This window comes from Gemmatimonadota bacterium (assembly GCA_026702745.1).
Lineage (GTDB): Bacteria > JAAXHH01 > JAAXHH01 > JAAXHH01 > JAAXHH01 > JAAXHH01.
Genome location: JAPPBT010000060.1, coordinates 1 through 110,570, shown reverse-complemented (window position 1 = coordinate 110,570; position 110,570 = coordinate 1). Strand labels below are relative to the sequence as shown.

Sequence of the window (110,570 nt, the reverse complement as noted above, 5' to 3'; positions counted from 1 at the left end):
CGTTGACGGCGTCGATCTGCAGCAGGCCCATGCAGTCCATCTCCGCCCTGGCCTTGCTTTCTTCGTCCGCCGAGATGTCGCCTTTGTCGGCCGCCTTGTACTTCTTCTCGCGGTACTCGTCCACCGACGACATGACGAATTCGTCGATGGGGTCCGTCATGAAGAGGACGTTCCAGCCGCGGTCCCGGAAGACCTCCAAGTACGGCGTCCGCTCGAGCATGCCACGGTGCTCGCCGATCAGGTAGTAGATCTCCTCCTGGTCGGGCGGCATCTGGTCGACGTATTCATCCATGGAAATGTACTTCCCGGCCTCGGTATTCATGGATTCGTACACGGCCAGCGAGGTGAGGGTGTCCCGGTTCTCGAAGTCCTGCGCCATTCCTTCCTTGAGGATCATGCCCAGTTCCCGGTAGAACGCCACGTACTTGTCAAACTCGTCCTTCTTCATCTCCTCCAGCACGGTGAAGATCCGCTTGACGATGTTCTTCCGGATGCGGTCGAGGATGGGGTTCTGCTGCAGGATCTCGCGGGAGACGTTGAGGGGCAGGTCCGCGCAGTCCACCACGCCCTTTATAAAGCGCAGGTAGGGCGGCAGTAGTTCCTCGCAGTTCTCCATGATCTGAACCCGCTGCACGTACAGCCTGGGGCCCACCTTGGGATCGCCGAACATCATGTCGAAGGGCCGCTTCGCCGGGATGAAGAGCAGTACCTTGAACTCCGTCAGCCCCTCGGCCGTGTAGTGGATCACCTTCGCGGGATCGCCGTAGTCGTGGGAGATCTGGCGGTAGAAGGCGTTGTACTCGTCTTCCTCGATCTCGTCCTTCGACCGCAGCCAGAGGGCCTTCATGGAATTGAGCGTCTCTTCCCGGACCACCACCTCGGTCTTGTCGTCCTCCTTGTCGTCCTCGCCCTCAACGGGTTCGTGCCGTTCCACGTCCATGACGACCGGGTACTCGATGAAATCGGAGAACTCCTTCACCACCTGCCGGAGCCGCCACTCCTCCAGGAACTCCTTCTCTTCCTCCTTGAGATGGAGCGTGACGTCGGTCCCGTGCGTCTCCTTATCCACTGTCTTGATGGTGAACTCGCCCTCCCCCGCGGAGACCCAGCGGACGCCCTCATCCTTCGGATCGCCCGCCAGGCGGGAGACCACCGTCACCCGGTCGGCCACCATGAATGCCGAGTAGAAGCCCACGCCGAACTGGCCGATCAATTCGGGACGGCTGGCTTCATCGGCCTGCTGCAGGGTCTCGAGGAAGGCCCGGGTGCCGGACTTCGCGATCGTGCCCAACTGGTCGATAACTGTTTCGCGGGACATCCCCGTGCCGTTGTCGGAAACCGTCAGCGTATTCTTGTCCTTGTCGGCGATGAGCTTGATTTTCCACTCGGTGTCACCGTCGAGCAGATCGTTGTTGTTGATGGAATTGAAGCGGATCTTGTTGATCGCGTCGCTGGCGTTGCTGATCAGTTCGCGAAGGAAGATCTCCTTGTTGGAATAGAGCGAATGGGTGATCAGGTGAAGGATCTGCCGCAACTCGCTCTTGAATTCCATGGTTTCGGTGGACGCGGTTGGTGCTTCGGACATCGTCTGGCCTTTCCTCCTGGTCAGGGGAGCGGTTGCTCCCGGATCGACATGCCGTCTCGGGCCGAGAGTTACGCCCGGAGACAAAGTGTTCGGTCTGTTTTCCTTCTGCAAAACGTGGTGTGTTCCGCCGGTCTGCCGCTCGTTCGCACCGGTCCGGACAACATGCGTATAATAGGGGTTTAAGCCGGAATTGTCAACAAGGGGCTTCCTTCAAAAAAGGCTTTGGCCGCTTCGTGCCGGGGGGTAAATTGGTAACCTGAAAAACACACGTTTTTGAACACCGTAGATACGTCATCAGCTGTAGGTACGACATCAAAGGAGACCGAAAAAGCGTCGACGGCACGTACTGTTCCTGTGCTTCGTACGCGGTCGAAACAGGAGAAGCCGGGATGATCACCGATGAACAAATAGCCGAATTCCGCCAGAACGGTTTTCTGAATGGAGGCCGCGTGCTCGACGACGCCGGCGTCCAGGAACTACGCGACGAGTTGCAGCGCGTGCTCGACACCGGTCCGGAAGGCTTTCCCGAGGACGGACCGAGGCCGGTGCTGTTCCACAACATGGTCCGCGATCGGGAACCGGATCGCTGCGTCTGGCAGATCGTGAACATCTGGGAAGTATCGGACGCCTACCACAGGCTGATTCACCATCCTTTCATCGTGGATGCCATCAGCCGGCTCACGGAGGCGGACGAACTGATGGTCTGGCATGACCAGATCCAGTACAAGCCGGCGGGCTACGGCGGCGTAACCAGCTGGCACCAGGATGCACCGCTGTGGCCCATCATACGGCCCATGACGCCGGTATCCGCATGGGTCGCCCTCGACGACGCGACGGTGGAAAACGGGTGCATGTGGATGACGCCGGGCAGCCACCGGTGGGGCGATCAGATCGAGTTCCTGCGGACGCAGGCCCACCTGCAGCAGGTCGAGGACTTCGGGCGGATCGAAGGATTCGCGCCCCCGGGCGGCAACGGCGCGGAAAAGGTAGCACCCCGCCCCTGGCCGGTAAAGGCCGGTGAGGTTTCGTTCCACCACTCGCTGACCTGGCATGGCTCACCTTTCAACCGGTCCGATCAGCCCCGACGCGCCATCGCCATGCATTACATGACGGGCGAGTCCCGCTTCGTCGCTTCCGGTCAGCACGTCATGAAGGCCTTCGTCGACCTGCCGGATGGGGCGCCCATGAACCAGGCGGGCGAACATTTCCCCTTTGTGATGCGTAACGGAAAGCCTGCCGCCCTGGCCGGGTAAGCGAACCTGGACGGTTGAAAACCGCAGGACGCGAATGACGCAGGAAGGAGTAATCCATGGACGTCGTACGCATCGGTGTGATCGGCCTCGGGAACATGGGCGGGTTCCACGTCGAATACCTCACCGGGAACGAAGTGCCGGACGCGGAGCTGAAGGCCGTCTGCGATGTCGATCCGGATCAACTGGCGCGCGCGAAATCACTCGCCGGCGACGACGTCTCGACCTATGGAAGCGCGGATGAACTGCTGAAGTCTGCGGCGATCGACGCCGTGATCATCGCGACGCCCCACTACGACCATCCGCCGCTGGCGGTCAGGGCTTTCGGCCGGGGACTGCACGTGCTTTGCGAGAAACCGGCTGGCGTATACACGCGCCAGGTGCGGGAAATGAACGCGGCGGCCGAGAAGAGCGGCCTCGTCTTCGGTCTGATGTTCAACCAGCGGACGCTGGGCGAGCACCGGAAGCTCAAGGAACTCGTGTCATCGGGCGAACTGGGCGAGTTGCGCCGGACGAACTACATCATTACGAACTGGTTCCGCGCGCAGAGCTACTACGACTCGGGCGGCTGGCGCGCCACGTGGTCCGGCGAAGGCGGCGGTGTGCTCGCCAACCAGTGCCCCCACAACCTCGACCTCTGGCAGTGGATCTGCGGCATGCCGGTACGCATCCGGGCCTTCTGCGGCTTCGGCAAGTACCACGACATCGAGGTCGAAGACGACGTGACGGCCTACGCCGAGTACGAAAATGGCGCCACGGGGGTATTCATCACGACCACGGGCGAGTCGCCCGGAACCAACCGCATGGAAATCACGGGTGACAACGGAAAGGTGGTCATGGAGGAGGGCCGGATCACCTTCTGGCGCAATCGCACGCCGGCGGATGTTTTCAACCGCGAATGGAAGGGCGGTTTCGGCAGCCCGGAGACCTGGAAATGCGAAATCCCCTTCCAGGCCGGCGGCGAGGAGCACAGGGGCATCACGAAGGACTGGGTGCGCGCGATCCTGGAGGGCACGCCGCTCATCGCGCCGGGCGTTGAAGGCATCCGGGGCGTCGAACTGGCCAACGCCATGCTGCTTTCCGCCTGGCAGGACGACTGGGTCGATATCCCGGTGGACGAGGCGCTCTACTTCGAGAAGCTGCAGGAGCGGATCCGGTCGTCCACGGTGCGCAAGAAGGATACCGGCGGTACGACGCTGAGCGTGGAAGGCACGTTCTAGGGCGGATTGTCCACGCCCACGGCATCGGTGATCCGGTCAAGGCCATCCCGGGCCATCAGGCGGCAAAGGCCCCGGTTGATTCGCTTCACCAGGCCCGGTCCGTGGTAGACGAGGGCCGTGTAGACCTGGACCAGGGTCGCGCCCAACCTGATCTTCCGGTAGACGTCATCGGCCGTGAAAATTCCCCCGGTCCCGACGATCACGTGGCGGCCGCGATCCATCCGGGGATACCAGGCCTGGATGGACGCGTCGATCAGCGTGCGGGTCGGCCGGCCGCAAAGGGTCCCGGGCATGCGTTCGAGGAGTTGTGGCGGGGTCTTCAGGCTATCATAGGGCTTTCCGGTGGGCAGTCCGGACACGATGCCCTTTACGAAGGGGAATGGATCCATGGCGGCGAGCGTCCCCTCGATCGTTGCGGGGTCAGTGGTCGGCACCACCTTCAGGAAGGTAGGCGGCATGGTGTCGTAGCCGGCGTATCCCGAGAGCAGCTTCCCCAGCGTGCCCGGATCGTCGAAGGGGCTGTGGCCCGACGTCGTGTTCGGGCAGTTCAGATTGAGCGTCGCGTAATCGGCCAGACCCAGAAAGGGACGCATCGCCGCGACCAGTTCCTCCACTACCTCTTCCGCATCCGCCGGTCTCCCGGTGTTCGTCTCCACCAGGTTGATGCCCAGGGGAACGGGCGGGCGGGCCTCTCCGGGCTGGCCGAGCCGATCGGGCGGGCGGGCCGACCCAGGCTGAACGGGCGATCCGGGCGATCCGGGTGACCCGGGCGACCCGGGCGACTGCCGCGTCCGAGCGGAATCGAATCGCCGCGCCACCGCGTCCGCACCGTCGTTGGGCACCCCGTAATTGACCACGATCGCTTCATCTTCCGGTACACGGAACAGCCGTGGCCGTTCGGGATTGCCCGCCGAAGGATGGGCCGAGACCGAACCCACCTCCACGAATCCGAATCCCGCCGCAGCGAGTCCTTCCATGGCCACGCCGTTCTTGTCGAATCCGGCGGCCAAACCGACGGGATTGGGAAAGGCGAGGCCACCGGCTTCCACCCTGAGCCGCGGATCGTCCACGGTGAGGAGGCCCCGGAGCATTCCGCGCACGGGAGGTATGCGACCCGCCCTGCCGACCGCGGACAGCGTTGCGCGATGGATCCACTCCGGGTCCAGGCGGAACAGCAGGGGACGAATGAGGGGGTAGAGAGACATGGGCGGCGTGGTCCTGAATGATCGATCGGGACGTGACCGGAGTCGCGCGCCGGCCAATGCGATCTGACCGAGGTTGTCGCTCCGTCTATGCACGATTATACCCGGCCGGCATGGGGCGCAAGCACAAAAAAACCGGACGCCCCTGGAAATACGAGACGCCCGGCTTGCGTCTGGAGGAATGTCAACTGATCAGATCAGTCGTCACACCTCCGTTGTTCAGATATCATAATTCCTCCTTTCCTTTTTTGCGCCGCCGTGCTGCAGTACGAGGCGCGGTCCATGCCGATGCATCAACATGCCGGAAATGATCCGGCGTCAATTCCCCGATCGAGCCGGGGAATAACCCACAAGTCACACCATTTCATCGAGATAAGGTAAATCGAAACGCCTCCTGAGATTCCACGGGAGCGGATGCAGGTTACCCGGAAGTTCAGGTGAATTCCGGTCTCGGCGTGACGCCGAATCCCGGTCGGCCGGTCGGTGCGATGCGGCCTTCCGACACCACGGGCTCGTCGAGCAGGACCTCGTCCTTCCCACCACTCCACCGGTCCGGGTGGGTCTCCGCCAGGTCCATGCAGTCCGTGGCCGCGATCAGGTGCAGCCCCCAGATCTCACCGCCGCGATGGGGGCAAACGGGCACGCCGTGTGATCTTGCCAGATCCACGATTCGCAGTCCGGCCGTTATGCCGCCGCACCACGTGATATCGGGCTGCCACAGGTCCAGGGCGCCGGCGCGGGCGATGGCGGCGAAAGCGTGGTGGGAGAAGTCATGCTCGCCGCCGGCCAACAGCACGGGAGCCAGCTGGGGCCGGAGTTCCGCCAGTTCGGTCAGATGGTCCGGTGTGACGAGATCCTCGAACCAGTAGGGCGCATATTCGTCCAGGATTTCTCGCATCCGCAAGGCAACCGCGGCGTCCCAGGACATATAGCAGTCGAACATGAGCAGCGCGTCCCGGCCGAACATCTCCCTGCAACGGACCGCCTGGATCACGGCCGAATCGAAGTCGGCTTCTGACCGCCACTGGTGCGAGCGCTTCACCGCGGTGTAGCCCAGGTCGCGGACCCGGGACAGATCGCCCCCGGTCGCATAGGCGCGGATCTTTTCCTTCTTCATACCCCCGATCAGATCGTACACGGGCCGGCCCTCGGCCTTTCCGAGCAGATCCCACAGCGCCAGGTCGATCCCGCTCAGGGCCATGATCGCGATGCCGCCGCGGCCGTACGGCAGGGACTTGAAGTAAAGGTGGTCCCAAACCCGGCGGATATCCTCCACGCTCCCGATGGACCTGCCGATCAGTGCATCGCGCAGATGGCCGTTGACGATCAGTCTGCCGGGCTCGCCGCCCCCGCCATACCCGTACCCGGTCACGCCCGCGTCCGTGTCCACCCGGACCACGATCTGCCAGTAGTATTCCTGCCAGGCGCCCGTCCCTTTCTTGTTCCGTGACGGGTAGACGGCCTTGACGTCCGTGATCTTCATGCGGAATAGGAACAGGTTGCGGTCAATGGCAACTGGATGCGGTTAACAGCAACAGGTTGCGGATCGAGTGGGCATGAGAAACCCGGCCGGGGAGACCCGTACCGGGCAGTTTTACGGTTCGGAATCGAATGGGCGCTAGTGGGATCGAACCACTGACCTCCACGATGTCAACGTGGCACTCTAACCATCTGAGCTAAGCGCCCCGCAAATCAGCATTCACCAGTGTGTTCATGACCCCGAATGCCGAGGGCCGGACTCGAACCGGCACGGACTATTGAGGTCCGGGAGATTTTAAGTCTCCTGTGTCTACCAATTCCACCACCCCGGCAAACCGTCCCCGGATCTCCCAACACAACTGCACCATGGTAGGGCGCGAACCCCCGCAAGTCAAGGGAAACCGGATATGGCTGGTAACGAGCTTACGGCGCTCCGCAGCGGCTAACACCGAGTTTCACCCGAATCCCGGCCAACCATTCATCAAACCGGTCGGTCTTTGGCACGCATAACTGCGTACTCCCTATTGAGAGCGCGTCCAGTTTCGTCAGATTGAGCATCTCTTCCGGCAGCGGGCCGGAAAGATCCGCGTTTCGTGAGAGATCGAGCACTTCTAGGTTGGCAAGTTGACCAAGTTCCGGTGGCACGTTACCCGACAACTGGTTTTGCCAAAGATCCAGGATTTCGAGATTTTCAAGCTGACCGAGTTCCGGCGGAATACCGCCCGTCAACTGGTTTGTTCCCAGATACAATTCTTCGAGATAAGCGAGTTGACCGAGCTCCGGGGGAATACTGCCTGTCAACGCGTTCCTGAACAGTTGCAGTACGCGAAGTTCACTGAGTTGAGCGAGTACAGGAGGAATAGTACCGGTCAGATTCTGCGTCCCGCGCAACAGGCTTCTCACCCTTCCCGCCTCATTGAGCTTCACGCCGTCCCAGTCGGCAATCGGCGCGGTGCTCAGCCAGTTGTTGAACGCAGAATCTCTCCAATTCTCTCCATCGGTCGCATGGTAGAAACTGATCAGTCTTGCCCGGTCACTCCTTGCACTGACAATCAAGGAAATTGAAGCCGAAAGTTCGTCCGCCTGTGCGGTAATCCGCGCCATACCGTAGGCTTCGGCAGTTACCAGTCCGTCAGCGTCCACGGTGGCTACTGTATTGTCATCGCTGGACCAGGCAAACTCGGTATCCTCTACCACCTGCCCGTCTTCGTCGTACATTGACGTGGAAAGCTGTACCATCATACCGATACCCAGGTGCAGATGGGGAGGGTAGACCCTGATATGCGCTCCACCTGAAGGGATGATATTTACCGAAACCTGTAACGAGCTGAAATTCGACCAATGAAAGTCACTTGCGGTCACGTTGACGATCGTTTCACCGTTTGTACGAGCGGTCACCAGACCATTTTCGTCGACCGTGACCACATTCGTGCCAACGCAGATAAAGCAATCTTCGACGTGTTCCCATTCTACCGGTGCGCCTTCAACTTCCTGACCATTCACATCATACACGATTGCGGAGAGCTGGGCGGTCTGACCCTCGGTGTCGAGTCGCAATATGGGGATGCCGCGGCTGTGGTCTAACGGCAGACTGGATTCGATAATAACGGGCAGCAGAACGCGGACGGCGACCGACGCCGAGGCGTCGCCGGACCGGGCGGTGATCTCTGCCGTACCATCACTTACAGCAGTTACCAGCCCCCCTTCATCGACGGTGACAATGCCCTTGTTGCTGGACCACTTCACTTCTGCATCTTCTAACTCACGACCGTTCGCATCCAGTACGGTAGCGGACAATTTGACGGTCTTGCGGGGACTTCTCTCACCGAAACCAAATCGAAAGAGCGTCACCATGTAGGGTTCGATGACGATGCGGCCCGCTTCCTGCATCACCGTAACCTGTACGGTTTGAGACGCGCTTCCCGAACGCGCACTGATCAGCGCCGTGCCATTCGACACGGCCGTCACCAGTCCCCCATCGTCGACAGTGGCCACCCCCTCGCTGCTACTCTGCCAGGCCACTTCGGCGTCTTTCACCGGCTGTTCGTTCTTGTCGAACACGGCGGCAGTCATTTGTAAGGTCTGTCCAAGGGACATCAAGGTCGCCATGGCCGGTTCGATGACGATGCGGCTGGCTTCCTGTATCACCGTAACTTGTACGGATTGAGATGCGTTTCCGGACCGTGCGGTGACCTGCGCCGTACCGTACGACACGGCGGTCACCAATCCCCCGTTGTCGACGACAGCCACGTTGGCATTACTGCTTGCCCAGGACAGGACAGCACCGGATAGGACAGCACTGTCGTTACTGTAGACTGTTGCACTTAACCTCGCGGTCTCACCGATTTCAGTTAAAGAAACGCTCGAAGGTGTTATACTGATCCGCGCCGGTGTGGGTGCGGGTGCAGGTGAAGAAACCGGACTTCCATCCGGTCTGGTCGGGCCGTCTTTGCCACACGAAGACAGTACCAGCAGACTCAGGAATACAAGAACAAGGACACTCCTGCATGCGGTGACAATCCTCAAAGCGGTTTTTTTGTGACAAAGTACGGCCATTCTGTCTCTCTATTTCCAGGAGATCGAGTTCGTGTAAGATCTGTTTTGCAGAATGTAATGTGTGTTTGTTAATAATCAATTTAATTAACTATTTTAGATAAATGTCTGACACTGTGACGCGGTCTGGGGTGCAGCGCACAAATGGATCCAAGCCGCGCGCGGGCAGTTGTTCGAGGATTTCGCCTGAGCATTGCGACGTGGTACGGTAGAGGAGTCCGGTGAGGAACTGTTATACCAGGTACCTACCCCTGGCCTTCCCCGAGCGCCCCGGACCAGCACGCGAAGGGCCGTCCCTTTCGTTCGTCGTCCTTGAAAAAGGCCAGGTAGGTCATGACGTCGTAGGCGATGAAGGCACGGCCTGAACGGGAGGACCGGGCGAGGCGATGCACCCGGCGCCAGGTACCCGCGTTGAAGTAGACCTGCGCGCCCCGGCGCCCGTTCCCCGTCGCGATGCCGAGGGGCGCGACGTCGAGGGGCACGATTTCGTGATGATGGGTGTGTCCGTACACCACGAAGCGGGCTTCGTGGTCCTCAACCGCTTTCTCCCTGGCCGCGTGAGCAAAGTAGGAGTCCGCAGAATCGCCCGTCACCCGGTTCCACCATGCACCCAGCCTGCCGGACAGGCCCAGCGGAACGTCCCGCGTGAACCGGAGCGCGTACTCCAGCTTGTCCACGCTCTCGAAGGGGTTGTACATCGAACCTCGGTCCCGTATGAAATCCAGGGCCAGGAAGTCGTCCACCAGGTTGTTCCACGTATCCTTGACTTTCCCGGCCTGCATCGGGGACACGCCGTGTTCATGCAGCAGCGCGTCGACCCAGACGGAAGCCGCGGCCAGCGGACGGACATTGTCCAGTTCGCGCAGGCCTTCGATAAAGGTCCGGGGAAGCAGCGAACCCATGCGGTTGCGGACTTCGAAGGGGAATCGATTCAACAGCTCGATCAAGATCGCGTCTCCCAGGGAGGGTTGGTCCCGTGAACCGGAGTAGTTGAACGGATCGTAGATATCGCCATGGCACGCCCGGACGCCGTGCGCCTGCAGTATCCCGGCAATGCGGGTCGAATCTTCGGGCTCGTGGGGAAAGGGCTGTTCAGGGTCGTTTTCCAGGCCCAGGGCGGCTGCGACCTTTCTGCGGAGGAGCTGGCTGGATCTACCGGGGACGCAGTAGAACCAATCGTGGTTCCCCACCATGTAGTGGATGCCGACCTCGACCGGCAGGCCGGGTTCGGACGGCCGTGGGTCCCCATTGGCGCCGCCTGGCGGAGGCAGCAGGAGACCACCGGGTTCGGCCAGGTTCCTGAGGCAGGTGAGCGACGGTTCGTTGTGCGCCAGGATAGCGGTGGTTATGTCGTTCAGCTTCCCGATGTAAGGCAGATCATCGGGATCGCTCCAGGGGCGCGGTCCGTAGTCATTCTCCAGCCACGCGGTGGACCTGAGGACGTCCAGGATATCTCCGAGAAGGAGGATGTCGATTCGCTCGATCGGCTGGTACCGGCCTCCCTTGCGCCATGAAGCCGAGATGGCCATGTCCCGGACCCGCCTGGCAAAGATCCGAAAGGCGTTTTCCTTGATGGTCTGCCCGGTCGTACCGTCCGTAAGGTGAAGATCGCTGATGATTACAATCATGACGTTTCTGGTCATCCATCCCGCTGGGTGAGGTCGAAACCGATCATGTAGGTTCCACCGGTGCCCCGGCCGTGGACCGTCAGGTGGGCCTTTTCCCCATCGGTCAATTCTCCGAGCGGGGTTGATCCCCTGAAGAGGATTGCGTCGCCACCCGCGATCTTCTTCAGGAGGAAGGACTGCAGGTCGTCCGCGGCGCCGCCCAGGGATTCGGGCAGGTTCAGGGGCAGGTTTTCCGGGATCGTTCCCTTGATTCTGCCGACGACGGCTTCGACGATTCCGCCCAGGAAGTCCTTGATCTTGTCCCAGGCGTCCCGGCGGTCCACGTCGAACACCTTGAACTGTATGGAATGGATACGCTTCCCCCGCACCAGCAGGATCAGCTTGTCCCAGTCGTCTATTGCGTCCATTTCGAACCGGCCGCACCGGTCGGGCTTGCCTTCGCCGATCCTGAGATTCTCCTCCCCGGCGCTTCGAACGTAATTCGGCTTGCCCGATCTCCCGGTATCGCATTCCCAGAAAGTGTCGAGACTGGGCATTACGGCATGTTCGGTGGCGAACTGGCTCCGGTGGTTGATAAAACGCAGGTCGACGACGAAGCGGAAATTGGCCTTGTTGTTCGGCAGATCCGCGGGAAACAGGAAATCCGTGAGGGTGAACTCATAGAGCGGCAAGGAGATTCTCCACGTATGCACACGTGTGCGTTGCCGGCCAAAAAAAGTACGACCCGGCCTTCCTGATTCAAGCAGGAAGACGGATGGAAACCCTCGAGGCGCAAGTACATTCGACGTCCCGTAAGTGGGATCCATCCGTGAGTCGATGTTTCGAAAGGAGCCGGACCGGACGATATGCCCGAACCGGCTCCCGTATCTCGAGTTTAGCCTATGGCGTCTTTTAACGCTTTGCCAGCCGTAAACTTTGCCACGTTTCTCGCCGCGATCGTAATGGACTCGCCCGTACCGGGATTTCGCCCCTGGCGAGCAGCGCGGTTCGATACGCTGAACGTGCCGAAGCCGATCAACGTGACGGAATCGCCGTCGCTGAGACTGCTCTTGATGGCGTCGAGTGCTGCGGCGACTGCGGCGTCGGCTTGCGCTTTGGACAACCCAGTAGCATCAGCAACCTTACCGGCCAATTCTGTGCGATTCATTGATTACCCTCCAGATGAAATAATGGGAGTAATGCACCCGATAGAGTGCGAGAAATCCCGCGACAGACCGTTAAAAGGTCCTGTGCTTGCGGGTGAATTACGCGAAGTGTACGTGCAATATATTTCGTACGCTGTTTCCTAAGCAAGTTTTTTTTCGCTATACCTGTGTATGGTACTGCGACAGGGCGGGCGATTTCATTGATTTCGATCCACTAAACTTCTATTTTTTAATCTAATCATGCCATCGGAAAACCCGTCCAAAAGACTGCTTCTCCTGATGCCGACGACGACCTATCGTGCGGATCCGTTTCTGGAAGCGGCGTGCCGCATGAACCTCGAAGTCGTCGTGGGATCGGACTTCTGCAAGTTGCTGGCGGAGGCGTGGGACATCCCGCTGTCGCTCAGGCTCCGGTACGTGTCGCAGGCCGTGGATGAAATCGTGGACTACGCCCGTGAACATCCCCTCGACGCCATCGTACCCGTCGACGATTATACCACCGAAATCGCCGCCCGGGCGTGTAAGGTCCTCGGCCTGCCGCACAACTCGCCCGAAGCGGCCATCGCCGCGCGCAACAAGTACCGCATGCGGGAAATGCTCTCGGCCGCGGGTGTATGGTGCCCCAATTTCGTCCGGTTCGACCTGTCGGTCCCGGTCGAGGAACTCGCATTGGAACAGCGTTACCCCTGTGTGCTCAAGCCCGTCCTGCTTTCGGGCAGCCGGGGTGTCATCCGGGCCGACTCGCCCGACGGCTTCATCGAAGCTTTCCGCAGGATCGGCCGCATCCTCAAAAGCGCGGAGGACCGGCCGCCGAGCCTGGACCCTGACGCCCACCGCATCATGGTGGAGTCCTATATGCCCGGCCGGGAGGTGGCCCTGGAGGGGCTGTTGAGCGGCGGCCGCCTGCGCGTGCTCGCCCTGTTCGACAAGCCCGATCCCCTGGAGGGTCCCTATTTCGAAGAGACGATATACGTAACGCCTTCGCGCTTGCCCGAAGAGACGCAAGAGATCGTGTACGATGTCGTCCAGCGGGCTTCCTCGGCCGTGGGACTCACGGAGGGGCCGGTCCATGCCGAACTGCGGGTCCACCACGGCGAAGCCAGGATCATCGAAATCGCGGGCCGGTCCATCGGTGGCCTCTGCTCGCGCGTGCTGGAGTACGGACTGGGGATATCCCTGGAGGAGCTCATCCTGCGCCATGCCCTGGGCGAGGACGTGGATGGAGTCGGCGGCAAGGCGCAGAGCCGCGGCGGAGCGGACCAGGCGGACCAGGCGGACCAGGCGGACCAGGCGGACCAGGCGGACTGCGAGACGCAAAGCCGCGGCGGGACGGGAGACGAGGCCGCGGGCCAGACGAAGGAAACGAACGCCGCGGCGAACAAGCCGGAGGCCGCGGGCGTGATGATGCTGCCGGTGCCGGAAGGCGGAATGTTCCAGGGATTCGATGGCGTCGAGGAGGCGAAGAAGACCCCGGGCGTGGAGGACGTGGTCATCACCGCGAAGGAAGGCGACATGCTGACCCCATTGCCGGAAGGCGCCAGCTACCCCGGTTTCATATTCGCGAGAGGGGAAGAACCGGGCCAGGTCGCGCGGACGCTGCGAAGGGCCCATCGCAGCCTTCGAATGCGCGTCAAGACGGTCCTGGCTACGTAGAGGGATCAATACCGCCTGGTGCGCAGCGAGGATTCGTGTCGCCCGATAAGGTCGTGTACAGGCAGCGCATCGGCAGAGCGGGAATCATACAAGGGAGATTATAGCCGTGCCAACACACTACGAACGGGTAATGGAGATGTACCGCGAGGTGAGCGACCTCTACGGCGCCCTGGCCCTGATGGGATGGGACCAGGAAACCTACATGCCCCCCAAGGGCGCGGCCAGCCGGGGGCGGCAACTCGCCACCCTCTCCGGGATGGCCCACGAGCGGATCACATCCGATGAGATGCGGGCGGCACTGGATTCCGCCCGGTCGGAATCGCTGACGGCCGACGAGGAGGTCAACATCCGCGAGATCGCCCGTTCCAGCGATCGGGCGGTCAAGGTACCCGTCGACCTGGTCAAGTCCATCGCGGAAACGAGTTCGGCGGCCATCGGGGTGTGGATCAAGGCCCGGAAGGAAGATGATTTCCCGGCGTTCGCGCCGTGGGTCGACAAGCTGGTCGCCCTCCAGCGCGAGGTCGCCGAGGCGGTCGGGTACGAAGACGAACCCTACGACGCGCTGCTCGATGAATACGAACCCTATGCCACCACGAAAGATACGGCGGCGGTCTTCGATTCGATTCGCGGCCCCCTCGTGGACCTGGTGCAGCGCATCGCGTCCTCCGGGGTCCGGCCCCGCACCGACTTCCTGGAGCGGAACTACCCCTTAGGCGACCAGCGGCGCATGGGCGTCATGGCCGCAGAGCGCATGGGCTTCGATTTCGAGGCCGGGCGCCTGGACATTTCCCCCCATCCCTTCTGCACCCACATGGGCGTGCAGGACGTCCGCCTGACGACCCGGTACTCCGAGACCCTGCCCATGCAGTCCTTCTACGGCGTCATCCACGAGGCGGGACACGGCCTCTATGAGCAAGGCCATGACCCGGTCCACGAAGGCACGCCCCGGGGCGCGTCCGTGTCCCTGGGCATCCACGAATCCCAGTCGCGCCTGTGGGAGAACATGGTCGGCCGGAGCCGGGCCTTCTGGCGTTTCTTCTTCCCCGAATTCACCGCCGTGTTCCCGGACCAGGCCGCGGACGTGAGCGAAGAGGAGGTCTATGCCGCGGTCAACGAGGTGAAACCCTCGCTCATCCGGGTCGAAGCGGATGAGATCACCTACAACCTGCACATCCTGCTCCGGTTCGAAATAGAACGCGGCCTGTTCACGGACGAGTTCACGGCAGGCGACCTCTCCGCGGTCTGGAACGAAAAGATGAAGGTCCTCCTCGGCATCGAGCCGCCGGACGACCGGGACGGCGTACTGCAGGACATCCACTGGTCCCACGGGAGTTTCGGCTATTTCCCCACCTATACCCTGGGTAATCTGTACGCCGCCCAGTTCTACCGCGCCGCCGAACGCGACCTGCCCGGTCTGTCGGACCGGATCGCACGCGGGGAACTGCTGCCGCTGCGGGACTGGCTCAGGGACCACATCCATCGGCCCGGCATGACCTACCGCGCGGGAGACCTAGTGCGGCACGTCACCGGAGAGCCGCTCACCGCGGACTGCTTCCTGGCCTACATTGATAGGAAATACCGATCCCTGTACCGCCTATGACCGCTTCGGGTGCCCGCTCTATTCAGAAAGTAGCGACACCGCGGGCCGTGGCCCTGGGCCTGGCGCTGGCCGTGGCCGTCAACATCTTTTCGCTGACGAGCCATTACCTCCTGGGATACGCCCACCTCACCTTCGCCCACATCGATCTCGCCTTACTGATCCCGTTTCTCCTGGGCGTCATGGGGCCCAATATACTGCTTAAGGCATACCGCCCCGCCTGGGGCCTGCGTTCGCGGGAACTGCTGTTCGTCTTCGTCCTGGGCTGGGTCGGCTTCATGGTGCCGACCTGGGGGATGTCCAACTATGTAGTCGGCATCATGGCCTCGGCGGAATACTACGCCTCCCCCGAGAACCAGTGGCGTGAACTGTTCTTTCCCTATCTCCCGGAATGGTTGGTCGTCACCAACGAACAGAACGCGAACAGGGATTACTACTGGGGACTGCCGGATAGCTACCCGATCCCCTGGGCGGCCTGGATCATCCCGAGTTTCTGGTGGCTGTCCTTTTTCGGCGGACTCCTGGCCGTCGGGGTCTGCTTCGTCATCCTGATGCGCAAGCAGTGGGTGGAGCACGAGCGTCTTTCCTATCCCCTCGTGCAGACGGCGGTCGTGATGACGGAAACCATCGATGACGAAGACTCGGCCGTGCCGACGATCATGCGGCACCGCCTGTTCCTCATCGGCGCCCTGGCCACCTTCTCCATCATGCTCTGGAACACCACGGCGTACTGGACCCAGTGGTTTTCCTTTCCGATCGATGCCAATGCCCTGTTTAACGTCGAACTCGGCCGCGCCTTTCCGGCACACGCGATCAGGATGAACGTCATCACCTTCGCCTTCTCCTATTTCATCAACATGGACATCCTGTTCAGCGTCTGGTTCTTCCAGATCGTCAACACGCTGGAACAGGGCATCCTGGCCCGTGTCGGGATTACCGCAGACTCGGGCACCGCCGTTCCCGGCGGCCTGGTCGCTGTCCAGTTCATCGGCGGCATGATCGCCTTCGCGCTGTGGGGATTCTGGATCGCCCGCCGGCACCTGGCCATGGTATGGCGCCACGTCATGGGTAAGGACACGAACCTGCGCGACGACGACGAGTTCTTCTCCTACCGGGCCGCCCTGGTTTCGGGCGCGTGCGGCATGGCCTACATTGTCTGGTGGCTGCACGCGGCGGGCATGTCCTTCCCCGTGATCGCCGTTTTCCTCTCTCTGCTGTTCCTCTTCTATTTCGCACTGTGCAGGGTCATGGCGGAATCAGGCCTGGTCTTCCTGGACCTGCCCATCAATGCCCACCAGTTCACCGTCGCCATGCTGGGTTCCGCCTCGCTGTCTCCCCAGAACCTGACGGGTCTCGGACTGGGAAGCGCCTTCGCCCGCAACTGGAAGACCTTCACGATGATCACCCCCTCGCATGTCGCGCGCCTGCAGTCGATCCTGGGCATGTCGGGACGCGTGCTCTTCTTCTGGTCCGCCGTCACCTTCGCCGTCAGCGCGGTCACAGCCATCGGCTACTCGGCCTATACCGGTTACCGGATGGGCGGCGCGGCGAATTACTACGCGAATGTCGCCGGCGACCCCGGCTTCTACAACCTGATCGTCACCTGGATGAATAACAGCACAACGATCTCGGGCGCGGAGGTGTTCTTCCTGGTCGCCGGCATGCTGATCGTCACGGGGATGACCGTGGCCCGGTACTACTTCAGCTGGTGGCCCTTATCGCCCATCGGGTTCGTGGTGGCCGCCGGAGGTCCCGCCCGGCACGCCTTCTTTCCCGTCTTTCTCGCCTGGTTGCTGAAGTCCATTCTGATCAGGACGGGCGGTGTACGCCTCTATCGTGCCGTTCAGCCGCTGATGATCGGCATCATCGTCGGATACGTCCTCGGTGCTGCCATTGCGGTCCTGGCCGATTACTGGTACTTTCGTGGGACCATACACGAACTGCAGTTCTTCTAATCGGAGTACCTCGTGAATTCGCAGGAAATACTCGGCGTCCTCGAGGCACTGGGCGATCCCGCGATCGCCGCCCATTCGCAGCGGTTTTTCAAGACCGGTCCGGGAGAGTACGGCGAAGGAGATCGTTTCCTCGGGATCAGGATTCCCGTGATACGTGCCCAGGTGCGCAGATACCGCGATCTCTCCATGGGCGAGGCCCTGCGTCTGCTGGTGTCTCCCTTTCACGAAGTTCGTATGTTTTCGCTGCTTTGGCTGGTCATGAGATTCAACAAGAGCGGTGAGCCGGAGAGAAGGACGATCTATAAAACGTATCTTGGTCATACGGCCTTCATCAACAACTGGGATCTCGTCGACTGCTCCGCCCATCCCATTCTGGGCGGGTACCTGGAGGCGCGGGACAGGAAACCGCTCTCCGTACTGGCGGAATCGGAGTCGATTTGGGAACGCAGAATGGCCATTATGGCCTGCCTGCATTTCATCAGGCAGCACGATTATGCCGATGCGCTGAAACTGTCGGAGCGCCTGCTGAACGACGCCGAAGATCTGATCCATAAAGCCGTGGGCTGGATGCTCAGGGAGATCGGAAAGCGGGATCTGCCCATTGAGCGGAAGTTTCTGAAGAGTCGTTACCGACGCATGCCCCGCACGATGCTGCGTTACGCGATAGAGCGGTTCCCGAAGGAGGAAAGAGGAAGATACCTGAGGGGCGAGGTGTAGATTTGCATACCTCCGTTGGAGTTCACGAATGAATGAGCAAGTGGATGATCAGGCCGTCCAGAAAATCAACGCGTGGATCGGCGAAGGCGTGCTTTCCCGGACGGCGGGCGAGGCCATCGTCTGCTGGCTGGACGACCCGGCATGCGAAGCCTTCGTCGATGAGATTCGTGCACTGGTCGATGACGGGGACACCGACGAACTGGAAGACGCATTCGGTTCGGCCATCGCCTTCGGAACGGGCGGCATGCGCGGCCGGATGGGACCGGGCCCGAACCGGTTCAATACTCTTACCGTGGGCCGGGCGGCACAGGGACTGGCGCGGTATGTCTCCAGGATGAGGGGCGGTTCTGAGCAAACGGGGGATGGACCAGACTGTGATGAGCCGGCCGGCGATGGGCCAGACGGGGATGAGCCGGCCGGCGATGGGCCGGACGGCAAGCACCGTCGGGACCTCGGCAGTGGGCCGGAAGGCTCGCACAACCGAACCCTCGGAAGTCGGACCGGCACAGGCATCGTCGTGGCGTGGGACACGCGAAACAACTCGGAGACATTCGCGAAGGAAACGGCCCGCGTACTCGCCGCCAACGGCGTACCGGTGCTGATCTTCGACGGCTATCGCTCGACCCCCGCCCTTTCCTTCGCGGTGAGGGAACTCGGAGCCGCGGCCGGGGTCGTGATCAGCGCCAGTCACAATCCGCCGGAAGACAATGGTTACAAGGTGTACGGTCCCGACGGCGGCCAGGTGGTGTCGCCGCATGACGAGGCCATTACCGGGGAAATGCGCCGCGTCGACGAGATTCGGCACATTCCGTTCGACGAAGGAATCGAGCGGGGCCTGATCCGGACTGTCGACCCGCTGGTGGACGCACGGTATATTGCCGTGCTCGCGGACCTGTCGCTGGACCAGGCGCGGGACGTGCGGGTGGTGTATACCCCCCTGCACGGCGTGGGCATGACATCGGTAGGCGCGGCACTGGAGCAACTGGGTTACCGGGATGTGCACTACGTAGAAGAGCAGGTCGCGCCGGACGGTGCGTTCCCTACGCTCGAAGACGGTATCGCGAACCCCGAAAGACCGTCGGCTTTCCGGCTGGGCATTCGAAAGGCCGCGGAAACCGGCGCCGATCTCTTACTGGCCAGCGACCCCGACGCCGACCGGATCGGCTGCGCGCTTCCACTCCCGGACCGGGGATGGGAGGCGTCGGAAGGGGACCTCGTACTGAACGGTCACCAGATCGGCGCCCTCCTCTGCCACTATTTACTCAGTCGAAAGCAGGAGGCGGGAGCACTGCCCCCCAGGGGTCTTTTCTGCAAGACGGCGGTGACCTCCGACCTGGCCGCCCTCATCGCCCGGTCCTACGGACTGGAAGTCGTGGACGACCTCCCTGTCGGCTTCAAGCACGTGGGCGCAGTGATCGATCGCCTGCCCGAGGGTACGTCTTTCGTGTTCGGCACCGAGGAAAGCCACGGCTACCTGGCGGACGCGCGGATCCGGGACAAAGAGGCCGCCACCGGCATCCTGCTTGCCGAATTTTCCGCCCGGGCGAAGCGAGAAAACCGGACCCTGCGCGACGAGCTGGACGGTATTTACCGGACCTACGGGTATTTCAGGGAAGTTCAACGGTCGGTCGCCCTGCCCGGCGCGGAAGGGGCGCGCAGGATCGAAGACATCATGGCCGCCCTGCGTTCGGCACCACCGGAGCGCATAGGCGGACGGGCCGTATGCCGCGTGATCGACCGTCTGAGCGGTCAGGTGCGTGACCTGCGTTCGGGTACGACCGGGTCCGTCGCGGGCGAACAGGTGAATATCCTGGTCTTCACCTTCTCAGAAGCCGGCCACACACGGGTGATCGTGCGTCCTTCGGGTACCGAGCCCACGATCAAGTACTACGTTTCCGCGTCATCGGTCGACCTGGGCGGAACACGAATCTCGACGCGCGACATGGACGGTTCCCGGCACGCGATCGACTGTCTGGCGAAATCCGTGCTCGATGCAATGATTGAATGGTGCGAAGGCGTGTAACGGTCCCGTTCGGACCCGTTCGGACTCGCTCTTCGCTGGCCCTGTCCCGCTCGAACCGGCCAAAACCTGTAACGTTTCTGGGCAGCACCCGTCCCTGGGCAGCACCCGTCCCTGGGCAGCACCCGACCCTGGGCAGCACCCATCCCTGGGCAGGATAATCAACTCAACTCGAAAGGCTTCATTCCCATGCGCATCATCGACTCCGGCGTCCTCAGCCGCAGCGTGCCCGGCACCGACCGCGCCAACCTTACCTTTCCCGCCGTCCTCGGCAAGTCCGACGGCACCTTGATCGCCACCTGGCACAGCGGCACGACCAAGGACTGCGCGGACGAAGTGATCGAAGTCAGCCGGTCCTCTGACCTCGGTCAGACCTGGACCACGCCCGAACGGCCCTTCGAATCCCCCCTGCTGCGAGGCGTCCGGGGAACAGTCAAGATCGTCTACCTCACGGAACTCGCGCCCGGCCGGATCATCGCCGCATCCATGTGGATCGACCGCGAGACCTATCCCGACGCCCCGGGACTCTTCAATCCGGAGACCGAGGGATGCGTGCCCATGTCGATCCTCCTGGCGGATTCCGAGGACGGCGGAGATACCTGGACGGCGTGGCGCGAAGTGCCCATGCCGGAGGAGATCGGGCCCGCAAGCCTGACCAATCCGGTCATGCAGCTTCCGGACGATACCCTGGTGATGACCATCGAGACCAACAAGCACTACCTCGACACCTCGAAATGGTACCAGCGGGTCGTCGCCTTCCACTCCACGGACCAGGGAAGGACCTGGGGCGAACCATTGAACATCGGGTTCGACCCGACGGGCCTGATCTTCAACTGGGACCTGCGGTCGGCCGTGGCGCCGGACGGCCGGATCGGCGCATTCGCGTGGACCTACAATACCGAAACGGAATCCTACCTCAACATCCACCGCCGTATCAGTTCCGACGGCGGCCGGACCTGGTCGGACCCGGAGGACATCGGCGTCACCGACCAGGCGGCCCACCCCGCGGTGCTTCCGGACGGCCGCGTCGTCCTGGCCTGGGTGGACCGTTTCCAGACTCAGTCCATCAAGGCCCGCGTCGCGCCGTCCATCGACGGCGTCTTCCGTCCGGAATCCGAGGTGACCCTGTACGCCCACGAGGCGCCGAAGGAAGATCCCAAGGGCGCCCTGGGCTTCTCGGTGTGGTCCTTCGGCCTGCCCTACGCGGAAGCCCTGTCCGACGGCACGGTCATGGTGGTCTACTATGCGGGAACCGAAGCCGCAATGGACGTGCACTGGAGCCGTCTGGCACCATGAGGCGATCATGATCGGACACTACCTTCTCACCGCCTGGCGGAACATCCTCGCGTCCCGGTCCCATGCCGCGATCAACGTCATCGGGTTCGCCATCGGCATGGCCTGCTGCCTGGTCATCCTCCTGTACATCCGCGACGAGTTGAGCTACGACCGGCACAATACGCGGGGAGACCGCATCTACCGTGTGGTGACGGACCGCACGGCGCGGACGCCCGGCATCCTGGCCGACTTCATCGGCAACCAACTCCCCGAAGTGGAGGAAGTACTGCGCATCCGGGCGACGGTGGGGACCTGGCTGTTCACGACCGAGGAAAAGCAATTTTACGAACAGCGGGTCTACTGGGCGGACGGCAACCTCTTCGACGTGTTCGATGTGTCCCTGGTGCGCGGCAATCCGGAATCCGCGCTCACGGCGCCGAATACCATGATCATCAGCGCGTCCATGGCCCGCAAGTACTTCGGGGATGCCGACCCCATTGGCAAAATGATTACAGGAGACCACCTGTTTCCCTTCACGATCACCGCGATCATGGAGGACCCTCCGCCCTATGCCCATTATCACCCCGATTTCTATGTCTCCATCGCCACCACGACGGGACGGGGCGATCCGATCCGTCTGCTGACGAACTGGGCCAACAGCCAGTACTACACGTACCTGCTCATACCTGAAGGCGCTTCACCCGACGGGATCGGCGCCTTGCTGCAGGCGCGGCTGGATGAACACGTCGACGCTGTCGAACGGGCAACGGCCTTTACGCACACCTATGCGCTGCAGCCGCTTTTCGACATCCATCTCTATTCTCAACTGGAGTTGGAAATGGAGGGGAACGGCGACGTCTCGTTCATCTGGATGCTGATCGCCATCGCGGTCTTCATCCTGATGATCGCCTGCATGAATTTCACGAACCTGGCAATCGTCCGGTCCATTACCCGCGCCCGCGAAATCGGCATGCGCAAGGTCTCCGGAGCTACACAGGGCCAGATCGTCCGGCAGTACCTCGGCGAAACCATACTCCTGAGCGCCGTTGCGTTCCTCGTTGCCGTGGTTGCCGTCTGGGTGATCCTGCCCGTTTTCAGGTCCATGACGGGCCACGTGCTTTCCATGCCCGCCCTGGAACCCTGGTCCGTACTGGGTGGTACGGTCATCGTCCTTTCCGCCGGCCTCCTCGCCGGCGCCTACCCCGCCCTGCTGCTGTCCCGCATCAGTCCCGCGATGATCTTCCGTGGATCATCGAGTACCGGTGCCGTGAACCTGCGTAAAGCCCTCGTGATCGTCCAGTTCTCCATGGCGATCCTGCTGATGATCGGCACCGGAACGGTGTACCTGCAATTGGAGTACATGCGGGAGAAACACCTGGGATTCGAGAAGGAACACGTGGTGATCCTGCCCGATCTCGAAGGCATGGACTTCGACCTGATACGGGACCGATACCCGCAGCATGCCGGCGTGGTCAGCGTCTCCGGGGCGAACTACATGCCCGGCCGCGCGGCCGGCCGCGGGAGGCTGCCCATCCTTCCCGTGGACCGGGTCGACGATCCGGCGGCGGGCACCGTGGAGATGCAGCATATCCATACCGAAGGAGGCATGGTCCGGACGCTTCGCCTGACTTTGCTGGAAGGCAGGGACATTTCGTGGGAACGGGACTTCGAGTGGGTTGAGGGTCCGGATGGAGGAGGATGGGGAAGATCGACCGGATGTCTCCTCAACGAGGAGGCGGTCAGGCGCCTGAGTTGGGAATCGCCCGCGGAGGCCATGGACCGGTTTGTACGAATGAGGAACAATGAACTGCAGGTCGTCGGGGTAGTGGGCGACTTCCACTTAAGGACGCTGCACGAGCGGGTCGAGCCGGTGATCTTCACCTTCGGCGGTTCCGGCTACTGGGCCGTGCGGTTCGTTCCCGGCGATCCCGGCGAGACCCTGCGGGACCTGGAATCCATGTGGAAGGCATCCATGCCGGAAATCCCCTTCACCTACTCGTTCCTCGACCAGGACGTGGACCGGCTCTATCGTTCGGATCAGTTGCTGGGCCGGCTCGTGACCATGTTCGCCGGCCTCGCGGTCTTCACCGCGTGCCTCGGCCTGTTCGGGCTGGCGGTCTTCACGGCGAAACAACGTACGCGCGAGGTGGGCATACGAAAGGCCCTCGGCGCATCGGCACGTCAACTTGTCCTGCTGCTGTCCAGGGAGTACACCGTCCTCGTGGTCATCGCGAACGTCATCGCCTGGCCGGTGGCGTACCTCGTCATGCAGCAGTGGCTTCGGCAGTACGCCTATCATACCGAGGTCTCGCTGCTGCTGTTCCCCGCCGCCGGGCTTCTCGGGCTGTTGATCGCGTGGCTGACGGTCAGTTCGCAGACGCTGCAGACCGCCGCCATGAACCCGGTCGACGCCCTGCGCCGCGATCATTAGGAATGGGTTCAGCGGGCCGCAACAAAGGTTTCCCAGACTATTCGAAGAGCAGCTTTATTCCTGCCGCGATGTATTCCGGGGGGTCGCTCGGATGGAACCGGTAGCGCAGGCGACCTTCCCGGTCCACCAGGAACAGGGTGGTCGTGTGGGCCACCAGGTAGTGACCCGCCTCGTTCGGCTCCTGCAGTTTGTACAGCACACCGTACCGTTCGGCGACCGCGTCGATCTCCTCCCGCGATCCCGTGAGACCGCGGACGTCCACCGTGGAGAAGTAGGCCAGGTACTCCCTGAGCTGCTCCGGCGTGTCGCGCAATGGATCGACGGTGATGTAAATCGTACGCACGTCTTGGCCGGGTTCGAGATCGAGCACATCGTAGACGGCTGCCAGCATGGAGAGCATGAGTGGACAGGCGTCGGGGCAGTAGGTATAGCCGAAGAAGATCAGAAAGGCGTCACCGGGGTACTCCGACAGGTTGAACCGCTCCTCGTCCTGGTCGGTCAGCGTGAAATCACCGCCGAACCGCTCGCCGTAGTCCAGGAGTTCGGGGATGTCGATCTGCGGCGGTGGCGGCGGTTCTGCGCGGCAGCCGGAGTAAAGCAGCAGGGCCGCGGCGGACAGAATGGCCAGACCGGTACGGGTGACCAGACCGGTGAGGGTGGCCAGACCGACCAGGGTGACCAGACCGGTGAGGGTGGCCAGACCGACCAGGGTGACCAGACCGGTGCGGGTGGCCAGGCCGGTGAGGTTCGAGATCGTCGACTGATACAACTGATGACCAGGCTTCTTTGCACCCAATGGAACACCTTCCTACGGACGGCTCTTCAGCACCTCGAACGTGACCGTCCGGGTCGACTGGTCGTCGAAGCGCAGCGTGAGGGACACCGAGTCGCCTTCCGCCAGCTGCCGTTTCACGCCGAACAACATGATGTGGTTTCCGCCGGGTATCAATGCCGCCTCGCCTTGCGCCGGAACCATCACGCCTTCGATCTTCTCCATCTCCATCATGTCGTCGACCTGGCGCATGGTGTGCAGTTCCGCGTACTCCGCGGCCGGCGTCTCCACGGCCAGCAGTTCCCGGGGCTGGTCCGACCGGTTCCGGATCACCAGGTAGGCCCCGGTAACGTCCCTGTCCGGCGGCGTGGCCCGTACCCACGCGCCGTCGATCTCCATATCGTACGCCGGCTGGCATCCGGTCGTGATGATCACCATCAGTATCCAGATACCTATAACACATCCATGAATAGTCTTGATCGTCATATTGAGTACCAGGGTTAAGGTTAAGGCGCGTCCGCGGGCGACTCATAGAATGACGGCGCGTCTGAGGGCGGCTGAAGAGAAGCCACGTACATGGCGATCTTGAAGCGCTCTTCGTCCTTGATATGGGGAAAGGGTACCATGGACGGGCTGTCGGGCATGCCGTCCCTGAGCGTACGGGCGATCGTGACCACGTCGCGGCCGATGCGGTAGGCCCCCGGGTCCCGGAAATCGCGGGGCGGGGGTTTCAGCGTGTAGGAAATCGGTCCGTCGCCATGACCGTCCATACCGTGGCACACGGTGCAGCCGTACCGGACATACAGCGCCTTTCCATCCTGCACGAACTCCCAGGGGATCTCGTGGAAGCCGATCGTCCCCGGCGTGACCGTGCCTTCGACCAGCTGGGCCAGGAACGCCCGGGCAACGGCCTCCCTGTCATCCGGGTCCGCTGGCTCCGTGTCCGAACCGGACGAGCCGCATCCAGTGTAAAGGAGCAGCAGCACGACGACGAACCACATGCCGGCGGCGAACCATGGACCGCCCCGATGCCATCTGCCGCCCCAGCGCCGCATGCCGCCCCTAAGCCGAAGCGCCCGTGACAGTTTCAACCACGTAGTCCCAACTGAAAACATGTTTCTATCCTATGGGAAACCCGCTTCCCTGTCAACGACTACCGCCTTCGTATTCACCACTGGATCGGGCGGTCCGAGGCGCCGGAAGAGGATGGTCCAGGACGGCGGGAGATGATGGTCAGGGGCACCAGGAGACGATGGTCCTATCCCCTGCAATTCAATTGACGATGCATGAGGGGGTGCATACATTCCCGTCGTCTTCAACGCCCCATCCCACCCACGGCCGGACCGGGCACGCACCGCAACCGGGGAGACACCTTGCGAAGCTTCAGGGAATCGCTGTCGATCTATTTCGAGCGCCGCATGGCCCGCATCCTGCTGCTCGGGATCATCAGCGGATTCCCCTGGGTGCTCATCGGCAGTTGCCTCAATCTCTGGTTGAAAGAAGACGGGCTTTCCCGCACGGCCATTGGCTGGGCCAGCCTGATCTTCGGCGTGTATGCCTTCAACTTCCTCTGGGCGCCGCTGATCGACCGCATACGGTTGCCGCTGCTGACCGGATGGCTCGGTCACCGGCGGGCCTGGATCGTTACGCTTCAGGCCGTCATCCTGGCCTGCCTGGTGCTCTGGAGCCTCGCCCAGCCGACGGCGGACCTCAGCGTTGTCGTGGCTATCGGTCTCGTCATCGCCATCGCGTCCGCCACCCAGGACATCGCGATTGACGCGCTGCGCATCGAGCAGATCGGCACCTCGGAATCCGAATCCATGGCCGCCGGCGCGGCCACGGCCGTCGTCGGTTGGTGGACGGGGTTCAAACTGGGCGGCGTGATCGCCCTGGAGACCGCGCAGGCCTTGCAGAACGCCGGCGTCGAAGACTACTGGCAGACCACCTTTCTCTGTCTCGGGGCGGTGGTTATTCTCTGCAACATCGGCCTCGCCTTCGTCCGGGAGTCCACCGCCGCCGATCGCATCGCGGCGCAGGCCGAGGACGACGAACGGATCGCCGCCGGCCTGGCGCTGCCGAGCGGATTCGGGCGCGTCGTCGCCTGGTTCGCGGGTACTGTGGCCAATCCGTTGACGAGCTTTTTCTGGCGCAACGGATTCGCCATCGCCGCCGCCGTGCTCGGTTTCGTCTTCCTGTTCAAGATCGGCGAAGCGTTCCTGGGCCGCATGTCCCTCATCTTCTACCGGGAGATCGGATTTACCCTGTCGGACATCGCCCTCTATTCCAAGGGGCTGGGATGGGTCGTCACCGTAGCCTTCACCGTGCTGGGTGGTTTCTTCGCCATACGGGTCGGACTGGTGCCGGCCATGTTCTTGGCGGGGACCGCCATGGCGGCCACCAATCTGCTGTTCGCCACCCTGGCCTGGACGGGCAAGTCCGAGTTGATGTTCGCGACCGCCGTCGTGGCGGACGATATTACGGGTGCTTTCGCGACAGTCATATTCGTCGCCTTTATCTCGATGCTCGTCGACCGGACCTATACGGCCACGCAGTACGCGCTGCTCGCCTCGATCGGAACGGCGGGACGAACCCTCTTCGCGGCGTCCTCCGGCGCGATGGTCGACTGGCTCGATGGCGACTGGGGGACCTTTTTCGTCATCACGGCGCTGATGGTCGTCCCCTCTCTCGCATGTCTCTGGGCCATCCGGACCAAACTGAGGGACCTGCTCGCCGGCAAGCGCGTTCGGATTTTCGGCAAGACCATGCAGGAAGAACCCGAAGAAGCGACCTGATCACCCAACCATGGAGGACATACATGTACATCGGAACGCAGACCCGGTGCAGAAATGACACGGACATCGAGGTCCTGGCCCAGCTGGGCGTATTCAACGTGGACCAGACGCCGTCGGAGCCCTGGGCCGAGTGGACGACCGACCTGCTGAAAGCCCAGCGCGAGCGGTTCGACCGGTACGGGATAAACCTCGAGATGATCCATATCCCCCTGGGCTCCGCGAGTGCCTTCCACAACGAGGCCGGCGCTATTTTCCTGGGCAAGAGCGATGCGCGGGACCGCGCGCTGGACCGCATGTGCGAGACCGTGCGCATGGCTTCGGAGGCCGGGATTCGGGGACTGAACTATAACATCACCCTGCTGGGCCACCTGCGTACCGAGCCCAGTTACGGCCGCGGCGGCGCGAAGCTGTCGACCTTCGACTACGACAAGCTGGACCAGTCACGGCCTGAATTCGAAGGCGGTCCCGCCGACGAGGACGAGATGTGGGAACGCATCGACCACTGGCTGAAGACGATCATCCCCGTGGCCGAGGAATACAAGGTACAGATGGCCTGCCACCCGTCAGACCCGGGCATCGGGCACGGCCGGACGTACCGTGGTGTCGCCCGCGTGCTGGGCATGTCGGACGGTTTCAAGAAGCTGATCGACCTGTACGACAGTCCCTACAACGGGCTGAACTTCTGCCAGGGCTGCATGTCGGAGAGCCTGGAGAACCCCGCGGAGGAGATCCACGACGTAATCCGCTACTTCGGCACCCGTAAGAAGATCTTCAACGTCCACTTCCGGAACATCAAGGGACGGCTGAACAAATTCGTGGAGGTCTTCCCCGACGAGGGCGACGTCGACATGCTGAAGGCGATGCGTACCTACAAGGAAGTGGGATACGAGTACATGATCATGCCGGACCACGTACCCGGGATTTCGGGGCCCGAAGCGGGCCAGGTGGGGTTCGCCTACGCCTACGGGTACATCCACGCGGCGATCCAGGCGGCAAATGCCGCGGACTAGATCGGATTAGCGAGCCGGGGTGGCCTGCGCGGCGCTGTAGGTCCGCAGCCCGTCATCTCCGATCGGTTCCAGGGGCGTGAAGTCCCGGTTGTTCTGGTACCAGGGCCTGACCTCGCGCGTGCAGGCATTGCCGACGGCGTTGTAGATCAGGTAGAAGATGGCTCGCCGCCAGGGCGAGACGTTGTCCGCAGATCCGTGGACGATGTTGCTGTGGATCAGGGCGACCGAACCCGCCGGACCGATCAGCGGTTCGATGCCGTTCTCGTCGGCCAGTTGCTGCAGCGTCGACTGGTCGATATGGAAAAGATCGTAGCCTCGGCCCTTCGCGTCCTCGTGCAGTTCCGAGTCCAGCAGGCCCCACCTGTGCGAACCCGGAATGATCAGGAGAGGCGAGGTGACGGGCGTGCAGTCGTCGATGAACACCGACGCCATGATGCAATTCGGCTCGGGCATGCCGTCGACCTTGTACCATGACGGGAAATCCTGGTGCCAGGTCCACGACGCCCCGCTCCCGAAGCCCTGCTTGGGGTTCATCCGGGTCTGGTGAAGGTAGACCTCGTCCCCCAGCAACTGGCGGACCGGGTCCATCAGGCGGGGAAGCCGCGCCAATCGTTCGAAGGGCTCGGAGTAGGTATGGGCCCCAAAAGCCAGCCGGGCGGCCGTGGGGTCGTCCTTCTCCCGCACCACCTCCGGTCCTTCCCGGCTGAGCACGTCCGGCACCGCGTCCCTAAGCGTCCTCATTTCCTCTTCATCGAGCAAACCTGCGAAGAACAGGTAACCCGATTCGCGGAACGCGGCGATCTGCTGGTCATTGAGCGTCATACTTTACCCTTCTTCCTTCTGCCGCTCCAACTTCCTTTCTTCCACCCGCTCCATCAAGCGTTCCATCGTCGGCGCGGGGATCTTCGATTTGTCATAGACGTACGACAGGGGTACCAGCCGGGCGCCGTCGGCGTTGGCCACGGCGTAACTGTCCCGTCCGGGAAAGTACTCCAGGTATTCATCCGGCATCTGGTACATGGTCGCCCCGCCGAACCGGCCGTCCTTGGCCACGGCATAGAAGTTCAGGCTGAACATGGGCCGGCCGTCGTCCGTCAGGAGGCGGTCCTCCGTCATGGCCACGGCCCGTTCGAGCGTAGCCAGGCAGGCTTCCTGGGGCGATTTGCCCTGCCGCATGAACTCCACGATGAGAAAAGCGCCGCAGACCTTGATGTTCGCCTCGCCACGCCCCGTGGAACCGGCGGCGCCCACTTCGTTGTCGCAGTACTGTCCCGTGCCGATGATGGGGCTGTCGCCCACGCGGCCGGGGATCTTCCAGGACAGGCCGCTCGTGGTCGTCACGCTGCCGATATCGCCGTTGGCGTCCACGCCGCACATGTTGATCGTGCCGCCCGGACGGTCGATCACGATATCGTCCTCGTGGTCGAGCCAGTCGTCGTCCGGGTTGAGCTGGGACCGCCAGCGCAGCCAGTCCTGCCTGCTCTCCTCGGACAACAGGTTCTGCTCCTTGAAACCCATGCCCAGGGCGAAGCGCTTCGCGCCCTTTCCGACCAGCATGATGTGATCGGTGTAATCCATGATCGCCTTGGCCACCAGCGACGCCGAGGCGATGTCCTCCAGCGCGGCGACCGAGCCGGCCCGCCGGGTGGGTCCGTGCATGACCGAAGCGTCCAGGGTGACAACGCCGTCCGCGTTCGGACGCCCGCCCAATCCTACAGACTGGTCGTTCGGATCCAGCTCCTGGATATTCACGCCGGCGATGACCGCGTCGAGCGGGTCGGCCTGGTCGTTCGTCATCATCTCGTAGGCCTTCCTGACCCCGCGAATCCCGTTGCGAGACGATACAATGGTCGGCGGCGCGGGTGCGCCGTGGTTGGTGGGTAAGGGTGCGGCGTGGGCCTTCGCGGACGCGGCATGACCAGCGGCGACGCCGGTCAGCGCGAGGGCGGAGGTTTCCAGAAAAGCGCGGCGGGTAACTGGCATGGGTGGACCTCATTGTTTTTTAGGATGAGCGTGCTGGGAGTGCGAAAGTCAGGCCGGTATTATAAATCGGCCAGCGTGTCCAAGACAAGGAAAAGAAGCGATCCTGGATCAATCAGCCGTAATACCGATCGTCACGCAGCCATATCGATGACGAATACTGTGTCGTCTGACGAGGACGAAATACGGTGGATCGACGAGTTTTGCGAGCACGAAAGAGCCGAGGTCGGTGAGTCGGGAAGACGCACGTGCTTACCGAGTGTTGTCAGGAGGCCGTCTGGCTACATGAGCCGAATGGGCGTATGCGGCGTGAGGTCCGGAAGGATTTGTCTTGTCTTTGGGGAGTTATACGCTTTTAGACTTGAGAGGATCAACTCGACATTTGGTACAACCTGAAACGCGACACCGTCTACATGACGACCGGGTACCGAACAGCGTTGATTCCGCCGAACGCTTGTTCAGGTAGGATCCGATTCAATTTGAACACTGGAATGTGGAACGTGTAGGCGGTTTCCCGACTAAGAAGACGGGGGACAAGGGCGTGGACGGCGTGATGTATTGCGACCTCGATGATGGCGATATGGGCAAGGTAATATCCAGCGTGAAGGGCGGAAACATCCGACCGTCCGATGTTCGAGACCTGAAAGGCACGCGGTCGGTCGATGACCTGGCGCACCTGGCCGGGTTCATTTGCCTGAAAGAACCGACAAAGGTGATGCGTCAAGCGGCGGACGACGCCGGTACGTAGCAGTACAAGGGCGACAGTTACGAAAGGGTGCAGATTCTCACTGTACCGGAGATCGTGGAAGAAAAGCGCCTTTTCCGCACACCCACTCTGGTACAGTACCGAGACGATCATTTGCAACAGACGCTTGGTTTATAATGGAGATACCCGTTTTCCGTTTCCCAGGTCATCCTGGAAACGTGAACGATAGCCCTGCCGTAATCGGAATCCACTGCGTGGATGAACCGAAATGATCCAGGGCGTGATTGTATCGGGTATCCACAATAAGGCTCACTGTTTCGGTTACGGCGTACTTCATGCCGATTCCGACCAGGAAGCTGAACGAGTTTTCCGAATCACTCGCGTTAACGTTAATCCCCCCAAAGGACCTGCTGGTCTGTCCGGTCCCACGCGTTAATCCGAGGCCGAGGTGAAGGTATGCTCTCGCCGGGTTCTCTCTCGGGGTCTGGAGTCTGGCGCCCACGTTGACGCCTGTCAGTTTTACAGTGGCATCCACGCCCGATGGGATGCCCACGTCGTCATCCGGCTTGTATTGACTGTACTGGCCTTCCAGTACGATGGCGGCGGATTCGCTAATATCTAAGGACACGCCCGCAACGATGGCCGGACCTATCTTCGCATTATCCAACCCGTCGCCCATAGGCAGTCCAAGTCCGCCGCCCACATTGATCGAAACCATATTCTGTGAATGTGCGGACACAGGAAACAACAACAGCGCGGAAAGAATCGCTATACGGATTATCATCACGTTTTCCTTTACGAGGGATGAAGGGAGACTGACCTAAGGAATAGGCGGAAACTACAGAAACCAGCACTGTTCTTAGCCAGTAACTTTTAATCACACATATAGCGTCCAACTAAGTCCAAAAGCGTATAGTTCCGTTCTTTGGGGAGTTCAAATTGAACTGAACAACAACATTAAAGCCGGGCGCGAATTCCAACCCAGAGGGTTTGTCCCGAATGTTCATTATACACTACGTTCAACATCGGAGATAACCTTATCCCGCTGGTGCTCGTGCTGGAGATTTCCTTCCATTGGTCTCTTTTTACTACTGCGCCGATCGTCATGCCAATTAACCCACTGAATAATCCAGAATAGCCAGCGATTACGGCGGTAGATTGGAGTCTCTCTTTGGTACCACAGAAGAAAGAAATAAAACCGCAGTCTTCTTCTGCCAGCAAACCTGCTGCTATCCCGACCGCTGTTCCTGCCCCGCCGCCTATCAGAAACCCGCGTTTCTTATAGGTCCGCTTCCCCATGTAGCGTTCCAGCAACACGATGTCTTCCCGCGGCACCGACAGCAAGTTACTGTCCGTCAGCCTCAACTGTAAGCTGTCCGAAGGACTCTCCTGTACATATCCATCGAAACGGGCTTCTGGTGGCGAAGTAGTAACCCTCACCCGTTCTCCCAAACTCTGAGCTGTTGCAACCGATGATACAACGCATAAAACCACCAACATGCAAAGACGGATTGACCAGTGCATAGGGAAGCCCCTGTCACGGACGTCGTTTGATTCAGTATTTAATCAGCGGGTTACGAGGGGTGGCGGTCTGTACGAGACCTTGGATATTTCAATAAATGACACAGTTGCATAAATGTCAACATTTTTCGGGGATTGGAATGAAAGTGAACGGCAGAGGTCAGTGCGTGTCCCAGGCCTGGTGCAACACCTCGTACAGCATTACGCCCGCGGCCACGGACAGGTTCAGCGAATCGGCCCGGCCGGCCATGGGGATTCGTACGACCGTGTCGCAGGCCTCCAATGCTTCATTGGAGAGCCCGTGCTGCTCGCCTCCCAGGCACAGGAGGAGGGGTGGGGCGTAGGTCGCGGACCGGAAGTCGGCCGGCGCGGCGTCCGAAGTGCCGATCATCGGGATATTGATCTGGCGCTTCCACTGGATCAGTGATTCGAGCGAGGAACGGACAATCTGCTGCGAAAAGACGGCGCCCATACTTCCGCGGACGGCTTCCGGATCGTAGGGATCCGTCGTGGCGCCCAGCAAGATGACGCCGGCCCCGCCTACCGCTTCACTCGTCCGCAGGATCGAACCCAGGTTGCCCGGGCTGCCCACGTCTTCGAGGACCACCCAGCCCAGAGTGGCGGCTGCGGCGGCATCGTTTGGGGAAGAACCGCCGCCTTCCAGCCCCACCCCCGTGTCGTCCAGGGCGGTCCATCGCTGCCTGGCGACGACCCCGATGCCCGAAGGTCCGTCCTTTCCGGACAAGGATCGAAAGACCTCGGCGCCGACCTTCAGGATTTCGACGCCCTCTTCCCTGGCCCGGCGCACCGTGTCTCGTCCGAAATCGCTTCGAAGCAGTTCCGGCGCGACGACGAGGGTTTCGATGTCCGTCCCGGTCTGGACCGCCTCGCCGACGAGCCGGATGCCTTCTGCGAAGAACAACCCGGTTTCCTGCCGCCGCTTGCGCCGTGAGAGCGCGCGTATCGCCTTGATCCGGGGATTCTGCAGACTGGTAATGGCCATGATTGACAACCGTACAGGAGTACCTGGACAGCGTCAAGCCTATCTTCCGGATCTTCAGATGCCGCGCGCCCGCGCCACGGCCCCGCATGCCCGGGCCACAACTTCACGCGCTCGCGCCCCGGCTCCACGCACCCGTGCCGCGGACAATCACCTTGACACAGGCTTTCGACCGGCTATACCCTTTCCCTTCACCGGTCGTCCCCGATAACCGACTGCGAAACATCTGCTTTGCGCCGGCCCGAAAGGCTCCTCCATGTCGGTCACCTCGCCGGAAGCAGCCCGGGAAGCCCATCGCGTATCTACGCCGAGGGAGATGGTCACGCCCCGCGCCGTGGCCGTCGGCATGGCCTGCTCGCTGATCCTGGGCGTCGCCGATCCCTACTCCAACATGATCATCCAGGGTTCGTACCTGGGCAGCAACTTCACGCCCATCGGCGTGGTCTTCCTATTTGCCGTCCTCGTCGGCATCGTCAACACGCTGCTGCGCACATGGACCCCGGCCTACGCCCTTACGCAGGGCGAACTGGCCGTCGTCTACATCATGTCGCTCATCGCGTCGGCCATCCCGTCGTATGGACTGACCGAGGTCCTGCTTCCCGCCATGGCGTCCATGTACTACGCCACGCCGGAAAACCGCTGGATCGAGACCATAACCCCCCACGTCGAGCCCTGGCTGCTGCCCCAGGATTCCGAGGCCGTACGATCGTTCTTCGAAGGCCTTCCACGGGGCGGGGCCATCCCGTGGGGCGAGTGGGCCGGGCCCCTCGCCGCCTGGCTCAGCTTCGTCCTGGTGCTGTACTTCGTGGTGTTCTGCATCACGGTCATCCTGCGCAAGCAGTGGGTAGAGCGGGAACGCCTGGTCTTTCCCCTGGTCAAGCTGCCGGCCGAGATGATCGATCCGGGCGAAGACGGCGCCCGTTCCCGCCTGGCGCCGTTCTTCCGGAACCGGATGATGTGGGCGGGTTTCGCCATACCCTTCCTGATCAACGCCTGGAACGCCGTACACAATTACATCTACTTTTTCCCCACCATCTACTTCCAGGAGACGATCAGTCTCTTCGGCAACCAGCTGGTGCTGCCCATAAACCTGTCCTTCCCGCTGGTGGGTTTCGCCTATCTGCTCAGCCTCGAGATCTCCTTCAGCCTCTGGCTCTTCTTCCTCATCGGCCGGTTTCAGAACCTGGCGAACGCGAGCTTCGGCATCGACCTGGCGGGCAGTACGACGCTGCCCGGTGAGTACCAGATGTTCGGCGCCCTGCTGGTCCTCGCCCTCTTCAGTCTCTGGCTGGCCCGGGCCCATATCCGCGAGATCCTGGGCAAGGCGTTTCGCGGCGGAGCCACGCCGGACGATGCCAACGAACCCCTCTCCTACCGGTTCACCGTGATCGGCGGCGGACTGGGCGTACTGTTCCTGCTCGGATGGCTGTGGATGATCGGCCTGACCGCCTGGCTGGCCATCATACTGCTGATCCTCGTGCTGGCGGTCTACGTGGGTTTCGCGCGGATCGTGGCCGAAGGAGGCGTCCTCTTCGCGGAGACCTTCAATCCACAGGAATTCATGATCCACGGGTTCACCGGGCCCGTCCTCGGCGCGCGCAACCTGGTCGCCATCGGGCTGACCAAGTTCTGGTTCACCCACACCCGCACGCTCATCATGCCCTCCATGGCCAACGGCCTGAAGCTGGCCGATACCGCGGGGCTCCGGAACCAGCGCTGGCTCACCGCGGCCATCGGCCTGGCCATAATCTGCAGCCTGGCCAGTTCGATCTACACGGTCATGTACCTGGCCTACGAATACGGGGGCATCAATCTCAACTGGCAGTTCTTCGGGGAGCTCCAGCAAACCCGGTTCAACTACTACGCGACCACCATCACCGCCACGTCCGAACCCGCCGGCCGGTGGTTCTTCTTCGGACTGGGCGCCGCCATCATGTGGGCGTTGATGTTCCTGCGGCAGAAGTTCATCTGGTGGCCCCTTCATTTCATCGGGTTTCCCGTAGGCGCCTCCGCACCGCTCCTCACCGCCTGGTTCTCCATATTCCTGGCCTGGATGGTCAAGGGGCTCATCCTCAAGTTCGGCGGGATCGACATCTACCGCAAGATGCTGCCCTTCTTCCTGGGCTTGATCCTCGGCGAGTTCGTCAGCGCCGGACTATGGGTCATCATAGATGGTTTGACGGGGGTAACGGGCCATATCATATTCAACTGAGAACCGGGTGAATCGACACGAATCGACGCAAACCGGGAACCACGAATGAGCAGCACCTGTGAACAGTCCGTCCTGTGGACCAGCGGCACGGTCGGTTACGATACCTACCGCATACCCGCGATCATCGTGACGGTCCGGGGAACGGTCCTCGCCTTCTGCGAAGGCCGCAAGGCCAGCCGGAGCGATACGGGCGACATCGACCTGCTGGTGAAGCGCAGCGAGGACGGCGGGCATACCTGGTCGGACCAGAAATTGGTCTGGGGGGACGCGGGAAACACATGCGGCAATCCCTGTCCCGTGGTCGACCGTGAGACCGGGGCCGTCTGGCTGACGATGACCCACAACCTGGGCATCGACCACGAACCCCGGATCATCGACGGGACGAGCAAGGGCACCCGGACCGTGTGGGTCACGGCAAGCGAGGACGACGGACGCACCTGGCGCGCGCCGCGGGACATTACCGCCACCGCCAAGCGACCGGACTGGACGTGGTACGCCACCGGGCCGGGCAACGGCATCCAGCTCTCCTCGGGCCGGCTTTTGATTCCCTGCGATCATATCGAGGCCGACACGAAGCGTTACTACTCCCATGTCGTCTACAGCGACGACCACGGGGAAACCTGGCAATTGGGCGGTTCCACGCTGGTGGACCAGGTCAACGAATGCTGCGTCGTCGAGCTGGAGAACGGTGACGTGCTGCTCAACACGCGGAACTACGACCGGACCCGGCGCACCCGGCAGGTCACCGTCAGCGGCGACGGCGGGATGACCTGGCGGGACCAGCGCCACGACGAAACCCTGATCGAACCGATCTGCCAGGCGGCCCTCGTCCGGTATCCCGACAAGGGCGACCGGCTGCTGTTCGCGAATCCGGCCAGCCGGGAGGAGCGGCGCAACCTGACCGTGCGTCTCTCCGGCAACGGAGGAGGCGACTGGCTCCACAGCCAAGTGCTGCATCCGGGACCGGCCGCCTATTCATCCCTGGCCGTGCTTCCGGACGGGACCGCCGCCTGCCTGTACGAGCGCGGAGAAGACCATCCCTACGAGACGATCACCCTTGCCCGGTTCGACCTGGCATGGTTGATGGATGGGTGAAAGCAGACAACCGATATCCGGAGACCGCACATGAAGGGCATCATACTCGCGGGCGGCCACGGGTTGCGCCTCTACCCGCAGACCCTGGCCATTTCCAAGCAGATCATCCCCATCTTCGACAAGCCGATGATCTACTACCCGCTGTCCGTCCTCATGATGGCGGGCATCCGGGACATCCTGGTCATCTCATCCCCGGACCACATCGACCTGTACCGGCGGCTCTTCGGAGACGGAAGCGCCCTTGGCATGCGTTTCGACTATGCCGTGCAGCCCGCGCCGGAGGGGGTGGCGCAGGCCTTTCTGATCGGCGAGTCGTTCATCGGAGATGATCCCTGCGCGCTGATTTTCGGCGACAACTTCTTCTATGGAAGCAGCCTGCCTTCGCTGGTCGAGCGGGCCGCGATGCACAGGGAAGGAGGACTCGTCTTCGCCTGCTACGTCAAGGAGCCCGAACGGTACGGGGTGGTCGAATTCGACGAGCGTCAACGGGCCGTCAACATCGAGGAGAAGCCCCGCCATCCCCGGTCCAACTACGCCGTCACGGGCATGTACTTCTACGACAACGAAGTCGTGTCCATCGCGAAGACCCTGCGTCCATCGGGACGGGGCGAGCTCGAGATCACCGACGTGAACAACATCTATCTGCGCAGGGGCATGCTGAAGGTGGAGCGCTTCGACGAAGGGATCGTCTGGATGGACACCGGTACGCCGGAAAGCCTGCTGGAGGCGAGCAATTTCGTCCAGGCCGTCGAGCACCGGCAGGGGTTGAAGATCGGATGCGTGGAGGAGATCGCCTATCGCAAGGGCTTCATCGACCGGGACCAGGTGCTGAGGATCGGCAACCTGGTGGAAGACAACCCGTACTGCGAGTACCTGCGGCGGTTAGTCGGCCCGGACGGTCCGGGCGATCCGCTGGAGTGAGGATTCCGGTCGGCCCGCGACCGTCCCGAGTGGAAAGTAGCCGTCCCGAGTGGAGAGTGGCCGTCCCGAGTGGACAGCGGCCGTCCCGAGCAGTCCCGGTTACTTCGCCTGGACCGTCTGCCGCTTCAGCCGGACGCCGGTCAGGACCGCGCCGTCGAGCAGGGCGCTGCGCATCTCCGTCTCGTACATATGGGCATGGGACAGGTTGGCGTTTCGCAGGTCCACCCCCGTCAGGTCCGCCTCACCGAAGAGACACCAGGTCATGTCGGCGCCTTCGAAACTCGTGGCCGCGGCAAAGGGATCGTCGGACTGGAACCTGGGCACGCCGATCCGGGCCGCGCGCAGGTCCGCCTTTCTGAAACTGGCGCCCGTTGCGGTCGCTCCGTTGAGAAACGCGCCGACCATGTGGGCGCCGTCGAAGCGGGCTCCCACGATGTGGGCGCCGATCAGCACCGCCCGCTCGAGCTTCGCCCCCGTTAGATCCGCGCCGTTCATCTTCGCGTCGCGGAACTCCGACTCGGTCAGGTCGGCGTGGGTAAAATCGGTTCCTTCGAGGTTGGCGTCCCGGAAATCGACGCGGGGCAGAATGGCCTCCGAAAGATCCAGGCCGCCCAGGTCCACCCCCATGAGATCGCCCGTGTCCGCCGCCCGGGCCAGCACCTGTTCCCTGTTCAGTTTCTCCATCATCTCCCCTATCGCACGTGGTTCTTCAACGTGCCGATGCCTTCCACCCAGGTTTCCATGTAGTCGCCGGCCTTGAGCAGGATCTTCGGATCGCGGAACACGCCCACGCCCGCGGGCGTACCGGTCGAGATCACGTCGCCCGGCAGCAGGGTCATGGCGCTCGAAATGCGCGACACCAGCGTGGGCACGTTGAAGATGAGGTTGTCCGTGTTGCTGTCCTGCAGCACCGTCCCGTTCAGCGTCAGTTTCACGGCGAGCGCATTCGGATCGGGAATCTCGTCCTTCGTCACCAGCCACGGGCCCATGGGGCAGAACGTGTCGTAGCTCTTGCCCTGGTGCCACTGCTGCTGCCGGAACTGGATATCGCGGGCGCTGACGTCGTTGGCCACGGTGTATCCTGCGATGTAGTCGTAGGCGTCCGCTTCGGAGACGGCCGTCGCGGTCCTGCCGATCACCACGGCGAGCTCCACCTCGTAGTCCACCTGCTCGCTTTCGACCGGCAGCACCACGTCGTCGTAGGGACCCACCACGGACGAAGTGGCCTTGGAGAAGAGCAGCGGATGCTCGGGCAGCGGCACGTTCTGCTCCGTCGCGTGATCGAGGTAGTTGAGCCCGACGCACACGATCTTGGGCGGACGGGGCAGGGGAGAAGCCAACCGCGCGCCTTCCAGGGGCGTCCTCGCGCCGGCGCCGTTTTCCACCGCACGGGTCGCCGCTTCTACGGCATCTGCTTCCAGCACGCCCAGCACGGTGCCGGGCAGGGACGCGTCGGCCGACTTAAGGTCGATGATCTCGCCGCCGGCGACCGCGCCTATCCGTTCCTGCCCGCTTTCTCCATAGGTCACAAGTTTCATGTCAGACTCCTCTATCGGATCATTCCCGTCGGGTTTGACGTTTCACATTCCGTCGAATGATTCACGTTCGATGTTCTTTCCATTCCGGGTTCACACAGTTCGGCGGGTCCACCCCGCTGACCATGGCAATCAGGTTGGCCGCGGCCGTGTTGCCCATCTTGACGCGCGTGGCGACCGTCCCGCTGCCGACGTGGGGCAGCATGACGACGTTTTCCAGGTCTGCCAGCCCCGATTCCAGCTCCGGCTCCCGCTCGAAGACGTCGAGTCCCGCGCCGGCGATGACGCCTTCGCGCAGTGCCCGTACCAGGGCCTTCTCGTCGACTACGGGTCCACGGGTCGTATTGATGAGGTAGGCCGTGGGCTTCATCAGGTCCAGTTCGCGTTCGCTGATGAGGTAGGTGGTCTCGGGCGTGAGCGGCACGTGCAGCGACACGAAATCCGATTCCCGGAGCAGGTCGTCCAGCGAGAGATACCTTGCGCCCGTGCACTCGATGGTCGCGTTGCGCCTGCGGCTCGTATAGACGACGGGCATGGAAAACCCGGCGGCTCGCCTGGCCGTGGCCGTACCGATGCGGCCTCCGCCAATGATGCCCAGCGTCTTGCCCGTGACGTCGCTGCCCAGCATCAGCAGGGGCCCCCATCCCGTGAATCGGCCGTCGCGCACGAACCGGTCGCCTTCCGCGACCCGCCGGGCCGTGGCGAAAATGAGCGCCCAGGCGATGTCGGCGGTCGTATCGGTCAGCACGCCCGGGGTATTGGACACCGGAATGCCACGTCGCGTGCAGGCGTCCACGTCGACGTTGTTGTACCCGACCGCGTACATGGCTATGCCCTTCAGGCCCGAAGCGATGTCCAGGACCTCGTCGTCGATGTCCTCGGTCAGCAAGCAGAGCAGCCCGTCGCGACCACGGACCGCCTCGAGGAACTCCCCGCGGGTCATCGCCCGGTCATGGGGGTTGACGTCCACGACGTCGCAGGCCGCATCCAGCATCCGGATCGACTCGTCGGGAATGCGTCGGGTAACGAGTACGTTAGCGCTCACCGGATTCGGATTCCTCTTTCCATCTTCGCAGGGCCTCTTCGTAATCGCTCCGGTGGTCCAGGTCGATAAGTACCGCATCCGTGTCCACCGGTACAGTGCGGACGCTGCCTGAGTGCCGGTCCCGCAGCGCTTTCAAACCGCCCGGCATGGATTCGAACAGGATTTCCTCGCGGTACGCGGACGACAGGATCATGGGATGTCCCCGCTTCCCGTCGTGCACCGGGAGTACCATGCCTTCGGGACGTCCCTCGTATTCGTCGATCAAACGGTTCACGATCCCGGTCGTGACCAGGGGCTGATCGCCAAGGGCAATCATGATGGCCTGATCAGGTTCGATGTACGCCAGGCCGCACCGGATCGAGGAAAGCATGTCGCCTTTCGGGTCCGGGTTGTACGCGAGGCGGACCGGCAACCCGGAGATCCGCTTTACGATGTCCATGGCGCGATAGCCCAGCACGACGACGACTTCCTTCCCCAGGCGCGAACGCGTCAGTGTGCGGATCACCTGTTCGATCAGCGTGACGCGACCGAAGGGCAGCAACTGCTTCGGCGTCCCCATGCGCTCGGAACGGCCGGCGGCGAGCACGAGACCCGTAATCATCGGATCGGCCGGACCGCCGCCCACGTTCCGGCCTTCTGAAGGTTTGCCGACCACGGTCCGCCTGTCAATCGTCCGCGTGCGCAGCGTCTATGAAATACACCTTGTCGCGATCGTACCATTGCTGGTCCTCTTCCCGGAACCAGGTGTAGACGGTCTTCCCGTCGGGGCTGGCCGTGATGAAACGCTGTCCCATGTTCGTGATCGTGGATCCCATGACGATGTTCTTGGCCATGGCCGGCCGGGGATTCAACGGCGTGGACACGCTGGACAGTTCATCCTTGAATACATTTGCCAGCAGGCCGACGGCGATCAGCGTCAACACCACTTTCGTGTATCGATCGACTTTGATTTCCATGTGGCTTGGATCCTCCACGCAGGTAGGTGAACAACAGCCGAACAGGTCCTCCGATCAAGGCGTTCCGAGCACCTGTTCATACATTCGTTCCACGGAGAAGAGGCCGAACCTCGGGACGGTTTTCCTTCCGCGATTTTCGAATGCAGAATCGCGGTGAATCTATCCCTTTCCGCCGGTCCAAGTCAATCAAAAAATGCTTGACGCCGAACACGTGGAAGTGTATGCTCTACGCACTTTGAACGGCGTTGTAAGTCAGTTACATACATAGGGTTTAGCACGACGTAAACCAAACTGGTCCGTGCGTTGCAGAGTACACCGGGGAGCCCGTAATGGCCACTGAAATCATCATGCCCGTTCTCGGCATGACCATGGAATCCGGAATCATCGTGGAGTGGATGAAAGAGGAAGGCGATTCCGTCACGGAAGGCGAGGTGCTCTTCAACGTCGAAACGGACAAGAGCGTGATGGAAGTGGAGGCCAAGGCTACCGGTACGCTGCTCAAGATTCTGCATGGCCCGGGCGACGACGTGCCCATTCAGCAGGTCATCGGTTTCATCGGCGAAGCGGGCGAGGACATTGCCGAAGCGGTCGACGCGGGTGATCCCGGTGACGGTGACGCGGCTAAGACCGGCACTGCGACCGACTCGACGGAAAGCGCTACGACTGGCCTAGATGGTGCGACGACTGCCGGCGCAGCGGACGGCACAGCAAATGGTACTACTGGTGGCCAGGATGCCCGGTTGGCAGCCGGCGCCGGAACGCCCGGACCACCCGGCCGCGTGAAGATTTCCCCGAAGGCGCGGCGGCACGCACGCGACCTCGGCATCGCCATCGAGCACATTGCGGGGACGGGACCCGGCGGACGGATCGTATTCTCCGACGTGGAGGCCTTCGCCGCCCGGACTGCCGCAGCGGCACAAGCGCCGGCCGGGGCTCCTGCGACACCCACAGCCCCGACGACTCCCGCACCGGCCCCCGCCGCAGCCGGACCGGGTTTGAAACGCATCCAGCGCCGCGCCCCGCTCAGCGGACTGCGCAAGGTCGCCGCGACGCGACTGGCCGAAAGCGCGTCGACCATTCCCCACTTCTACCTCACCATGGACGTGGACATGACGCGCCTCACCGGGCTACGGGAACAGCTGATCGCCTATGGTGAGAAGCGCGGCCTGGCCAGAGTTTCCGTGAACGACCTGATCATCAAGGCCGCCGGCATCGCCCTGCGGTCCTTTCCCGCCGTCAACGCCTCCCTCGAAGGTGGGGAGGTCGTGGAATACGCCGATGTGAACGTGGGCTTCGCCGTCGCCCTCGACGACGGACTGGTCGTGCCCGTGGTGGCATCCGCCGATCAGAAATCGGTCTTCGACATCGCCGCCGCAACCCGATATCTGGGTGAGAAGGCCCGCGGAAAAGGCCTTGGTCCCGAAGACTATGGTTATGGTACCTTCACCATCTCCAATCTCGGGATGTTCGGCGTGGACCAGTTCACCGCCATCATCAACCCGCCGGAAGCAGCCATACTCGCCGTGGGGCGGGTCAAGGACACGCCCGTCGTGGTGGACGGCAAGGTCGAAATCAAGGCCATGATGTCGGCCACCCTGTCCTCCGACCACCGGCTCATCGACGGCGCGGTCGCCGGCCAATTCCTTGCCCACCTCAGGGAAATCCTCGAACAGCCGCTCGAACTGCTGATCGGGCAGGACGGCGCGTGAGCCATTCCCGCGACGAGCAATAGTATAGAAGTACCACATGACCAACGACCACCGGCACGATCAAGACCACACTCACCCGCCGCCGGATATCGAGTTGCGCGTGAAAGCGCTCGAATCGCTGCTCGTGGAGAAAGGCCTCGTCGATCCGGAAGCGCTGGACGCACTAGTCGACCTGTACCAGGACAAGATCGGCCCGGCGAACGGGAAACACGTCGTAGCCCGCGCATGGACGGATGAAGCGTTCAAACGCTGGCTGCTGGACGACCCGAATGCCGCCATCTCATCGATGGGCTACGTAGGGGCGCAGGGCGAGCAGATGCGTGTCGTGGAGAACACGGACGACGTGCACAACCTCGTGGTCTGTACGCTCTGCTCCTGCTACCCGTGGCCGCTCCTCGGCCTGCCCCCCGTCTGGTACAAGTCCGCGCCCTACAGAGCACAGGCCGTCGTGGATCCGCGCGGCGTGATGACACAGTTCGGTACGGAGGTTGCCGAACGAAAAGAAGTGCGCGTGTGGGATTCCACTTCCGAAATGCGCTACCTCGTGCTGCCGCAGCGTCCCGAAGGCACGGAGGGTTGGAGTGAGGAAGAACTCATGGAACTCGTTACGCGCAACGCCATGATCGGGGTCGAAGAGGCGTGCCGTCCGGACTCGGAGGTCCGCAAAGCATGAGCGGTGTACACGATATGGGCGGGATGCGGGGGTTCGGGCCGGTGCGGCCGGAACCGGAGTCCGAGGAGCCGGTCTTCCACGAGGAATGGGAGGGCCGGGTGTACGGAATCGTCCGGCTCATGGGACTTCTGGGACTGTGGAACATCGACATGTCGCGTCATAACAGGGAACAGTTGCCTCCCGCCGACTATCTCGCCAACTCCTACTATGAGAATTGGTTCGCGGGGATCAGGCAGCAACTGGTCAGGTCCGGTCTCGTTTCGAAGGATGAACTGCAGACGGGCCGGGCATCGACCTCCGTGCCGGAACGCATCATGGAGAAGGTTGCGCATGCCGAGCAGGTGCGTGCGGCCCCCTACATGACTTCGAGCTACGTCCGGCCTGCGTCTTCACCGCCCCGGTTCTCGCCGGGCGACCGCGTGCGCGCAATCAACTCCTATCCACCTGGGCACACCCGGGTACCGGGTTACGTTCGAGGCCACACCGGAATCGTTCGTGAGCACTACGGATCGCAGGTGTATCCGGACCTGAGCGCCCGGGGCGTGGACGAGGGAAGGCACCTCTACAGCGTACGCTTCGAGGGGCATGATCTGTGGGGGGAATCGGCAAACGCGAACAGCGCCGTATACGTCGACCTCTGGGAGACGTACCTGGAGCCTGCAAGATGACAGACCCACAACTGCCCGGCGGTACGTATGGGCCGGGGGACATCCTGCCGAGGGACATCCCGCTGGGGGACGATGGATCGCCGGTGTTTGCCGCGCCGTGGGAGGCATCGGCGTTTGCACTCGCGGTGCGTCTCTCCGGCGAAGGTCACTTCACGTGGGACGAGTGGACCGCCACGCTGAGCGAGGAGATACGGGCGGCACAGCGGGAGGGCGACCCCGACCTGGGCGATACCTATTACATGCACTGGCTCCGGGCCCTGGAGCGCCTCTGCGTAGAACGCGGGCTCGTGTCGCAGGAGGAGGCGTCCGACCGCAAGGACGCGTGGCAAAGGGCGTATCTCAAGACTCCGCACGGAAAACCGGTCGAACTGATATGATGATACCGCGCTGCATCGGACCATGGAATGAACCCTCAACGCCTCATTCAGGAGGTAACGGATTGTGATACGAGTCATGGCGGTATGCTGCATGGCCAGTCTGTGCTGGAACACGCAGGCCGCGCAGGACCAGTCGGACTCGCCGGAAGCGCTGCTCAACGCGTACTATGATCTCTGGCACCTGTTGGAACGCCAGCCAACCTCCGAAGAAGTCGACGCCCGGTCGCCCTATTCCGCCGGCAGATACCTGGAGGAATGGGACAACTGGGAGAACGTGCGCCTGGCGTTGGCGGAATACCTGTATCAGCAGGCCCTGATCGCGGCGTTACGGGAGGATGGGGAGACCGCTGCGGAATACTATCGAAAGTGCCTCGAAATAGATCCGGACCACCCGCAGGCGAGCGCGGCCTTCGGTATAGACCTGGACGAAGCCGCCCTGAAACGGGATGAGTTCACGGAGGAGAAGGCCGGACCCACCGCACTATCCTCCTTCCTTACGTTTCTGGCATTACTTGAGCGGGGTGATGAGCAGGCGGCCCGCAACAGCTTCCTTCTGGCCCAGAGTCAGAAAACGATGTACATCGCCTCGGAAATCGCAAAGCTCCAAGCCGTTTACGATAACGCGGTCGAGCTCTTCAACCAGGGCACCTACGGTGAAGCGGTAGAACAGTTTCGGATGCTGATCGAAATCCGGCCAAACCAGATCGGTTACGAGGAATTCTACCGTCCGAACGCCGGCAGCATACGGCAGTACCTGGCCGACGCCATATACCGGAACGAAACGGAACGGTCCGCCCGATTCGTAACCCGTTCGAAGGACGCGCGACTGGCGGTGTGGTATACCGGAAACTGGATGGCCCAGTTCGGCGAACTGGGCCTGGAGGCCACGAGATTGGCGCCAACCGGAGCCAGTCAGGCCCGCGTGCCGCTGCCGAATCTCAAGATGGCCGCCAGGTCCTACCTGGGCGGCGACCTGGGCGTTTCGGTCCGCGTAACGGGTTTACTCTGGGCGGGCGCCAGTTGGTCGCAATTCATGATTACGCCCCATGCCGAGTTCACGTTGAACAACCTGGACCTCACCCCCAAGGTACCTGGTGCACACATATCGGCATTATCCTTCTTTTCAGAAACTTCTACCATGGTCTCGCGGACAACCCGAATGTATCTGCAGGCCGGCGCGGGTCGCTATACCGCAAGTTTCCCAAGCGTTCTGTTGGGGAACATCGAACGCCCACCCAGGTTAATGGCCCACAGGAGCACGTCAATCGGCGGGTTCGTCGGCGGCGGGTGCGACGCGTGGTTTCTGGCCAGCGATACCGGGCTACTAGGCGTTCGACTGGATTTGAAGTACCATCGCATGAGCGGCGACGACCAGGATTCGAATCGTTCGATCACCCTGAGCGGGCTCCGGCTCGGCGCAGGTATCACTTACTCGAGATAGGCGCCGCAGGTAAATCCTTACTCCTGTCCACTCCTCACGGCGGAATTGGCACTGCCGAATCCCAAATAGCGAATTTGTTTCTAGATTTCCCTTTCGCTCACTGATGTAGACAGTGTTCGCGTTCTTCACCGTGATCTCAGCGCGCTCAGTCCGATTATGTCTCCTTTAGATATCCCTGACTCACCTCTCGACATAACACCTCAGTGGCTGAATGAAGCACTTTCTACAACGAACACGTTCTCGAATGCCGTAGTAACTTCACTTCAAATCGAACCGATTGCAAAGTTGACTTCTGTTGGACAGTTGGCACGCTTGCATCTTAAGCTCAGTCACCCTCGTTCAACACTGCCAAAAAAGCTGATTGCCAAACTACATGCACCGGATGAGATTCAACGTGCAAAAACGCGTCTGTACATGCCTGACAAGTCCGAGATTTCGTTTTACCGGCAACTTGCCGGCGAGATACCTCTTCGTACTCCCCACTGTTATTTCAGTGCTATGAATGTCAGCCTTGGTAAGTACATCAGGATTCTCGAAGACCTTGCTCCCGCTAAAGTAGGAAACCAAATCGACGGAAGTACAATGCAGGAAACTGCATCTGCTCTCCGCGAAATAGCCGGTTTTCACGCTTATTGGTGGAAAAACAAAAGACTTGGAACTTTTGATTGGCTGGCGAATTCGCAAATGGACTCCAAAACCACTACGGATTGGATCCTTAATCAGTATCGAGAAGCGTTTCCTGTCTTTGTTGGTAAACTTGGAACTTCGTTGACAGATTCAGTCAAGACATTCGGAGAACAATTGCCTGAGAGGTTAACGGGTAAAAACCAATTGGGTGAACTGCCGAGAACCATAATCCACGGAGATTTTCGCTTGGAGAACGTGTTTTTTGGTGATTCTCTTGGTGAATCGGGCCTTGCCGTGATTGACTGGCAGGATATATCGCGTGGAGAGGGTGTTTCGGATGTCGCATGGTTTATCGGTGGATGCCTCAAAAATACCCCAAATCGACAAAGAGAAGAACGACAACTCTTAAAAACCTACCATGAAACTCTGGTGGCAAATGGAGTTACTGGATACACCATGAATGTATGCTGGAATGACTATCGCCTCGCCATCAGGCGTTATTTTGTTCAAGCAGTACTTATGGTAGCTTCTTTAAATCCAGAAAATCTCCGAGAAAACAGACTAGCACGGGCAGTTTCCGAACGGTTTATTGCTGCTGTTATTGATTTGCGTTTAAACGAGGCGTAAGCTGATTCCGTCAGATTCGATATAGAGCACTCGATGCCAGAATCCGGACTCAAGGCCTTTCAAACCGTGCGAGCCACCGGACCGGAGCATACCTATCGCGGCGCCGTGGTCGGTTGCGGGAGGATGGGCAGCACCATCGACGACGAGCACGTCGGTCAGCCCCACTACCCGTGGCCATGGGCGCACGCCCCGGCCATGATCGAAGCCCGGGGGATCGATCTCGTGGCCGCCGCGGACGAGGACCCCGCCAAACTCGCGGATTTCAGGCGGCGCTGGGGCTGTGCGGCCCTGTACACCGACTACAAGGAGATGGTTGAGAAGGAAGCGATCGACGTGGTCTGCATGACCACCCGGCCCGAGCCGCGCGCGGAGATCACGGTGGGCCTGGCCGAACTGGGCGTGAAGGCCATCTTCGCCACGAAACCCATGTGCCGGACGCTGGCCGAGGCCGATGCCATGATCGAAGCCTGCGCCAGGCACGGCGTCATCCTCGCCATGGCCTGCCATCTCAACTGGTACGGCTACTATACGACGGCACGCAGGCTCATCGCCGAAGGCGCCATCGGCCCTTTGAAGACCATGGTCTGCCACAGCCCGTCGACGCTGTCCAACATCCAAAGCCACACCCTGGCCCTGCTGCGGCTCTTCGCCGGTGCGCCCGCGCAGTGGGTCGTCGGCCTGATCGACACGGACGAGCAGGCGCGATCCGATGCCGATATCCCGGGAACGGGGATCGTCGTGTACGAAAACGGGATTCGCACGATCCTGAACTCCCGGTCCGAATCGCACGTCTACTCCTGGTCCCTCGAGTTCATCGGCGAAACCGGCCGTATCGTTTCCCGAAACTCCCACGCACAGTTCGAGTTGTGGGCGCCTCATCCAGTGACCGGCGCGCCTGCCCAGACCCACCTGCCCGGACCGTGGCATCCCCGGAGTTCCATGGTCGATGCGATAGAGGGCGTCTGCCGTTCCATAGAAGCGGGATGGGAGACGACTTGTCCGGGCGAGTTCGGCCGCGAAGCCCTCGAAATCGCCATTGCCCTGAGGGAATCCCACCGCCGGGGCAACGTGCGGGTCGATTTGCCGCTTGAGGACCGGTGCCTGCGGATGGGGTAAGTGCTGTGCGAAGCACTAAAGACTTGTGATTACAACTCCTCGATCTCATCCGGCTCCGGCATCTCTTCAAACCGCACCGCTTTGACGGTCTTTCGTCCTTCAAGCAATGCCCGGGCCAGCCGATGACCACCGTCCATCAGTTGACCGTTGTCGTTTATGATCAAGGGGTAGCGAGTATCGGTCTCGTTGATTCGTCGGCAATGATCGGCCACCTCTCGTATGGTCGGCGTCCTACCCTCGCCGAACCAGCAGTCGCGGTCCAGCTCCGCAAAACGTTCGACTTCAGCAACGTATACCGGTAGATCCTTCGCCAGCTCCCAGAGCCGTTCGGTGTACCAGATGTACCGCTTGCCGTCGCGCTCTGTCGAATGGGTTTGGATGGGTCTGTTCAGAATAGAACCTCCGCTTAGCATTTAATTGACTCAAGTGCGCATATCATCGTGAACCGATCGGCAGGGAATGACAGGATAGTGCCTGTATGTGGTGGATATCCTTTACCGAACAACCTTACCCTGTCGCCTCAAAACAACCTTAGACAACATTTACGACTCTGACACAGTATAATACGCTTGCCAGATTGGTCCATTTCCAGTTGGTTAATTCTGAATTATTGTTTTCTAATCGGCATTTTCTGAATGTTACTGAAGTGTATGGCAGCCGAACCTTTCACGGTCTTGAAGGGATGCGACAGGCTGTGTCGCACTGAGTACAATATGCCCAGGTTGCAGTCCCGTGTATTTTCGTAAGCGCTGTTTGAGCCTTCGTATACTGCCTGTGTTCGCTCTTCTGGCGTCGGTGGCGTTCTCAAGCTGCGGTAAAGACAGCCCCACCAGGCCGACGACACCGGAACCACAGGAACCACCGCCTCCTGTAGTACCTGTACCCACCCGTATAGAAATCACTCCCGCTACTGCTACGCTGTATTCCATCGGCCAGACAATCCAGTTGTCGACAAGGGTCCTTGATCAGAATGGCACGGCCATCATCAATGCCACAGTTACATGGACGAGTGGCGACTCGGGCGTGGCGACTGTAAGCAATCAGGGCCTGGTTGTTGCCGTAAAGAATGGGACTGTCGTCATCACCGCCCGATCGGGCAACGTTTCTGCTACAGCCAACATCACGGTGTCGCAGACGGCAAGTAGTATCGTGATCGAACCAGCTATGCCCACATTGACATCCATCGGCCAAACGGTCCAGCTTACAGCACAGGTCCTCGATCGCAATGAAAACCCGGTAGCCGATGCTACGGTAACCTGGACGAGCGGCAACGAAACAGTGGCAACGGTCAGTCCGGAAGGGTTGGTCACTGCGGTGAAAAGCGGCAGCGTCTTGATCACCGCGACGTACGGAACCATTTCAGCTGCTTCGCAGGTCACGGTAACGATACCCAGCCCGGACAGAGACGCTTTGGTAACGCTGTTCAATACACTGGACGGACCGAACTGGACCAATAACGAAAACTGGCTGAGCAGCCTGCCCGTAGGCGATTGGTACGGTGTAGCTATCGACGGCCAGGAGAGAGTGATCGGTCTCAATTTAAAGGGAAACAACCTCAAGGGACAACTGCCGCCCGTGCTGGCGGAACTCGTTCACCTGCGCAGCCTGGTCCTCAACGATAATGCTGACCTTGCAGGACCTTTACCCCAGGCGCTTGCCGATCTTGCCCTCAACGAACTGCATGCTGACGGAACCGGACTGTGCGCACCTTCTGATGTTGCATTCCGGTTATGGCTGGAGACGATTTCAGATGCCAGGGTCTCGACTTGCATCAACATCCCGGATGAAATAGAAGCACTGGTTGCATTTTATCACCAGACTAACGGACCGAACTGGACAGACGGTACAAACTGGCTGTCGAATGCACCATTAGGCACCTGGCACGGGGTAGAGACCAATGAGTTCGGGGCCGTCATCGAACTGACCCTCAACAACAATAATGTAAGTGGAATGATCCCGCCGGAAATCGGCCAACTCAGCCACCTGCAGATTCTACGATTGAATGGAAATGACCTTTTCGGACCTATACCCGCCGAGTTGGGACAACTCAAGAAACTATGGTTTTTAAGCATCTCAGGTAACAAGCTGTCCGGTTACATACCTCCTGAACTTGGCGGGTTGACGTCCCTGAGTGGCTTGTATCTCAGCGTGAACAGGTTGTCCGGACCCATCCCCGTAGAGTTGGCACAAATAGAACGGCTTCGTAATCTGTCACTGGGATCCAACAGACTATCCGGACCCATTCCGTCCGAGCTGGAGCGGTTTAAAAACCTGGATAGTATCACTTTAAGCAGAAACCTGCTCACCGGGCCTATTCCTCCTGAATTAGGCAACATCAGAACCGTCAGGCTGTTGTTGTTAAATGGAAACCGACTGACCGGGCCCATACCACCAGAACTGGGACAACTGAATAACCTCGAGGAACTGAGACTTCAGGACAACCTGTTAACCGGTTCTTTGCCGTCCGAATTGGGCAGCCTGTCAATACTCAGGCGGCTGAATCTCTCCAACAATCGAGCACTGAACGGGCCGGTCCCGCGGTCTTTCCTCAAATTGTCCATCGGCGGACTTGATCTGCGCGGTACACAGTTATGCGTACCGCTGGACGATGATTTCGAGAACTGGCTAAGCGGAATCCCCGACCGTCACGTTACTCGTTGTGGCGATCCAACGGTTGCCGCGCTTACTTCGCTATACAACGGGACGGACGGGTCTAATTGGTCAAACAGTGAAAACTGGCTGAGCACACAGCCGCCGGGTGACTGGTATGGCGTATCCACCGACGACACCGGACAGGTTACCGGGCTGGATCTTGCCGACAACAACCTGAATGGGTCTCTACCACCGATTCTGTCCATACTATCAGCAATGCGATCATTGAATCTCAGCGGCAACGACGCATTGACAGGACCGCTGCCGCGGTCGATGCTGAAACTGAATCTCGAAGTCCTCCATCTGGCCGGTACGGATCTTTGTGCTCCGTCCGATACCGAGTTTCAGTCATGGGTGCGCGGGATATCAGATGCCGAGGTGTCGATCTGTGCGGGGGCCAGTCAGAATAGGGAAGCGCTGGTTGCCTTCTACCAGGAAACGAACGGTCCGAATTGGAACGTAAGCACGAACTGGTTGAGCGATGAGCCGTTACACATGTGGCACGGTGTTCTTACCGACGCCGAAGGAAGGGTAACGGGCATCTCATTGTCGGAAAACAACCTTACGGGCCGGCTGCCACCTGAAATCGGACAACTGCGACACCTGGTCGGTCTCAGTCTTTACGGAAACCGCCTGTCCGGATCGATACCGCCGGAACTTGGGGACCTGGGAAAGCTGAGATCGTTGAACCTCGACGGGTGTTTTCTACACGGAAGAATCCCCTCCGAACTCGGACAGCTCAACGAACTCGTCCACCTGTCCGTCAGCGGTAACTCGTTGTCAGGCAGCATACCACCTGAAATGGGACAGTTGACCAATCTCATCACTCTGAACCTCAGCGCCAACGATTTGACGGGGGCTATACCGCCGGAGCTGGGAAACCTGAAGAACCTTGATCGCATGTTTCTGAGTAACAATGCCTTGACCGGTTCAATCCCACCCGAATTCGGACGGTTGAAGAACATGAGGAGTTTGGTCATGTTCCGGAACCGTATAACGGGGCCGATACCGCCGGAAATCGGCGACATGAAGAGTCTCGACCACCTGTCCGTTTGGGACAACCAGTTGACAGGAAGTATTCCACCGCAGTTAGGGCAGTTGAATAATCTGATTGGTATTACACTCAGCAACAACCGGCTTACCGGTCCGATTCCCCCCGAACTCAGCAACCTGCACTTACTGATCAGCCTGCGGGTTGACAGCAACCGGATTTCCGGATCGATACCCCCCGAACTCGGTCAATTGGGCAGACTCAGGGAACTGTTTCTACAAGAGAATCAGTTGTCCGGCACCGTCCCTTCCGAATTGGGGAACCTGAGCTTGCTTGGAACACTCAACTTAGGTGACAATCCCGGTCTCGCCGGACCGCTGCCCCTGTCTTTCTCCGCGCTCAACATTGCAAACCTCAATGTCTTCGGCACAGAACTCTGCGCCCCTCCGGACCACGGATTCCAGGAATGGCTGAATAACCTTGCGTTCGGCCGCGTCCCGGATTGCATCAGGTCCGCCGGTCCGGCTATGTATCTGACGCAAGCCGTACAGTCGTTGGACCATCCCGTACCCCTGGTTGCCGGAGAGGACGCACTGCTGCGCGTATTCCTGGCGAATGAAGACGACCAGTATCCGAGTTTGCCTCCTGTACGCGCTACTTTTTACCACAACAACACGACCGTGCACGTGGAGGACATACCCGGGGAGCCAATACCGCCCCCTGAAGAGGCCGACGAAGGATCATTGTCGGCTTCCATAAACGCGTCAGTACCGGGGTCGTTGATCATGCCGGAACTGGAATTGGTCGTGGAGATCGACCCTGACGGTGCAAGCTCATCGAACTCAAACATGCCCGTGCGTATACCTCCAACGGGCCGGATGCCGGTCGACGTCAGAGACGTACCTCCCCTTGACCTGACCCTTGTTCCACTGCTGTGGATTGAAAACCCGGACCGGTCGATTCTGTCCGAAATCGAAGGGTTATCGTCTGATGACGAACTGTTCTGGCAGACGCGCAACCTGCTTCCGATCGGAGACCTCAGTATCTCGATTCGAGATGAGGTGTTTACTTCGGTTGATCCTGTATTCGACAACTATCCGGCCATTCTGAGCGAGACCCGGGCGATCCATATACTGGATGGTGATCAGGGTCACTACATGGGCGTCTTAAGTACAGGAGGGGGTGCGGCGTTAACGGGAGGCAGGACCTTCGTATCGGGTCTCGCTGGATACACGATCGCTCACGAACTGGGACACAACATGAATCTTGGCCATACTCCATGCGGGAGTCCCAATCTGTTTACCGTCGATGCCAGCTATCCTTATGCCGATGGATCTATCGGTGTCTGGGGTTACGATACCCGAAACGATCTTCTTGTACCTCCGGATACGAAGGATTTGATGGGCTATTGCTCACCACAGTGGATCAGCGACTACAGCTTCATTAAGGCCTTGAACTATCGTCATTACATAGAATCGCAACAAATACCAATGGCCCGGTCGAATTCGTCCAGAAGCCTTCTACTGTGGGGGTTCGTGGACGGAAGCGGGGAGATCAGCCTCAAGCCGGCCTTCATGGTCGATGCGCCGGTGTCTCTGCCTGCCGAGACCGGTCCTTATCGCCTGACGGGAAACAGCGCGGCCGGCGGTACCTTGTTCACACTGGACTTCGATACGGTAAAGATAGCAGACGGTGAAGGCGGAGTTTTTGCCTTTACATTGCCGATGGAAGCGGGATGGCTACCTCGGCTGGAACTTATTACCCTGGAAGGTCCGGAAGGTGCTGTTTCGATCGATCGCAGGACGAGTCAACCCGGCGCGCTGCTGCTGGACAGGGCGACGGGCAGAGTGCGAGGCATTCTCACGGATTGGATCAATGCATCCCAGGATGCGGCAATCAATCGGTCATCGCTTCCCGATACCGGTCTTGAGATCGTGATCAGCCGTGGTGTGCCCGATTGAGCGGCAGGGGAATCGTAACGGTACTTGTAACTTACCTATTCCGGCCTGGATTTGCCAGCCGGCTATTTCTCCATTCACTTCGGCTTCTTATCCAGGGACCTCAGCAGTTTCACGACTTCCGCGGCTTCCTTGCCTCCCTTTCTTGCGTGGGCCATGAGCGAAATCCCGTGGGGACCCGGCTTGTCCTTTTCAGACAGATTGTCGACGAGAACGGCCTGCACGATGCTCAGTTTCCCCAACATGGCCGCGGCATAGAGGTCGATGCGCGCCCCATGCTGAAGCAGATATTCCGCGATATCCCTGCGCCCCATATGCGCGGCCGCCCCGAGCCCGGTTTCCCAGTCGCCTCCGCCCCAGTCCCAACAGGCATTGACCAGTGCAGGCTCTTTGTCCAGCAATGCCTTGACGCTCTCGAAATCGCTGTGGGCGTCGTACACGAATCGATGTACCATTTCCGAATCTAATGCTGACTTCTTGGGAGCCATATGCTTGTATCCTTTCTCATTTTGTCGGAATCGTAAGACGGATCGTTCACCCGCACAATGTCTACATACCTTGTTTCACTTCACTCCTCCTTCACCCCTCCTTCACCGCCGCGAACCGTAACCGGATGTAGTCCGCCGTCCACGCGCCGTCCGCATCACACAGGCTGGGCCGCATGGTTTCCCGGACTTCTTCGAGAAACCCCGGTCGATCCGCAACAGGCACCCGGGACGTGAAGCTTTCGGCGAAGGTCTCGAGCCAGCCGCCGATATCTCCGGGCAGCGGGGTAGGCCGGGGAATCAGCGCGATGTACTGCACGTCGAACCCCTGCCGGGCAAGCCGGTCCCGGTACTCTTCGTCGGTGGGGAAATACCAGGGATTGATTCCATCCTCCCACAGTCCGCGCCGTTTGAGCGCTCCGGTAAGCGCCTTGACGATGGTATCCACGCACCCGTGCCCACCGCATTCGGCCACGAATCGTCCATCGGGTTTCAACGCGCGGCGCACGCCCGCGATCACCTCGTCGGGATGGCCCATCCAGTGCAGGGCGGCGTTGCTGAATACCGCGTCGAATTCACCTTCGAAATCCAGCGCGTGCCCGTCCGTGACGTGGGCGTCGAGACCGAGCTTCCGCGCCGCCTCGATTTGCTCCGCACTGCTGTCCACGCCGACGACGCTGCAGCCCATATCCACCAGTTTCGCCGTCAGCGCCCCGTCGCCACATCCCAGGTCCAGAATGCGTTCTCCGGGCTGCGGATCCAGCAGCTCGACCACGGGCATGCCCAGGTCCGCGACGAACCGGGCGTTGCGGGCGTAGCGTTCCGGGTCCCAGGATTGTGCAGATTTAATCGGGCCTTCCACCCGGTCTTCCATCCGGTCCTCCATCCGGTCCTCCATTTTCACTCGTTGCGCAGCACTTCCGCGGGATTAGCCAGCGCGGCCCTGATTACGTGATAGCCGATGGTAGCCACCGAAATCAACAGTGCGGCGCCGGCGGACGCAAAGAAAATCCCCCATCCCATCTCGATGCGGTAGGCGAAGTTCTCCAGCCAGCGCCCCATGATCAGCCAGGCCGCCGGCCAGGCAATGACGTTGGCCACGAGAACGACGAATTCGGCGGACAGCATGCCGAGCAGGCGTTGCACGGAAGCGCCCAGCGCCTTTCGAACGCCGATCTCCCGGGTGCGCCGCTCGGCCGTGAACGAGACCAGGGCGACGAGACCCAGGCCGGTCAGGAAAACCGCCACCAGGGCGAACACGCCGAAGAAGTAGCCGATTCGCATTTCGTTCCGGTACTGGCGGTCGATGTCCTCGTCGAGAAATGTAAAGGCGAAGGGGAAATCGGGGAAGAAATCCGACCATGCCGCTTCGATGTTCGCCAGCGTGCTCCTGATATCTTCCGGCCGGATCCGGACCACCAGGTGAAGCCCGGTGCCGTGAAAGAGTACCAGCGGTTCGATTTCCTGGTGCAGCGTCCGAAAGTGGAAGTCCCGGACCACGCCGGCCACCGCGTGCGTGTATCCACTGGCAAACCGGATCTGCTGCCCGACGGCCTCTACGGGCGATACCCAGCCCAGGACGCGCGCCGCCGTCTCGTTAATCACGATGTACTTCCACTCCGTGTCGTTCCTGAATGCCCCGCGATGGGAGCGGCCCGCGAGCAGTTCCATGCCCATCGTCTCCACGAAGTCCACGGAAGCCTGGAAACCATGGACGGCATGCCTGACGTGGTCCGGGTCCTCTACACGCTGCATCGTGCCCGTCGACGGTCGGCCGACGGTGCCGAACAGGCCGGGCAGGGTGATGGCCTGGCTCACACCCTCCACACGGGGGTGCTGCAACAGGGCATCTTTCCACGGCTGGTAGTTTGTCGCCACTTGCTCGACCGTTGGAATCACGATCACCTGGTCCTTTTCGAAGCCCAGCTTCTTGTGCTGAATGAAGTTCAACTGGCTGAACAGGATGCCGGTGCCGATGATGAGTGCGGTGGAAATGGCAAATTGAAAAACGACCAGGATCTTTCGGGACCACGCGCCGCCGGGCAGGTACGGCCGTCCTTCCTTGAGCCCCGGAATGGCCCGCACGGAGGAAAACACGAGGGCCGGGTATGCGCCCGACAGGAGCCCGATGAGGACCGCGGTGACCGGCAGGGCGAGCCACCACAGGGGGTGCAGCCCATGGGCCGAGGCGATCGGCTGGCCCAACAGTGCGTCGAAATACGGTGCGATGAAATAGACGGCCGCCAGGGCAACCGACAGGGCCATAATGGTCATCAGGACCGACTCCCCCAGGCACTGCCGTATCAACTGCCCCCGGGACGCCCCGAGGACCTTGCGCATGCCGATCTCGCGGGCGCGGTGCACGAACTGTGCAGTGGACAGGTTTACATAATTCACCGAGGCGATGACCAGGATGAACAGCCCGATGGCGATCAGGATGTACACGTAGGCCACATCGGTATTGGCGGTGTGCTCGTTCTCGAGATGGGAATAAAGGTGAATGTCGGTGACGGGCTGCAGCGACAATTCGTAACGGTCGAGGTCTTCCAGGTAACTCGCGTCGACGTGTCTCTCCACGAAACCGGGCAGTTTCCGCTGGGTCTCCTCCGGCGGATGGCCTTCCTGCAAGACGATGTAGTTGTAGAACAGCGTGGAGAACCAGATCCCCGCGGCCCTGTTCCATTCGAACTTGTCGTATGCCGAAGCCAGGGATATGAGGAAGTCGGCGTGGAAGTGGGCGTTTTCCGGGATGTTCTCCATGACTCCGGTGACGGTCAGCAGCATGTATCCGTTATCGGCGATGATCGTTTTGCCCATGGGATCTTCATCGCCGAAGTACTTCCGGGCGATGTCTTCGCTGATGACCACCATGTACGGCGCTTCGAGGGCGTGATCCGGATCGCCTCTCACGAGGGGAAAGGTAAAGACGTCGAACAGTGCATTGTTGACCCAGTACACGCTCTTCTCGTAGTAGATCCGGTCTTCGTGCTTCATGATCCAGGTGCCGATCGTGGGAAGCATTCGGGCGAAGTGCTGGATTTCGGGGAAGTCGGCCTGGAGCATCGGACCCAGTTCACGGGGCGACCGGGCACTGTCGTTGAGCGCTATCCGGTAGATGCGGTCGGCCTTGTCGTGGTAGCGGTCGTAGCTCAGTTCGTAGCTCACGTACAGGAAAATCAGGATGGCGCATATCATGCCGACGGCCAGGCCGAGGACGTTGATGGCCGTGTAACCCCTGTACCGGCCCATGTGCCGCAGGGCTAAGGCAATGTGGCTCCCTGGCATCATACCTCCCCGTCCGTCCTGATTTCGTCCCGGGCGGGCACGGTCTTGTCCTTGCGCCTGCCGAACCGCCACTCGCGCTCGACGATCAGCCGGGCGCCGCGCCGGAATGTCACGTAGGACCAGGCCCAGTGCAGCACGACGAGCAACCGGTTCCTGAATCCCACGAGGAAGTAGACGTGGACCACCAGCCACGTGATCCACGCGAACCAGCCGGAGAACCTGAGCCTTCCGATTTCCGCCACGGCGCGGCTGCGTCCGATGGTCGCCATCTGGCCCCGGTCGACGAACCGGAAGGGCTCGCGCTGCTTGCCCACGAGATCGCGACAAATCGTCCGCGCCACGAACCGGCCCTGCTGGATCGCCACGGGCGCCGTGCCGGGAAGCGGCGCGCCGGTCTGGTGGGTGAAACAGGCCTGGTCGCCCGCGACAAACACATTCGGGTGGCCGGGTATGCTCAAGTCTTCGTCGACCACCACGCGACCGCCGCGGTCTAACGTCACGCGGCCAATCGGATCCGGCTCTGCGCGGCCCCCGCGGTCCGTCTCGACGCCGCCCTCCTCATGCCGCCCATCCAGTTCATCGCCCTGCGCGGACCCCGAAACCGCGACTTCAACCCCCCGTACCCCGGCCGCCCAGAGTACCGTGGAGGACGCAATACGCTCCGGGCCCGCCTGCACGCCGTGTTCGTCGATCCCCGTCGCCAGGGTGTTCGGCCAGACCTGCACGCCGAGTTTTTCCAGGTCCCGGGCCGCCCGGGCCGCCTGCTGCTCGGAGAACATGGAGAGGATGCGCGGACCGGACTCGATCAGGATGACCCGCGTAAGCCGGGTGTCGATGTTGCGGAAGTCCCGAGCGAGTGTGAACCGGCTCATTTCCCCGATGGCGCCCGCCAGCTCGACGCCGGTCGGACCGCCGCCTATGACGACGAAAGTCAAGAGCCGGCGGCGTGTATCGAGATCTTCGGTCCGTTCCGCCGCCTCGAAAGCGCTCAGCAGGCGCCGCCGGATCTCGGTGGCCTGCGGAATCGTCTTCAGGCTGGGTGCGTGCTCCTCCCAGTCTCCGTGGCCGAAGTAACTTGGCATCGACCCGCAGCAGAGCAGCAGGTAATCGAACGCCAGCCGGCCGAAATCCGCCGATACGGTCCCCGCCTGCAGGCCAACCCCCTCGACTGATCCCTGCAGCACCGAGATGTTTCGGCAGCGTGCGAGCACGCTTCGGATGGGCGTGGCGATGTCGGCGGGCGACAGGCCGGCCATGGCGACCTGGTAGAGCAGCGGCTGGAACAGATGGTAGTTCTGCCGGTCGACCAGGGTGACGCGGACGTCGCGCAAGCCGCCCAGTTTCTTGGCCGCGTTAAGACCGGCGAAGCCCCCTCCGACGATGACGACGTGCTTCATGAGTCACTCGTTCCTCAGCACGTCAGCCGGATTGGCGAGTGCGGTCCGAACCACGCGATAGCCGATGGTGACCAGCGTGATCAGCAGGGCGGTGACGCCGGAAAGAAAAAAGATCTCCCAGCCGATCACCGTTCGGTAGGCGAAGGACTCCAGCCAGCGCTGCATGGTCAGCCAGGCCGCCGGCCAGGCCAAGACATTGGCGATGAGCACGAGCCCCACGAATTCACCCGACAGCAACGCCAACACCTGTTGGACGGAAGCGCCCAACGCTTTGCGTACGCCGATCTCCCTGGTTCTTCGTTCCATCGTGAAGGAAACCAACGCGAACAGGCCCAGGCAGGCAAGGAAAACAGCCACCAGGGCGAATACGCCGAATACGTAACCGATCCGTACTTCCGACCGGTACAGGCGTTCGATGTTCTCGTCGAGAAACGTATACGCAAAAGGAAAGTCCGGGAACATCCGCAACCACTGGTTTTCAATGTAATCCAGTGCTCGTCCCGGATCCCCTGGGTGTAGCCGGACGGCCAGATGGAGACCGCCGCCCAGAAACAGCACGAGCGGCTCTATCTTCAGATGCATCGATCGAAAATGAAAATCCCTGACCACACCGATAACCGTTCCCGTCCAGCCTCTACCGAAAAGGACTTCCTGGCCAATGGCCTCCTCCGGCGTGTTCCAACCCAACACCCGCTGCGCGGTCTTGTTGATTACGATGTTCAACGCTTCGGAATCCCTGGACATCGCACCGCTATGCGACCGGCCGGCGAGCAATTCCATGCCCAGGGTCTCCACGAAATCCAGCGCGACGTTCAGGCCCTGCACGTCATGTCGGATATTGCCCGGATCATCGACGCGCTGTATCGTGCCGGTCGATACCTGGCCTATGTTGCCGGCCAGCCCCGGCAAGGAATTGCTATGGGTCACCGCGGCCACGCCGGTGTGTTGCAGCAAGGCTTCTTTCCATGGCTGAAAGTTATCCAGGACGTCATTAAAAGTCGGTATCACGATCACGTGGTCTTTTTCGAAACCCGGATGCTTGCTCTGGAGGTATGCCATCTGATTGAACAGAATGCCCGTGCTGATGATCATCACGATGGAAATCGTAAACTGGATAACCACCAGGATCTTCCGCGAAAGTCCTCCGGCCGCAGCGAGTTGCGGCCCTCCCTTCACGCTTTGAACCGGCTGCAGGGTGGAAAGCAGCATCGCCGGGTAGCTTCCGGACAGCAAACCCACGAGCAGTGCACCGGCGGGAAGGACGAGCCACCAGAAACCGGAGCCTGCGAATTCCGTCGTTACCGGTTTTCCCGCAAAGCTGTCGAAATACGGGGAGATCAATGAAATGGCCGCCAGTGCGATCACCAGCGCCATGGCGGTTACCAGGACCGATTCTCCCAGGAACTGCCGGATCAACTGGAAACGATACGCGCCAAACATCTTGCGCAAGCCCACTTCTCTGGTCCGGCCGGCAAACCGGGCGATGGACAGATTGATGAAATTGATACAGGCGACGGACAGGATGAAGAGCGCTATGGCCGAAAGGATGTAGACATAGGTGATATCGCTGTTGGCGCCGGTCTCGTGTTCGAGATTGGAATGAAGATGGATGTCCGTCACCGGCTGCAGAAAGAGTTCGAAACTGCCGCCCCGTTCCCTGAGCCCTTCCCCGATGTGCCTGTTGACGAAAGCGGGAAGCCGCTCCTCAATGGCCGCGTGCGAATGACCCTCCGGCAGCGCGATGTACGTGTAGAAATTGATCCACGACCAGTATCCGAGATCCTCCTGAGACGCGGAGGTCAGCGAAATGAAGAAGTCGGCCTGAAAGTGGGTATTTTGCGGTGTATTTTCCATGACCCCGGTAACGGTCAGCATCATGAAGCCGTTGTCGGCGATAATCGTTTTGCCCATCGGATCTTCTTCGCCGAAGTATTTCCGGGCCGTGTCTTCGCTGATCACGACGGCGTAGGGCGCTTCCAGGGCCGTTCGGGAATCGCCGCGGATCAGCGGGAAGGTAAAGAGTTCCAGCAGGGCGCTGTCCGCCCAGTAGACCCGGTTCTCATAATAGATATTTTCTTCGTGTTTCATGATCCAGGTACCGGTCGTCGGGAGCAACCGGACGAAACCCGAAATCTCGGGGAAGTCCCCCTGAAGCGCCGAGGCCAGGGCCGGAGGCGTCCTGGCGTCGTTGTTGACCGCCACTCTGTACAGGCGGTCCGCCTTCTCGTGATAGCGGTCGTAACTGAGTTCGAAACTGACATAGAGGAAGATCAGCATGGCGCAGATCATCCCGACGGCCAGGCCGAGGACGTTGATGGCCGTATAGCCCTTTTCCCTGGCCATATGGCGAATCGCTATGGTTATATAGCTCTTGAGCATATAAGGAATTCGGAAATCGGATCGTGTGGATCTGTAGCGTTCACAGGTGCAGGAGGAACATTCGGTACTTTACAACGCAGCGACGGCGATACACTGTTGATTTGCGCTTGCATTCGGAATTGACGCCAACGCGTCTGTATTAATACCGACGCCGAGATGCATAATGTATATTTCTCTTCATCGTCATGTTATTTGAAAAGCCCTGCGACCGGATCGATCCTGAAGCAGGTTCTTGCTTATCCAGGGAGTTTCCGTAATGTCAAAACCCGCAATCAAGACCACCGTGGTCGGCAGCTATCCCATCCCGGACTGGCTGGCGGCCTATCCCACCACGCCCAACCTGATCGACGCGGCCAAGGTGATCCTGAAGACCCAGGAACTGGCCGGGATCGACGTCCTCACCGACGGGGAGCTGTCGCGCTTCGATGTCGGCCACCCGGAGACCAACGGGATGATCGAGTACTTCATCCGGCCCATGTCCGGGATCACGACGGAGGTCTCCCGCGAGATCCTCGCCGATTTTCGGAAGCGCGAGGGAATGGCTTTCCGCAGCACGCCCGGCGGCATCGTGCGCGGCAAGATCGGGGAAGGCGCACTCAACCTGCCGGCCGCGTGGCAGTCAATGCGAACGCTCACCGACCGCACGCTCAAGTTCACGGTCACCTCACCCTACATGCTGGCCAAGACGCTCCTGGACGAGCATTACGGCGATCTGCGCGCCATGTCGATGGACATCGCCGAGGTGTTGCGCAGGCAGGTCGCCGAGATCGACGCGCCGGTCCTGCAGGTGGACGAGGCCAACCTGACCGGCCATCCCGAGGACGCGGACTGGGCCCACGAACCCGTCAACCACGTGCTCGGTGCGGTGCAGGGAGAGAAGGGATTGCACCTCTGCTTCGGCAACTACGGCGGGCAGAGCATCCAGTCCGGCCTGTGGAATGACCTGATGGTATTCCTGAACAACCTGGATGTCGACCATCTCGTCCTGGAGTTCGCCCGCAGGGGTTACGACGAACTGCCGATGTTCAGGGATCTGCGCGAAGACATCGCGCTGGGTGTGGGCGTGGTCGACATCAAGGACAACGGCGTGGAATCACCGGACGAGGTTGCCCGCCGCATCGAACATGCCGTCGACGTGCTCGGACCGAAGCGCGTGCGCTGGGTGCACCCCGACTGCGGGTTCTGGATGCTCCCCCGAAGCGTGGCGGACCGCAAGATGGCCAGCCTGGTGGCGGGGCGGGACCTCGTGCTGGGACAGTAGCGGCCCGGCCCTACTCCCTGCGCGCCATTTCGGTCGGATTGTACCTCCCTGCCTTTACTATTCCACGTATCACTCGCCGCGCAGCACTTCGGCCGGATTGGCCAGCGCGGTCCGGGTCACGTGGTATCCGATGGTCAGCACCGTGATCAGCAGGGCCACGCCACAGGCGGCGAAGAAGAGCCCCCATCCCAAGTCGATCCGGTATGCGAAGGACTCGAGCCAGCGGCTCATGATCAGCCATGCGGCCGGCCAGGCGAGGGCGTTGGCGAGGAGCACGAGGCCCACGAATTCGGCGGACAGCAGGGCGAGCATGCGGCGCACGGTGGCGCCTAGCGCTTTTCGGATGCCGATCTCCCGGACCCGGCGCTCGACCGTGTAGGAGACCAGCGCGAAGAGGCCCAGACAGGCGAGCAGCACCCCCACCAGGGCGAAGACCGCGAAGAGGTACCCGATGCGCTGTTCGGCCCGGTAGAGCCTGTCGATATCCTCGTCGATAAAAGAGAAGGCGAAGGGGAAATCGGGAAAATGGCGGGCCCAGGCCTGTTCCATAAATTCCAGCGTGCCCGTCGTGTCCCCGGGTTGGAACCTGACGGCGATGAGTTGTCCACGGCCGTAAAGGATCACGAGGGGTTCGATGGGCAGGTGTAGCGAGCGAAGGTGAAAATCCCGGACGACGCCGATGACCGTCTGCGTCATGCCGATGCCGAACCGGACCTGGCGGCCCAGGGCCTCTTCCGGAGTATCCCAGCCCAGGACCCGGAGGGCGGACTCGTTGAGCAGGATCTTGTCGGATTCGGCCTGGCTGTCCAACGGACCGCTGAACGACCTTCCCGCCAGCAGTTCGAGGCCCAGTGTCTCCGCGTAACCCGCCGAGACGATAATGCCCTGGAGGTCGTGCTTGACCTGGTCCGGATCATCAACGCGCCAGGCCGTTTCTGAGGTCACCCACCCGATGTTCCCCTCCAGTCCGGGCAGGTATACGCCCTGACTCGCGTCAACCACCCCGCTGTGCCCGAGCAGTTCGTCCTTCCAGGGCTGGTACTTGTAGGCCACCTCGGCGATCGAGGGAATGGCGATTACCTGCTCCTTGTCGAAACCCAGGTGCCTGTTCTGAATGTAGCTGATCTGGCTGAACAGGACCCCCGTGCCGATGATCAGCGTGATGGAGATGGCGAACTGGACGACCACGAGCAGCTTCCTGATAATGGCCCGGTCCGTTTCGTACGGCCGGCCTGATTGGCCTGGCCGGCCTGATTGGCCAGGGCGCCCTGATCGGCCTGGCCGGCCTGATCGGCCCTCCTTCAGCCCTGGAATTGTCCCGAAGGCGGAGAGCCGGATGGCCGGATAGCCTCCGGACAACAGGCCGGTGAAGATCGCAACGGCCGGCAGGGCTACCCACCACATGAAATGTCCCATGAACCGGGCCGATGCCGGCACGCCCGTCAGCCCATCGAACCAGGGAAATACGAGCCATACCGCCAGCAGGGCGATCAGCAGGGCCGCAAAAGCCAGCAGGACGGACTCTCCCAGGTACTGCCGGACCAGGTGCAACCTTGACGCGCCGAGTACCTTCCGCATGCCGATCTCCCGCACCCGGTGGACGAACTGCGCGGTGGACAGGTTCACGTAGTTGATGCTGACGATCACCAGGATGAACAGCCCCATGGCCGACAGGATATAGACATAGCTGACGTCGGTGTTGGCGCCGGGCTCGTTCTCGAGGTGGGAATGCAGGTGGATGTCGGTGACCGGTTGAAGGGAGAACTCGTAGCGGCCGCCGCGCCGCTGAAGCTGCTCTCCCACGTGCCGGTCCACGAAGCCGGGAAGCTTCGCGGCCAGGTCCGTCGGTGAAACCCCTTGTTCCAGCATGATGTAGGTGTAGAAGAAGAAGGAATCCCAGTTCTCCCGGGACCAACGACCGTACTCCTCGTACCCCGATGCCAGCGAAATAAAGAAATCGGCCTGGAAATGGGTGTTCGCCGGCATGTTTTCCATGACCCCGGTGACGGTCAACAGCATGAAGCCGTTGTCGGCGACGATCGTCTTGCCCATGGGATCTTCGTCGCCGAAATACTTGCGGGCCGTATCTTCGCTGATGACCAGGGTGTACGGCGCTTCGAGCGCGCGATCCGGATCTCCCTGGACCAGGGGCAGCGCGAAGAAGTCGAACAGTGAGCTTTCCGCCCAGTAGACCGCTCTTTCGTAGTAAATCCGGTCTTCGTACTTCATGACCCAGGTGCCGGTCGTGGGGTGCAAACGCAGCAGGTCCTGTACCTCAGGGAAGTCGGCCTGTAGCGCCGGCCCCACGCTGCGGGGTGTTTTTGCGTTGTCGTTGAGCACGACCCGGTACATCCGGTCGGAGTGCTCGTGGTAGCGGTCATAGCTCAGTTCGTGCCCGACATAGAGGAAGATCAGGATGGCGCAAGCCATGCCGACTGCCAGGCCCAGGACGTTGACCAGGGTGTAGCCCTTGTTGCGGCTTAAGTGCCGTAGTGCGAAGACCAGGTCGCTGATAAGCATGTCCGACTCCGCGGGACGCGGGGTGCGTTACACCTGTTGGATACTCAGTGGGAATTCGCCCCGTCGGCGACGATGCCGGCGGCCCTTCCGTCGGCAATGCGGCGAAGCAGGTGCACTAAACGCCCAGCATCCGCATCATCACCGTATATGCGAGCACGGTAATCAGGACGACGCCGGCCAGGTTCAGCCAGAACCCGGCGCGGATCATCTGCTGGATGGTGACGTGGCCGGACCCGAAAACGATGGCGTTGGGCGGCGTGGCGACCGGCAGCATGAAGGCGCAGCTTGCGGCGATGGCGGCCGGTACGATCAGCATGAAGGGGTGCAGTTCGAAAACCGGCGCCAGGGCGGCCAGGATGGGGATGAACGTGGCCGTGGTGGCCGTGTTGCTGGTCAGTTCCGTGAGGAAGATCACCAAAGCGATGACAGCCATGACGAGCAAAAAAACAGGGATGCCGGACAGGATCCCAAGCTGGTGCCCGATGTACTCCCCCACGCCGTTGACCCGGATGGCCGCCGCCAGGCTGAGCCCGCCTCCGAAAAGCAGGAGGATCCCCCAGGGAATCTTCAGGGCCGTTTCCCAGTTCATGACGAACACCCGCCGCTTCACGTCCACCGGCACGACGAAGAGGACCAGCGCCGCGACCATGGCGATGACCGGATCAGACAGGCCCGCCAGCGGGTGCATGTCTCCGATCTGGAAGCGCACCAGCAGCGGCCTCGCGATCCACGACACGGCCGCAAGCAGGAACACCGCCAGGACGACCCTTTCCCCCCGCGACATCACGCCCAGTTCCCGGTAGGCCCTTTCCGTCACTTCCCTGCTCCCCTCGATGCGCTCGCCCCGCAGGGGATAGAGGACCCGGGTCAGCATCAGCCAGGCCAGCGGCAGGAAGACGGCCACCAGGGGAAGCCCCACGCCCATCCACCGCACGAAGCTGATCTCCTGGCCGAGGCTGGACTGGATGAAGGAAGCGAGGAAGACGTTGGGAGGTGTACCGATGATCGTACCGATGCCGCCGATGGACGCCGCGTAGGCGATACCCAGGAGCAGGCACAGGGCGAAATGAGGACGGGTCTTCGAACCGGGACCGGCGTTTTCGACGCCTGCCGCCACACCGCCGGCCGTCACACCGCCGTCGTCTTCCGACCCGCCGCTCCCGCCGCCTCCCACGCTTCCGGGCTCCACCTGCTCGACCAGGGCGATGATGCTCAGCGCGATGGGCAACATCATGACCGCGGTGGCCGTGTTGGACACCCACATGCTGAAGAAGGCCGTCACCCCCATGAAGCAGGCCACGATGCCCGCCGGGTGGTCGCCGGCCGCGCGCAGCGCTCTGAGGGCCATGCGCCGATGAAGGCCCCAACGCTGCATGGCGAGGGCAATGAGAAAGCCGCCCATGAAGAGGAAGATCAGTTCGTGGGCGTAAGGCGCGGCCGCCGCGCGCACCGAGGCCGCGCCGGTCATGGGAAGGGCGACCAGGGGCAGGAGCGCCGTGGCGTATAGTTCAACGGCCTCCGTCATCCACCAGACCGCCATCCACACCGCCAGGGCCGTCGTGGCCCGGCCCGCGTTCGAGAATTTCACCGTCTCGCCCGTGCTGATCGGATACGCGTGGGGCAGCAGGCTGTAGAGCAGGACTGCGAGCAGCGGACCCGCGATCAGCCCGATCCACTGGATGGTGGTTTTGAGGCTTTGGGGATTCGTCGAAATGTGAGACCGCCTCCATTTGAAATTGAACTTGAACGACTAAGGAATCGATGGAGCGGGCACACCGAAAGAACTGACCGGCCTGCACGGCAAGTATGGGTTACTAAAGGAACGATTACGGTGATTAGTCAAGAAATAAGACGTGCTGGAACGACCGGTCCGCCAGACCATGGCGGCAGGCGATAATGCTTGCAGACAGGTAGTGCCGGGACTATTTTGATATCCCTGTTTTTGGAAAGACAGTAAATCGGCCCCATTGGTTCAAACCAACAGGCCCAAACCTACCGGAGGACCCATGAAAGACCAGATCGCACACTATGAGAACAAACTGAAATACGAGACCGATTCCTATGACCTCTGGGAATCCATCACCCTGGGCAAGGACGTCGTAGTCGTGGACGCGCGGTCCGAGGAAGCCTTCGCTGAACGCCATATCCCCGGTGCCGTCAATATACCTCACCGGACCATGGATCCGGAAACCACAGGTCACCTGGACAAAAACACCCTTTACGTGACCTATTGCGACGGCATAGGGTGCAACGCGTCGACCAAAGGCGCGCTCAACATGGCCCGGCTGGGTTTCAACGTGAAGGAACTCATGGGCGGTCTGGACTGGTGGATGAGAGACGGCTACGAAACTGAAGGCCTGCAGGCGACCGAGGGCAAGGCACTCGTCTGCGGCTGCGGATAGAACGAGTTACTTCGATAATGACCAGCCTGGCGGGATGGTCTACGCCTCCCCATCCCGTCTCCCCATCCTCCTGAATAACGCCCTGATATCTCCAAGCGCGCCTACGCTGACATACACGGCCACAACCGCAAACAGCAGCAGGCAAAGCACAAAAACCACCGCCCAGAGCGTACTCCAGAACTCCATCACGCCTCCTCCTTCCGGCCCGGACTGTCCAAGCGATCCGTGATGGCCGGACTGTCCGCACGGGCCTGGCGCTCAAGATGGTCCACACGGTCCGAGCGCTTCTGACTCTCCACACGGTCCGGGAACACCAGCGATCCGGCAAACATGAGGACCAGGGCCAGCGCGGTGATGGCCAGCCCGATCTCGTCACTTTTATACATGCCCAGTCCCAGCGCCTGGTTCACGGGTCCCAGGCCCGCCACGGCGCCGATGCCCGCGGTGAGCGCCAGGTAGGCCCCCACGGTGCTCGCCCGCTTCCAGTACAGCCCCGCCAGCAGCAGCGTGAAGGCGCCGGTGAAGTAGATGGCGCCGCTCACGGCCATGTAGTCCCACAGGTCCTGCCCCAGGTCGTACCAGAGCCCCCATACCAGCAGAAACAGGCCGATCACCAGGATGAAGACGCGCGACAGCGCCAGGCGCCACCGTGTGGTCAGGCGCTCGTTCGTGGCCGGCGCCACGACGTCGTGGGTGAGCACCGACGCCCAGCAGAGCAGGTAGCTGTCGTGGGTCGACATGAAGGCGGCGAGGAGCCCCGCGCCGACGAGGCCGATGATGCCGGTGGGCAGGACCTGGGACAGGAAGAGGGGCATGGCCTGCAGTGTCATCGTGGGATCGGGGGTCGGCGACCCGGTTTCATCGAAGAAGAACCCGCGGAACTCGGGATTGTTGAAGAAAAACGTGAGGGCGCAGATGCCGAGGAACTGGGGGATCATGAACCGGATCAAAAAGCCGATGGAGGACCACCGGTACAGCCTGCGGACCACTTCCACGCTTTCGGCGGCGCATGCGCGCATGACCGAGGTCTGCCATACGGCGCAGGACACGAGGCCTGCCGTGAAGATCATCCACATGATGTAGGAGGGGCCGAAGCCGCTGCCCTCGAGCAGGGGGTTGAAGCCGGACTCGCCGTGGACGGAAGCCACGGTCTCAACGATGGTCGGCCAGCCGAGAGCGTACACCGCCATGCCGCAGGTGAGGATCATTCCGAAGGAGAGGACCACGAACTGGATGTAGTCGGTGATCACTACCGAGACCATGCCGCCCATGATGGTGTAGGCGATCACCAGCGCGAGCATGACGGTCATGACCACGGCGACGGCGTTGGGATCGGTCAGCCCGGTCAGGCCTGTTACGAAAAGGGCGCCCGCCTTCAGGAACAGGCCCATGTTCAGAATGCCGGCGAAGGCGAGGAGCAGGCCCCCAAAGATACGCACGCCGCGGCTGAACCGCTTCTCGTAGAACTCGGGGATCGTCATCACGCCGAGGCGGCGCAGGGGCACCACGATGAAACCGGTCATGCCGACGATGAAGGTCACGACGCCGGCGATGACCGCGATATGGAAGGCCGCGAACCCGCCCGTGAACCCCTTCTGGGCCGAGTACATGACCGTCACCAGCCCGAGCTCGCTCCCGATCATGGTCGCCACGGCCAGGCGCGACTTGAGCGACCGGCCCGCCACGATGTAGTCCCCCATGTCCCGGATGTACCGGTTCATGTACAGGCCCACGCCTACGGTGGCCGTCATGTATACGGCGACGATCAGCCAGTCCAGGGTACCGAAATTCGTAGGGAGAGACGGCATGGATTGGTGGAGCCGAGATGGGTTCTGGATTACCTGGAGGAATCGTCTTCGCAGGCGCGCATTACGCGGGCGCGCGTCTCGCAGGCGCGCATCGGGATCAGGCGTCTTCTCCGTCGGCGCCCGGCGAATCCTGTTTGCCTGCCGCGCCTTCCGGTACGATGTCCTCGCCCTCCCGGGCGATGTGCCGGGCCAGTACCGGCGCGAGACCGACGTAGTCCGGAGGCGTCAGGGCGAGCAGGCGAAGCTTGTCGTCGTCCGGCAGGTCCAGGTCGCGGATCAGGTCCTCCATGATCTCTTGCGTAATGACCTGTCCCCGGGTCAGCGCCTTCATCCGCTCGTAGGGGTTCTCGTGGCCGGCCTTGCGCATGACCATCTGCACCGCTTCCGCCAGCACCTCCCAGGCCCCGTCGAGGTCGGCGCTCACCACGTCCCGATCCACGTCCACCCGGGCCATGCCCTGGATGGCCGAATGGATCGCCAGCAGCGAGTGGCCGATGGCTACGCCGACGTTCCGCAGGGCGGAGGAGTCGCTCAGGTCGCGCTGCTGCCGCGAGATCTGCAGCTTTCCGGCCAGGTGTTCGAGCAGTGCGTTGCTGACGCCCACGTTGGCCTCGGAATTCTCGAAATCGATGGGGTTCACCTTGTGGGGCATGACCGAGGAACCCGTCTCGGTCCCCACCACTTTCTGGCGAAAGTAGCCCAGGGAAATATACGACCACATGTCCCGGTCGAAATCGAGCAGCACGGTATTGAATCGCATCAGCCGATGAAAAAGCTCCGCCAGGTAGTCGTGGGGCTCGATTTGTATGGTGATCGGATTGAAGGTCAGTCCGAGGCGGTCCTCGACGAAGTGCCGGGCGACGGCCTCCCACGGCACATCGGGATACACGACGAGGTGAGCGTTGTAGTTGCCCACCGCCCCGTTAAACTTGCCGAGGTATTCACTGTGGAAGACCTGGTCGAGCTGGCGCCGCCAACGGGCGACGAACACGGCGATTTCCTTGCCTACGGTGGTGGGCGTGGCGGATTGCCCGTGGGTGTGGCTGAGCATCGGGATGTCCGCCGTATCGCCGGCGAGGGCGGCCGCGACGGAAATCAGGTCCTGGCTTCCGGGAAGCCACTCCTGCTGGATCCCGTCCCTGAGCATGAGGGCGTAGGCAAGGTTGTTGATGTCTTCGGAAGTACAACAGAAATGGACCGATTCGGTGACGTCCTCCACGGAGGTCCCGGCAATGGCTTCCCTTACGTAGTATTCCACCGCCTTGACGTCATGGCGGGTCTCCTCCTCGATTTCCTTGATCCGCGCAGCCTGCGCGTCGGTGAAATCAAGGACCAGCGACCGCAGGAAACCGGTCTCTTCCTCGGAAAAGACGCGTACGTGTTCGATCTCGGGCCGCTCCGCCATGGTGATCAGCCATTCGATCTCCACGTGCAGCCGGTACTTGATCAGTGCCCATTCGGAGAAATAGGAGGAAAGGCCCTGTAGCCGGTCGCCGTATCGGCCGTCCAGGGGAGATAGCGATCGTAGAGACATGAGTCGCCCCGATTCCGGAACCTGCCTGCTTCTCGCGTTCCCTTCGCGTTCCCTTTGCGTTCCCTTCGCGTTCCCTTCGCGCTCCCTTCGTGCTCCCGCGGTTTCAGTATACCTTCCGACCACGGGAATCGGCAAGGTTCTTTATCCCGGCGTCCGCCAAAACGCCGGTTTCGAGAGATCTGATCTGCTTGATTCGGTACGCTCAGACCTCTATATTCAGGCCAACTTTCTGACTCCGTACGTGTATACTTTGTGACACCGCGCATGTGCTCTGAGCACCACATGTGCTCTAGGCTCCGCGCTTGTTCCCTGGAGCATCTGATCCGTGAGCCGTCCAACCTCCTCATACGACGTCATCGTGATCGGTGTGGGCGGCATGGGCAGCGCCGCGGCCTGGCACCTTGCCCGCCGCGGTTTCCGTGTGCTGGGTCTCGAACAGTTTAACATCCCCCACGATCTCGGATCTTCCCACGGTCAGACGCGCATTATCCGCCTAGCTTACTCAGAACACCCGTCCTACGTACCGCTGCTCCGGCGCGCCTACGCGCTGTGGAGGGATATCGAGGAGCGGGCAGGCGAGCAGCTGCTGCATATCACGGGGGCGCTGGACGCCGGCCCCGCGGACGATTGGGTCTTTCAAGGCTCGAAGGCGTCCTGCGAGGAGCACGGCCTGCCCCACGAGGTCCTTACGGGCACGGAGGTGAACGGGCGTTTCCCAGGCTACCGGTTGCCGGAGGACATCATGGCCGTTTTTCAGACGGACGGCGGGTATCTACTGCCCGAGCGTTGCATTGTCGCCCACGTGGAGGCGGCGCAGCGGGAAGGCGCTGAAATCCACGGATGCGAACCGGTGCTGGACTGGGATTCCGACGGGCGCGGCGTCACGGTAAAGACCGGAAAATCGACCTACACGGCCGGCCGGATCGTCATCACCGCGGGCGCCTGGATCGGCAAAGTGGTGAAATCCCTTGATGGACTGGTGCAGCCGGAACGACAGGTGCTGGGCTGGTTTCAGCCGAAGCGACTGGAGATTTTCCAGCCGGACCGGTTCCCGGTGTTCAATCTCCGGGTGGCCGAGGGCCGGTACTATGGACTTCCCGTGCACGGGGTGCCGGGATTCAAGATCGGCCGTTACCATCACCTGGACGAGCAGGTCGATATGGACCGGATCGACCGATCCGCCCATCCCCGCGACGAGGCCGTGCTCCGGGCATTCGCCGAACGCTACTTTCCCGATGGTTCAGGGCCCACCACGAGCCTGCAGGTCTGCACCTTCACCAACACCGCCGACGGCCACTTCATCCTGGACGCCCATCCGGAGTATGCGAACGTATTCGTCGCCTCCCCCTGCTCCGGCCACGGGTTCAAGTTCTGCAGTGTCATCGGAGAGGTCATGGCCGATCTGGCCACAACAGGCAAAACCTCGCACGACATCGCCCTGCACGGGCTGGCGCGGTTCGGATAAGGCATTGGTCCTTCGACGCCCGGCTCTAACCCTAGAAAACGAACAAGATCCAAAGGACCACATGGCGGCAGGACGTACGGAGTTCAGCCGGGCTGCGGCGCCTACCCCCGCGGCTGGTAGTCCAGTCTGAGATAGGTGACCGTGGCGTGGGCGACCCGGGTACCGGCGTCGTTGGTGATCACCACTTCGCCGTAAAGGACCTTTCGGCCATTCTTGATGACCCGGGCCTCGGCGTTGAGGGCCTCTTCGCTGGCGGCATAGAGGTAGGTGACCGTCAGGTTGGTGGTCACCGTGTCCCGCGTGATCCCGTTCAGCGTGGCGTGGGCCATGTACGCCATGGTATCGGCCAGGGAGGCCGTCACCCCGCCGTGCACGAGGTTGTAGGACTGGGCGAACCGGGGCTGATAGGGCAACCGGCCGCGGCAGATCCCGTCCTCCACCTCGACGATCCGCAGTCCGAGATCGTGGACGAATGGCACGCCATCTATGAAGTCCTGCAATTCGGCTACGGTTACCCTGGGCATATGAAGGTGTGGCCTGCTTTAGCTTCCTGCGGGAACCCGACGAGGTCGAAATTGCACGTCGGATGATAACCAGAACGCCCTCGCCTGTCCATCACAATATGGATCGGGCCGACCGGTTGAACCCTTCCTTGCTGTACGCGACGCGTTCGGAGCCGAGGGAAGCCGTCAGCGCGTCCACCAGTGCGTGATGGGCGCCGAGCCGGTACCACTCCCCGTAACCGAACCGCTCGTACATCGCCCGAACCTGGAGGCGTTCGGTCCGCATGCCGCCCGATCCGTCCCCGTCGAAATACGTATCCACGACCACCGAGTGGCAGCGATCCCGGAGCGTTTCCACGAAGGTGTCGGGGTCGTTGGGCAGCATGGGACTGATCGTGACCCGGACCGGAAGGCCGGTTTCCATGGCGGCGTCGAGGGTCTTGAGCCGCCAGGCGACGGAGGGGGCATGGGGCGTGAGATTGCGGCGGACGGTCTCGTCGTGAGTTTCGAGCGTCATGTTCAGCTCGACTGCTTCGATGCGCTTCAGCACGTCGAAGTCCCGGCGGACCATGGGGCTGCGGGTCTGCACGACGAGCCGTTCCGGTTGCAGGCTGGCGAACACCTCCAGGCACTTGCGCGTGATCCGGTATTTCGACTCGGCGCCCTGGTAGGGGTCCGTGGCGGAACTCAGGAATACCCGCACCGGCTTGTCCCGCTTCTTCAGACGGGCCATCTCGGCCTCGAGCCGTTCGGGCGCGTTGATCTTGACGTCCACGTAGTCGCCCCAGGCCCCGCCGTGGTAGAGGTGGACGGGCAGAGCCTGCACATAGCAGTAGGGGCACCGGTACACGCAGCCGACATAGGGCTGCAGGGTATGGGTGTAGTCTTCCAGGAACCCGCCCGTGCGCGTCAGGATCGTCTTGCAGGTAGTTTCGCGTATTTCCGTTTTCACATCAGCCCCACGGGATCCACGTCGACTTTCAGATGAACACGCCGGCTGTCGGCGTTGCGCTCCCATTGCAGCCGGGCCTGCCGCACGGCGTCACGCAGACGCCCGGAATGGCTGCTCCGCGCGATGATCTGCCAGCGGTACTGGTTGCGCACCCGGGCGATCACCGGCGGCGCAGGCCCCAGTATATTCAACCCCCCCGGCTGTTTCCCCATGAGCTCGGCGAACCGGCGCGCCTCCCGCATCACGTATTCGTCCCGTTCCCCCTGGAACAGGATCCCCACCATGCGCCCGAAGGGTGGATAGCCGAGTGCCTTGCGGTCGTTGATTTCCCGGGCGTAAAAGGACTCGTAGTCGTGCGCCTGCGCGCTTGCGACGCTGTGATGCCCTTGCGAATAGGTCTGGACGATCACCTCGCCGCCCAGCTTGCCCCGCCCGGTCCGGCCGGCCACCTGCGTCAGCAACTGAAAGGTCCGCTCGCTGGCCCTGAAATCCGGGAGGTTAAGCGACGTGTCGGCCGAGATGACGCCCACGAGCGTCACGTTCGGGAAATCGAACCCCTTGGCCACCATCTGCGTGCCGAGCAGGATGTCCGCCTCGCGGTTCAGCACGCGGTGGAATATATCCTGGTGGGAACCCTTCCGCGACGTGGTGTCCATGTCCATGCGGACGATCCGGGCGTCCGGAAACCGCTCCTTCAGTTCCTCCTCGACGCGCTGGGTGCCGACGCCCCGGTATCCGATCGACCTGGAACGGCACTTGGGGCAAATCTCCGGCGCCTGGTCCCTGTGGTCGCAGTAGTGGCACCGCATGAACAGGCTGTCGGCGTGGTAGGTCATCGTCACGCTGCAATGGGGACAGGACACGGAGTGCCCGCAGTCGTAGCACTGGACGAAGGGAGAGAATCCGCGCCGGTTCAGGAAGAGGATGATCTGCTCCTTCCGGTCGAGACGGTCCTTGATCCGGTCGGACAGGGGAGCGGAGAAGATCGAAAAGCGCCCCAGCCTGCGCTCCTCCCGCATGTCCACGATCCGCACGCCCGGCAGGGGGCGCCGGTCCACTCGCTCGGTCAGGCGGCAGCATTCGAATTTGCCGGTCTGCGTATTGGCGTAGGTCTCCAGGGAAGGTGTCGCGCTGCCCATGACCGTCACGGCGTTCACCGTGCGCGCCCGGATGACCGCCACGTCCCGCGCGTGATAGAGCGGGGGGTCGTCGAACTGCTTGTAGGACGGTTCGTGTTCCTCGTCGATGACGATCAGGCCGAGATCGGAAAGCGGTGCGAACACGGCGGACCGGGCGCCGACGACGATGCGGTAGTCCCCGGCGCGGGTCCGCCGCCAGGAGTCGTACCGCTCCCCCGGGGACAGGCCGCTGTGCAGAACGGTCACGAGATCGCCGAAATGGGCGCGGAACTGCCGCACGGCCTGCGGAGTCAGGGCGAGTTCCGGCACGAGCACGATGGCCGACCGGCCCGCTTCCAGGGTCTTTTCTATGGATTTCACGTAGACGTGCGTCTTTCCGCTGCCGGTGACGCCGTAAAGCAGCAGGGACTTGAAGGCGCCCTGGCCGATGGCGCCGTGGATCGCCTGCAGTGCCTCGGCCTGCTCCTCCGTGGGATCGACCTCGTCCGGTACGGGCAGTTCGGCGTCCCGGTAGGGATCACGTATCGTCTCCACCTCATGGAGCGAAACCAGGCCCTTCTTCTCCAGTCTCCGCACCACGGCCCGTTCGATCCGCCCCAGGTGCCGGAGCTGCTCCGTGGTCAGCCGGCCGCCGTGCCGCGCCAGGAGGTTGATGCAGCTGGCCTGCCGGGTCGCCCGGGGGATCAGCCTGGTCACGATCCGGTCCGCCTCCTCCTTCGGCGGGACCAGTTCGACCCAGGTCTCGTACCGGATGCCCGGACCGGTGCCGGTTTCTCCGATCGAAATCGTGACCAGGCCCTTCGCCTCGAGGCCGCGAAGGGCCGCGAAGGGTTGCCAGATGCGGGTCTTACGCCGGAGGCTCGTCAACGTGACAGCGCCCTGTTCCGGAACCTGGGCGAGCAGTTCGGCCTGCCGGGGCGCGGCGCGGCGAAGCCGGTCCATGCACTCGGGAGGACAAGGTTCGTCCCGGCTGACGATCTGTTCGCTTTCCGACAGCATGCCCGCGGGCAGGGCGGCCTTGATCGCTTCGCCCCACGGGCAGAGATAGTACCGGCCGATCCACCGCGTGAGGTCGAGCAGCGAGGCGTCCAGGACCGCTTCGCTGTCGAGGACGTCCAACAGCGGCCTGTACCGCGGTACGGGACAGGTGTCCGATAGCGCCGTGATGACACCGGTCATCCTGCGGTTCGTGAAGGCGACCGACACCCTCCGTCCCGGCAGGGCCGTTTCGAGGAGATTGTCCGGAATACTGTAGGAGAATACCTGGTCGACCGGTAGAGGGAGGACTATTTCGGCAAACCGGACGGAAGCCGTCATAGGCTGTGACCGCCGTTTCAATACACCCGATAGAGCTGGTACCTGCCATAGCCGTCGAAGTCGATGAAGACGAAACTACGGCTTATGTTGTTGTAGTGCCATACCTGGTACGGATGGGAGAAGGACCGGTCCCAGGTATGCCGTTCTATCTCGTCCGGCGGACCGTAGACGATATAGACCCGGCCCTGGTCGCTGCGCCAGCCCTTCCGGAGTCCGTCGTCGAAATGTTCGTTCGCGTACGCGATCCGCCGGTAATAGGTGATCATATGCTCGTTCCGGTCCGTTCCGGGCGTGGGGTCCCGGCGTTTCCAGAACGCTTCCAGGGCGACTTTCTGTTCTCCCGCGGGCGCGTCCCTGTATTTCTTCAGCGTATCCAGCTCGTCGTTCTTGGCGATATACCGGAGCTGCTCGGTGATCTCCCTGAAGTTCTTCGCCGTCGTCAGAGGCAGCAGGAACTGCCAGGTGATTTGGAATTCCGATTCGGCTTTCGCCCGGTTTCGAACGGCGCGGTCATCAACTTCGATCTCGAGGGTGTACACCCCCTGGGGCAGGTCGCTGGTATCGAACCGGCCGCTGTACGCGCCGATATGACCCTGCCGTTCCAGGGGTTCCTCAAGGTCCAGCATCACCTTGCCCGATGGTGATTTGATCTTGTACACCACAGACAGCGGCTGTTGCGCCTCGCCGGCCGCGTCCGAATACACCTCGTAGTAGATGTACATGTCGGTATGGTCTTCGCCGAAGGCGCGGGTCAGGTTGGGAACTATCCGGATGCCCCTGCGTTCCAGGCCGACGTTGGACGACCCTTCCAGGACCAGTCCGGCGAACTGGATGTCACTTACGCTCAGCCGGTCCTTGTAGTAATCGGGCACTTCAAAAGGCCGGGCCATGTCATGCTGGCTGCCGGTATCCTGGTCGTAGAGCTTGATCTCCAGGTCGTACTCGCCCGGGGGAAGGTAGGTAGTGTACAGCTTTGCGCGGGAATGGTCCATCACCCGCATCTCGGCTTCGGAATCCACCAGGACCGAATCCCGGATGGTCTCGGCGGTAACCTGGTAGTCGTCATCGTCGATCACGATCAGCGAAAGTTCGAAACGGGCGGCGTAGCGGTCCCCGGCCCGTACGAAACTGAACAGTTCGTTCGAAAGGCGGTAGTAGCAGTCTACACGCGTGCTGTCCACGGTATCGCCGCGCGAGGTGACGATGTCCACCACGGCTAGACTCGGGTTGATCCTGCCCGATTGATCGGGAACGCGGTCCGCCGGAGCGGGAGCGTCCGGTGTCGCCACCGCCGCCGGAGCCGCCGGAGCCGCGAGCACGGTTATGGCCGGCACCGCGAGCAGCATCGCTACGGCCGGCATCGCAAGCCCTGAAAACACCTTGATCCACCTTCCAGCGTCGAACATCGAAACTCCACTGCGCGTAAAAGAGGCGCGCGGCCTTGCCGGCGCGGACCTCGATCGCAAACGCCCGCCAAAGCGCCTTCCCTGGTGCCTTGATAGAGTTGTGTCGGGGTTTACCTTGCAATATATTTGCATTTCGTCGACCGGCAAAAGTATTATTTGCGTTCGCGCGCGACGCGCATACGCACGATTGTTCCTACATAGTATTGAATACAAATGCATCGATTCAGTTCCCCGTATCGACTCGCCCCTCGGCGAAACGGGCGGCGAAACAGGCGGCGAATCGGACGTGACGGTTCAGAAGAAACCCTGATCCGCAGCATGAAGAAAGGAAGGCAGTGTGCCTAAGACGAAGGTCGGTTTTATCGGTGGGGGCGGCATCGCCCGTGAACACATGCAGCACCTGTCCGGTATGGACGACGTGGAACTGACGGCGGTCGCCGACATCAGCGGCGCCGCCCTGGATACCTGCCGGGAAACGTACGGCATCCCCCACTGTTTCGAGGACTACCGGGAACTGCTGGCGATGGATTCGATCGACGCGGTCACCGTGGGCACCCCGAACAGCGCCCATTGCGAGCCGACCATAGACGCGCTCCGGGCCGGCAAGGACGTCCTGGTGGAGAAACCCATGGCCATCACGGCGGAAGAAGCCGCAGATATGGTCAAAGCGAGCCGGGAAACGGGCCGCATCCTGGTGATCGGTTTTCAGCACCGGTTCGCGCCGGAGGCCCGGATGCTCAAACGCTTCATCGACCGGGGAGAATTCGGAAAGATCCTGTACGGACGATGCCTGGCCCTCCGCCGCCGCGGGATTCCGAACTGGGGCGTTTTCGGCCGCAAAGACCTGCAGGGCGGGGGCGCGTTGATCGATATCGGCGTGCATATGATCGAAGCGGCCCACTATCTCATGGGCTCCCCTCAGCCCGTAAGCGCCTTCGGGAGCGCCTACACCTACCTGGGAGACCGGCCCAGCGACACGGTATCCATGTGGCCCGACTGGGATCACGAAACGTACTCGGTCGAGGACCTGGCAGTGGGGATGATCCGGTTCGACAACGGCGCCACGCTCTCCGTGGAGGCTTCCTTCGCGGCGCATATCGGAAAGGGAGAATGGACTTTCTCGCTGATGGGCGAAAAGGCCGGCGGCCAGTTCAGTCCGCCCCGCGTCTTCAAGGACCAGTCCGGCACCATGATCAACATCAAGCCGGACTATCTACCCGATATGGATGGTTTCCGCTTCAAGATGGAACATTTCATCGACTGCGTGCGGACCCGGAAACCGTCCGAGGCGCCGGGCGAGCACGGACTCCTCGTGCAGCAGATCTTGAACGGCATCTACCGGTCCGCCGAAACGGGCCGTGAAGTGCCCATAACAACCCTGGTCTGAGCCGCGGGAAAGAACGGGCGAACCGGGCGGACCGTCACGCCGATCGCTTGACACTTCGACAAGCCGGGAGGAAATGCGTTGTTCACCGACGATCAGTGGTCCTGCTGGGACGAAAACGGCTACGTGATCATACCCGAGGCCGTACCCGCCGCTCACCTGGAAGCCACGATTTCGGCCATCGCTGGATTCCTGGAACTGGACCCCCGCGATCCAGAGACCTGGTACGCCGATCCGCCCCGCCGTCTCGGATTCGTCGAAATGTACCATCACCAGGCGATGTGGGACAACCGGCAGCATGCGCGGGTCTACGAGGCGTTCAAGACCCTGTGGAACGAGGAGAAGCTCTGGGTGAGCATCGACCGTGCGAACATGACGCCGCCGGAACGGGAAGACCGGCCGCACGGGTTCAACGAGTCACTGATTCACTGGGATACGGACACGGCGGTCGATCCCGAGGCGTTCAAGGTACAGGGCGTGCTGTACCTGACCGATACGGACGCCGACCAGGGCGGCTTCCAGTGCGTACCGGGGTTCCACAGGCGGTTCTTCGAATGGGTGAAGACCCAGCCTCCCGACCGTAATCCCATGCAGCCGGACATGACGGGCCTGGAACCAGTCGCCATCCCCGGCAAGGCCGGCGACTTGCTCATCTGGCACAGCCTGCTGCCCCACGGGAACAGCCGAAACACCTCCGACCGGCCCCGCTGGAGCCAGTACATTTCCGCGAGCCCGAGCGCGGAGGATGACGAGAACCTCCGGCAACACCGCGTCTCGCTCTGGAGGAACCGCAAGAACCCGGACGCCTTCCCGGGCGATCCGCGCGGCGTCGAGCGCAGAGGCGAACCCGCGCGCCTCACCGCGCTGGGACGAAGGCTGCTGGGCCTGGACCGCTGGGCGTAAAACGGCCGTGCGCTGAGAGGAGATGTATTCGGCAGGCCGGGACCGGAACGAGAATCCGTGGGGAGGGCACGCCAGGAGGCCGTGCGCCGGGACCTAATCCTTGTTCCCGCCGCAGGACTCCCGGACGATGAGGCGGGAGCGGAGCGTGACCTGTTCGGTCGTGTCTTCTCCGCCGATCTTGCGCAGCAACAGGTCAATCGCCGTCCCGGCTATTTCCTGGTAAGGGACGGCCATCGTGGTCAGCGCAGGCGACAGGTAGGCCGACACGTCTATATCTCCGAAACCCACCACGGCCACGTCTTCCGGTATGCGTAGCCCCCCGTCGCGCAAGCCGCGGCATACGCCGATCGCCGTGTAGTCATCCCTGCAGAGCAAGGCGGTGAACCGGTCCCGCAGGTTGAGTCCCTGGATATAGCCGCCTTCGCCGCGGCTGCCCAGAGGAGGGATGATCTCATGGGCCAGGTCGTTGTCCCCCATCGCCCTGCAGTAACCTCTTCCCTTGGACGAAACCGGGCTATCGAGATCCAGGTTCCGGCCGATGTACCCGATCCGCCGGTGACCCAGTTCGATCAGGTGGTTTGTCGCGTGATAGAAGTCGGCCTCGAGGTCCAGCACGACACCGCTGATATGCTCCGTGGGATAGTAGTACGTCACCACGGGAATGTGGTTCCGCACCATGTCCCGTATTCGATCCGATTCCCCCCGGTCGCCCCGCGTGTTGATCAGTAGCCCGTCCACGCCCCTTGAGATCAACTGCCGGATCTGCATGCCCTGGTCGTCCTGCGAAGACCGGGAAGTCCGGTTCACGGCCATGCCCATCAGCAGCTGATAGTGCTCTCGCTCGGCCGCCCTGAGAATCTGTTCCGTCTGGTTTCCGTACGTTTCAAGGGAGATCTGGTAGGTGAGCAGGCCCAGCGTGCCCGTCTTGCCCGTTACGAATCCCTGCGCCATCAGATTGGGCGTATACTGCATCTCGTCCGCGGTCTGCTTCACGAGCATCCGGGTCTTTTCGCTGACGAGATAGGCCGCGCTGCGGGACAAGGCCCGCGAGACCGTGGAGTGGGAGATTCCCAGTCTCTGCGCAATGTCCTTTATGGTGACCTGCTTGACTCTCATGGACCGATCCGATCTAACCGAGGGCCGATCTGGCTTCGACTGCAGTCCCGCGCCGGAACGGGCGGACGGAACGGCCCGTGACCGTGCAGGATTCCAGAAAGGTCGAGTTAGGACGTGAACGCACGGGTTGGAATGACGAAACGCGTTTTCGAATCAGTACGATAGCGGAGAATGACACCACCCATAAAGATAAAATGGGGCGGTTCCGTGTCAAGGACGTTGAAATCGCCGTCGGAAGGACGGGCGACTCCGGAAGGACGGGCAGCGGCGGAACCCCGGGCAGTGCCGGAACCCCGGGCAGGGGCGGGACCCCGCGCGGGTCACCACGGCATCGTGGTTGGATCCACGGCGCCGGAACCACAGGATTCCCTTACAATCAGATTGGACGCCAGCACGATCTGGCATCCCACCTCCCGGCCCTCGAGAATCTTCACCATCAGTTCCATCGCCGCACGTGCGATGCCCCTGGAGGGCGTCGACTGCGTCGTAAGCGCAGGCGTCACGAAAGCCGATACGTCCGAATCGCCGCTGCCCACGATGGCCACGTCGTCCGGTACGAGGATCCCCAATTCGTCCAGGCCGCGGTATACGCCGATGGCCGTGTAGTCGCTGCAGCACAGGAGGGCGGTGAACCGGTCCTTTACCTCCCGGGATAGCCGATAGCCGGATTCCGTCTGCTGGCGGCCGACGGGCAGGCAAACGGGGTGGAGGCCGTGTTCGGTCATGGCCTTGAAATACCCCGTTCCGCGGGCGGTGTCATGACCGGCGCCTTCCCAGTTCTCACCGAGAAACCCTATGCGCCGGTGACCCAGCGCGATAAGGTGCTCCGTCGCCCGGTGGAACCCTGCCGCGAAATCCAGTACCACGCCGGGGAAGCCCCGGGCGGGATGGTGAAAAGTCACTACGGGTACCCGGTCTTCGACAGTGGCCAGGATACGCTCCGACTCTTCCTCGTCGCCCATGGTCTGGACCAGGAGTCCGTCAATGCCGCTTGATATGAACTGCTCCATCTGCACGGCCTGGCCGGTCTCAGGGGACGAGGAGTCCCATTCGGCGGACATGCCCACCAGGAGCCGGAAGTTCCGTTCGTCCGCGGCTCTCAGGAAGCTCTCGATCTGCGTGCCGGCCTGCTCCTGGTAGCTTTCGCCGGTCAGCAGGCCCAGCGTGCCCGTTTTCCCGGTGGCGAATCCCTTGGCCAGGAGGTTGGGCCGGTAGGAAAACTCCTCGGCAACCCGTTCCACCCGCCTGCGGGTATCCTCGCTTACCATGTGCGACTTGTTCCGGGACAAGGCGCGAGAGACCGTGGTGTGGGAGATGCCCAGCGTTTTCGCGATGTCCTTGATCGTCACCCGCTTCTTTCTCATCGTCCCTTCCGCACCGGTTTCACGGACGCGTCCCCGGCGGCTGGTTATCCGCCTGAAGGCCAGGACCGGTACCCGTTTTTCAGATTTTCGCTGCGAATTACACACGTTTGCAAAAACGAATTTGATCAGGCCCGGTGCGCGTGTCAATCGGTTTTTTCTATGGTGTGATCTTATCCGCGCCGCAGGATTCCCGGACGATAAGATCGGGGCTGAATACACTCCGCCGCGGGGCGGTGCGGTCGTGGATCTGGTGAATGATGTCCTGTATAACCTGGGCGGCCATATCTTCGAAGGGGATGGCTAGCGTAGTCAGGGATGGCCTGACGTAGGCCGAGACTTCGCTGTCTCCGAAACCGGTTACCGCCATGTCATCGGGAACCCGCACGCCGGATTCGATCAGTCCCCTGCAGACGCCGAGGGCCGTGTAATCAGAGCAACATGCAAGGGCCGTATACCGGCCGCGCAGCGCCCTGCCCAGGTTGTATCCGGAACGGGCGCTTCCGGCTTCGACCGGAACGATGCGGGGTGTCAGTCCGTGTCTGCGCATCGCGGTGCGATAACCCATTACATGTGAACGAGGACCGTCCGATCCGATCGGGTCTTCGCCCAGGAAACAGATCCGTTCATGCCCGAGACCGATGAGGTGCTCGGTGACCGCCTGCATGCCCGGGGCCGGGTTCAGGAGAACGCTCGATACATCGTCCACGGCGTATCCAAAGGCCGCGACGGGCAGTTTTCCTCTCGCGGCATGGACGATCCGGGCCGACTCGCTTTCGTCACCGAGTGCCTGGACCAGTATGCCGTCTACGTCACGGGCCTTCAGATGCATGAACTGCTCAGCCTGATCGGATCGTTCAGCCTGTTCAGACCTTTTGGCCTTTCCTGGCTGTTCGGCACTGTCGATTTTCCCGAAAGGTGCGGTCCGGCTCGAGACCGCCGCGGATGTTGCGGTCCGGCTCGAGACCGCCGCGACCAGCACCTGGTAACCTTCTCGAGCGGCGGCCCGCACCAGGTGGCTGATCTGCCGGCCGGTGAATTCCTGGCCGATCCGGTTGGTCACCAGCCCCAGGACGCCTTCCGTTCCCTGTACGAAAGCCTGGGCCATGAGATTGGGCGAATAGTCCATCTCCGCCGCGGTCCGTCTCACAAGCAGACGCGTCTGTTCCTTTACGAGGTGGGACATGCGGGGAGACAGCGCCCGGGAGACCGTGGAGTACGAAATGCCCAGCCGCCTGGCGATGTCCTTGATCGTGACCGGCCTGTTCCTCACGGGTCTGGCTCCCGTGACTGTGCGCGGTTCACGACGGCGGGTAGGATCCATGCCATTGCCATCCAGCGCACACGTGTGTATAGACGGTCGTGACAACACGCTGGTTCATGAATAGGGTATCTCGATTGCATTTGCGGTGATCCGGATCTTGAGGCGTGGGTAAGCGGTGTGGGTATCCTGCGAAAGGTAGGTCTTTGCCGTGAGGATTGTCAAGCGGCAAGGTGGCTCAAGCGCCCGGTCGTCCTTCCCGTTGCCTGGCGGGAATAAAACTATGGCGTACCTTTCCTACCGGATGGTATCTTCTTCTCCGTGAAACCCGATTCATCCAGTCCCTTCCAGCTCGAAACCGAACTCAGACGCGATCTGGGCGTGGTATCCGCCACGACCATCATCGTCGGCGGCATTATCGGTTCCGGCATCTTCGGCGCGCCGGCGGGCATCGCCCAGCAGCTCGGCAATCCCGGCCTGTTCCTCCTGGTGTGGATCCTGGGCGGGGCGCTGGGCTTCGCCGGAGCCCTGTGCTTCGCCGAACTCGGCACCATGATGCCCCGGAGCGGCGGGCAGTTCGTCTACCTGAACGAGGCCTTCCCGCCCATCATCGCCTTCCTCTACGGATGGGTGGAGTTCGTGCTGCTCCAGAGCGCCGGCATGGCCGCCATCGGCGCCATATGCACCAGCTACATGGGGTATTTCATCCCGGCGATCTCGCCCCAGATCACCGTGCTGGAACTCGGTCCCCTGAGCATCTCTTCCCAGCAGGTCGCCGTCTGGGCGCTGATCCTGTTCCTCTGCTATGTCAATTACGTCGGCGTCCGATTCGGCGGACTGGTGATGAACCTGACGACCTTCGCCAAGGTTACGGCCCTGGTCGGCCTGGCGCTGCTGGCCGCCTGGATCGGCGGGAACAGCGAGCATTTCGTGCCGCTGGTGCCGCCGGACATGGACTTCAGCATCCTGGCCGTGCTCGGTCCGGCGATGATCGGCGGTCTCTTCGCCTACCAGGGCTGGGTCAACACCAACATGGTCGTGGGCGAAGTGAAGGACCCCCAGCGTATCCTGCCCCGGGTGATCTTCTTCGGCCTGGGCCTTTGCACGCTCGTGTACCTCGCGGTCAACTGGTCCTACCTGTACATCCTGAGCATCGACGAAATCGCGGCTTCCGAGCGCGTTGCGGCCGACGCGGCAAGCCGGCTGATCGGCCCCGTGGGCGCGTCGCTGATCTCGGCGGCCGTCATGATCTCGACCTTCGGCACCATGAACGGCACCATGATCATCACCCCCCGGATCCCCTACGCCATGGCGAGAGCGGGCCTGTTCTTCAAGTGGTTCACCCATGTGCACCCCCGGTACCGGACGCCGTCCCGCGCCGTCGTGGCCATGTCGATCATGGGTTTCGTGTGGACCTTCCTGGGCGGCTTCCAGGACATCATCAACGCCTTCGTCTACATCGTCTACCTGTACTACGGGCTCAACGTCCTCGCCCTCATCGTGCTCCGGCGCAAGCATCCGAACGCCCACAGGCCCTACAAAGTCCCCGGCTATCCCTACGTGCCGGTGCTGTTCCTGGTGGTGGTGGCCTGGGTCGTGGTGACGGTCGTCACGCAGAACTTCCTGCAGGCGCTGCCCGGACTGGGATGCCTGGGCCTGGGGGCCGTGGTATACCTGGTCTGGTTCCGGAAAGCTTAACGCGATAGGTCTCACGTCGTCCCTGCACCGCGGTATTCCGGTCCATCTGCCTGACGCAGTACAGGACCTGTCGCACCCCGCTTCCTCTCCTACCCCGATGGGCTTTTTTCCGCTTTAAATCCCGCCGCGAAGAGGATCATAACCAGTATGACCAGGACGGCGGGCAGGCTCCAGAATACCTGCCAGTCCGACAGGCTGAGACTCCCCGACGAACCGAGAAAGGCATTGTAGACCCGGCCGGCGATCTGGGCGCCGATCAGCATGCCCAGTCCGCTGGAAACGAGGACGAACAGCCCCTGGGCCTGTCCGCGGTTCGCAGATGTCGCCTGCTGGTCCATGTAGACGTGGGCGGTCACGAAGAAGAAGTCGTAGCAGATGCCGTGGAGGATGATCCCCGTAACGATCAGGGTCCACAGCGCGTCCGGCGCACCGAGGGAGAACAGCCCGTACCGGATGATCCAGGCGGCCATGGCGATCAGCAACATGCGCTTCACGCCGAGTCGCCGGAAGAAGAAGGGCATGCACAGCATCAGGAACACCTCGGAAAACTGGCCCAGGGTCTGCGTGCCGGCGATGTTCGTGAATCCCGTCGCGCCGAGGTAGATCTGCGTGAAGTTGTAGTAGAAGGCCAGCGGGATGCAGAGGAGCAGGGCGCTCAGGATGAACAGGTAGAACGACCGGCTTCCCAGTTCCTGCAGGGCGTCCAGCCCGATCACGGACCGCAGCGATGCCTTCCTTCCCGCGGCGGCCGGCGGCGTCCGGCCGAGTGTGAAGCTGTACAGCCCCATGACCAGGCCCGCCGCTCCGGTCGTGTAGAGTGGCCAGGCCGTCTCTTCGGGGATGACCCCGCCCGTGAACAGCCCCAGGACGAAACTGATGAAGAGGCCCGCGGCGATCCAGCCGACCGTGCCGAACACCCGGATCAGCGGATACTGCGCTTCCCGGTCCTCGATCCGGTGAAACGTGATGGCGTTCACCAGGCCCAGGGTCGGCATGTAGCAGATGTTGTAGGCCAGCAGGAGGAGGATGAAGAGGAGCGGCGAATCCACGGCCCCGGGAACGAGCAGCATGACGCCGCCTGCCAGGATGTGCAGCCAGCCGAGGATCCGTTCCGGAGCGAAATAGCGGTCCGCCACCAGGCCCAGGAAGAAGGGAGAGATGATCGCGGCCACCGGATTTACCGTGTAGGGCCAGTGGGTCAGGTCTCCCATCCCGTGGGCGCTCATGTAGACGGCGATCGTCGTGAACCAGGCCCCCCAGATGAAGAACTGGAGGAACATCATGAGACAAAGGGATGGGGACATGGAATCCTGGTTCTATGGGCCGGTCCGGGCCGCCTGGTTTACCGGTGCCGCCGGGGTCAGATGGCCGACCGGGACGCGGCTGGCGGACACCGGGACTATCTGCCGACCTTGTAGCCGTAGCCTACGGCGATCCACGCCTTGACCGGCTGCTGCCTCAAGGTGGCGGGATGATATCTGGAAGCGAAGATCTTCTGAAGCAGCAGATCGTCGATCTCGGCGTATCCGGTCGATTCGATCATAGTGGCGTCCACGACCTCCCCTTGTTCATCAATCAGCAGTTCGAACCGGACGATGCTGTCTTTCACGTGGCGCAGATTCCGCGGGATTTCCCTCCGGGAGATGCTCATGTTGAGACGGCGCGGAATGGGCGGCGTGTCGTATTTCCAGGTGCCGTCGCCCCCATCGCCGAGGCCGCCCGTACCGCCGCTCCCGCTTCCCCCTTCGACGCCTCCCGCGACGCCCGATCCCGCCATGCCGGCCTCGTCGCCGGGTTCACTCTCGGATTCCATGGCGACGGCCACGGCCCTTTCCATTTCCTCCTGGGAAGCGATCTCATGTTCCTCGGCGATCAGGCTGTCGTCGATCGGTTCGGGTATCCCCACGACCACGGGGACGGGCACGCCCTGGCTCATGATGTCGTCACCGGGATCTTCCGGTGGCTCGAGCCGGCCTGGCCGGCCGCCGCCCTGCTCCGACGTGAGCAGCCTGGCCGGATCGATGAGGTCGATCAGATGATCGGGATAGGGCAGGATCTCAAGCTCCACCATGGGCTCGAAGTCGATCTGGCTGTAGACGTAGATGCCGCCTGCGGCGAAGAAATGCAGGAAGGCGGCGAACCAGACTCCGGCGCCGAGAAACCGGCGCGAGAACCGCTTTAGCGGGTGGGGAACCAGATCCTCGACCTCGTACCGATCCAGGTACCGTCCGATCCGGTTTGCGTATTGTGCGGACCACGCGAACCATGCGGTCCGTTCGGACCGTGCTGACCGCTCAAATCGCCTGTTCATGGGAGGTCATCTCGGGGGCCGGCCACGAAGGCCCGACGGGAGAAAACTGACGGCTCGGTTTATGCCCATAAGTTCCACCGCGCCAGTCGTACTGTCAAGGTTTTTGCCCGTGTCGACTGGGTGCCGGAACCCCACTGACTGCAACCATAAAACGCTTGACAGGGACCCACCCCGGTTTCATCATGCCTTACGTTTTAAGGTTCGTTCCGCCTTGCCGGGTGAACCGGTATCCGCTGCTGTTTCCACGTATTCACGACGGTGTTCATCCCACGGTCATCCGGACCGGGCGTCACGGGTGGCCGTGATGCCGTTTACCGGACGGGGATCATGCTCATGAGCGTTCCGACGACTGGAATGAAACGCGTCATGGCCGGCCTGCTGCTCTGCGGTCTCTTCGGCGGACCGGGCGGACCGGGCGGACCGGGTGGCCTTGCCATCCTGGGCGTCCCCGGCGGACCAGACGGCCAGGTCCACGCCCAGGAAGAGGGAATCACCCTGGAGATGACCACGGAAGCGGGGACCATCGAGATCGTGCTCGATCCGGTCCGGGCGCCCGTTACCGTGGCGAATTTCCTGCGGTACGTGGACGCCGGACAGTACAACGGCGGGGTGTTCCACCGGACGGTGACCATGGACAACCAGCCGAACAACGATGTGAAGATCGAGGTGATACAGGGCGCCGTAAACCCCGATTACCGGGACGACAGCTATCCGCCCAACAGCGGATTCGATCCGATTCCCCTCGAACGGACCTCCACGACCGGACTGAAGCATGTCGACGGGGCCATCTCCATGGCGCGCATGGGGCCCGACACGGCAACCTCCGGGTTCTTCTTCTGCATCGGCGACCAGCCCGAACTGGATTTCGGCGGCAAACGCAACCCGGACGGGCAGGGATTCGCCGCATTCGGCCGCGTGACCCGGGGCATGGACGTGATCCGGAAGATCCAGATGTCCTCCCGCGAAAACCAGCGTCTCACGCCGCCGGTCGTGATCACCAAAGTGGAAAGAATGACCAGGTAGTCAGCACCGACAGGACAACCACGGACGGGGCAACCTCGGACAGGAGGAGCGCTTCATGGCCGATCGCGTTGAGCGGCCGGAATCCTTTTTCGGCTTCCGGCTCGGCGACGACCGCAAGATGGCCCGCTGGGACCGCATCGCGGAGTATTTCTACCTGCTGAACCAGCAGAGCAAGGACATCCGGGTGGTCAACCTGGGTCCCACGACGGAGGGCAACCCCTTCCTGATGGCCATCATCACCTCCGCGGAGAACCAGGCCAGGCTGGAGGAGCTTCGGGAGGTCAACGGGCGGATCGCCGATCCGAGGGGCCTTTCCGATACCGAGATCGACGGCCTGGTGCAGGAAGGCAAGGTCATCGTCTGCCAGTCCATGAGCCTCCACGCCAATGAAATCGCCGCGACGCAGATGGCGCCTCAGCTTGCCTACAACCTGGTGACGGGCGAAGACGAGGCCACGAAGCAAATTCTGGAAAACGTGATCTTCCTGATGGTGCCCTGCTTCAATCCCGACGGGCAACTCATGGTGACCGACTGGTACAACGAGCACCTGGGCACGGACTACGAGGGATGCGACCTGCCCTGGCTGTATCACCGGTACTGCGGCCACGACAACAACCGGGACGCCTTCATGCTGAACCTGGTGGAATCGAAGTACATGGCCCGGATCATGTTCCAGGACTGGCATCCCCACGTATTCCAGGACCACCACGAAATGGGCGGCTATCAGCCCCGCCTGTTCGTCTGCCCCTATTGCGAACCCATTCATCCCCACGCCGACCCGCTCGTATGGCGCGAGATCAACTGGTACGGGGCCCACATGGTCTACAAGCTGGAGGAAGCGGGCCACCAGGGCGTTATCAGCGGCGCCATGTTCCCGGCCTGGTACCATATGGGGTTTCACTGGCTCGGCAACTACCACAACATCGCGAGCCTGCTTTCCGAAACGGCCCAGGCGAAACTGGCCAGTCCCCTCTACGTGCATCCCCATCAGCTCAGGGGCGAGGACGGAAACACCCTGCACACGCTGCCCCATTACAAGCCGCAGACCAATTTCCCGAATCCATGGCCGGGGGGCTGGTGGCGGTTGCGCGACATGGTGGACCAGCAGCTCGTCGCCGCCACCGGAATCATGGATATCGCGGCACGGTGCCGGGAAACGGTGCTGCGGAACGCCGTGCAGAAGGCCCTGCATCAGACCCAGAGGGGCCGGGAAGACGATTCCGCGGGTTTCTTCATCCGCCCTGACCAGCACGATCCGGCGGTCGTGACCCTCCTCGTGAACGCCCTGCTTCGCCAAGGCATCGACGTGCAGCGAACCCGGACTCGGGCGACGGTGGGAAGCCGGGTCTATCCCGCCGGTACCTGGTTCATTCCCAATGCCCAGCCCAAGCGCGGCGTGGTCAAGACGCTGCTGGAGCGGACCTTCTGGCCGGACGACGCCTGGGCGCGCAAGGCCGACGGCTCCCCCACCAGGATCTTCGACACGACGACGGACACGCTGGCGGAGATGATGGGCGTCTGCGCAGAACCCGCGGAAGTGCCCCACGCAGCCCTGGACGTGGAAGCCCTGAACCTGGATGCCGTGACCGAACCGGCGTCGGCGAACGGTGCGGTGACCGGCGACGGCGCGCACGGCATGGCCATCGACCCCCGTTTTAACGCCGCCTTCGCCGCAGTCAATGCGGCGCTCGTTGCGGGCGCGGATGTCTGCCGTGCCACCGGCCCCGTATCCGTGGGCGGCCAAGGCATGTCGCCCATGCCGCCCGGCGCCTTTATCGTCAGCGGGATCGACCAGGCGAGGTCCGAGGAGATCGTCCGGGATGCCGGCGCCGCGGGCTACCGCCTCGAAGATCCGGTGGAAGGCGAACCCGTCGGGCCGCCGCGCATCGCCATGTACCAGCGGTACTGGGGCGGCAACATGCCCGAAGGCTGGACCCGCATGACGCTGGAGCAGTCGGGTTTTTCCTACCGCTCCGTACGGGACGCCGATATCCGGGACGGCCTCAGCAACCTCTGCGACGCGTTCATCCTGCCCGACGACACGATGGACATGATGGCCGGCACGGAACAGGAGATCGAAAGACGCCTGAAGACCGTGCCCCAGCCCGAAAAGTACCGCAGCGCCCTGGGCGAATCGGAAATCGAGGCCATCGGCGCCTTCGTGGAGAAAGGCGGCACGCTCGTGGCCGTCGGCCGCGCGTGCCAGCTTCCCATCGAGAAGTTCGGCCTCCACATCACCGACGTAACGGCCGGACTGCCGGAAAGCGCGTTCTTCTGCCCCGGTTCCACGCTGCGGATCCGGGTCGACAACACCCACCGGCTGGGATACGGCATGCCGGAGCGGGCCCTGGCCATGCACCGCGGCAGTCCCGTGTATTCGATCAACCCATCGCACTTCAACGACCGGTACGAGGTGGTTGCCGCCTATCCCGAGAAGGACGTGCTCGAGAGCGGGTGGCTGATCGGCGAGGAACACATCGCCGGCAAGCCCGCCATGATCAGCGTGCGCCACGGAGAAGGCCGCATCGTACTCTACGGGTTCCAGGTCAATTTCCGCAACCAGACCCACGGCACCTTCAAGCTGCTCTTCAACGCGTTGTACGGGAGCTGACGGGCAAGCGAGCGGAGAGGACAGGCCCACCCCATGCCCATCGTCGATTTTCACAACCACGTCTATCCGCCCCGGTACGTCGAGGAGATCCGGAAGGGTCCCAGCGCGTACACCGTGACCGATGACGAAGACGGCAACCCGGTCCTGCACTCTCCCGGCGACTACAACATCCTGGTGCCCGGTCACCGGCTCATGGACGTGCGCCTGGAGGTCATGGACGCGGCCGGCGTAGACACGCACGTCATCACCTTCACGGCGCCCGGTACGCTCATCGAGACGCCGGACCGGTCCGCCGAACTCAGCAGCAGGGTCAATGATCTTTTCGCCGAGATTCAGCAGGCCCATCCGGACCGTCTGCCGGCCCTGGCCACGCTTCCGCTGAACAAGCCGGAGGCCTGCGCCGCCGAACTGGAACGGGCCGTCGGTTCGCTGGGCCTCAAAGGGGCGTGCGTGTACAGCAACGCCAACGGCGTGGCGCTCAGCGATCCGTGCTTCTGGCCCATGTACGAGATCGCGGACGATCGTGGAATGGCCGTCTTTATCCATCCCACCTTCCCCCTGGGCGTGGAGGCCATGCAGGACTACATGCTCATGCCCGCGGTGGGATTTCTCATGGATACGACCCTGGCCACGGCCAGCCTGCTCTTCAGCGGCGTGGTGGAGCGCTTTCCGAACATACGCTGGGTGCTGGGCCACCTGGGCGGCGCCGTGCCCTACCTCGCCGAGCGCTTCGACCGGTGCTACGAGGCCTTTCCGCAGTGCCGCGCCAACCTGGAGCACCATCCCACGGTCTACCTGAAGAACCAGTTCTACTACGACACGGTAAATTTCGACGTGGACGCGCTGCATTTTGCCCTGGGATTCGCCGGGGTCGATCGTATCCTGGCCGGAAGCGACTATCCCCACCAGATCGGCAGCATGCCGAAGATGATCGAGAGCATCAACGCGATGGACCTGACCGAAGAAGACCGCAAAGCCATTCTGGGAGGGAACACCGTCCGCCTGCTGGGGTTGTGATCGATCCACCGCCGGCCGGACCGCGTCCAGAGCAACCCGGTCCCGATGGGCGACGACACCGGTTCAACGTTCCAGCCTTCGAGATCGGAGTGTTAGATCCATGGACCTGAAACTCCGTGGCAAAAGAGCAATCGTCACCGGCGCCAGCCGGGGCATCGGACGTTGCTGCGCGCTGGCCCTGGCCCGTGAAGGCGCCCGCGTGTGCGGTACGGCCCGAAACCGGGACCTGCTGGACGAGGTGGTCCGGGAAATCGAAGCGGCGGGTGGCGAGGGACACGCGGTCACCGCCGACCTGACCTCGCTGGACGACTGCCGCAGGGTGGTCCGTGAGGCCGCCGACGCCTTCGGTGGTATCGACATCCTCGTCAACTGTGCCGGGGCGGCCCGGGGAGGCGACATCCTGGAGCTTCCCACGGAACAGATCGACGAGGGGTTGGCGCTCAAGGCCCACGGATACCTGAGGATGTCACAACTGGTGATCCCGCATATGCAGGAGAACCGTTGGGGGCGCATCGTCCATATCGCCGGCAGCGCGGGTACGAGCCCCGGCCGCGGCAACATCCCGTTGAGCGTGGCCAACATCGCCGTCCTGAACAGTACGCGGGCCCTGACAGACGCGGTTTCCGGCGACGGCATCCTGGTCAATGCCATATGTCCCGGCATGACAAACACCAAGCGTGCCCGGGACCTGCAGCAGGTGGAGGCCGACCGGCAGGGGCGCGACGTCGTGGACCTGCTTCGCGAAGCCGGCGAGCGGATTCCCGCCGGCCGCATCGCGGAACCGGAGGAGATCGCTACCGTGGCGACTTTTCTCGCGTCCGAACCCTGTTCGTATGTCTTCGGCACCGCCGTCTACATGGATGGCGGCGAGCGGCGGGGCACGCCCTGATGCCGGCACACAACCCTATGCCGGGGCACGCCCTGAAGCCGTTCGGGCGAGCACCGTTTCAACTGGCGCTCGCCTCTGTCGGCTTCATCGGTCGTTTACATCGATCGTCTACATTGGTCATTTCCAATAAAAAAGGAGAATCATCATGGCTGAGAACACCTCCAGGTCCTTCGCGGCGCATGCGGACGGCGCGGACTGGGTCAAGGGCCTGCGGCCCTATTTCGTGTACCGCGACCTGGGCATGAAGTCCGCCACCGAAGGCCGGGTGATGGCCCACGTCATCCGGGCCGCCCAGTCCTGCGACGGCCCCATGGGCTATCATTCCCACGAACTCGAGTTTCAGATGAACTACCTGCTGAAGGGCTGGGCGCGCATCGACCTGGCGGACGTGGGCGAGATCGAGGTGACCGCGGGCGACGCGTGGTACCAGGCGCCCGGCGTCGCCCATGAACTCATGGAGTACTCCGACGATTTCGAAGTCATCGAGATCACCATTCCGGGTGACTTCCCGACCATCGACGAAACGCGTTAGGAAAAGGCATGAGAGTTGGATTCATCGGGCTGGGCAACATGGGGAACCCCATGGCCGCCAGCCTCCTGCGCGCCGGACACGCCCTGCGCGTCCACGACCTGGACGAGGAAAAGGCCTCGAACCTGCTGGAGGCCGGGGCTACCTGGGCTTCGTCCCCCCGCGAGACGGCCGTAGGCGCCGATGCGGTCCTTACATCGCTGCCCGGTCCCGCCGTGGTGGAGACGGTCGTTCTGGGCGAGGACGGCGTGTTCGAAGGTCTCGGACGCGGGACCGCCTATATCGACACGAGCACGGGCGAACCGGGACTCATCCGGCGCATCGCCCATGAAGGTGCGGCGCGAGGCATCGACGTGCTCGACGCGCCGATCAGCGGCGGAGTATTCGGCGCCAGGGACGCCACCCTTACCGTCTTCGTCGGCGGGCCTCAGGCGGTGTTCGACCGGTACGCACCCCTTTTGCGCGATATGGGCGAAACGGTCGTCCGCATGGGGGATACCGGCAGCGGCGTAGCGACCAAGCTGGTGAACAATCTCATGATGTTCACCAATTTTATCGGCGCCTGCGAAGGGATGGCCATCGGCGCTCGGGCCGGCATCGATCCGCGTGAGTTAATCGAAGCCATCCGACCGAGCATGGGCCAAAGCCGGATGATGGAGCGGTGCCTGACCCGCTTCCTGGACGACCAGTCCCTGTATTCCGCCGTCGACCTCGGGGTCAAGGACATGCACCTGGGCGTGGAGCTCGGCAGGTCGCTCGACGTCCCGTTGGAAATCGCCCCTATGGTTGAGGACCTCCTGAGGCGTTACCAGGACCGGGGAAACGCACAGGCCGACATTCTGGAGTACATCGGAGATTACCTGAAACGGGCGGGCGTCGCGGGCGTCACGGGCGTCGACCCATCCGGAAAACCGTGAGGTAAACCATGCACTGGAAAACATCCATCATCCTTGCTGTGTTCCTGATACCGGGCGCCGTCATGCTGGGTGCTGCCGGGCCAGGCACCGCCGCGGCCGTACCGATCGCTGTTGCAGCCGCACCGGTCGCTATCCCGAGCTCCGCTATACCGGCCGCGATCGCCAACCCAGGCACGGACACATCATCCGCGACCGCCAATCCGCAGTCCGAATCCGGGTCGCTCGATATCCGGGGCGCCTGGAAACCGGAAGCGTACCGGCTCAAATCCGGTCCGGTCCACGAGGTGACCGGGCTGATCTCCTTCACCGAAAAGGACTGGTCGGTCCTCTTCTTCATCGTGACCGACGAGGGCCCCCGGAGGGGATCCGGCGAGGGGGGCACCTACACGCTGGAAGGGGACAAGCTGACCTTCCGCCACCTGTACAACCTCTCCGGCGGCCACGCCGTCGACGGTTTCGAGGCCAGCGAGCTGTCGATGAGGGTGAGGCCGGCGGACGCCGAAGACGCGCCTGCCGAACCCTGCACCATCACCATAGAAGATGATCTCCTGACCATCTTCTTCCCCAGCGGAAACCAGATGACCTTCCGCCGCAGTTCCCGTTGAAGTACGGGCCATTCCACGCCGGCGTCCGTATCCTTCTGCCGGGCCGGTCGTTCCACTGGACCGGTCCCACACCTGCCCCAACCCTTGCAGCCCGCGCTGACTATGATGATACATGCGCTTGAGGTCCCGGAATCAGTTGACTTGAACCGATAAACCGGCTTATCTTTGGACGCTGTCAAATAGCCGGATCGAGACCCGGAAACCAGTACATGCCATCCGAAGACCTGACCCGAGACATGAAGAGGACCGTCGGCATCGAGGCCGCCCGTATGGTCAGCCCGGGCGACGTGGTCGGATTGGGCACGGGATCGACGGCGGAGTTTATGATCGAGGAACTGGGGCGCCGCGTGCGGGAGGAGCAACTGGACATCGTCGGCATCCCCACGTCCTTCGACGCGTCGGTGCTGGCCCGCGGGAACGGCATCCCGCCGGGCACGCTGGACGACGTGGACCGGGTCCACATCGCCGTGGACGGCGCGGACGAGGTCGATCCCGCGATGAACCTGATCAAGGGCCGGGGCGCCGCTCACCTGCGCGAGAAGATCGTGGACGGCATGGCCGAACGGTTCGTCGTCATCGTGGACGAATCGAAACTGGTCGAACGGCTGGGCACGAAACGCCCCGTGCCGCTGGAAGTCCTGCCCATGGCCGTTCAGCCCGTCATGCGCACGGTCGTAGCACTGGGTGGCGAACCCGTGCTGCGGATGGCGGTCCACAAGGACGGGCCGGTCATCACGGACCAGGGGAACATGGTGGTGGACGCCCGTTTCGACGGGATCGACGACCCCGGTGAGATGGAGCGCACGCTCAACAACGTACCCGGCATCCTGGAGAACGGCCTCTTCGTCGGACTGGCGACCGAGGTCCTCGTCGGGAGGATATCCGGCGAGGGCCGGATCGAGATTGAAAGACGAACCTGAAACCCGGGGCCGGCCGGCGCGCTCCGACGTCCAATCGCTCCGACGTCCATTCGGTCCGATGGCCGCGCGACACTTACTGAGATGATTAAATGAACGATATCGGATACTTCAGCCTCCTGCTCGCCTTCATGACCGCGGCCTACGGCGGCGTGACCAGCGTGGTCGGCGCCCGGGCGCGGAACCCGCAGATGATCGCCAGCGGGGCCCACGGCGTCCTCGCCACCTTCGGCCTGCTGACCCTGTCGTCCATCGTGCTGATATACCACCTGTACACGGGCAACTTCCAGGTGGAGTACGTCGCCTCCTACACCAGCAGCACCCTGCCCGATTTCTACCGCGTCACCGCGATGTGGGCCGGGCAGAAGGGCTCCCTGCTCCTGTGGGTATGGACCCTGGCCCTGTTCGCGCTGGTGGTGCACCTGACGAACCGGGACCGGAACCAGACGCTGATCCCCTACGTCCACGCGGTGATGATGTCGGTGGTCCTGTTCTTCATCGCCCTGCTCATCTTCATGGCCGACCCCTTCGAGCTGCTTCCCTTCGTGCCCGCCGAGGGCCGCGGCCTGAACCCGGTGCTGCAGATGCCGCTCATGATCATCCACCCGCCCATCCTGTACCAGGGCTACGTGGGGACCGTGGTCCCCTTCGCTTTCGCTATGGCCGCGCTGATCACGGGGGAACTGGGCGACACGTGGATCCGGACGATCCGCCGATGGACCCTCTACGCCTGGTTCTTCCTCGGTTTCGGCCTGATGCTGGGCGGCCGGTGGGCCTACGTCGAGCTGGGATGGGGCGGATACTGGGCCTGGGACCCGGTGGAGAACGCGGCGCTCATGCCCTGGCTGACCATCACGGCCTTTCTCCATTCCGTGATGATCCAGGAGAAGAAGGGCATGCTGAAGATCTGGAACTTCATCCTGATCATCCTGACGTTCGGCCTGGTCTACTTCGGCACCTTTCTCACGCGGAGCGGGGTCGTCTCATCGGTCCATTCCTTCACCACCTCGGGCATCGGCCCCATGTTCCTGGGATTCGTCATCGTCTCGATGGTGTTGTCCTTCGCTCTCCTGATCAGCAGGCGCCGCGCCCTGAAGGCACGCAGCGAACTCGACTCCTTCGTCTCGAGAGAAAGCAGCTTCCTGCTGAACAACCTGGCCCTCGTCGGCGTGTGCTTCGCCATCCTGTGGGGGACCATATTCCCCGTGCTCTCCGAGGCGGTCAGCGGGGAGAAGATCACGGTGAGCGCGCCGTATTTCAACCAGATCAACGTGCCCCTGGGCCTCTTCCTGCTCTTTCTCACCGGCGCGGGCCCGCTCTTCGCCTGGCGCAAGACGTCCGTGCAGAGCCTGAAGCGGCATTTCTCCATACCCATCGCCTGCTTCCTCGCCGTGGCCGCCATCCTGCTCGCCTTCGGCATCCGGCACGTCTATGCCGTGCTTTCCTTCAGCATGTGCGCCTTCGTGGTCGGCGCAATCGGTCTGGAGTTCTACCGCGGCGCTCGCGCGCGCCGGTCGACGAACGAAGAATCCTGGCCCGCGGCCTTCTACCGCCTGGTCATGAGCTACAAGCGCCGGTACGGCGGTTACGTCGTCCACATCGCCATCGTGCTCCTCTTCGTGGGCTTCACGGGAAAGGCGTTCGACCGGGAGGAGAACTTCGCGGTCCGGGAGGGCGAGTCCTTCCAGATCAAGAACTACACGCTGGACTTCGATTCCCTCACCGAGACCAACATGGGCGAGTACGTGTCCTACGCCGGCCTGCTGCGCCTTTCCGTGGACGGCGAGCCCGTCGTGATGATGGCCCCTGAGAAGCGGCTCTACCCCATTCAGGACCAGGTGACTTCGGAAGTTTCCATCTGGTCGACAGTGAATGAGGACCTGTACGTGGTCCTGGCGGAACTGAACGAAACGCTTGACGTAGCTACATTTAAGGTCTACATTAATCCATTAGTAAACTGGGTCTGGGTCGGTACGGCGCTGCTCATGCTGGGAACGATCATCCTGTTCCTGCCGGATCGATTCGGAAGGAAACCAGGCGCACGCGAGCGGTCCGCATAACCGCGTCGCAGTTTAAAGTACGACAACCCGGATGATGCCACCGGAAACTGCATATTGTACGACTTGATTGGGTAACTCGATAAGCAGGATGGGGGCGCTCCTTAAGGAAGAACGGGCGCATCGGAACACGGATTTCACAAGCAAAACGCAAGATCGACACCGTTCCTGGCGAACAGGTGGAATCAGATTCAGTTCAACTTCAGATTTTACTTTGCTGAATTATGCACGCACTTTCCCGGCGCCGGAAGGCGAAGGCACTTTCTTAAGCGGAAAACATTGCAAACGCTTGACGGCAGATCGTCGGGAATACGCGCATAAACGCCCCTTCGGCGGAACGGTTCGAAAGATACGGGTGCCATCCCTTCCTCGCCCGTAAGCAAAACGCCCCTGCCGGCGAAAGCCGTCCCGGTCACACTCCGGTCCGGCGGCCAGCTTATCGAACATAATCCCGGGCTCGACGCAACTGTTCAATGCCACTGCGCTCGATACCACTAAAGGGATAAGCTGCTCTATCGCAGGGGGTGTTGTATGGAATTCCCATTGGAAAACCTGAACGGGTTATTGCTGCCTCTGGCCGCGCTGACCGTGTTTTCCGGTCTCGTCGGGCTGGTCATCGGCATGCTCTGGCGGCGCAGCAAAGCCGGCGAAATGGAGGAAAAGGCCCAGAAGCGCGCCCAGCGCCTTTTCAAGGAAATGGAAGTGCAGCGGCGGGCGGAGATGCTGGAGGAGAAGCGGAAATGGCACGACGCTAGGGAGGCCCAGGAGGAGGAAATCAACAGAAGGCAGTCCGCCCTGGTGAGCCAGGAGCAGGATATGATGGACCGGGAGAAAGAGTGCGAGCAGCGGAATGACAGCCTGAAGGACCGCGAGGACCAGACCAGCCTGCGGGAAGACGAACTGGAAAAGTCGGAAGAGCGGCTGAACGCGCAGGAAGTCCGCCTGAAGGAATCGGCCTCGGTATACCGCAACCGGCTGGAATCCCTGGCCAGGCTGACCTCCGAGGAAGCCAAGCAGCAGCTCAATAACGAACTCATCCGAGATGTGAAGCAGGAAGCCGAGCACCAGGTAAGGGACATACTGAAAACCGCGCAGACCAATGCCAACCGGGAAGCGAGACAGATTGTCACGCTGGCGATCAGCCGGTGCGCGGTGGATCAGTCCACGCAGACCAGCGTCGCGGTGGTTCCTCTGCCCAACGACCAGATAAAAGCCCGTATCATCGGGAAAGACGGCCGCAACATACGGACTTTCGAGGCGGCCAGCGAAGTCAAGGTGATGGTGGACGATACGCCCGAAGCCGTGGTCATCTCCTGTTTCGATCCCATTCGCCGGGAAATCGCACGGACGGCCATGGCGGATCTCGTATCCAACGGGAAGATCACCCAGAGCCGCATTGAGGAGATCATCGGACGGGCGCGGGAACAGATCGACAGCCGCCTGCTCTCGGAGGGTCAGCAGGCCGTCAACGAGCTCAAACTGAAATCTATGCACCCCGAGATGATGAAACTGGTCGGCCGGTTGCGGTTCCGTTCCAGTTACGGCCAGAACGCCCTGGATCACTCGAAGGAGGTGGCGTTCCTCACCGGGATGATGGCCGTCGAGATCGGCCTGGACGAAATACTCGCCCGGCGCTGCGGACTCCTGCATGACGTGGGCAAGGCCCTGGACCACGAGATGGAGGGATCCCACCCGGAAATCGGCCTGGCCTTCGCGGAAAAGTACGGCGAACCCGAGGAAGTCAAGAACGCCATCATCGCCCATCACAACGACGAGAACGAGGAAATCACCTCGCCGATCACCTTTCTGGTCGCCGCGGCGGACGCCATTTCCGGCGCCAGGCCCGGCGCTCGCAGGAATGATCCGGAAGACTATGTCCGCAGAGTGGTGGAACTGGAAGAACTCGCCCGTTCCTTCGACGGGGTGGCCGACGCCTACGCCATCAACGCCGGCCGTGAGATCCGGGTCATGGTCCGGCCGGACCAGGTGGACGACGACCGGACGCACACGCTGGCTTCCGAGATCTCCCAGAAGATCCGCAACGACCTGACCTATCCCGGACACATCAAGGTGACCGTCATCCGCGAAAAGATCGCCCACAGGATGACGAACAAGCGGGACGACCAGCAGCATAGCGGACGTCGAAGGTCGTACGGACGAAACCGGAACCGGCGACAAGCTGCGGCGTCCAGCGGACAGGCGGCGGGATAGCCACGCCGCGCAGCGGATTCCCGTGTCTCTTACCGAAGAAATCAAGGCCCATGCCGCGTCGCTCGGATTCGATCTTGCCGGCGTAACGACGGCCGATCCACCCCGCCACGGGGGTTACTACGCCGAATGGGTCGAGCAGGGCCTGGCCGGCGAGATGGCCTACCTGGAACGCCAGATCGAGAAGCGGCAGGATCCGCGGAAAATCCTGCCGCACGCCCGGTCCCTCGTCGTGGTCGCCATGAATTACCGGTGTCCGGACCCGGACCCCGTCTCCGAAAATACGCCCGAAAACACACCGGACCTCATGCCGGGGCACACGCTCGGTGGCTCGCACGAAGGTACGTCCGAAAGTACCCCTCGCGGCAAAATCGCCCGGTACGCCCGGGGCGACGATTACCATGACGTGATGAAAGAGAAGCTGCTGGCGCTGCTTCGATTCGTGCAGGACCGGGCCGACCGTCCCGTGGAAGGGAAGGTATACGTGGACACGGGGCCCGTGCTGGAACGGGAATTCGCCGTCCGCGCCGGCCTGGGGTGGTTCGGGAAGCATACCAACCTCATCCACAAGCGCGTGGGATCGTGGCTGTTGATCGGGGAGATCCTCCTCGACATCGAACTGGACCCGGACGGGCCCGAGGCCGATCACTGCGGCACGTGCACCCTGTGCCTCGAAGCCTGTCCCACGGACGCCATCGTCGAACCCTACGTGGTCGATTCGCGCCGCTGCATCTCCTACCATACCATAGAACTGAAAGGCGCCATTCCCCTGGAGTACCGCGCGGCAATGGGAGACCGCGTGTTCGGGTGCGACGACTGCCAGGATGTCTGTCCATGGAACCGCCGCGCGCCCGAAACCGGTCATCCGGCCTTCGCTGCCCGTCCCTGGAACGAATTGCCGGACCTCGTCGAAATGTTGGGGATGACGTCGGAGACGTTCAGGACCCGGTTCAAGGGCAGTCCCATCAAACGGACGAAGCGGCGCGGCCTGCTGCGGAACGCCGCCGTGGCCCTGGGCAACACGAAGGACCCTGGAGTGGTTTCCGCCCTCGCCGATTCGCTGGGCGACGACGAACCGCTGGTCCGGGGCCATGCGGCCTGGGCGCTGGGGAACGTGGGTGGCACAACGGCGCTGGCGGAACTGAAGAAGGCGCGGAAGACCGAGGAAGATCCGTGGGTTGTCGCGGAAATAGACCGGGCGCTTGCCGAGTGCGAGGCGTCATGAGCGCGTCGCGAGGCGTCCTGATGGTACATACTTTTTTCTAAAAGCCCTTGCCTCCCCGGAGGTTGACCATATATTTCAGGTGGCTTTGGAGGCAGTTGCCGGGCGGTGGATCGACGTCCGGCGGCTTGTTCGGTATCTGAATCGCAGGCATGGATATGATTAGACACCTCCCGCTCATAGGCCTTGTGATCCTCGTCGGTTGCGCCGCCCCCCGGACCCTTGAACCGGTCGCGCGCACGACGCCCCCGGCCGGTACGGCGGATACCGCCGGGAATACCGTCGCGGTGGAGGAACTGCCGGACCCGAATCTTACCCTCGATCACGTCACCCCGTCCGATTCCCTGGCGATGAAGGATCCGGCCAGCCTGCTTGCCGACGCCAGGCTGCGATATGACGCGGCCCTCTCGGCGCTGGAGCGATCCGACACAACGGCCGCGCGCGCCGCGGTCGATGAAGTGCTTGAACTGCTCGTGTTGCTGAGCGACGACCAGAAGCACGCGGCCACACCCGAGCAGGCCGAACTCCTCACGAGGCTTGGACCGCTGGTGGACCGTATCCAGAACAGGCGCCGCGCCGCCGCCGAAGTCCGGGGTTCGATCCCCAGGGTACTCAACCGCCGCGTCACCCAACAGATCAATCTGTTTCTCAAAGACCGAAGCCTGAACATACTCAAGACCGCGTACCAGCGGTCCGGGCGCTACACCCCGATGATCCGCGAAGAACTGGCCGCCAGGGGAATGCCGCCGGAGCTTCAATGGCTTCCCATCGTCGAAAGCGGCTTCAAGCCCAGGGCGTTCTCGTGGGCGTCCGCGGCGGGCATGTGGCAGTTCATCTACGATACGGGAAAACGGTACGGACTCCAGCGGTCCGGCTGGGTAGACGACCGCTTTGACCCCATCAAGGCCACCCCGGCGGCCCTTGCCTACCTGGGCGACCTGTACACCATGTTCGACGACTGGTTTCTCGCCATGGCGGCATACAACTGCGGGGAGTACCGGGTGCTCCGCGAGATCAACCGGACGGGGAACCGGGATTACTGGAAAATGCGGCTGCCCAGGGAGACCCGGAACTACGTGCCCAAGTTCCTCGCGGTGCTGCATATTCTAGAGAACCCGGAGAAATACGGCGTTGAACTGCCGGATACCTACGAACCCCATCTTATCGAAGAGGTCCGCATCGACAAGTCCGTCGCGTTGCAGCATGTCGCCGAACTGCTCGCCATGTCGCAGGACGATCTCAAGGCGCTGAACACCGATATCCGGTATGGCGTGACACCGCCCACCGGGTATTCGCTGCGCGTACCCCTGGGCGCGGGTTCGACCCTTCTCGGCAGTCTCCACGAGCTACCGGAGTCGGATTTCAAGCCCCCTCCCGAGGTACGCAGGTACCGCGTGCGGCGGGGTGATACACTGGGCCACATCGCCCGCAGATTCCGGACTTCGGTCAGCAGACTCCGGAGCATGAACCGGATCCGGGGCAGCCTGATCCGCATCGGCCAGGTCCTCCGCGTACCCGGAAGGAACTACAATGGAGGTCTATGGGCCGGGCAGGCGGCTTCGTACGGTACGTCGAGGGACGCCGCCACGCACACCGTCCGACGCGGCGACTCGCTGACCCGCATCGCCCGGTACTACGGGACGTCCGTCGTCGCGCTGAAGCTGGCCAACGGGTTGCGTGGAGACCTCATCCACCCCGGCCAGGTGCTTCGCCTGTCCGGAAACGGAGGCGGAAGGGGAACAGGCGGTGCGGTGACCTACAACATCAGGTCGGGGGACACGCTGGCGCGGATCGCCCGGGCCTTCAAGGTTACCCTCGCGGCCCTGATGCGGGCAAACCCCGACGTGCAGGCCAGGCGGCTGCAAATCGGTCAGCGGATCGTCATACCGGGTTGACCCGTCGTTCCGGGGTCACGCAGTACCCGGATCACGCGGGACCGATAGAGGAGCAAGCGTAATGGGATATGTCAAGGCGGCGGAACTGGATGAGTTGAGTCCGGGCCAGATGAAGATGGTCTCGATCAGCGGGAAGGAGATCGTCCTCTGCAACGTGGACGGGAAGTACTATGCCGCCGACAATTTCTGCCCCCACATGGGCGCGCCCCTGAGCGAAGGGGAATTGGACGGCACCGACCTCTGGTGTCCGTTCCACGGCGCGTCTTTCGATGTGACCACCGGCGACGTCCTGTCGCCTCCTGCCTACGAAAACCTCACCTGCTTCCCGGTCCGGGTGACCGGCGACGCCGTGGAAATAGAAATTTAGCCATCAGCCGTTGACGTCAGCCATTGACGTCAGCCACTGAAATGTTCGTACCCCTGCGGCCGCAGGGGCCGGGGTCCGGAGTGATCCGTAATGGTGCATCCCCTGTCGGCGGAGACGCATTCTCCAATGGGGGTCAGCATCGTTCCGGTATGATCCGCAAGCTCGTTCGCCAGTTGCTCCACCCCTTCCGGCGCAATAGCGCACAGCAGTTCGAATTCCTCGCCGCTCTCCAGGGCCGTCCCAACGGGATCCAGCCGAAGCTCCTCCATGGCCCGCCTGGTTTCCTCTGCGATAGGCAGGGCGTTCCCATCCAGGTTCAACCCTACCTCGCTACCGTGCGCCACGTGAAGGGCGTCTGAACTCAGCCCATCGCTCACGTCGATCATGGCGCGGACCCACCCGCTGTTTGACAGAAGAACACCCTCTCGGACCCGCGGAACGGGGGTGCGGTGGCGGCATAGTACGCCTTCGAACCGGTCCGCCGGCTGCTCCGAATCCGGACGCACCGCCGTCCGTGGCGTCGCCGACCGCTCCGTCGTCCCTTGTGTTGCCGGCCCTTGTGTTGCCGGCCTTCCCGCGGCCGGGCTCCCTGCGGTCGACTGTTCCCGTGCCGAACGCAGCAGGCGCAGGCCGGTCTCGCTCGCGCCCAGGTGTCCGGTCACGCACAGGATGTCACCCACCCGGGCGCCGCTGCGCCGCGTGATGTGTTCCTCCGCGGCTTCTCCGCTCACCGTGATGGAGATGACGGTCGGCCCGTCCAGACCGACCACCGAACTCAGATCGCCTCCGACGATGGACACGGGATGGCCGGCGTGTCCGGCCAGGTCTTGAAACCCCGCGTACAACGCCTCCACGTCCTCCATGGACCGATGGGCAGGAAGGCAGAGGGTGGTCAGTGCGTGCCGGGGCACGCCGCCCATGGCCGCAATATCGCTGTAATTGGCGGCCATGCACTTCCATCCGATCTGCCGCCAGGACGAGAAGGCCAGGTCGAAGTCCACGCCTTCCACGAAGGTGTCGGTCGTCAGCAGGGTCGTCATGCCGGGTGCGGGCACTACGGCCGCGGCGTCATCGCCGATCCCCATCAGGACGCTCGGATTCGCCTCGGGCACCGCGTGCCCGATACGCCGGATCACCTCGAATTCGCCCGGAAGTCCCGCGCCTTCCTTACGATGCTCCACGGTTCATCTTCCCCTTCTCGCGCGGCCGGCCGCGCATGCGCGCATCCCTGCGCTTGGTTCAAAACTGCCGCGCAAGCACGCATCCCCGCGCCTAATTCATAACTGCCGCGCGGCCTTGCACGCGTACCTACCCGCCCTTGCCGAACCGCCCTTCGACCCGCTCCCTCGAGCGCGTGAATATTTCAATGCCAGCCGTAACGCCCCCACCGAAGAGCAACCCCTCCAGGGCGCCCAGGGCGACCTGGGTAGTACGGCCGAACTCTCCTTCCCCGAAGATCGTCGCGATGGTTTCAAGCCGTATCTGCGACGCATCGAAAGACTGCCGCAGGGTTTCCAGGCTGGCCGTGAACATGTTACCGCCCATCACAGTCAGGAGGATGCTGGCGATCATGCCGCCCAGTGCGCCGAAGACGATATAGAGCAGGCTTCGCCACTGCCCGGGCCGCCTTGCCAGATAGTAGGTGACGACCGGTCCGAGAGCCACGCCCGCGCCGATGAAGGCGCCTTCGAGACCGCCGGTCAGGCTCGCGGGTTGCCGGCCGAACAGGGTCTGTATGGTATCGGCACTGTACAGGCTGAACGCGGCGCCCACCATGCCGCCGCCCAGCGCGCCGCCCAGTACACCGAGCCACCGGCCGTATTTTCCGGATACGCGCCGGAGCGCGACCATGCCGAAGGACACGCCCGCACCGCCGAATGCCCCGCCGAACAGGCCCAGGCCGGCCAGGACGAAAATGGGCGTAAGCGCCTCCGACGACAGGCCGGAACTAACGGCGGCCAGGGCGGTTCCGAGGAGCAGCCCGCCGAACAGGCCGGACACGGCACCGCCGAACGTACCTCCTATGCCTTGCTGCATGATGTCGATCCCGCCCTGTTGCAGGCGCATCAGTATGAAACCTACCATCACCATGACGCGGTACAGCCGGGAAAGCTTGACCGACCGGTTCTGTTCCCGCAGAAAGGCCAGGCTGACCGCGCGCTGGAGGCGGCTTACGGACTCGTTTCCCGTGGGTCGGGTCAGTATCGATTCCACGGCCGAACCGAACCAGTCCGCCAGCTCGATACTTGCCGCCCGGCGCACGCTCAGCATGGGATCCCGCAACGCAAGGTTCCGGAGCCGGTTGTTCAGCGCCGCGCAGCGCACGGGCCGGGATGACTCCACCGCCCGCTTGCGGACTTCCCGGCGATCATTGTACATGGCCTCCAGAATCACGTTCACCGCATCCGGGACCTTTTCAACCAGCCAGGCCGGAACGGGCCGGTCCCGGTTGAGCAGGCTGATACAGAGCAGGTACGCTTCGTCGCCAGAGACGCCGATTTCCTCCAGGTACGGCGCGAGCAGGTCCAGGCTTTCGCGGTCCATGATGAGCTGGTAGGTCCTGTAATTCTCCACCGAACGTTCGAGCAGGCTCCGTGCCTGCTTCGCTTCGTAAACGCTGCCGGTCAGCCAGCGGGACACCTCCGGAATCATGCATTCGTGGGCGAGTTCCAGCCACCCTTCCCCTTCCTGGTTTCTGCGCCGGACGATACGGGCGTCGACCAGTTCCCCGAGCAGCGTGCCGAGGGTGTCGGCGTCGTAACGGTCGCCGGTCTGGATCCGCGCAGCCAGATCGGCCTCCCGCACGACGATGAGCCGCTCCTCCGCAGAGATGAGCGCCAGCAGCACCTGCTGTACCACGGACAGGTCGGCCGCCGAAAACCGGCGGAGGACCCTGGCGAGATAGTCGGCCAGGATCTGCGAAGCGCCGCCCAGCTGGTCGTAGGCCGATTCCGTGATGAGGTTTTTCGTATTGCGCTGATCGTATAGCGTATCGCACACGATCTGCAGGTGAGGTGGATCGACGGAGTTCTCGTCGGAGAGATCCTCCAGCAGGCGGTCGACGAGTGCGTCTTCGAACCGGCAGCCGACCCGCCAGGCGGGACCCGTGATGGCCTGTGCGGCCTGTTCGGAGGTCAGACGGCCGAGACGGTATTCATGGTGGAAGATCTCCGGGACCGCCGGTTTGAGCCGGCTCATCTCCGCGAGCATGTCCTCCCGCATTACGAAGACGAACTGCAGGGGAAGCGCATCGTCCTCCATGATCACGGCGAGTTCATCGATGAACGCCTTCCGGCCCTGTTCATCGAGCAGGAGAAAGAACTCTTCGAACTGGTCCAGCATGACGACGATCCGGGATGCGGGGCCGGACCAGTGCCGGTGCAGCAGATCCTGCAGAGAAACGCCGTCCGGATCGAAGCCGCCCGCACCGTTATCCGTTACGAGCCGGCGGACCATCCGCTGCATGTGCTGCAGCGGATCGGTGAAACTCCGGATGATACACGTCAGGTGACCCTGGTCCTGCAACCTCGGGATGACGCCAGCCCGGAGGATCGAACTCTTGCCGACGCCGGAACGGCCGTAGAGGAGGAACGAGCGCCGGGCAAGAATGCGGGAGCAGATGTTCTCGATCTCCTCTTCGCGGCCGAAGAACAGGCCCTGGTCGTTTTCGGTGTAGTAGTCGAGGAACTTGTACGGACGGGTCGGCTCGTCTTTGGTCGCCTGCGGGGACGGTTCATCCACGATCTCCACCGCTTCGCCGATGAAGACGTACCCATGCTTCGGCACCGTTTTGACGTAACGGGGATTCGACGCGTCATCCTCCAGCTGCTTCCGGATCGACTTGATACACTGGGTCAGCGCCGTATCGCTGACGATCACGTGCTCCCAGACTTCGTCGAAGATGCGGTTCTTCTCTACAAGCTGTCCCGCATTGGATACCAGCAGCACCAGTACGTCGAAATACCTGGAACTCAAAGGCAGCACGGCGTGTTTCCGGCGAACCTGGCGGTTCTGGATGTCCAGCACGAAATCGTCGAAACGGAAGCCTTTGGCGGCGGTCTGTTGCGTCATTCGGGACTCAATTTGCGGATTCCGACGAAAAAAATGACGGATTCATACGTTCCTCACAGAATACTCACGGGGACCTCATGCAATTCATATTCGGTATGAATATAATCCCCTTATGAACATATGTCTAATTTTCCACCGAGGCACGGCGGCCAGAGCGTTCTTCCTGAAAATCCATTCACTTGCGAATCCGATTGTGAGCGCGCGCCGCTCGTGTTTAATTACACCTTAGAAAAGGGGGTAAGCGAGATGTTATCCCATTTCTGCACCATTCCCGAGGCCGTGGAAGAAATAAGAGCAGGACGGGTGCTGATCGTCATCGATGACGAGAACCGCGAGAACGAAGGCGACTTCATGGTAGCCGCCGAAAAGGTCACGCCCGAAATCATCAACTTCATGTCGAGGCACGGACGGGGGTTGATCTGCCTGCCCACCACGAAACAGCGGCTCGCCGAGCTGGACATCCCCATCATGGTCGATGGGAAAACGTCGACGGCGGACACGCCATTCACGGTATCCGTGGATGCGATAAACGGCGTGACGTCCGGCATTTCCGCCCATGACCGGGCGGTAAGCGCTCAACTGTTCGTGAACCCGAATACGACACCGGAGGACTTCGAACGGCCGGGTCACCTCTTTCCGTTGCAGGCACGCGACGGCGGCGTGCTGGAAAGGGACGGGCACACCGAGGCCACGGTCGACCTGATGCGGCTGGCCGGTCTCTACCCGGCGGGTGTCCTGTGCGAGGTGCTGGACGAGGACGGCTCCATGGCCCGTCTTCCCCGCCTGGTCGAAATCGCCGACGAGCATCATCTGAAAATCGCAACCATCAAGGACCTCATCGAGTACCGCCTCGAAGAGGAACTCGTACTGGAATTCGCCTGCAGCGGTGGGTAAGGCAGCGGAACCCGGCTGAACCACGGCCGGAGCGAGTAGTACACGTACCGGCATCCTGCCGCCGGCCGCCTGCGGGTAAGCCCGACGCCTGGTCAGACGATCCCAGCGTTCAGTCTGGGAGGTCGACCAGGCGGGGCAGGCGAGCCAGGCAGTCCAGGCAGTCCAGGCAGTCCAGGCAGTCCAGGCAGTCCAGGCGGACCGGGAGACGGTCTTTCCGCGTCTTATTCATGTCTCAGTTACCTGACTATTTGCCGGAAGCCGTACTCCGGTTCAATGATCTCGCGCTCGACGCGCTGCCCGGCGCCGGGGACGCCTCCCTGGAGTCCGCTCACCGGTACTGCAGGCACCTCGCGCGCCGGCACTACGAGAACTTCATCGTCGTTTCCCCCTTTCTGCCCAGCGCGCTCCGGCGGCACTTCTACCATGTCTACGCCTACTGCCGGTGGTCCGACGACCTCGCCGACGAAACCGGAGACACGGACCTGTCCCTCGAGCTGCTCGACTGGTGGGATGCCGAATTACAGGCCTGTTACGACAACGAATTCCGTCATCCGGTCTTCATCGCCCTGCGGGAAACGATCGACCGGTTCGACATACCGATTGCCCCGTTCCGGGACCTGCTGACCGCGTTCCGACAGGACCAGGTCGTGACGCGTTACCGGACCTACGCTGACGTGCTCGATTACTGCCGTTATTCCGCCAATCCCGTGGGCCGTCTCGTGCTCTACCTGTGCGGCTACCGGGACAGGGAACGCCAGTTGCTGTCCGACGCCACGTGCACCGCGCTCCAGCTGGCCAACTTCTGGCAGGATGTGCGAGTAGACCTGGAAAAGGGCCGGATCTACCTGCCTATGGAGGATCTGGACCGGTACCATTACACCGAAGAGGACCTGGAGGCCGGGGTCGTCGACGATCGATTCAGGGGACTGATGGCGTACCAGGTGAACCGAACGCGCAAGCTGTTCGATGAGGGGCTCGGATTGTGCGGAATGGTGGACGCGAGGGTCGGACTGGACATCGAACTGTTCAACCGGTGCGGTTCCGCCCTGCTGGACCAGATCGAAAGACGGCGTTTCGACGTGCTGACCCGGCGGCCCACCCTGTCAACCGCACGGAAGACCGGCCTGTTCATGAAATACGCACTGAAACGACTATGGATTCGCTAGAACGTTCCTATGACTTCTGCCGCGCAGTGGCGAAATCGAGGGCGAAGAACTTCTACTATTCCTTCCTCGTCCTGCCGGCCGAACGAAGGCGGGCCATGTGTGCGGTCTACGCCTTCATGCGCTACTGTGACGATATCGTCGACGAGGAGACCGGGGAAACCGGCGCGACCGGGACGGCCGGCGCAACCGGCACGACCGGGA

Annotated in this window: 85 protein-coding genes, 2 tRNA genes and 1 pseudogene; 45 read left to right on the top strand and 43 right to left on the bottom strand. The window is 62.1% G+C overall.

Annotated features, from left to right (window positions below):
• A partial coding sequence (gene htpG, locus OXH56_09905) for a molecular chaperone HtpG (protein MCY3555620.1) occupies positions 1-1,585 on the bottom strand: 1,585 nt, incomplete at its 3' end.
• 389 nt (positions 1,586-1,974) lie between these two features.
• Here htpG and OXH56_09900 point away from each other — a divergent pair.
• Together OXH56_09900 and OXH56_09895 are read left to right on the top strand one after the other, a co-directional pair.
• Positions 1,975-2,838 (top strand): phytanoyl-CoA dioxygenase family protein, encoded by an 864-nt coding sequence (locus OXH56_09900; GenBank protein ID MCY3555619.1) that lies wholly within the window; start codon positions 1,975-1,977, stop codon positions 2,836-2,838.
• A 56-nt stretch (positions 2,839-2,894) separates the two neighbouring features.
• The gene (locus OXH56_09895) at positions 2,895-4,055 is read left to right on the top strand and encodes a Gfo/Idh/MocA family oxidoreductase (GenBank protein ID MCY3555618.1); all 1,161 of its coding nucleotides are present in this window, start codon (positions 2,895-2,897) and stop codon (positions 4,053-4,055) included.
• Here the strand turns inward: OXH56_09895 and pyrD are convergent.
• The 8 genes from pyrD to OXH56_09855 all read right to left on the bottom strand — a co-directional run bounded on the left by pyrD (position 4,052) and on the right by OXH56_09855 (position 12,064).
• Complete coding sequence (gene pyrD / locus OXH56_09890) at positions 4,052-5,260, bottom strand: dihydroorotate dehydrogenase (quinone) (protein ID MCY3555617.1); 1,209 nt, start codon at positions 5,258-5,260, stop codon at positions 4,052-4,054. The genes OXH56_09895 and pyrD overlap by 4 nt on opposite strands.
• 430 nt (positions 5,261-5,690) lie before the next feature.
• The gene (locus OXH56_09885; protein ID MCY3555616.1) at positions 5,691-6,740 is read right to left on the bottom strand and encodes a mandelate racemase/muconate lactonizing enzyme family protein; all 1,050 of its coding nucleotides are present in this window, start codon (positions 6,738-6,740) and stop codon (positions 5,691-5,693) included.
• Positions 6,741-6,869: 129 nt separating this feature from the next.
• Positions 6,870-6,943, bottom strand: a tRNA-Val gene (locus OXH56_09880).
• A 38-nt stretch (positions 6,944-6,981) separates the two neighbouring features.
• A tRNA-Leu gene (locus OXH56_09875) sits at positions 6,982-7,068 on the bottom strand.
• Positions 7,069-7,159: 91 nt separating this feature from the next.
• Positions 7,160-9,292: an Ig-like domain-containing protein gene (locus OXH56_09870; protein ID MCY3555615.1), complete on the bottom strand. Its 2,133-nt coding sequence runs from the start codon at positions 9,290-9,292 to the stop codon at positions 7,160-7,162.
• 242 nt (positions 9,293-9,534) lie between these two features.
• Positions 9,535-10,932 carry a hypothetical protein gene (locus OXH56_09865; GenBank protein ID MCY3555614.1) on the bottom strand — a complete coding sequence of 466 codons (1,398 nt, stop codon included), beginning with the start codon at positions 10,930-10,932 and terminating at the stop codon, positions 9,535-9,537.
• Positions 10,929-11,588, bottom strand: coding sequence for a hypothetical protein (locus OXH56_09860; GenBank protein MCY3555613.1), 660 nt, complete (start codon positions 11,586-11,588; stop codon positions 10,929-10,931). The genes OXH56_09865 and OXH56_09860 overlap by 4 nt, the downstream gene beginning before the upstream one ends.
• 203 nt (positions 11,589-11,791) lie before the next feature.
• Positions 11,792-12,064 carry an HU family DNA-binding protein gene (locus OXH56_09855; protein ID MCY3555612.1) on the bottom strand — a complete coding sequence of 91 codons (273 nt, stop codon included), beginning with the start codon at positions 12,062-12,064 and terminating at the stop codon, positions 11,792-11,794.
• Positions 12,065-12,392: 328 nt separating this feature from the next.
• Here OXH56_09855 and OXH56_09850 point away from each other — a divergent pair, with 328 nt between their 5' ends.
• The 7 genes from OXH56_09850 (at position 12,393) to OXH56_09820 (ending at position 23,710) form a co-directional block, all read left to right on the top strand.
• The gene (locus OXH56_09850) at positions 12,393-13,715 is read left to right on the top strand and encodes an ATP-grasp domain-containing protein (GenBank protein MCY3555611.1); all 1,323 of its coding nucleotides are present in this window, start codon (positions 12,393-12,395) and stop codon (positions 13,713-13,715) included.
• 106 nt (positions 13,716-13,821) lie between these two features.
• On the top strand, positions 13,822-15,315 hold the full coding sequence (locus OXH56_09845) for a carboxypeptidase M32 (protein MCY3555610.1): 1,494 nt from the start codon (positions 13,822-13,824) through the stop codon (positions 15,313-15,315).
• Positions 15,312-17,267, top strand: coding sequence for a hypothetical protein (locus OXH56_09840; GenBank protein ID MCY3555609.1), 1,956 nt, complete (start codon positions 15,312-15,314; stop codon positions 17,265-17,267). Before OXH56_09845 ends, OXH56_09840 begins: the two co-directional genes overlap by 4 nt.
• 12 nt (positions 17,268-17,279) lie before the next feature.
• The gene (locus OXH56_09835) at positions 17,280-17,984 is read left to right on the top strand and encodes a DNA alkylation repair protein (protein ID MCY3555608.1); all 705 of its coding nucleotides are present in this window, start codon (positions 17,280-17,282) and stop codon (positions 17,982-17,984) included.
• Positions 17,985-18,012: 28 nt separating this feature from the next.
• On the top strand, positions 18,013-20,007 hold the full coding sequence (locus OXH56_09830; protein ID MCY3555607.1) for a phospho-sugar mutase: 1,995 nt from the start codon (positions 18,013-18,015) through the stop codon (positions 20,005-20,007).
• Positions 20,008-20,193: 186 nt separating this feature from the next.
• The gene (locus OXH56_09825; protein ID MCY3555606.1) at positions 20,194-21,300 is read left to right on the top strand and encodes a sialidase family protein; all 1,107 of its coding nucleotides are present in this window, start codon (positions 20,194-20,196) and stop codon (positions 21,298-21,300) included.
• Between the two features lie 7 nt (positions 21,301-21,307).
• Positions 21,308-23,710, top strand: coding sequence for an ABC transporter permease (locus OXH56_09820; GenBank protein ID MCY3555605.1), 2,403 nt, complete (start codon positions 21,308-21,310; stop codon positions 23,708-23,710).
• Positions 23,711-23,747: 37 nt separating this feature from the next.
• On the opposite strand, the gene OXH56_09815 is transcribed toward OXH56_09820, so the two are convergent.
• From OXH56_09815 to OXH56_09805, 3 genes are all read right to left on the bottom strand, one after another.
• Positions 23,748-24,506, bottom strand: coding sequence for an SCO family protein (locus tag OXH56_09815; protein MCY3555604.1), 759 nt, complete (start codon positions 24,504-24,506; stop codon positions 23,748-23,750).
• 12 nt (positions 24,507-24,518) lie between these two features.
• Positions 24,519-24,920 (bottom strand): copper chaperone PCu(A)C, encoded by a 402-nt coding sequence (locus OXH56_09810; GenBank protein MCY3555603.1) that lies wholly within the window; start codon positions 24,918-24,920, stop codon positions 24,519-24,521.
• Positions 24,921-24,988: 68 nt separating this feature from the next.
• Positions 24,989-25,573: a cytochrome c gene (locus tag OXH56_09805; GenBank protein MCY3555602.1), complete on the bottom strand. Its 585-nt coding sequence runs from the start codon at positions 25,571-25,573 to the stop codon at positions 24,989-24,991.
• A gap of 327 nt (positions 25,574-25,900) precedes the next feature.
• Between OXH56_09805 and OXH56_09800 the strand changes: the two genes are divergently transcribed.
• A complete protein-coding gene (locus tag OXH56_09800) occupies positions 25,901-27,274 on the top strand; it encodes an MFS transporter (GenBank protein MCY3555601.1) in 1,374 nt (457 codons plus the stop codon).
• Between the two features lie 23 nt (positions 27,275-27,297).
• A complete protein-coding gene (locus tag OXH56_09795; protein ID MCY3555600.1) occupies positions 27,298-28,284 on the top strand; it encodes a mannonate dehydratase in 987 nt (328 codons plus the stop codon).
• Positions 28,285-28,290: 6 nt separating this feature from the next.
• Here the strand turns inward: OXH56_09795 and OXH56_09790 are convergent, their stop codons facing one another.
• Both OXH56_09790 and OXH56_09785 read right to left on the bottom strand, forming a co-directional pair.
• Entirely contained in the window at positions 28,291-29,106 is an 816-nt protein-coding gene (locus OXH56_09790; protein ID MCY3555599.1) for a phytanoyl-CoA dioxygenase family protein, read from the bottom strand.
• Positions 29,107-29,109: 3 nt separating this feature from the next.
• Positions 29,110-30,267: a N(4)-(beta-N-acetylglucosaminyl)-L-asparaginase gene (locus OXH56_09785; protein ID MCY3555598.1), complete on the bottom strand. Its 1,158-nt coding sequence runs from the start codon at positions 30,265-30,267 to the stop codon at positions 29,110-29,112.
• A gap of 490 nt (positions 30,268-30,757) precedes the next feature.
• Between OXH56_09785 and OXH56_09780 the strand changes: the two genes are divergently transcribed.
• Complete coding sequence (locus tag OXH56_09780) at positions 30,758-31,012, top strand: hypothetical protein (GenBank protein ID MCY3555597.1); 255 nt, start codon at positions 30,758-30,760, stop codon at positions 31,010-31,012.
• 163 nt (positions 31,013-31,175) lie between these two features.
• Here OXH56_09780 and OXH56_09775 read toward each other — a convergent pair whose 3' ends face one another.
• The 3 genes from OXH56_09775 to OXH56_09765 all read right to left on the bottom strand — a co-directional run bounded on the left by OXH56_09775 (position 31,176) and on the right by OXH56_09765 (position 33,494).
• Positions 31,176-31,754, bottom strand: a complete 579-nt coding sequence (locus OXH56_09775) for an outer membrane beta-barrel protein (protein MCY3555596.1) — start codon at positions 31,752-31,754, stop codon at positions 31,176-31,178.
• A 173-nt stretch (positions 31,755-31,927) separates the two neighbouring features.
• Positions 31,928-32,287 carry a hypothetical protein gene (locus OXH56_09770; GenBank protein MCY3555595.1) on the bottom strand — a complete coding sequence of 120 codons (360 nt, stop codon included), beginning with the start codon at positions 32,285-32,287 and terminating at the stop codon, positions 31,928-31,930.
• A 364-nt stretch (positions 32,288-32,651) separates the two neighbouring features.
• Complete coding sequence (locus tag OXH56_09765; protein ID MCY3555594.1) at positions 32,652-33,494, bottom strand: RNA methyltransferase; 843 nt, start codon at positions 33,492-33,494, stop codon at positions 32,652-32,654.
• Positions 33,495-33,747: 253 nt separating this feature from the next.
• On the opposite strand from OXH56_09765, the gene OXH56_09760 reads away from it, so the two are divergent.
• The 3 genes from OXH56_09760 to rfbA are packed head-to-tail and all read left to right on the top strand — an operon-like array spanning position 33,748 to position 37,719.
• Positions 33,748-35,703 carry a hypothetical protein gene (locus tag OXH56_09760; GenBank protein MCY3555593.1) on the top strand — a complete coding sequence of 652 codons (1,956 nt, stop codon included), beginning with the start codon at positions 33,748-33,750 and terminating at the stop codon, positions 35,701-35,703.
• Between the two features lie 45 nt (positions 35,704-35,748).
• Positions 35,749-36,798: a sialidase family protein gene (locus OXH56_09755; protein ID MCY3555592.1), complete on the top strand. Its 1,050-nt coding sequence runs from the start codon at positions 35,749-35,751 to the stop codon at positions 36,796-36,798.
• Positions 36,799-36,828: 30 nt separating this feature from the next.
• Positions 36,829-37,719 carry a glucose-1-phosphate thymidylyltransferase RfbA gene (rfbA, locus tag OXH56_09750; protein MCY3555591.1) on the top strand — a complete coding sequence of 297 codons (891 nt, stop codon included), beginning with the start codon at positions 36,829-36,831 and terminating at the stop codon, positions 37,717-37,719.
• A 99-nt stretch (positions 37,720-37,818) separates the two neighbouring features.
• Here rfbA and OXH56_09745 read toward each other — a convergent pair whose 3' ends face one another.
• From OXH56_09745 to OXH56_09725, 5 genes are all read right to left on the bottom strand, one after another.
• Positions 37,819-38,406, bottom strand: coding sequence for a pentapeptide repeat-containing protein (locus OXH56_09745; protein ID MCY3555590.1), 588 nt, complete (start codon positions 38,404-38,406; stop codon positions 37,819-37,821).
• 5 nt (positions 38,407-38,411) lie between these two features.
• Complete coding sequence (locus tag OXH56_09740; GenBank protein MCY3555589.1) at positions 38,412-39,257, bottom strand: fumarylacetoacetate hydrolase family protein; 846 nt, start codon at positions 39,255-39,257, stop codon at positions 38,412-38,414.
• A gap of 61 nt (positions 39,258-39,318) precedes the next feature.
• The gene (locus OXH56_09735; GenBank protein ID MCY3555588.1) at positions 39,319-40,299 is read right to left on the bottom strand and encodes a D-glycerate dehydrogenase; all 981 of its coding nucleotides are present in this window, start codon (positions 40,297-40,299) and stop codon (positions 39,319-39,321) included.
• Positions 40,289-40,954, bottom strand: a complete 666-nt coding sequence (locus tag OXH56_09730) for a nucleotidyltransferase family protein (GenBank protein MCY3555587.1) — start codon at positions 40,952-40,954, stop codon at positions 40,289-40,291. The genes OXH56_09735 and OXH56_09730 overlap by 11 nt, the downstream gene beginning before the upstream one ends.
• 10 nt (positions 40,955-40,964) lie before the next feature.
• Positions 40,965-41,255, bottom strand: a complete 291-nt coding sequence (locus OXH56_09725) for a hypothetical protein (GenBank protein ID MCY3555586.1) — start codon at positions 41,253-41,255, stop codon at positions 40,965-40,967.
• A 329-nt stretch (positions 41,256-41,584) separates the two neighbouring features.
• On the opposite strand from OXH56_09725, the gene OXH56_09720 reads away from it, so the two are divergent.
• From OXH56_09720 to OXH56_09690, 7 genes are all read left to right on the top strand, one after another.
• The gene (locus OXH56_09720; protein ID MCY3555585.1) at positions 41,585-42,964 is read left to right on the top strand and encodes a dihydrolipoamide acetyltransferase family protein; all 1,380 of its coding nucleotides are present in this window, start codon (positions 41,585-41,587) and stop codon (positions 42,962-42,964) included.
• 37 nt (positions 42,965-43,001) lie between these two features.
• Positions 43,002-43,637, top strand: a complete 636-nt coding sequence (gene nthA / locus OXH56_09715; GenBank protein MCY3555584.1) for a nitrile hydratase subunit alpha — start codon at positions 43,002-43,004, stop codon at positions 43,635-43,637.
• Positions 43,634-44,305: a nitrile hydratase subunit beta gene (gene nthB, locus OXH56_09710; GenBank protein MCY3555583.1), complete on the top strand. Its 672-nt coding sequence runs from the start codon at positions 43,634-43,636 to the stop codon at positions 44,303-44,305. Before nthA ends, nthB begins: the two co-directional genes overlap by 4 nt.
• Positions 44,302-44,682: a nitrile hydratase accessory protein gene (locus tag OXH56_09705; GenBank protein MCY3555582.1), complete on the top strand. Its 381-nt coding sequence runs from the start codon at positions 44,302-44,304 to the stop codon at positions 44,680-44,682. Before nthB ends, OXH56_09705 begins: the two co-directional genes overlap by 4 nt.
• A gap of 64 nt (positions 44,683-44,746) precedes the next feature.
• A complete protein-coding gene (locus OXH56_09700; GenBank protein MCY3555581.1) occupies positions 44,747-46,123 on the top strand; it encodes a tetratricopeptide repeat protein in 1,377 nt (458 codons plus the stop codon).
• 156 nt (positions 46,124-46,279) lie between these two features.
• The gene (locus OXH56_09695; protein ID MCY3555580.1) at positions 46,280-47,377 is read left to right on the top strand and encodes a phosphotransferase; all 1,098 of its coding nucleotides are present in this window, start codon (positions 46,280-46,282) and stop codon (positions 47,375-47,377) included.
• 33 nt (positions 47,378-47,410) lie between these two features.
• Positions 47,411-48,493 (top strand): Gfo/Idh/MocA family oxidoreductase, encoded by a 1,083-nt coding sequence (locus OXH56_09690; GenBank protein MCY3555579.1) that lies wholly within the window; start codon positions 47,411-47,413, stop codon positions 48,491-48,493.
• 29 nt (positions 48,494-48,522) lie between these two features.
• On the opposite strand, the gene OXH56_09685 is transcribed toward OXH56_09690, so the two are convergent.
• The gene (locus OXH56_09685; protein MCY3555578.1) at positions 48,523-48,906 is read right to left on the bottom strand and encodes a chromosome partitioning protein ParB; all 384 of its coding nucleotides are present in this window, start codon (positions 48,904-48,906) and stop codon (positions 48,523-48,525) included.
• A gap of 382 nt (positions 48,907-49,288) precedes the next feature.
• Here OXH56_09685 and OXH56_09680 point away from each other — a divergent pair, with 382 nt between their 5' ends.
• Positions 49,289-54,097, top strand: coding sequence for an Ig-like domain-containing protein (locus OXH56_09680; GenBank protein ID MCY3555577.1), 4,809 nt, complete (start codon positions 49,289-49,291; stop codon positions 54,095-54,097).
• Between the two features lie 74 nt (positions 54,098-54,171).
• Here OXH56_09680 and OXH56_09675 read toward each other — a convergent pair whose 3' ends face one another.
• From OXH56_09675 to OXH56_09655, 5 genes are all read right to left on the bottom strand, one after another.
• Positions 54,172-54,582: an ankyrin repeat domain-containing protein gene (locus tag OXH56_09675; GenBank protein ID MCY3555576.1), complete on the bottom strand. Its 411-nt coding sequence runs from the start codon at positions 54,580-54,582 to the stop codon at positions 54,172-54,174.
• A 91-nt stretch (positions 54,583-54,673) separates the two neighbouring features.
• Positions 54,674-55,477 (bottom strand): class I SAM-dependent methyltransferase, encoded by an 804-nt coding sequence (locus tag OXH56_09670; protein ID MCY3555575.1) that lies wholly within the window; start codon positions 55,475-55,477, stop codon positions 54,674-54,676.
• Positions 55,478-55,479: 2 nt separating this feature from the next.
• Positions 55,480-57,867, bottom strand: coding sequence for an ABC transporter permease (locus tag OXH56_09665; protein ID MCY3555574.1), 2,388 nt, complete (start codon positions 57,865-57,867; stop codon positions 55,480-55,482).
• Positions 57,864-59,261, bottom strand: a complete 1,398-nt coding sequence (locus OXH56_09660; protein ID MCY3555573.1) for an NAD(P)/FAD-dependent oxidoreductase — start codon at positions 59,259-59,261, stop codon at positions 57,864-57,866. Before OXH56_09660 ends, OXH56_09665 begins: the two co-directional genes overlap by 4 nt.
• Positions 59,262-59,264: 3 nt before the next feature.
• On the bottom strand, positions 59,265-61,640 hold the full coding sequence (locus tag OXH56_09655) for an ABC transporter permease (GenBank protein MCY3555572.1): 2,376 nt from the start codon (positions 61,638-61,640) through the stop codon (positions 59,265-59,267).
• Positions 61,641-61,896: 256 nt separating this feature from the next.
• Here OXH56_09655 and OXH56_09650 point away from each other — a divergent pair, with 256 nt between their 5' ends.
• A complete protein-coding gene (locus tag OXH56_09650) occupies positions 61,897-62,901 on the top strand; it encodes a cobalamin-independent methionine synthase II family protein (GenBank protein ID MCY3555571.1) in 1,005 nt (334 codons plus the stop codon).
• 69 nt (positions 62,902-62,970) lie between these two features.
• Here OXH56_09650 and OXH56_09645 read toward each other — a convergent pair whose 3' ends face one another.
• Together OXH56_09645 and OXH56_09640 are read right to left on the bottom strand one after the other, a co-directional pair.
• Positions 62,971-65,421 carry an ABC transporter permease gene (locus OXH56_09645; protein MCY3555570.1) on the bottom strand — a complete coding sequence of 817 codons (2,451 nt, stop codon included), beginning with the start codon at positions 65,419-65,421 and terminating at the stop codon, positions 62,971-62,973.
• Positions 65,422-65,536: 115 nt separating this feature from the next.
• On the bottom strand, positions 65,537-67,009 hold the full coding sequence (locus OXH56_09640) for an SLC13 family permease (protein ID MCY3555569.1): 1,473 nt from the start codon (positions 67,007-67,009) through the stop codon (positions 65,537-65,539).
• 418 nt (positions 67,010-67,427) lie between these two features.
• Here OXH56_09640 and OXH56_09635 point away from each other — a divergent pair, with 418 nt between their 5' ends.
• Entirely contained in the window at positions 67,428-67,823 is a 396-nt protein-coding gene (locus tag OXH56_09635) for a rhodanese-like domain-containing protein (protein MCY3555568.1), read from the top strand.
• Between the two features lie 185 nt (positions 67,824-68,008).
• Here the strand turns inward: OXH56_09635 and OXH56_09630 are convergent, their stop codons facing one another.
• Both OXH56_09630 and purB read right to left on the bottom strand, forming a co-directional pair.
• The gene (locus OXH56_09630) at positions 68,009-69,631 is read right to left on the bottom strand and encodes a sodium:solute symporter family protein (GenBank protein ID MCY3555567.1); all 1,623 of its coding nucleotides are present in this window, start codon (positions 69,629-69,631) and stop codon (positions 68,009-68,011) included.
• A gap of 97 nt (positions 69,632-69,728) precedes the next feature.
• Positions 69,729-71,165: an adenylosuccinate lyase gene (gene purB / locus OXH56_09625; protein MCY3555566.1), complete on the bottom strand. Its 1,437-nt coding sequence runs from the start codon at positions 71,163-71,165 to the stop codon at positions 69,729-69,731.
• 325 nt (positions 71,166-71,490) lie between these two features.
• Between purB and solA the strand changes: the two genes are divergently transcribed.
• Positions 71,491-72,630 carry an N-methyl-L-tryptophan oxidase gene (solA, locus tag OXH56_09620; protein ID MCY3555565.1) on the top strand — a complete coding sequence of 380 codons (1,140 nt, stop codon included), beginning with the start codon at positions 71,491-71,493 and terminating at the stop codon, positions 72,628-72,630.
• 101 nt (positions 72,631-72,731) lie between these two features.
• On the opposite strand, the gene OXH56_09615 is transcribed toward solA, so the two are convergent.
• From OXH56_09615 to OXH56_09600, 4 genes are all read right to left on the bottom strand, one after another.
• Positions 72,732-73,154 carry a PaaI family thioesterase gene (locus OXH56_09615; GenBank protein ID MCY3555564.1) on the bottom strand — a complete coding sequence of 141 codons (423 nt, stop codon included), beginning with the start codon at positions 73,152-73,154 and terminating at the stop codon, positions 72,732-72,734.
• Between the two features lie 91 nt (positions 73,155-73,245).
• Positions 73,246-74,085, bottom strand: coding sequence for a radical SAM protein (locus OXH56_09610; GenBank protein ID MCY3555563.1), 840 nt, complete (start codon positions 74,083-74,085; stop codon positions 73,246-73,248).
• Positions 74,082-76,541 carry a primosomal protein N' gene (priA, locus tag OXH56_09605; GenBank protein ID MCY3555562.1) on the bottom strand — a complete coding sequence of 820 codons (2,460 nt, stop codon included), beginning with the start codon at positions 76,539-76,541 and terminating at the stop codon, positions 74,082-74,084. Before priA ends, OXH56_09610 begins: the two co-directional genes overlap by 4 nt.
• 17 nt (positions 76,542-76,558) lie before the next feature.
• A complete protein-coding gene (locus tag OXH56_09600; GenBank protein ID MCY3555561.1) occupies positions 76,559-77,947 on the bottom strand; it encodes a GWxTD domain-containing protein in 1,389 nt (462 codons plus the stop codon).
• A 337-nt stretch (positions 77,948-78,284) separates the two neighbouring features.
• Between OXH56_09600 and OXH56_09595 the strand changes: the two genes are divergently transcribed.
• Both OXH56_09595 and OXH56_09590 read left to right on the top strand, forming a co-directional pair.
• A complete protein-coding gene (locus OXH56_09595; GenBank protein ID MCY3555560.1) occupies positions 78,285-79,334 on the top strand; it encodes a Gfo/Idh/MocA family oxidoreductase in 1,050 nt (349 codons plus the stop codon).
• 78 nt (positions 79,335-79,412) lie between these two features.
• Positions 79,413-80,234: a phytanoyl-CoA dioxygenase family protein gene (locus OXH56_09590; protein ID MCY3555559.1), complete on the top strand. Its 822-nt coding sequence runs from the start codon at positions 79,413-79,415 to the stop codon at positions 80,232-80,234.
• Positions 80,235-80,327: 93 nt separating this feature from the next.
• Here the strand turns inward: OXH56_09590 and OXH56_09585 are convergent, their stop codons facing one another.
• The 3 genes from OXH56_09585 to OXH56_09575 all read right to left on the bottom strand — a co-directional run bounded on the left by OXH56_09585 (position 80,328) and on the right by OXH56_09575 (position 83,984).
• A complete protein-coding gene (locus tag OXH56_09585; protein ID MCY3555558.1) occupies positions 80,328-81,350 on the bottom strand; it encodes a LacI family DNA-binding transcriptional regulator in 1,023 nt (340 codons plus the stop codon).
• 320 nt (positions 81,351-81,670) lie between these two features.
• Entirely contained in the window at positions 81,671-82,714 is a 1,044-nt protein-coding gene (locus tag OXH56_09580) for a LacI family DNA-binding transcriptional regulator (protein MCY3555557.1), read from the bottom strand.
• Between the two features lie 157 nt (positions 82,715-82,871).
• Complete coding sequence (locus OXH56_09575; protein MCY3555556.1) at positions 82,872-83,984, bottom strand: LacI family DNA-binding transcriptional regulator; 1,113 nt, start codon at positions 83,982-83,984, stop codon at positions 82,872-82,874.
• A gap of 309 nt (positions 83,985-84,293) precedes the next feature.
• On the opposite strand from OXH56_09575, the gene OXH56_09570 reads away from it, so the two are divergent.
• The gene (locus OXH56_09570; protein MCY3555555.1) at positions 84,294-85,670 is read left to right on the top strand and encodes an amino acid permease; all 1,377 of its coding nucleotides are present in this window, start codon (positions 84,294-84,296) and stop codon (positions 85,668-85,670) included.
• A gap of 89 nt (positions 85,671-85,759) precedes the next feature.
• On the opposite strand, the gene OXH56_09565 is transcribed toward OXH56_09570, so the two are convergent.
• Together OXH56_09565 and OXH56_09560 are read right to left on the bottom strand one after the other, a co-directional pair.
• Positions 85,760-86,974 carry an MFS transporter gene (locus tag OXH56_09565; GenBank protein ID MCY3555554.1) on the bottom strand — a complete coding sequence of 405 codons (1,215 nt, stop codon included), beginning with the start codon at positions 86,972-86,974 and terminating at the stop codon, positions 85,760-85,762.
• Between the two features lie 95 nt (positions 86,975-87,069).
• Positions 87,070-87,981: a hypothetical protein gene (locus OXH56_09560; protein ID MCY3555553.1), complete on the bottom strand. Its 912-nt coding sequence runs from the start codon at positions 87,979-87,981 to the stop codon at positions 87,070-87,072.
• 333 nt (positions 87,982-88,314) lie between these two features.
• Between OXH56_09560 and OXH56_09555 the strand changes: the two genes are divergently transcribed.
• The 13 genes from OXH56_09555 to OXH56_09495 all read left to right on the top strand — a co-directional run bounded on the left by OXH56_09555 (position 88,315) and on the right by OXH56_09495 (position 104,238).
• On the top strand, positions 88,315-89,004 hold the full coding sequence (locus OXH56_09555) for a peptidylprolyl isomerase (GenBank protein ID MCY3555552.1): 690 nt from the start codon (positions 88,315-88,317) through the stop codon (positions 89,002-89,004).
• 55 nt (positions 89,005-89,059) lie between these two features.
• Positions 89,060-91,615 carry a M14 family metallopeptidase gene (locus OXH56_09550; protein ID MCY3555551.1) on the top strand — a complete coding sequence of 852 codons (2,556 nt, stop codon included), beginning with the start codon at positions 89,060-89,062 and terminating at the stop codon, positions 91,613-91,615.
• A gap of 33 nt (positions 91,616-91,648) precedes the next feature.
• Positions 91,649-92,632 (top strand): amidohydrolase family protein, encoded by a 984-nt coding sequence (locus OXH56_09545; GenBank protein ID MCY3555550.1) that lies wholly within the window; start codon positions 91,649-91,651, stop codon positions 92,630-92,632.
• A 100-nt stretch (positions 92,633-92,732) separates the two neighbouring features.
• Positions 92,733-93,521: an SDR family oxidoreductase gene (locus OXH56_09540; GenBank protein ID MCY3555549.1), complete on the top strand. Its 789-nt coding sequence runs from the start codon at positions 92,733-92,735 to the stop codon at positions 93,519-93,521.
• 145 nt (positions 93,522-93,666) lie between these two features.
• Positions 93,667-94,053: a cupin domain-containing protein gene (locus OXH56_09535; GenBank protein ID MCY3555548.1), complete on the top strand. Its 387-nt coding sequence runs from the start codon at positions 93,667-93,669 to the stop codon at positions 94,051-94,053.
• Between the two features lie 8 nt (positions 94,054-94,061).
• On the top strand, positions 94,062-94,967 hold the full coding sequence (locus tag OXH56_09530; protein ID MCY3555547.1) for an NAD(P)-dependent oxidoreductase: 906 nt from the start codon (positions 94,062-94,064) through the stop codon (positions 94,965-94,967).
• Positions 94,968-94,975: 8 nt separating this feature from the next.
• On the top strand, positions 94,976-95,572 hold the full coding sequence (locus OXH56_09525; protein MCY3555546.1) for a hypothetical protein: 597 nt from the start codon (positions 94,976-94,978) through the stop codon (positions 95,570-95,572).
• Between the two features lie 209 nt (positions 95,573-95,781).
• Positions 95,782-96,492 (top strand): ribose-5-phosphate isomerase RpiA, encoded by a 711-nt coding sequence (gene rpiA, locus OXH56_09520; GenBank protein MCY3555545.1) that lies wholly within the window; start codon positions 95,782-95,784, stop codon positions 96,490-96,492.
• 89 nt (positions 96,493-96,581) lie between these two features.
• Positions 96,582-98,549 carry a heme lyase CcmF/NrfE family subunit gene (locus OXH56_09515; GenBank protein MCY3555544.1) on the top strand — a complete coding sequence of 656 codons (1,968 nt, stop codon included), beginning with the start codon at positions 96,582-96,584 and terminating at the stop codon, positions 98,547-98,549.
• Between the two features lie 528 nt (positions 98,550-99,077).
• Positions 99,078-100,757, top strand: coding sequence for a ribonuclease Y (gene rny, locus OXH56_09510; GenBank protein ID MCY3555543.1), 1,680 nt, complete (start codon positions 99,078-99,080; stop codon positions 100,755-100,757).
• Positions 100,758-100,779: 22 nt separating this feature from the next.
• Complete coding sequence (gene queG, locus OXH56_09505) at positions 100,780-101,979, top strand: tRNA epoxyqueuosine(34) reductase QueG (GenBank protein MCY3555542.1); 1,200 nt, start codon at positions 100,780-100,782, stop codon at positions 101,977-101,979.
• Between the two features lie 155 nt (positions 101,980-102,134).
• Positions 102,135-103,871, top strand: a complete 1,737-nt coding sequence (locus tag OXH56_09500; GenBank protein MCY3555541.1) for a LysM peptidoglycan-binding domain-containing protein — start codon at positions 102,135-102,137, stop codon at positions 103,869-103,871.
• A 61-nt stretch (positions 103,872-103,932) separates the two neighbouring features.
• Complete coding sequence (locus OXH56_09495; GenBank protein ID MCY3555540.1) at positions 103,933-104,238, top strand: non-heme iron oxygenase ferredoxin subunit; 306 nt, start codon at positions 103,933-103,935, stop codon at positions 104,236-104,238.
• Positions 104,239-104,267: 29 nt separating this feature from the next.
• Here OXH56_09495 and OXH56_09490 read toward each other — a convergent pair whose 3' ends face one another.
• On the bottom strand, positions 104,268-105,419 hold the full coding sequence (locus tag OXH56_09490) for a thiamine-phosphate kinase (protein ID MCY3555539.1): 1,152 nt from the start codon (positions 105,417-105,419) through the stop codon (positions 104,268-104,270).
• A gap of 127 nt (positions 105,420-105,546) precedes the next feature.
• Positions 105,547-108,309, bottom strand: coding sequence for a winged helix-turn-helix domain-containing protein (locus OXH56_09485; protein ID MCY3555538.1), 2,763 nt, complete (start codon positions 108,307-108,309; stop codon positions 105,547-105,549).
• Positions 108,310-108,555: 246 nt separating this feature from the next.
• Here OXH56_09485 and ribB point away from each other — a divergent pair.
• The 3 genes and pseudogenes from ribB to OXH56_09470 all read left to right on the top strand — a co-directional run.
• Positions 108,556-109,179 (top strand): annotated as a pseudogene (gene ribB, locus OXH56_09480) (3,4-dihydroxy-2-butanone-4-phosphate synthase).
• A 251-nt stretch (positions 109,180-109,430) separates the two neighbouring features.
• Entirely contained in the window at positions 109,431-110,369 is a 939-nt protein-coding gene (gene hpnC / locus OXH56_09475; GenBank protein MCY3555537.1) for a squalene synthase HpnC, read from the top strand.
• Positions 110,357-110,570, top strand: a 214-nt coding sequence (locus tag OXH56_09470) for a squalene/phytoene synthase family protein (GenBank protein ID MCY3555536.1), incomplete at its 3' end; no start/stop codon positions are given. The genes hpnC and OXH56_09470, both read left to right, overlap by 13 nt.

What these genes read in the sequence shown, in the direction of transcription:
- OXH56_09865 (MCY3555614.1), bottom strand. Translation starts at nt 10,932, where the DNA reads ATGACCAGAAACGTCATGATTGTAATCATCAGCGATCTTCACCTTACG.
- OXH56_09525 (MCY3555546.1), top strand. Translation starts at nt 94,976, where the DNA reads ATGCACTGGAAAACATCCATCATCCTTGCTGTGTTCCTGATACCGGGC.
- pyrD (MCY3555617.1), bottom strand. Translation starts at nt 5,260, where the DNA reads ATGTCTCTCTACCCCCTCATTCGTCCCCTGCTGTTCCGCCTGGACCCG.
- OXH56_09855 (MCY3555612.1), bottom strand. Translation starts at nt 12,064, where the DNA reads ATGAATCGCACAGAATTGGCCGGTAAGGTTGCTGATGCTACTGGGTTG.
- OXH56_09500 (MCY3555541.1), top strand. Translation starts at nt 102,135, where the DNA reads ATGATTAGACACCTCCCGCTCATAGGCCTTGTGATCCTCGTCGGTTGC.
- OXH56_09645 (MCY3555570.1), bottom strand. Translation starts at nt 65,421, where the DNA reads ATGCTTATCAGCGACCTGGTCTTCGCACTACGGCACTTAAGCCGCAAC.
- OXH56_09850 (MCY3555611.1), top strand. Translation starts at nt 12,393, where the DNA reads ATGAACCTCGAAGTCGTCGTGGGATCGGACTTCTGCAAGTTGCTGGCG.
- OXH56_09870 (MCY3555615.1), bottom strand. Translation starts at nt 9,292, where the DNA reads ATGGCCGTACTTTGTCACAAAAAAACCGCTTTGAGGATTGTCACCGCA.
- OXH56_09560 (MCY3555553.1), bottom strand. Translation starts at nt 87,981, where the DNA reads ATGAACAGGCGATTTGAGCGGTCAGCACGGTCCGAACGGACCGCATGG.
- OXH56_09705 (MCY3555582.1), top strand. Translation starts at nt 44,302, where the DNA reads ATGACAGACCCACAACTGCCCGGCGGTACGTATGGGCCGGGGGACATC.
- purB (MCY3555566.1), bottom strand. Translation starts at nt 71,165, where the DNA reads ATGTCTCTACGATCGCTATCTCCCCTGGACGGCCGATACGGCGACCGG.
- OXH56_09820 (MCY3555605.1), top strand. Translation starts at nt 21,308, where the DNA reads ATGATCGGACACTACCTTCTCACCGCCTGGCGGAACATCCTCGCGTCC.
- OXH56_09535 (MCY3555548.1), top strand. Translation starts at nt 93,667, where the DNA reads ATGGCTGAGAACACCTCCAGGTCCTTCGCGGCGCATGCGGACGGCGCG.
- nthA (MCY3555584.1), top strand. Translation starts at nt 43,002, where the DNA reads ATGACCAACGACCACCGGCACGATCAAGACCACACTCACCCGCCGCCG.
- OXH56_09675 (MCY3555576.1), bottom strand. Translation starts at nt 54,582, where the DNA reads ATGGCTCCCAAGAAGTCAGCATTAGATTCGGAAATGGTACATCGATTC.
- OXH56_09655 (MCY3555572.1), bottom strand. Translation starts at nt 61,640, where the DNA reads ATGCTCAAGAGCTATATAACCATAGCGATTCGCCATATGGCCAGGGAA.
- OXH56_09790 (MCY3555599.1), bottom strand. Translation starts at nt 29,106, where the DNA reads ATGACGCTCAATGACCAGCAGATCGCCGCGTTCCGCGAATCGGGTTAC.
- OXH56_09660 (MCY3555573.1), bottom strand. Translation starts at nt 59,261, where the DNA reads ATGAAGCACGTCGTCATCGTCGGAGGGGGCTTCGCCGGTCTTAACGCG.
- rfbA (MCY3555591.1), top strand. Translation starts at nt 36,829, where the DNA reads ATGAAGGGCATCATACTCGCGGGCGGCCACGGGTTGCGCCTCTACCCG.
- OXH56_09810 (MCY3555603.1), bottom strand. Translation starts at nt 24,920, where the DNA reads ATGGTGATCATCACGACCGGATGCCAGCCGGCGTACGATATGGAGATC.
- OXH56_09885 (MCY3555616.1), bottom strand. Translation starts at nt 6,740, where the DNA reads ATGAAGATCACGGACGTCAAGGCCGTCTACCCGTCACGGAACAAGAAA.
- OXH56_09495 (MCY3555540.1), top strand. Translation starts at nt 103,933, where the DNA reads ATGGGATATGTCAAGGCGGCGGAACTGGATGAGTTGAGTCCGGGCCAG.
- OXH56_09545 (MCY3555550.1), top strand. Translation starts at nt 91,649, where the DNA reads ATGCCCATCGTCGATTTTCACAACCACGTCTATCCGCCCCGGTACGTC.
- OXH56_09580 (MCY3555557.1), bottom strand. Translation starts at nt 82,714, where the DNA reads ATGAGAAAGAAGCGGGTGACGATCAAGGACATCGCGAAAACGCTGGGC.
- OXH56_09795 (MCY3555600.1), top strand. Translation starts at nt 27,298, where the DNA reads ATGTACATCGGAACGCAGACCCGGTGCAGAAATGACACGGACATCGAG.
- OXH56_09550 (MCY3555551.1), top strand. Translation starts at nt 89,060, where the DNA reads ATGGCCGATCGCGTTGAGCGGCCGGAATCCTTTTTCGGCTTCCGGCTC.
- OXH56_09785 (MCY3555598.1), bottom strand. Translation starts at nt 30,267, where the DNA reads ATGCCAGTTACCCGCCGCGCTTTTCTGGAAACCTCCGCCCTCGCGCTG.
- hpnC (MCY3555537.1), top strand. Translation starts at nt 109,431, where the DNA reads ATGTCTCAGTTACCTGACTATTTGCCGGAAGCCGTACTCCGGTTCAAT.
- OXH56_09665 (MCY3555574.1), bottom strand. Translation starts at nt 57,867, where the DNA reads ATGATGCCAGGGAGCCACATTGCCTTAGCCCTGCGGCACATGGGCCGG.
- OXH56_09600 (MCY3555561.1), bottom strand. Translation starts at nt 77,947, where the DNA reads ATGTTCGACGCTGGAAGGTGGATCAAGGTGTTTTCAGGGCTTGCGATG.
- OXH56_09650 (MCY3555571.1), top strand. Translation starts at nt 61,897, where the DNA reads ATGTCAAAACCCGCAATCAAGACCACCGTGGTCGGCAGCTATCCCATC.
- OXH56_09690 (MCY3555579.1), top strand. Translation starts at nt 47,411, where the DNA reads ATGCCAGAATCCGGACTCAAGGCCTTTCAAACCGTGCGAGCCACCGGA.
- rny (MCY3555543.1), top strand. Translation starts at nt 99,078, where the DNA reads ATGGAATTCCCATTGGAAAACCTGAACGGGTTATTGCTGCCTCTGGCC.
- OXH56_09540 (MCY3555549.1), top strand. Translation starts at nt 92,733, where the DNA reads ATGGACCTGAAACTCCGTGGCAAAAGAGCAATCGTCACCGGCGCCAGC.
- OXH56_09585 (MCY3555558.1), bottom strand. Translation starts at nt 81,350, where the DNA reads ATGAGAGTCAAGCAGGTCACCATAAAGGACATTGCGCAGAGACTGGGA.
- OXH56_09775 (MCY3555596.1), bottom strand. Translation starts at nt 31,754, where the DNA reads ATGATAATCCGTATAGCGATTCTTTCCGCGCTGTTGTTGTTTCCTGTG.
- OXH56_09800 (MCY3555601.1), top strand. Translation starts at nt 25,901, where the DNA reads ATGGCCCGCATCCTGCTGCTCGGGATCATCAGCGGATTCCCCTGGGTG.
- rpiA (MCY3555545.1), top strand. Translation starts at nt 95,782, where the DNA reads ATGCCATCCGAAGACCTGACCCGAGACATGAAGAGGACCGTCGGCATC.
- OXH56_09760 (MCY3555593.1), top strand. Translation starts at nt 33,748, where the DNA reads ATGTCGGTCACCTCGCCGGAAGCAGCCCGGGAAGCCCATCGCGTATCT.
- OXH56_09720 (MCY3555585.1), top strand. Translation starts at nt 41,585, where the DNA reads ATGGCCACTGAAATCATCATGCCCGTTCTCGGCATGACCATGGAATCC.
- OXH56_09900 (MCY3555619.1), top strand. Translation starts at nt 1,975, where the DNA reads ATGATCACCGATGAACAAATAGCCGAATTCCGCCAGAACGGTTTTCTG.
- OXH56_09740 (MCY3555589.1), bottom strand. Translation starts at nt 39,257, where the DNA reads ATGAAACTTGTGACCTATGGAGAAAGCGGGCAGGAACGGATAGGCGCG.
- OXH56_09725 (MCY3555586.1), bottom strand. Translation starts at nt 41,255, where the DNA reads ATGGAAATCAAAGTCGATCGATACACGAAAGTGGTGTTGACGCTGATC.
- OXH56_09745 (MCY3555590.1), bottom strand. Translation starts at nt 38,406, where the DNA reads ATGATGGAGAAACTGAACAGGGAACAGGTGCTGGCCCGGGCGGCGGAC.
- OXH56_09685 (MCY3555578.1), bottom strand. Translation starts at nt 48,906, where the DNA reads ATGCTAAGCGGAGGTTCTATTCTGAACAGACCCATCCAAACCCATTCG.
- OXH56_09840 (MCY3555609.1), top strand. Translation starts at nt 15,312, where the DNA reads ATGACCGCTTCGGGTGCCCGCTCTATTCAGAAAGTAGCGACACCGCGG.
- OXH56_09755 (MCY3555592.1), top strand. Translation starts at nt 35,749, where the DNA reads ATGAGCAGCACCTGTGAACAGTCCGTCCTGTGGACCAGCGGCACGGTC.
- nthB (MCY3555583.1), top strand. Translation starts at nt 43,634, where the DNA reads ATGAGCGGTGTACACGATATGGGCGGGATGCGGGGGTTCGGGCCGGTG.
- OXH56_09515 (MCY3555544.1), top strand. Translation starts at nt 96,582, where the DNA reads ATGAACGATATCGGATACTTCAGCCTCCTGCTCGCCTTCATGACCGCG.
- priA (MCY3555562.1), bottom strand. Translation starts at nt 76,541, where the DNA reads ATGACGGCTTCCGTCCGGTTTGCCGAAATAGTCCTCCCTCTACCGGTC.
- OXH56_09630 (MCY3555567.1), bottom strand. Translation starts at nt 69,631, where the DNA reads ATGCCGTCTCTCCCTACGAATTTCGGTACCCTGGACTGGCTGATCGTC.
- OXH56_09565 (MCY3555554.1), bottom strand. Translation starts at nt 86,974, where the DNA reads ATGTCCCCATCCCTTTGTCTCATGATGTTCCTCCAGTTCTTCATCTGG.
- OXH56_09615 (MCY3555564.1), bottom strand. Translation starts at nt 73,154, where the DNA reads ATGCCCAGGGTAACCGTAGCCGAATTGCAGGACTTCATAGATGGCGTG.
- OXH56_09825 (MCY3555606.1), top strand. Translation starts at nt 20,194, where the DNA reads ATGCGCATCATCGACTCCGGCGTCCTCAGCCGCAGCGTGCCCGGCACC.
- OXH56_09555 (MCY3555552.1), top strand. Translation starts at nt 88,315, where the DNA reads ATGAGCGTTCCGACGACTGGAATGAAACGCGTCATGGCCGGCCTGCTG.
- OXH56_09765 (MCY3555594.1), bottom strand. Translation starts at nt 33,494, where the DNA reads ATGGCCATTACCAGTCTGCAGAATCCCCGGATCAAGGCGATACGCGCG.
- OXH56_09895 (MCY3555618.1), top strand. Translation starts at nt 2,895, where the DNA reads ATGGACGTCGTACGCATCGGTGTGATCGGCCTCGGGAACATGGGCGGG.
- OXH56_09485 (MCY3555538.1), bottom strand. Translation starts at nt 108,309, where the DNA reads ATGACGCAACAGACCGCCGCCAAAGGCTTCCGTTTCGACGATTTCGTG.
- OXH56_09635 (MCY3555568.1), top strand. Translation starts at nt 67,428, where the DNA reads ATGAAAGACCAGATCGCACACTATGAGAACAAACTGAAATACGAGACC.
- OXH56_09530 (MCY3555547.1), top strand. Translation starts at nt 94,062, where the DNA reads ATGAGAGTTGGATTCATCGGGCTGGGCAACATGGGGAACCCCATGGCC.
- OXH56_09670 (MCY3555575.1), bottom strand. Translation starts at nt 55,477, where the DNA reads ATGGAGGACCGGATGGAGGACCGGATGGAAGACCGGGTGGAAGGCCCG.
- OXH56_09830 (MCY3555607.1), top strand. Translation starts at nt 18,013, where the DNA reads ATGAATGAGCAAGTGGATGATCAGGCCGTCCAGAAAATCAACGCGTGG.
- OXH56_09695 (MCY3555580.1), top strand. Translation starts at nt 46,280, where the DNA reads ATGTCTCCTTTAGATATCCCTGACTCACCTCTCGACATAACACCTCAG.